Source organism: Massiliimicrobium timonense, assembly GCF_002160865.1.
GTDB lineage: Bacteria > Bacillota_I > Bacilli_A > Erysipelotrichales > Coprobacillaceae > Allocoprobacillus.
In genome coordinates, this window is record NZ_NFLJ01000007.1 from 1 (window position 1) to 88,338 (window position 88,338).

At 32.3% G+C, this 88,338-nt stretch carries 97 protein-coding genes, 1 tRNA gene and 1 other annotated feature; of the genes, 15 read left to right on the plus strand and 83 right to left on the minus strand.

Going from position 1 to position 88,338, the window contains the following annotated elements; all coding sequences use genetic code 11:
- Window positions 1–35 precede the first annotated feature (35 nt).
- Window positions 36–866, plus strand: coding sequence for a histidinol-phosphatase HisJ family protein (locus B5E75_RS03170; protein ID WP_087357424.1), 831 nt, complete (start codon window positions 36–38; stop codon window positions 864–866).
- Window positions 867–897: 31 nt separating this feature from the next.
- On the opposite strand, the gene B5E75_RS03175 is transcribed toward B5E75_RS03170, so the two are convergent.
- Entirely contained in the window at window positions 898–1,512 is a 615-nt protein-coding gene (locus tag B5E75_RS03175) for a family 16 glycoside hydrolase (protein ID WP_204209640.1), read from the minus strand.
- Between the two features lie 203 nt (window positions 1,513–1,715).
- Here B5E75_RS03175 and B5E75_RS03180 point away from each other — a divergent pair, with 203 nt between their 5' ends.
- Window positions 1,716–2,045 (plus strand): winged helix-turn-helix transcriptional regulator, encoded by a 330-nt coding sequence (locus B5E75_RS03180; protein ID WP_087357343.1) that lies wholly within the window; start codon window positions 1,716–1,718, stop codon window positions 2,043–2,045.
- Window positions 2,046–2,087: 42 nt separating this feature from the next.
- Here B5E75_RS03180 and B5E75_RS03185 read toward each other — a convergent pair whose 3' ends face one another.
- A complete protein-coding gene (locus B5E75_RS03185) occupies window positions 2,088–2,594 on the minus strand; it encodes a TetR/AcrR family transcriptional regulator (RefSeq protein ID WP_158093978.1) in 507 nt (168 codons plus the stop codon).
- A 157-nt stretch (window positions 2,595–2,751) separates the two neighbouring features.
- Here B5E75_RS03185 and B5E75_RS14920 point away from each other — a divergent pair, with 157 nt between their 5' ends.
- Genes B5E75_RS14920 through B5E75_RS03195 form a run of 3 tightly spaced genes read left to right on the plus strand, consistent with a single transcriptional unit; the run spans window position 2,752 to window position 4,792 of the window.
- On the plus strand, window positions 2,752–2,886 hold the full coding sequence (locus tag B5E75_RS14920) for a hypothetical protein (RefSeq protein WP_255374748.1): 135 nt from the start codon (window positions 2,752–2,754) through the stop codon (window positions 2,884–2,886).
- Window positions 2,887–2,909: 23 nt separating this feature from the next.
- The gene (locus B5E75_RS03190) at window positions 2,910–3,878 is read left to right on the plus strand and encodes an alpha/beta hydrolase fold domain-containing protein (protein WP_087357426.1); all 969 of its coding nucleotides are present in this window, start codon (window positions 2,910–2,912) and stop codon (window positions 3,876–3,878) included.
- Window positions 3,878–4,792 carry a poly(ethylene terephthalate) hydrolase family protein gene (locus B5E75_RS03195; protein ID WP_162607628.1) on the plus strand — a complete coding sequence of 305 codons (915 nt, stop codon included), beginning with the start codon at window positions 3,878–3,880 and terminating at the stop codon, window positions 4,790–4,792. Before B5E75_RS03190 ends, B5E75_RS03195 begins: the two co-directional genes overlap by 1 nt.
- A 41-nt stretch (window positions 4,793–4,833) precedes the next feature.
- Here B5E75_RS03195 and B5E75_RS03200 read toward each other — a convergent pair whose 3' ends face one another.
- The 11 genes from B5E75_RS03200 to B5E75_RS03245 form a co-directional block, all read right to left on the minus strand.
- Window positions 4,834–5,298 carry a GNAT family N-acetyltransferase gene (locus B5E75_RS03200; protein ID WP_087357345.1) on the minus strand — a complete coding sequence of 155 codons (465 nt, stop codon included), beginning with the start codon at window positions 5,296–5,298 and terminating at the stop codon, window positions 4,834–4,836.
- Between the two features lie 267 nt (window positions 5,299–5,565).
- Entirely contained in the window at window positions 5,566–5,889 is a 324-nt protein-coding gene (locus tag B5E75_RS03205) for an HAD family hydrolase (RefSeq protein ID WP_087357346.1), read from the minus strand.
- Between the two features lie 3 nt (window positions 5,890–5,892).
- Window positions 5,893–6,021, minus strand: a complete 129-nt coding sequence (locus tag B5E75_RS15040) for an HAD family hydrolase (protein WP_420866384.1) — start codon at window positions 6,019–6,021, stop codon at window positions 5,893–5,895.
- 388 nt (window positions 6,022–6,409) lie between these two features.
- Complete coding sequence (locus B5E75_RS14810) at window positions 6,410–6,580, minus strand: helix-turn-helix domain-containing protein (RefSeq protein ID WP_275086201.1); 171 nt, start codon at window positions 6,578–6,580, stop codon at window positions 6,410–6,412.
- A gap of 42 nt (window positions 6,581–6,622) precedes the next feature.
- Window positions 6,623–7,369 (minus strand): arginase family protein, encoded by a 747-nt coding sequence (locus B5E75_RS03220; protein ID WP_211964809.1) that lies wholly within the window; start codon window positions 7,367–7,369, stop codon window positions 6,623–6,625.
- Between the two features lie 354 nt (window positions 7,370–7,723).
- A complete protein-coding gene (locus B5E75_RS03225) occupies window positions 7,724–8,326 on the minus strand; it encodes an ABC-2 transporter permease (protein ID WP_087357349.1) in 603 nt (200 codons plus the stop codon).
- Window positions 8,327–9,025, minus strand: coding sequence for an ATP-binding cassette domain-containing protein (locus tag B5E75_RS03230; RefSeq protein WP_338037063.1), 699 nt, complete (start codon window positions 9,023–9,025; stop codon window positions 8,327–8,329).
- Complete coding sequence (locus tag B5E75_RS15000; protein ID WP_338037064.1) at window positions 9,022–9,180, minus strand: P-loop NTPase family protein; 159 nt, start codon at window positions 9,178–9,180, stop codon at window positions 9,022–9,024. Before B5E75_RS15000 ends, B5E75_RS03230 begins: the two co-directional genes overlap by 4 nt.
- A gap of 4 nt (window positions 9,181–9,184) precedes the next feature.
- Window positions 9,185–9,559, minus strand: coding sequence for a GntR family transcriptional regulator (locus tag B5E75_RS03235; protein WP_087357350.1), 375 nt, complete (start codon window positions 9,557–9,559; stop codon window positions 9,185–9,187).
- Window positions 9,560–9,882: 323 nt separating this feature from the next.
- Window positions 9,883–11,544: a DAK2 domain-containing protein gene (locus tag B5E75_RS03240; protein WP_087357351.1), complete on the minus strand. Its 1,662-nt coding sequence runs from the start codon at window positions 11,542–11,544 to the stop codon at window positions 9,883–9,885.
- A gap of 12 nt (window positions 11,545–11,556) precedes the next feature.
- Entirely contained in the window at window positions 11,557–11,913 is a 357-nt protein-coding gene (locus B5E75_RS03245) for an Asp23/Gls24 family envelope stress response protein (RefSeq protein ID WP_087357352.1), read from the minus strand.
- A gap of 291 nt (window positions 11,914–12,204) precedes the next feature.
- On the opposite strand from B5E75_RS03245, the gene rpmB reads away from it, so the two are divergent.
- The gene (rpmB, locus tag B5E75_RS03250) at window positions 12,205–12,390 is read left to right on the plus strand and encodes a 50S ribosomal protein L28 (protein ID WP_087357353.1); all 186 of its coding nucleotides are present in this window, start codon (window positions 12,205–12,207) and stop codon (window positions 12,388–12,390) included.
- Window positions 12,391–12,482: 92 nt separating this feature from the next.
- On the opposite strand, the gene dnaJ is transcribed toward rpmB, so the two are convergent.
- The 47 genes from dnaJ to B5E75_RS03485 form a co-directional block, all read right to left on the minus strand.
- Window positions 12,483–13,607, minus strand: coding sequence for a molecular chaperone DnaJ (gene dnaJ, locus B5E75_RS03255; protein ID WP_087357354.1), 1,125 nt, complete (start codon window positions 13,605–13,607; stop codon window positions 12,483–12,485).
- Window positions 13,608–13,656: 49 nt separating this feature from the next.
- Window positions 13,657–15,477 carry a molecular chaperone DnaK gene (gene dnaK, locus B5E75_RS03260; protein WP_087357355.1) on the minus strand — a complete coding sequence of 607 codons (1,821 nt, stop codon included), beginning with the start codon at window positions 15,475–15,477 and terminating at the stop codon, window positions 13,657–13,659.
- Between the two features lie 20 nt (window positions 15,478–15,497).
- Window positions 15,498–16,046 (minus strand): nucleotide exchange factor GrpE, encoded by a 549-nt coding sequence (gene grpE / locus B5E75_RS03265; RefSeq protein ID WP_211964811.1) that lies wholly within the window; start codon window positions 16,044–16,046, stop codon window positions 15,498–15,500.
- A gap of 10 nt (window positions 16,047–16,056) precedes the next feature.
- On the minus strand, window positions 16,057–17,088 hold the full coding sequence (gene hrcA, locus B5E75_RS03270; RefSeq protein WP_087357356.1) for a heat-inducible transcriptional repressor HrcA: 1,032 nt from the start codon (window positions 17,086–17,088) through the stop codon (window positions 16,057–16,059).
- A gap of 104 nt (window positions 17,089–17,192) precedes the next feature.
- Entirely contained in the window at window positions 17,193–18,290 is a 1,098-nt protein-coding gene (gene hemW / locus B5E75_RS03275) for a radical SAM family heme chaperone HemW (protein WP_087357357.1), read from the minus strand.
- Entirely contained in the window at window positions 18,287–19,492 is a 1,206-nt protein-coding gene (locus B5E75_RS03280) for an L-serine ammonia-lyase, iron-sulfur-dependent, subunit alpha (RefSeq protein ID WP_087357358.1), read from the minus strand. Before B5E75_RS03280 ends, hemW begins: the two co-directional genes overlap by 4 nt.
- Complete coding sequence (gene holA / locus B5E75_RS03285; protein WP_087357359.1) at window positions 19,480–20,457, minus strand: DNA polymerase III subunit delta; 978 nt, start codon at window positions 20,455–20,457, stop codon at window positions 19,480–19,482. Before holA ends, B5E75_RS03280 begins: the two co-directional genes overlap by 13 nt.
- Window positions 20,458–20,490: 33 nt before the next feature.
- Complete coding sequence (locus tag B5E75_RS03290) at window positions 20,491–22,482, minus strand: DNA internalization-related competence protein ComEC/Rec2 (protein ID WP_087357360.1); 1,992 nt, start codon at window positions 22,480–22,482, stop codon at window positions 20,491–20,493.
- Window positions 22,473–22,946, minus strand: a complete 474-nt coding sequence (locus B5E75_RS03295; protein WP_087357361.1) for a ComEA family DNA-binding protein — start codon at window positions 22,944–22,946, stop codon at window positions 22,473–22,475. The genes B5E75_RS03290 and B5E75_RS03295 overlap by 10 nt, the downstream gene beginning before the upstream one ends.
- A gap of 27 nt (window positions 22,947–22,973) precedes the next feature.
- Window positions 22,974–23,972 (minus strand): Holliday junction branch migration DNA helicase RuvB, encoded by a 999-nt coding sequence (ruvB, locus tag B5E75_RS03300; protein ID WP_087357362.1) that lies wholly within the window; start codon window positions 23,970–23,972, stop codon window positions 22,974–22,976.
- Between the two features lie 10 nt (window positions 23,973–23,982).
- A complete protein-coding gene (gene ruvA, locus B5E75_RS03305) occupies window positions 23,983–24,549 on the minus strand; it encodes a Holliday junction branch migration protein RuvA (RefSeq protein WP_087357363.1) in 567 nt (188 codons plus the stop codon).
- An 84-nt stretch (window positions 24,550–24,633) separates the two neighbouring features.
- The gene (obgE, locus tag B5E75_RS03310) at window positions 24,634–25,920 is read right to left on the minus strand and encodes a GTPase ObgE (RefSeq protein ID WP_087357428.1); all 1,287 of its coding nucleotides are present in this window, start codon (window positions 25,918–25,920) and stop codon (window positions 24,634–24,636) included.
- Window positions 25,921–25,977: 57 nt separating this feature from the next.
- Window positions 25,978–26,262 carry a 50S ribosomal protein L27 gene (rpmA, locus tag B5E75_RS03315; RefSeq protein WP_087357364.1) on the minus strand — a complete coding sequence of 95 codons (285 nt, stop codon included), beginning with the start codon at window positions 26,260–26,262 and terminating at the stop codon, window positions 25,978–25,980.
- A 4-nt stretch (window positions 26,263–26,266) separates the two neighbouring features.
- Window positions 26,267–26,590: a ribosomal-processing cysteine protease Prp gene (locus B5E75_RS03320; protein ID WP_087357365.1), complete on the minus strand. Its 324-nt coding sequence runs from the start codon at window positions 26,588–26,590 to the stop codon at window positions 26,267–26,269.
- Window positions 26,590–26,940, minus strand: a complete 351-nt coding sequence (gene rplU / locus B5E75_RS03325; RefSeq protein ID WP_087357366.1) for a 50S ribosomal protein L21 — start codon at window positions 26,938–26,940, stop codon at window positions 26,590–26,592. The genes B5E75_RS03320 and rplU overlap by 1 nt, the downstream gene beginning before the upstream one ends.
- 21 nt (window positions 26,941–26,961) lie before the next feature.
- Window positions 26,962–27,030, minus strand: a sequence feature (ribosomal protein L21 leader region).
- A gap of 70 nt (window positions 27,031–27,100) precedes the next feature.
- Entirely contained in the window at window positions 27,101–28,006 is a 906-nt protein-coding gene (locus tag B5E75_RS03330; protein WP_087357367.1) for a tyrosine recombinase XerC, read from the minus strand.
- Window positions 27,999–29,288: a methylenetetrahydrofolate--tRNA-(uracil(54)-C(5))-methyltransferase (FADH(2)-oxidizing) TrmFO gene (gene trmFO, locus B5E75_RS03335; protein ID WP_087357368.1), complete on the minus strand. Its 1,290-nt coding sequence runs from the start codon at window positions 29,286–29,288 to the stop codon at window positions 27,999–28,001. Before trmFO ends, B5E75_RS03330 begins: the two co-directional genes overlap by 8 nt.
- A 35-nt stretch (window positions 29,289–29,323) precedes the next feature.
- On the minus strand, window positions 29,324–31,399 hold the full coding sequence (topA, locus tag B5E75_RS03340; RefSeq protein WP_087357369.1) for a type I DNA topoisomerase: 2,076 nt from the start codon (window positions 31,397–31,399) through the stop codon (window positions 29,324–29,326).
- A 49-nt stretch (window positions 31,400–31,448) separates the two neighbouring features.
- Window positions 31,449–32,213, minus strand: coding sequence for a DNA-processing protein DprA (dprA, locus tag B5E75_RS03345; RefSeq protein ID WP_087357370.1), 765 nt, complete (start codon window positions 32,211–32,213; stop codon window positions 31,449–31,451).
- A gap of 122 nt (window positions 32,214–32,335) precedes the next feature.
- Window positions 32,336–32,968, minus strand: a complete 633-nt coding sequence (locus B5E75_RS03350; RefSeq protein WP_087357371.1) for a ribonuclease HII — start codon at window positions 32,966–32,968, stop codon at window positions 32,336–32,338.
- The gene (gene ylqF / locus B5E75_RS03355) at window positions 32,953–33,840 is read right to left on the minus strand and encodes a ribosome biogenesis GTPase YlqF (protein WP_239480040.1); all 888 of its coding nucleotides are present in this window, start codon (window positions 33,838–33,840) and stop codon (window positions 32,953–32,955) included. The genes B5E75_RS03350 and ylqF overlap by 16 nt, the downstream gene beginning before the upstream one ends.
- A 12-nt stretch (window positions 33,841–33,852) precedes the next feature.
- Complete coding sequence (gene lepB, locus B5E75_RS03360; protein WP_241146616.1) at window positions 33,853–34,395, minus strand: signal peptidase I; 543 nt, start codon at window positions 34,393–34,395, stop codon at window positions 33,853–33,855.
- Window positions 34,396–34,491: 96 nt separating this feature from the next.
- Entirely contained in the window at window positions 34,492–34,842 is a 351-nt protein-coding gene (rplS, locus tag B5E75_RS03365; RefSeq protein WP_087242903.1) for a 50S ribosomal protein L19, read from the minus strand.
- A 110-nt stretch (window positions 34,843–34,952) separates the two neighbouring features.
- Window positions 34,953–35,672: a tRNA (guanosine(37)-N1)-methyltransferase TrmD gene (gene trmD, locus B5E75_RS03370; RefSeq protein WP_087357431.1), complete on the minus strand. Its 720-nt coding sequence runs from the start codon at window positions 35,670–35,672 to the stop codon at window positions 34,953–34,955.
- Window positions 35,662–36,165 (minus strand): ribosome maturation factor RimM, encoded by a 504-nt coding sequence (rimM, locus tag B5E75_RS03375; RefSeq protein WP_087357372.1) that lies wholly within the window; start codon window positions 36,163–36,165, stop codon window positions 35,662–35,664. Before rimM ends, trmD begins: the two co-directional genes overlap by 11 nt.
- A 42-nt stretch (window positions 36,166–36,207) precedes the next feature.
- Window positions 36,208–36,459 carry a KH domain-containing protein gene (locus B5E75_RS03380; RefSeq protein WP_087357373.1) on the minus strand — a complete coding sequence of 84 codons (252 nt, stop codon included), beginning with the start codon at window positions 36,457–36,459 and terminating at the stop codon, window positions 36,208–36,210.
- 14 nt (window positions 36,460–36,473) lie between these two features.
- Window positions 36,474–36,746: a 30S ribosomal protein S16 gene (rpsP, locus tag B5E75_RS03385; RefSeq protein ID WP_087357374.1), complete on the minus strand. Its 273-nt coding sequence runs from the start codon at window positions 36,744–36,746 to the stop codon at window positions 36,474–36,476.
- A gap of 68 nt (window positions 36,747–36,814) precedes the next feature.
- The gene (locus B5E75_RS03390; RefSeq protein ID WP_087357375.1) at window positions 36,815–39,133 is read right to left on the minus strand and encodes a cation-translocating P-type ATPase; all 2,319 of its coding nucleotides are present in this window, start codon (window positions 39,131–39,133) and stop codon (window positions 36,815–36,817) included.
- Between the two features lie 76 nt (window positions 39,134–39,209).
- A complete protein-coding gene (gene ffh, locus B5E75_RS03395; protein ID WP_087357376.1) occupies window positions 39,210–40,601 on the minus strand; it encodes a signal recognition particle protein in 1,392 nt (463 codons plus the stop codon).
- An 11-nt stretch (window positions 40,602–40,612) separates the two neighbouring features.
- A complete protein-coding gene (gene ylxM / locus B5E75_RS03400; RefSeq protein WP_087357377.1) occupies window positions 40,613–40,936 on the minus strand; it encodes a YlxM family DNA-binding protein in 324 nt (107 codons plus the stop codon).
- Between the two features lies 1 nt (window position 40,937).
- On the minus strand, window positions 40,938–41,918 hold the full coding sequence (gene ftsY / locus B5E75_RS03405; RefSeq protein ID WP_087357378.1) for a signal recognition particle-docking protein FtsY: 981 nt from the start codon (window positions 41,916–41,918) through the stop codon (window positions 40,938–40,940).
- A 66-nt stretch (window positions 41,919–41,984) separates the two neighbouring features.
- Window positions 41,985–44,933: a chromosome segregation protein SMC gene (locus B5E75_RS03410; protein ID WP_087357379.1), complete on the minus strand. Its 2,949-nt coding sequence runs from the start codon at window positions 44,931–44,933 to the stop codon at window positions 41,985–41,987.
- 14 nt (window positions 44,934–44,947) lie between these two features.
- The gene (locus B5E75_RS03415) at window positions 44,948–46,336 is read right to left on the minus strand and encodes a HAMP domain-containing sensor histidine kinase (protein WP_087357380.1); all 1,389 of its coding nucleotides are present in this window, start codon (window positions 46,334–46,336) and stop codon (window positions 44,948–44,950) included.
- Window positions 46,333–47,007, minus strand: a complete 675-nt coding sequence (locus B5E75_RS03420; RefSeq protein ID WP_087357381.1) for a response regulator transcription factor — start codon at window positions 47,005–47,007, stop codon at window positions 46,333–46,335. The genes B5E75_RS03415 and B5E75_RS03420 overlap by 4 nt, the downstream gene beginning before the upstream one ends.
- Before the next feature lie 115 nt (window positions 47,008–47,122).
- Window positions 47,123–50,446 carry an SEL1-like repeat protein gene (locus B5E75_RS03425; RefSeq protein WP_087357382.1) on the minus strand — a complete coding sequence of 1,108 codons (3,324 nt, stop codon included), beginning with the start codon at window positions 50,444–50,446 and terminating at the stop codon, window positions 47,123–47,125.
- An 11-nt stretch (window positions 50,447–50,457) separates the two neighbouring features.
- Complete coding sequence (locus B5E75_RS03430; protein WP_087357383.1) at window positions 50,458–52,113, minus strand: hypothetical protein; 1,656 nt, start codon at window positions 52,111–52,113, stop codon at window positions 50,458–50,460.
- Window positions 52,106–53,029, minus strand: a complete 924-nt coding sequence (locus B5E75_RS03435) for a DHH family phosphoesterase (protein WP_087357384.1) — start codon at window positions 53,027–53,029, stop codon at window positions 52,106–52,108. Before B5E75_RS03435 ends, B5E75_RS03430 begins: the two co-directional genes overlap by 8 nt.
- Before the next feature lie 103 nt (window positions 53,030–53,132).
- Window positions 53,133–54,329, minus strand: a complete 1,197-nt coding sequence (locus B5E75_RS03440; protein ID WP_087357385.1) for an acetate/propionate family kinase — start codon at window positions 54,327–54,329, stop codon at window positions 53,133–53,135.
- A gap of 151 nt (window positions 54,330–54,480) precedes the next feature.
- Window positions 54,481–54,696, minus strand: coding sequence for an alpha/beta-type small acid-soluble spore protein (locus tag B5E75_RS03445; RefSeq protein WP_087357386.1), 216 nt, complete (start codon window positions 54,694–54,696; stop codon window positions 54,481–54,483).
- A gap of 74 nt (window positions 54,697–54,770) precedes the next feature.
- The gene (thiI, locus tag B5E75_RS03450; protein WP_087357387.1) at window positions 54,771–55,967 is read right to left on the minus strand and encodes a tRNA uracil 4-sulfurtransferase ThiI; all 1,197 of its coding nucleotides are present in this window, start codon (window positions 55,965–55,967) and stop codon (window positions 54,771–54,773) included.
- A 5-nt stretch (window positions 55,968–55,972) separates the two neighbouring features.
- Window positions 55,973–57,112 (minus strand): cysteine desulfurase family protein, encoded by a 1,140-nt coding sequence (locus B5E75_RS03455; protein WP_087357388.1) that lies wholly within the window; start codon window positions 57,110–57,112, stop codon window positions 55,973–55,975.
- Window positions 57,113–57,184: 72 nt separating this feature from the next.
- Window positions 57,185–58,924, minus strand: coding sequence for a septation ring formation regulator EzrA (locus B5E75_RS03460; RefSeq protein WP_087357389.1), 1,740 nt, complete (start codon window positions 58,922–58,924; stop codon window positions 57,185–57,187).
- A gap of 127 nt (window positions 58,925–59,051) precedes the next feature.
- Complete coding sequence (gene rpsD / locus B5E75_RS03465; protein ID WP_087357390.1) at window positions 59,052–59,657, minus strand: 30S ribosomal protein S4; 606 nt, start codon at window positions 59,655–59,657, stop codon at window positions 59,052–59,054.
- Window positions 59,658–59,859: 202 nt separating this feature from the next.
- Window positions 59,860–60,618, minus strand: a complete 759-nt coding sequence (locus B5E75_RS03470; RefSeq protein WP_087357391.1) for an alpha/beta hydrolase — start codon at window positions 60,616–60,618, stop codon at window positions 59,860–59,862.
- Window positions 60,612–61,445, minus strand: coding sequence for an IS1096 element passenger TnpR family protein (locus B5E75_RS03475; RefSeq protein ID WP_087357392.1), 834 nt, complete (start codon window positions 61,443–61,445; stop codon window positions 60,612–60,614). The genes B5E75_RS03470 and B5E75_RS03475 overlap by 7 nt, the downstream gene beginning before the upstream one ends.
- Before the next feature lie 250 nt (window positions 61,446–61,695).
- Window positions 61,696–61,780 (minus strand) — tRNA-Leu (locus B5E75_RS03480).
- Window positions 61,781–61,823: 43 nt separating this feature from the next.
- Window positions 61,824–62,369, minus strand: coding sequence for a DNA-3-methyladenine glycosylase I (locus B5E75_RS03485; RefSeq protein ID WP_087357393.1), 546 nt, complete (start codon window positions 62,367–62,369; stop codon window positions 61,824–61,826).
- A gap of 82 nt (window positions 62,370–62,451) precedes the next feature.
- Between B5E75_RS03485 and B5E75_RS03490 the strand changes: the two genes are divergently transcribed.
- Window positions 62,452–63,774, plus strand: a complete 1,323-nt coding sequence (locus B5E75_RS03490) for an RsmB/NOP family class I SAM-dependent RNA methyltransferase (protein WP_087357394.1) — start codon at window positions 62,452–62,454, stop codon at window positions 63,772–63,774.
- A complete protein-coding gene (locus tag B5E75_RS03495; RefSeq protein ID WP_087357395.1) occupies window positions 63,771–64,217 on the plus strand; it encodes an HD domain-containing protein in 447 nt (148 codons plus the stop codon). Before B5E75_RS03490 ends, B5E75_RS03495 begins: the two co-directional genes overlap by 4 nt.
- 10 nt (window positions 64,218–64,227) lie before the next feature.
- Here the strand turns inward: B5E75_RS03495 and trxA are convergent, their stop codons facing one another.
- The 16 genes from trxA to fucO form a co-directional block, all read right to left on the minus strand.
- Window positions 64,228–64,536 carry a thioredoxin gene (trxA, locus tag B5E75_RS03500; RefSeq protein WP_087357396.1) on the minus strand — a complete coding sequence of 103 codons (309 nt, stop codon included), beginning with the start codon at window positions 64,534–64,536 and terminating at the stop codon, window positions 64,228–64,230.
- Window positions 64,537–64,649: 113 nt separating this feature from the next.
- Window positions 64,650–66,506, minus strand: a complete 1,857-nt coding sequence (locus B5E75_RS03505; protein ID WP_087357397.1) for an ABC transporter ATP-binding protein — start codon at window positions 66,504–66,506, stop codon at window positions 64,650–64,652.
- Window position 66,507: 1 nt separating this feature from the next.
- Window positions 66,508–68,241, minus strand: a complete 1,734-nt coding sequence (locus B5E75_RS03510; protein ID WP_087357398.1) for an ABC transporter ATP-binding protein — start codon at window positions 68,239–68,241, stop codon at window positions 66,508–66,510.
- 42 nt (window positions 68,242–68,283) lie between these two features.
- A complete protein-coding gene (locus tag B5E75_RS03515) occupies window positions 68,284–68,727 on the minus strand; it encodes a MarR family winged helix-turn-helix transcriptional regulator (protein WP_087357399.1) in 444 nt (147 codons plus the stop codon).
- 127 nt (window positions 68,728–68,854) lie between these two features.
- Complete coding sequence (locus B5E75_RS03520) at window positions 68,855–69,166, minus strand: RnfABCDGE type electron transport complex subunit B (RefSeq protein ID WP_087357400.1); 312 nt, start codon at window positions 69,164–69,166, stop codon at window positions 68,855–68,857.
- Entirely contained in the window at window positions 69,156–69,341 is a 186-nt protein-coding gene (locus tag B5E75_RS03525) for a hypothetical protein (RefSeq protein WP_087357401.1), read from the minus strand. Before B5E75_RS03525 ends, B5E75_RS03520 begins: the two co-directional genes overlap by 11 nt.
- Entirely contained in the window at window positions 69,341–69,913 is a 573-nt protein-coding gene (locus B5E75_RS03530; RefSeq protein WP_087357402.1) for an electron transport complex protein RnfA, read from the minus strand. Before B5E75_RS03530 ends, B5E75_RS03525 begins: the two co-directional genes overlap by 1 nt.
- Before the next feature lie 3 nt (window positions 69,914–69,916).
- Window positions 69,917–70,567, minus strand: coding sequence for an electron transport complex subunit RsxE (gene rsxE / locus B5E75_RS03535; protein WP_087357403.1), 651 nt, complete (start codon window positions 70,565–70,567; stop codon window positions 69,917–69,919).
- A gap of 13 nt (window positions 70,568–70,580) precedes the next feature.
- Window positions 70,581–71,105, minus strand: a complete 525-nt coding sequence (locus B5E75_RS03540; RefSeq protein ID WP_087357404.1) for an RnfABCDGE type electron transport complex subunit G — start codon at window positions 71,103–71,105, stop codon at window positions 70,581–70,583.
- A gap of 12 nt (window positions 71,106–71,117) precedes the next feature.
- Window positions 71,118–72,977 (minus strand): RnfABCDGE type electron transport complex subunit D, encoded by a 1,860-nt coding sequence (locus B5E75_RS03545; protein WP_087357405.1) that lies wholly within the window; start codon window positions 72,975–72,977, stop codon window positions 71,118–71,120.
- Window positions 72,978–72,994: 17 nt separating this feature from the next.
- On the minus strand, window positions 72,995–74,302 hold the full coding sequence (locus B5E75_RS03550) for an RnfABCDGE type electron transport complex subunit C (protein ID WP_087357406.1): 1,308 nt from the start codon (window positions 74,300–74,302) through the stop codon (window positions 72,995–72,997).
- A gap of 118 nt (window positions 74,303–74,420) precedes the next feature.
- Complete coding sequence (rlmD, locus tag B5E75_RS03555; protein ID WP_087357407.1) at window positions 74,421–75,725, minus strand: 23S rRNA (uracil(1939)-C(5))-methyltransferase RlmD; 1,305 nt, start codon at window positions 75,723–75,725, stop codon at window positions 74,421–74,423.
- A complete protein-coding gene (locus B5E75_RS03560; RefSeq protein WP_087357408.1) occupies window positions 75,685–76,503 on the minus strand; it encodes a YihY/virulence factor BrkB family protein in 819 nt (272 codons plus the stop codon). Before B5E75_RS03560 ends, rlmD begins: the two co-directional genes overlap by 41 nt.
- Before the next feature lie 31 nt (window positions 76,504–76,534).
- On the minus strand, window positions 76,535–77,824 hold the full coding sequence (locus B5E75_RS03565) for a hemolysin family protein (protein ID WP_087357409.1): 1,290 nt from the start codon (window positions 77,822–77,824) through the stop codon (window positions 76,535–76,537).
- Between the two features lie 86 nt (window positions 77,825–77,910).
- Window positions 77,911–78,060, minus strand: coding sequence for a hypothetical protein (locus tag B5E75_RS14700; protein ID WP_164483532.1), 150 nt, complete (start codon window positions 78,058–78,060; stop codon window positions 77,911–77,913).
- 73 nt (window positions 78,061–78,133) lie between these two features.
- Window positions 78,134–79,279 carry a lactaldehyde reductase gene (gene fucO / locus B5E75_RS03570; protein ID WP_087357410.1) on the minus strand — a complete coding sequence of 382 codons (1,146 nt, stop codon included), beginning with the start codon at window positions 79,277–79,279 and terminating at the stop codon, window positions 78,134–78,136.
- 206 nt (window positions 79,280–79,485) lie between these two features.
- Between fucO and B5E75_RS03575 the strand changes: the two genes are divergently transcribed.
- Together B5E75_RS03575 and B5E75_RS03585 are read left to right on the plus strand one after the other, a co-directional pair.
- Window positions 79,486–79,689: a helix-turn-helix transcriptional regulator gene (locus B5E75_RS03575; protein ID WP_087357411.1), complete on the plus strand. Its 204-nt coding sequence runs from the start codon at window positions 79,486–79,488 to the stop codon at window positions 79,687–79,689.
- Window positions 79,690–80,003: 314 nt separating this feature from the next.
- Window positions 80,004–80,399 carry a hypothetical protein gene (locus B5E75_RS03585; protein ID WP_087357412.1) on the plus strand — a complete coding sequence of 132 codons (396 nt, stop codon included), beginning with the start codon at window positions 80,004–80,006 and terminating at the stop codon, window positions 80,397–80,399.
- A 65-nt stretch (window positions 80,400–80,464) separates the two neighbouring features.
- Here B5E75_RS03585 and B5E75_RS03590 read toward each other — a convergent pair whose 3' ends face one another.
- Window positions 80,465–81,010 carry a TetR/AcrR family transcriptional regulator C-terminal domain-containing protein gene (locus tag B5E75_RS03590; protein ID WP_087357413.1) on the minus strand — a complete coding sequence of 182 codons (546 nt, stop codon included), beginning with the start codon at window positions 81,008–81,010 and terminating at the stop codon, window positions 80,465–80,467.
- A 127-nt stretch (window positions 81,011–81,137) separates the two neighbouring features.
- Here B5E75_RS03590 and B5E75_RS03595 point away from each other — a divergent pair, with 127 nt between their 5' ends.
- The gene (locus B5E75_RS03595; protein WP_087357414.1) at window positions 81,138–81,566 is read left to right on the plus strand and encodes a monothiol bacilliredoxin BrxC family protein; all 429 of its coding nucleotides are present in this window, start codon (window positions 81,138–81,140) and stop codon (window positions 81,564–81,566) included.
- 22 nt (window positions 81,567–81,588) lie between these two features.
- On the opposite strand, the gene alr is transcribed toward B5E75_RS03595, so the two are convergent.
- Entirely contained in the window at window positions 81,589–82,701 is a 1,113-nt protein-coding gene (gene alr / locus B5E75_RS03600; RefSeq protein ID WP_239480043.1) for an alanine racemase, read from the minus strand.
- Between the two features lie 36 nt (window positions 82,702–82,737).
- Window positions 82,738–83,730, minus strand: coding sequence for a LolA family protein (locus B5E75_RS03605; RefSeq protein ID WP_087357415.1), 993 nt, complete (start codon window positions 83,728–83,730; stop codon window positions 82,738–82,740).
- A gap of 93 nt (window positions 83,731–83,823) precedes the next feature.
- On the opposite strand from B5E75_RS03605, the gene B5E75_RS03610 reads away from it, so the two are divergent.
- A complete protein-coding gene (locus tag B5E75_RS03610; protein ID WP_087357416.1) occupies window positions 83,824–84,018 on the plus strand; it encodes a DUF378 domain-containing protein in 195 nt (64 codons plus the stop codon).
- A gap of 54 nt (window positions 84,019–84,072) precedes the next feature.
- On the opposite strand, the gene B5E75_RS03615 is transcribed toward B5E75_RS03610, so the two are convergent.
- Genes B5E75_RS03615 through B5E75_RS03630 form a run of 4 tightly spaced genes read right to left on the minus strand, consistent with a single transcriptional unit; the run spans window position 84,073 to window position 86,259 of the window.
- Window positions 84,073–84,675, minus strand: coding sequence for an HAD family hydrolase (locus B5E75_RS03615; RefSeq protein ID WP_087357417.1), 603 nt, complete (start codon window positions 84,673–84,675; stop codon window positions 84,073–84,075).
- On the minus strand, window positions 84,675–85,376 hold the full coding sequence (gene deoD / locus B5E75_RS03620) for a purine-nucleoside phosphorylase (protein ID WP_087357418.1): 702 nt from the start codon (window positions 85,374–85,376) through the stop codon (window positions 84,675–84,677). The genes B5E75_RS03615 and deoD overlap by 1 nt, the downstream gene beginning before the upstream one ends.
- A gap of 5 nt (window positions 85,377–85,381) precedes the next feature.
- The gene (locus B5E75_RS03625; protein ID WP_087357419.1) at window positions 85,382–85,813 is read right to left on the minus strand and encodes a YbbN family protein; all 432 of its coding nucleotides are present in this window, start codon (window positions 85,811–85,813) and stop codon (window positions 85,382–85,384) included.
- On the minus strand, window positions 85,813–86,259 hold the full coding sequence (locus tag B5E75_RS03630; RefSeq protein WP_087357420.1) for a hypothetical protein: 447 nt from the start codon (window positions 86,257–86,259) through the stop codon (window positions 85,813–85,815). Before B5E75_RS03630 ends, B5E75_RS03625 begins: the two co-directional genes overlap by 1 nt.
- 130 nt (window positions 86,260–86,389) lie before the next feature.
- On the opposite strand from B5E75_RS03630, the gene B5E75_RS03635 reads away from it, so the two are divergent.
- Genes B5E75_RS03635 through B5E75_RS03645 form a run of 3 tightly spaced genes read left to right on the plus strand, consistent with a single transcriptional unit; the run spans window position 86,390 to window position 88,148 of the window.
- Window positions 86,390–86,755 carry a hypothetical protein gene (locus B5E75_RS03635; protein ID WP_087357421.1) on the plus strand — a complete coding sequence of 122 codons (366 nt, stop codon included), beginning with the start codon at window positions 86,390–86,392 and terminating at the stop codon, window positions 86,753–86,755.
- A 20-nt stretch (window positions 86,756–86,775) separates the two neighbouring features.
- Complete coding sequence (locus tag B5E75_RS03640; RefSeq protein WP_087357422.1) at window positions 86,776–87,225, plus strand: NfeD family protein; 450 nt, start codon at window positions 86,776–86,778, stop codon at window positions 87,223–87,225.
- On the plus strand, window positions 87,219–88,148 hold the full coding sequence (locus tag B5E75_RS03645) for an SPFH domain-containing protein (protein WP_087357423.1): 930 nt from the start codon (window positions 87,219–87,221) through the stop codon (window positions 88,146–88,148). The genes B5E75_RS03640 and B5E75_RS03645 overlap by 7 nt, the downstream gene beginning before the upstream one ends.
- The last annotated feature ends 190 nt before the right edge of the window (window positions 88,149–88,338 follow it).

Below are 88,338 nucleotides of genomic sequence, written 5' to 3' on the forward strand. Positions count from 1 at the left end.
TTTTTGTTAAACTATATGTAAAGGGGGGGAATATTATGCTTTGTGATTACCATGTACATACTGATTATAGTGATGATAGTACATATCTTATGGAAGATGTTGTTAAAGATGGGATAAAGAAAGGGTTATCTGAAATATGTTTTACTGATCATGTTGATTATGGAATTAAATATGATTGGGATGATCCCAGAGCTTTTCAAACCAGAGATGGTATGTGTTTTGCGAATGTCAATTATCATGAATACGCTAAAGAAATTGCTGAATTAAAAGAAAAATATAAAAATCAAATCACATTGAAAATGGGACTGGAATTTGGTATTCAGACACATACAATTGAAAAATATCAAAAATTATTTCATGAATATCCTTTTGATTTTATTATTCTTTCTATTCATCAGGTAGAAGATCAAGAATTTTGGACACAGGATTTTCAAAAAGGCAAAACACAGCTTGAATATAATATGCGCTATTATCAGGAAATGCTTGAGGTTGTAAAAACATATAAAGATTATAGTGTTTTAGGACACATGGATTTGATTACACGTTATGATTTAAATGGTGTTATTGATTTTGCTTATATTCAAGATATTGTCAAAGACATTTTAGAGATTGTTATCAAAGATGGTAAAGGCATTGAAATCAATACTTCATATCATCGTTATGGCTTAAAAGATATGACACCTTCTCGAGATATTTTAAAACTTTATAAGGAATTGGGTGGTCAAATCATTACAATCGGTAGTGATTCACATCAACCCGATCATCTCGGTGCTTATATTGAAGAAGCCAAAGAAGAACTTAAAAAATTAGGATTTCAACATTATTGTACTTTTGATAAGATGCAACCTATATTTCATGAACTTTAAAAGCTAACCCCAGGGTTAGCTTTTCAAATAACTATTTGATATCAATTTTTAAATCTTTAAAGAAGGCTTCTGTTCCAATATCTACAAAAAATCCAACTGAACCTTTCAAATCTTTCCCATGTTTCATATCTTCTACAACAAGAATCAGCTTATCATTGATATAAAATGAAGCATGTTCATCTTCAATAACTGCTTTTAATTGAATCCATTCATTCAAATCAATATCAGCAGGTGCTTCATATTGTGTAATCTGATGATTTCTAAAATATTCAAAAGTATATTTTGGATATGAAAAATACTGACATCCATGCGTTTTTCTCATAGGATCTTGACATTGTTTACCATTTGTTGGTCGTACATAAAATGACTCAAATTGCTTGTCATCATCTGTAATACGATAAGCAATACCTATAAATCCTCTTGCGAAATCTGGTGCATCAGGTAATAGACGACTTAACATTTTCACTTCGATTGTTCCATTGTGAAATGAAAAATCTTTTAATTTTGCATAAGTATTTTCATCAAATTCCATGATTTTTTCAACTTTGATAACTCTTAATACTTTTTCACCATCAAGTTCTACATTTTCAATATTTGTATGAACAGGTATAAAAGACTTTTTATTTAAATCCATTTGTTTTTCCATTGTTCTTCTCTCCTCTATCATAATATACTCCAAATTTGATAAATTTGTAAGTAGGCACTTTTTTGTGCTATAGTTACCAAAAAGTAGGAATTATAAAAAAAATTGATTTTATGATTTGCATCATGATATGCTTATATCATATAATTCTTATATACATAACTTTTGGCATATATCATAAAAATTGACTATAAGGAGTGTTTGAAATGATCAAAAAAGAAAATTTACCTGAATGTCCTGTTGCGACAACTGTTCAACTTATAGGAAGTAAGTGGAAACTACTCATTTTAAGAGATTTGATGACTGAAAAAAAACGTTATAATGAACTAAGGAGATCATTAGATGGAATTTCTCAAAAAGTTTTAACTGCTACGCTTAAATCCATGGTAGAAGATGGTATCGTCATTAGAACGGCTTATCCTGAAGTACCACCAAGAGTTGAATATAGTTTAAGTGAAATAGGTGAATCGCTTCGTCCTATTATTGATATTATGGGACAATGGGGAACATATTATAAAGAAACTTTGCAAGAATAAAAGGAAAGTTCAAATGTTGAAAATAACATAAGAACTTTCCTTTTATATATGAGATTTATCTGTTTTTTGTGCTTCCATAAAAGCATAAATATCATCCGGACTTTCTTGCATGCCTCGTGCAATCCACTCTTTAATCCAGCCATAAATGCCATAAGTCATATAAGCGACTGCATAGGCTTCTGGATTAGATAATTGATTATCTTGAATCATTAATTTTTTTAAAGTATTTCTAAATAAATAAAATAAATCTTTTTGATAAAGTAAAATATAAAAATCTTTATAAGCTACCAAATGTTCAAATAAAGTTTTCATAATCAATTCAAAGGGCATCTGATCTTGAAGTTTCCATTCTTTGATAATTTTGTCAAGATATTGTTTTAAAATATCTTCTTTATCTTTATAGTTACGATAAAAAGAAACTCTCCCAACTTGAGCTTTTTCAGTAATTTCACTAATCTTTATATCCTTTAAATTTTTTGTATTTAAAAGTTCTAATAATGCTTTTGTCATTGCCACTTTGACATATTGATTTCTTTCATCATTATCCATGATGTAACACAATCCTCCTTTTCGTATCATTTTTTTAAATAACTTGAATAAGCCAACCAACCATGATACACTTGTTTCATCCGATGATACATATGTTTCATCAGAATTTTAACAAAATACAAACGATCTTGTCAAGATAGAAACGAAAGGAGAACATATGACTTTAACAAAAACACGTATAATGATTCTTTTGATTATTGCTATTATGGCTTTTGTATTAGGAAGATTAGCATTGAGAACTATTTTAAACTTACTTTTAGGTGGTACATTATTTGGAGGAAACTTTTTATGAGTTTAAAAAAGGGAGGCCGCAAAATGTTTATATTTATATGCATAATGACATTTGTCGTTTGTTTTTTACTAGGAATAGGTTCAAAAGTTGTGTTAAAACCTTCATGGGCCAAAAATTATGAAGTGAAAATGACACCAGAAGTTGGAACATTGTATACTGATTTATCTTATGGCGAAAAAGAATCAAACCGATTTGATATGTATTTACCTCATGATCAGACAAAAAAACATTATGGATTGGTTGTTTATCTCCATGCTGGAGGGTTTACCTCTGGAGACAAATCAGGAGATAAAGATATATTATCATGGCTTTGTTCCAAAGGATATGTTGCTGTTGGGATTAATTATACACTTTTTAATGAAGACAATCCTGATGCCAATGTCTATACACAATCTCTAGAAATCAAAGACGCTATTCCTCACATTATTGAACAAGCCAAACAATATGGTTATTCTATTGACAAAATGGCCATTGCCGGAGGATCAGCAGGACATACTCTTGCGATGATTTATGCCTATCGTGATGCCAAAACATCCCCTATACCCGTTCAGTTACTCTTTGGTGCTGTAGGTCCATCTAGCTTTTATGTTGAAGATTGGGATAATTATGGCTTTAATCAAAATACAGATAAAGCCAGACAAGGAGCAGCAGAGTTATTCAGTGTTATGTCTGGAACACAGATTACATCTGAAATGATTCAAGATCAGACCTACCTTGAAAAAGTCAAACATATATCAGCTCTCATGTGGATTAACGATGAGACTGTGCCAAGTATTGTTGCTTATGGAAAATATGATAAAGTTCAACCCTTTAAAGGTTCCCAACGTTTATTAAAAGCCTATCAAAAGCATCATGTTGATTATCAATATTTTGTAGCTGAACACTCTGGACATGGCTTGCAAAATGACAATAAAATCTATCATCAATATATGCAAACAGTAGAAGCCTATTTAGAAAAATATATGCCTGTAAAGGAGTCAACAAATAAATGATGAAAAATATAATAAAAATAATAGCTATAATTCTTTTGATTTTGATATTGCTTGTTGGTGGCTTACTTTTATTCATATCCACAATTCCATCTGTTCCAACTCATTATACAAGGATTATTAAAACAGGTGGCTTAATAGAAGCTAAATATCTTCAATTCGGTCCCAATCATGTCACATATCAAAAAGAAAAAGGAACTGAACTTACAAAATATTTTCATATCTATTATCCTCAAGAGTTAGAAAAGACACAAAAACAATATCCTGTTGTGGTTATATTAAATGGGACAGGTATTTTACCTAAAAAATATCCTGCTTTATTTCAGCATTTGGCCTCATGGGGATTTATTGTCATTGGCAATGATGATCCAAGCACCGGATTTGGTTTATCAGCTGATGAAACAATTGACTACTTAATAAAAATCAATGATGATCAAAATCATATTCTCTACCATCATATTGATTTCAAACACATTGGCATAACAGGTCATTCTCAAGGTGGTGCAGGTGTATTAACTGCTGTATCTCATACAAAACATCAAAATATTTATAAAACAGCCGTTACTTTATCACCTACCCATGAAAAAATGGCTCATGATTTTGGATGGTCCTATGATCTCACCCAAATTTCTATTCCCCTATTCATGATTGCAGGAACAAAAGGTGATTTTGAAACCAAAGCTGTCATTCCTTTAGAAGCCATGATAGAAATGTATAATAAAGTTCCTTCATCAAAAGTGATGATGCGAAGAAAAGATACTGATCATGGAGGAATGTTATATTCAACAGATGGATATGTGACAGCATGGTTGATGTGGCAATTACAAGATGATATTTATGCTAGTCATGCCTTTTTAGATGACAATGCTGAAATATATCATAATAATTTATATCAAGATGTTCAAATGAATGAATAACTTATTGATTAGAAAAAGAGATTTCTTTTATAACATACAAACTATGTTTTAGAAATCTCTTTTTCAATTCTTTGCATATATAATAAAGGATAAGGTTCTCCCTGTTCATCTAACTCTGTACGTTTATAAACTTCAAATCCCATATGTTCATAAAAACCTTTGGCTAGTGGATTTTGCTCATTTACTGCAAGTTTATTAACTGCATAATGATCAATCCCATATTGTAGTAACTCTTTACCCATTCCTTGTCCTCTATACTCATCACCAATAAATAACATTTCCAGCATATGATCAGCAATCCCCATAAAACCTGTTGGTGTTTTATCTTCTTTTTGAGATACAAGTAATATAGAAATATTTTTTAATGCTTCTGGGACATATTGTTTAATTTGATTAATCTCATCATTGGATAAAAATAAATGTGTTGCTCTTACAGAACTTTCCCATACCTTCAATAAATCTTGTGTTAATCTTTCATCTCGTTGTTTAACTTCTATAATACCCATTTTTATGTCCTTTCTTTATTAATCAAATTGTGTCTGCCAATTGGAATCATGAAATGCTTGAAAACACATTTCAATCTGTTCTTTTGTTGTTTTTTCATGAGCTTAAAGATGATGGTAAATCATCTCTATCAAAATATTGTATTTCCGTTGTTTCAATATTATCTATAAACTGACCACTTAACAAATGACACAAAACAAAGATTTTACAAATGCTATAGGCATAGACAGGTTGATTATGTTGATTACGATCTTGGACAGCAATTCATTTTATAACCATAATCTTCTCAATAATCCCCCATCATCATCTGAAAAAATGTCATCATTTTTTACAACATCATCATTTATAACAACATCTATATCACTAAAGCCATAATATTCACTTAAATCCTGATCTGTTCCATTGGCAGCCAATCTATTTTGTGTAGCAAATGAAACAGGTCTATTCATCTTCTTCGCATTTTTTAAAATGATATCAACATCATATTTCTTTAGTGGATTTGAAAATATTGTTTTCTCTTTTGAAAAATAATAAGATCTATTATATGTCAAATAAGCATCAAATTCTATGTCTTGAAATTGAGGCACTTGCATTGGTTAGCGTCCTGTCGCAACACAAAGCTTGATTCCATTATTTTTTAACCTTTTCATTGTTTCTAATATCTTTTTAGATATTTTCTTTTTTGTCATATCTATTAATGTTCCATCAATATCAAAGAATATGATTTTTTATTGTTTCACCACCATTTCATTATGTTTTGTAAAATTATAACATATCAATTTCAAAAAACATAAAAAACAATGAATATTTTAATCAAAATTACATTTTAGTAAACTCATAGATTTCATATGTAGATATTTTTCATGTAAAAATCATCTATCCATTGAATCACCAAATCCAAATATCTTATTCCTCTTAAAATTATCACTTTTCAATTTCATCTATAAATCTTTTTATTTCTTTGTTTTCAAAAGCCATCATAGTCTTGTAGAACAAAATGATTGAATTATAAAGTTCCTTAGTATTTTGAATGAATATCATAATATGTTTTTAAGCTTTTTACAATGCTCCTATGATAGAAACTTTTGAATACTAAATAATATATTTTGCATCTTAATATAAAGATTGACCTGTTGGTGTTAATGTTAATCCTTTATATGTACGATGAAATAACAAGATTCCAATACGTTCCTCTAATGAATTGATTTGCTTTATAACGGCATTCGTGGAAATATACAATTGTTCAAATACTTTAGAGAAACTTCCTGCATCAGCAACTTTAATAAAAGTATCTCATTGATGATTATACATGCTTAATCATTCCTTTTATAACATATATTGAGATAGAAAATGATATAAGATATCATTCGTCATATGATTAATCTTTTCATCTTCTTTTAATTGCCAATAAGATTCATGTAAATCACATTCTCCACAAATATCTACCCCAATCACATTTTGGTGTTTAAAAATATCTTGAAGTATTTTTTCCAATGTCTTAATAGACATATTTCCTTGATCCCAATTCGTTCTTGCCCAGTAACGATCAAGAACATCTTTATCAATAGAAATATAAGCAGGTAATGTCAAATCTACTTTTTTGATTTGTAAGTGAGCGACATCTTCTTCCTGTTCATTGACACTAATGTAAATCACTTTGGATGCTACATCATTATTTTCTATATTTTGTTGACTAGGGCCAATAAGAATAAGCTGTTTTAAATAGGCATTTTCATGCAATAATTCTCCTGCCCAACTTCCACAGCTTGTTAAATCATGAATCATAGGTTGAAGCATATCGGTATGATGATCAAACAAAACAAGGGAAAATGGCTTTTTGATTTTATCAACAAATACCTTTGTCATATAATGGTAATTTCCATTATCCAAAAAATGAATACCTTCAGGTCCATAATTATTTAAACGTCTTTGAATTTCTAACATAGCTTCATGACTACAATACATATCAGTCCCTTCAATATCACTTAAATCTATTCGTATAAGATGATTAACATCATTTCCAATATTAGCAGGATATATATGTGAAAAATCTAATAATAAATTCTGTTCCAAAATACGTCACCCCTATTTATATCTTAACATGAAAGACAAAAAAAGTGAAAATAGAGTACTAAACTTTTGATAATGAAAATAAGATAGATAAAGTAATAATTTTATCTACCTTCCTGTAATATCCATCCAATAATAATATGAGCATTATTTTTATGCCAATCTTGTTAAAACTGGTTCATTAAGCATATCTTGATTCTGAACAAGATCTTCCTCAATTTCAATCTTAATTGAATAAAAATTTTATGTCAATGAATTAAAATTCATATGAAAATATAGATATTGAAACTCATTATTTATATATGAAAAAACTGTACCTTTATAAAGTACAGTTTTTTCATCAAATTAATAACAACATCACAAATCTCTTATCAACAATACCTTTTTTGTCAAAATCCAAGATATGATATAAACAACAAGGGATACAGTTAAAACAATAAGATATGTTGATAAATGATTTCCTAAAAGAAGGAACAATCCAATGAATATACCTGCAGACACAGGATAAGAAATAATTGAGCCTAGAATACTTTTTGTTTCATCAGTAAGAAAATAGAACGGTAAAATGATTCCACCAGCAAGTAAAGCCATGGCAACACTAATACAAACAAATATCATCACTCCATCATTGTTTGAACCAATGACAGTTGAAGCAATATATCCAAAAACAATTCCAAAAACCAATCCAATTAAACTTATTCCTAAATAAGAAATATATTTACTATCAACATAAGTTCTTCTAGAAATCCTTGTTGTAAGAACTGTTTTAATCCATCTAGATGTTTTATCTAAAGTAATTGTCGTTGTTACAATCATTCCTAATAAGACTGTTGCCAGTACCGTTAATACCCATGGTGTTGAAAGATAAGATAGACTTGCTCCAATAATGATAAATACAACCGTTAAAATCAATAAACTATTTTTGACAATGTAATAATCTTTTAATAATAAGCCTTTCATTTAACAAGCCCCCTTTACATACATCAACATAATTTCATCAATATTGGCTGGTATAACCATTGCTTTTGGATATTTCTTTTCAGCTTTCTGTCTATCAGCAACCAATACCTGCCATTCATAATCTTGTTTTCTATATGCAATCATATCTTCCTTATCCAATGCATCAAATTGAGCCGCACCACATTTCATAATACCATATTTTTCTAACAGTTCATCTTTAGGTTTTGAAAAAATAATCTTACCTTCATGAATAAATACAATATAATCAGCTACTTTTTCTAAATCACTTGTAATATGAGATGAAATCAAAACAGAATGTTCTTCATCTTGAATAAAGTCTAATAACATATCCAATATCTCATCTCTCACAATTGGATCCAAACCACTTGTGGCTTCATCAAGAACCAGTAATTTTGAATGATGTGAAAAAGCTACAGATATAGAATATTTCATCTTCATTCCTTTAGAAAAATTCTTGATTTTTTTATTCATTGGCAATTGAAATTTGACTAACATTTTTTCATATGTGTTCATATCCCATGTTTTATAAATATTCGCAAAAACTTTTCCTAACTGCTTTGGATTGAGTTCATCAGGATAATTATTACCATCAAAAACAACACCAATTTCATCTTTAGAAACTTCATCAATGTTAGAACTTCCTAACATTGTGATTGTTCCACTTTCTATATTTGTCAAACCCAATATCGAATGAATCGTTGTACTTTTTCCTGCCCCATTTCACCAATTAAACCTACGATACTTCCTTCAGGCACATGAAAAGAAATATTATCTAAAGTAAAGTCCTTATAATGTTTTGTAACACCATCAAGTTTTAATGCTAATTTCTCCATAATCTTAATCCTCCTCATATAACAAAGATAATAAAGACTGTAGTTGTTCAAGTTTGATTCCACTAACTTTTGCTATTTCTATCGCTTCAGTCAAATGTTCTTCAATTCTTTTTTGTTGTTCTTCTAAATAGAAATCTTGATTTTGAGCTGACACAAAGCAACCTTTTCCAGCTGTGGTTTCAATAAAACCATCTGACTGAAGTGTATCGTATGCTTTTTGCACTGTTAAAACACTAATATGCAATGATTTAGCTAATCCTCGAATAGAAGGAAGTGCTTCACCTGCTTTTAACTCTCCACTCATGATTAAAGCTTTTATTTGTGATGAAATCTGCTCATAGATGGGAACACTTGCATGATTATTAATAAATATTTCCATTCAATCACATCCTTTTGTATTATACTGTATTACTATTACAAGTACATAATACTATCATATACAGATGTCAATATCTTTTTAAATAATCTCAAATTATTCTTTATTATTAATAGCTAATAAACAATTTTTCCAAAGGCAATACAACATGATTTATTCGAATAAAACAAAAAAAGATTTTATAAATGCATTTATATTTTAATAAAATTTCATTTATCTATAAAATCGTTATAAATAATCGTATATCATTTTCATTATCTAGAATACACATAAAAATCACTGTAAAAAAAAGAACAAAACGTTAATTCGTTTGCTCTTAATTTTATTTATTCAACACCTACGATAAATGAATATACTGGTTGTTGACCATCTACACATTCTATTTCAGCTTCAAAATGATCTTCTACATAATCTTCAATTTCTTGAACTTCATCTTCTGTAACATCTTCGCCATAGATTAATGTAATAATTTCAGAATCATCATCAACCAAATTGTTTAAAGTTTCCTTTAATGCATCCACTTTATTAGGAACACAAGCAACAATATCTTTTTCACATAATGCCATATATTGATTAGCTTTAATATCAACACCATCAATATTTGTATCTTTAATTGCAAATGTGACCTGTCCTGTTTTGACATGAGCAATCGCATCATTCATTTCAGCAAGATTATCTTCTAAAGATACTTCCGGATTAAACATAATACATGCTGATAATCCTTGTGGTATAGTTTTAGAAGGTACAACTTTGACATCTACTTCATCTTCTAATATAATCGCTGCCTGTTGTGCTGTCATCACAATATTTGAATTATTAGGTAAAATAATCACATGTTTAGCGTTGACATCTCTAATCGCTTGAACGATATCTTCGGCAGATGGATTCATTGTCTGTCCACCACTGACAACATAGTCACAATGTAATTCTAAGAACATATCTTTGATACCTTTACCAGCAGCCACACTAATAATAGAAACTTCTTTTGGTTCTTCTTTAGGTGCAGTCAAAGTTGCTTTAGCATTGGCAGCAGGTGTATTATTAGCTTCTAAGATAGAATTATGCTGTTCCTGCATATTTTCAATCTTTAACTTAACAAATTCACCATATCTTTGAGCTGTATTTAAAGCATTACCCGGTTTTAATGTATGCACATGTACTTTGACAATATCTTCATCCTGAACCACAACAATACTATTTCCAGGTAATCTTTCTAATTCATTTCTTAAGTTTTCTTCTTTAAAGACTTTAATTTTTGCAGGATCTAATCGTAAGATAAACTCTGTACAATAACCATAAGCTTCTTCACTATCTGATTCTACATCAACAAGTGCTTCTTTTGCAGCTTCTCCTTTAATATCTACTCGTTCAATTTCTTCTCCTGCAAGAGCTGCCATAAATCCTGTCATAATTAACAATAATCCAGCTCCCCCACTATCAACCACACCAACTTCTTTGAGTACAGGTAAAAGTTCTGGCGTTCTTTCCAGTGATTCTTCAGCTTCTTTAACAAAGTAAGAAAAAACATCTTCAATCTCCATTCCCGGTTTCGCATATTGAACAACAGCTTCACTTGATTCTCTAATAACTGTTAAAATTGTCCCTTCAACTGGACGCATAACAGCTTTATAAGCCACTTTAGCTCCATTTTGTAGAGCTTGTGCTAATTCTACAGCATCTACTTGTTTTTTCCCTTCAAAAGCCATAGAAATTCCTCTAAAGATTTGTGAAAGAATAACACCAGAATTTCCTCTTGCTCCCATCAATAAACCTTTAGATAACTTCTTTGAAATTTCATATATATCGTTAGAATCTAATTTTTCAATTTCACTTGCACCAGAACTAAATGTCAAAGACATATTTGTTCCTGTATCTCCATCTGGTACAGGAAAGACGTTCAATGCATCAATCTCTGGATGGTTATTATGCAAAACAGTTGCTCCAGTTATAACCATCTCTTTAAACAGTTTACCATCAATGATTCTCATGTTAACCCTCCACTAATCTGTCACACGAATGCTTTGTACAAACACATTCACTGCTTCAATATCAATATCTAAAGTTGTTTCTAATACATATTTCACTTTCTTTTGTACTTCATAAACAACTTCAGAAATTTTCACTCCATATCCAACGATAATATAAACATTTAAAATGATTCCTGTTTCCCCATCTTCTACGACAATCCCTTTAGCATAATTATCTTTACCCAAAAGACCATAAAAACCATCTTTCATAATCTTTTGACTTGCCATTCCAACAACACCATAACACTCTGTTGCAGCACCCCCAGTAATACTTGCAACAACATCTAATGAAAGATGTATATCTCCTAAATCAGTTGTTTTCGTTATCATAACTATTCCTCCGTTCTTATCATAAATTTATAAATAGTTACCTATATTATATCTCATTTTTAAATTATTGACAATTATTTCATGGCAATGCATACGCATTATAACCCACTTATATTCTCTTGTAAATAAAATTTAAAAAAATATTGAAATATTCATCTTTTTCAGATATTATAAAAACGTTCAAATACAATATTTTTTTATTTTTATATGAAAAAGTATTTGCATTTTCTTTTTATTAATGATATTATACTTAGGTATGTGAAAGACACTTTGTAAAGGATGGTGAATATAATGGCTAGAAAATGTGAAGTGAGCGGAAAAGGACCTATGTCTGGTAATTCTCGTTCTCATGCATTAAATGCAACTAAGAGAAAATGGAATGTTAACTTACAAAAAGCTACTATTTTAGTCAATGGTAAACCAAAAAAAGTAAAAATTTCAGCAAGAGAATTAAGAAGTCTTAGAAAGAGTGCTTAATGATAAAGATTGCATCCCACTGGGATGCTTTTTTTATATATTTTATCATATGTTTTTTTCTTATTTTATACAAAAAAAGAAGATAGTCCAAACTATCTTCTAAAGCCTTTTTTAAATTGATCAAAGATTGATTCTTTTTTTGTAGCTTTTTTCAATTTATGATAAAGTTCTTTTTCCTCACGAGATAATTTTGTAGGAATTTTCACATCAATCTTAACATACTGATCTCCATAATTATCACTACGTAAGTCTTTAACACCTTTACCTTTTAAACGTAATGTTGTTCCGGGTTGTGTTCCTTCTGGAACTTTTAATGTCACATCTCCATAAACTGTTGGTACATCTACGTCACAACCAAGCGTTGCATCAACTGCTGAAATTGGAATGGAAATATAAATGTTTTTTCCATCACGCTGGAAGTGTTGATGTGGTCTAACATAAATTTCAACATATAAGTCACCATTTGGTCCTCCATTTGTACCACGATGACCTTTTCCTTGAACACGTAACTGTTGATGTGTATTGATACCAGCAGGTATATTTAATTCAACTGTTATATTTTTATTAACATATCCATTCCCATGACAATGTGGACATTTTTCTTTAACAACTTTTCCTGTTCCATGACAGTCTGGACATGTTGTCTGATTAACAAATGTTCCAAATGGAGAACGTTGCTGTGTACGGATTGTTCCTGTTCCTCCACAGCGTGAACATGTCTGATAATCATTTGGTGTTTTTGCACCTGTTCCATGACAATGTGAACATTGTTCATCATAATTGATCTTAATTTCTGTTTTCTTTCCTTTAATCGCATCCATGAAGTCGATTTCCAATTGTACAAAACGATCTTCACCACGCATTGGACCACTCTTTCTTTGACGTGATCCTCCACCACCAAAGAATGAACCAAAAATATCTCCTAAGTCAACATCTTCAAAGCCACCAAAGCCACCAAAACCTCCGGCTCCACCACCGAATCCACCAGTTTGATCAAATGCAGCATGACCATAACGATCATAGGCAGCTTTTTTATTGTCATCTGACAAAACATCATAGGCTTCCTGAACTTCTTTAAATTTTTCTTCAGCTCCAGGTTCCTTATTGACATCAGGGTGATATTTTTTAGCCATTTTTCGATAAGCTCTTTTGATTTCATCAGCACTGGCATTTTTTGATACACCAAGCACTTCATAATAATCTCTCTTTTCAGCCATAATCTCACCTCTTGACTAGATAAAACCAAGGCAAAGCCTTGGCTTTATGTTAATTTTTTTCTGTAAAGTCTGCATCAACAACGTCATCATCGTTTGTTGCTGTATTTGAAGCATTACCAGTAGGGTTAGCTCCTTGTGATTGTTGTTGATATTGATATGCTGCCATTTGTTGAGCCATTTGTTCTAATTCACTCATTTTTGATTCAAGTGTAGCCATATCATTATCATCTAATGCTTTCTTCAATTCATCTCTTAAAGCAGTTGCCTGAGATTTTTGATTAGCATCGATCTTATCTCCTTGTTCAGCTAAAGCTTTATCAATTTCATTAATCATTTGTTCAGCTTTATTTCTTGTTTCAATATCTTTACGTTTCTTTTCGTCATCAGCTTTATTTGCTTCAGCTTCTTTAACCATTCTATCAATTTCTTCATCACTTAAACCAGTTGAGTTTTGAATAGTGATAGATTGTTCTTTTTGTGTTTTCATATCTTTTGCTTTAACATTAACAATACCATTAACATCAATGCTGAAAGTGACTTCAATTTGAGGAACTCCTCTAGGTGCAGGTTCAATACCATCTAATTTAAATAAACCTAATTGTTTATTATCCTTAGCCATTGTTCTTTCACCTTGTAATACGTTGATATCAACAGCTGGCTGATTATCAGCAGCAGTAGAGAAAATTTGTGATTTTGTTGTTGGGATTGTTGTATTTCTTTCGATTAAGACAGTCATGACTCCACCCATTGTTTCAATACCTAATGATAATGGTGTAACATCCAATAAGACAATGTCTTTAACATCTCCAGCAATAACTCCACCTTGGATTGCAGCACCCATAGAAACAACTTCATCAGGGTTTACTGATTTGTTAGGTTCTTTTCCAAGTAATCTCTTTACTGATTCTTGTACAGCAACAATACGAGTAGAACCACCAACTAATAAAACTTGATCAATATCATTTGGTGACATACCTGCATCACTTAATGCCTGTCTTACAGGTCCTTCTGTACGCATAACCAAATCATGTGTTAATTCATCAAATTTAGCTCTTGTTAATGTTAATTCAAGATGTAATGGACCAGCTGGACCAGCAGAAATAAATGGTAATGAGATTTGAGTCTGCATCATACCAGATACATCTTTTTTCGCTTTTTCAGCAGCTTCTTTAACACGTTGCATAGCCATTTTATCAGCGCTTAAGTCAACACCTTGTTCTTTTTTAAATTCAGCAACAATCCAGTTCATGATAGCTTGGTCAAAGTCATCCCCACCTAAATGGTTATCTCCAGCAGTAGCTAAAACTTCAAACATACCATCTGCTAAATCAAGGATAGAAACGTCAAATGTTCCTCCACCTAAGTCATATACTAATACTTTTTGTTCTTTATCTAATTTGTCAACACCAAATGCTAAAGCTGCAGCAGTTGGTTCATTAATAATACGTTCTACTTCTAGACCAGCAATTTTTCCTGCATCTTTTGTTGCTTGACGTTGTGCATCATTGAAATATGCTGGAACTGTGATAACAGCACGATTGACTGGTTCACCTAAATAAGCTTCAGCAGTTGCTTTTAAGTTTTGTAAAATCATAGCTGAAATTTCTTGAGGTGTATAGTCTTTTCCATTGACATGTTCTTTGTAACTTGTACCCATATGTCTTTTAATTGACATAACAGTTTCTTTGTTCGTTACAGCTTGACGTTTTGCAGCTTCACCAACAATGATTTCTCCATTTTTAAAGGCAACAACAGATGGAGTTGTTCTTGAACCTTCTGGGTTCGCAATAACTTTTGCTTCTCCATTTTCCATTACACTGACACATGAATTTGTTGTACCTAAATCAATACCAATAATTTTATTACCCATAACGATCATCCTCCTATTTTTTATTCATTTACTTTAACTAAAGATGCACGAATAACGCGATCTTTCAATTTGTAACCTTTTTGAAGCTCCTCAACAACAATATTATGACCATATTGATCATCCTGTGTTGTCATCACTGCCTGATGTAGATTAGGGTCAAATTCTTTACCCTGAGCTTCAATCACTTCTACACCATTTTTCTTTAAAATAGCCATCAATTGATCAAAGATCATTTGATATCCTTTTAAAAATGTCTGAACTTCTTCACTAGGATTTTGAACATTTAAAGAACGCTCAAAATTATCAACAACTGGAAGCAATTCTTCGATAAATGACTGCATCATAAATTTTAAAGAATTTTGATGTTCCTTTTCTAAACGTCTTTTCAAATTTTCCATATCCGCAAAAACTTTATAATAATCCGTTTTCCAAGTATTCACTTCTTCTTCCAGCTTTTTCATCTGATTTTCTAAGCTTTCTTCTTTTTGTTCTTCCTTTTCTTGAGTTTCCTCTACAACTTCCTGTTCTTCTTTAACTTCTTCCTGTGTAGTTTCCTTTTCTTTTGCCATTATTTCACCTCTATTCATCATCTTCTTGATTACTTAGAACTTCTTCCAAGCTCTTTGAAATATACTCAACTAAAGAAACGACTTTTTCATAAGGCATACGTGTAGGCCCAATGACTGAAATAGATCCTTTAGACTCATTCCCTGTTTTAAATGAAGCTGATATAACTGATACATCATTTAAATCCTGAATTGGTGAATCACTTCCAATTCTCACTGTGACACCATCTTCCAATGCGATTGGTTCCAGACTTTTCCATGATTGAGAATTTTCAAAAGCACTGACTAAACGACGTAATTTATTCACATCATTATATTCAGGCTGATACAATAAATTTTCTTTACCAGAGAAATAAACATTATTGTTTGCAAATTTCATAAACGCCTCTAAAAAAGCATTAAACAAAACTTCATGTTCTTTAATTCTTGCACTCAATATAGGTTTGACATCTCTTTCCAATCGAAAAGCCACTTGATTAATAGGTGTTCCATCTAATAACTCATTCATGACATTCACACAACTTGTCAAGTCTTCCATATAGGCATTATTTTTAATATTGAAATTACGATTTTCAACATGCCCTTTATCTGTCACAATAATTGCGGTAACCGTATGTTCTGATAATGGAACAAGTGTAATGTTCTGTAAATGTTCATAAATGGCATTAGGACCCAAAGCCACTGTTGTTAAATGGGTAAGCTGACTTAAAATTTGACAGCTTTCTTTAATAATCTCATTTAACGAACGATGACGATTTCCTAAAAGTGTGGACACTTGATTCTTGACTTCATCATCTACACTAGGCTGCATCAATGTATCGACATAAAAACGATATCCTTTGGTTGAAGGAACACGCCCCGAAGATGTATGTGTCTTTTCAAGATAACCATGTTCTTCAAGAAATGACATTTCATTTCTAATTGTCGCACTTGAATAAGGAAGCTGATACTTCGTCATCAAGGTTTTTGATCCTACTGGTTCAGCCGTTTCTACGAACTCCTCAACTATACATTTTAGAATCAGTAACTGTCTAGCTGTCAGCATATCTCAACCTCCTTTAGCACTCCTTTTACCTCTGTGCTAATTACATTATACTCATCTTTTTAGCACTGTCAACACTTTTGTGCTAATAAATAAAGAAAAACAGACTAAGTCTGTTCGTCATCCAAAAAATCTATTAATATACTATTTAAATAATTGATTCCTAATGATGTTGTTTTTAAATATCCATTCTCTATTTCCAGCAAATTCATCTTTTGATATTTTTCAATTACATGATGATATCGCTTTTGAAAATCAATTCCATATAATTGATTGATGTGTGAAATAGATATACCTTCATTCAAACGCAGTCCCATCATTATTTTTTCAAATAACCGATCACTCTCTGTCAAAATGATATCATTTTCCAAATAATGATGTTCTAAATAACGAGTCAATGATTTGGTATTTTCATATCTGTGTCCATTTTTCAAAGAATGTGCCGAAACCCCAATCCCATCATAATCTTCATAGTGCCAATACACTAGATTATGTAATGAAGGTTTATATGCATAAAAATTACTCACTTCATATTGATGATAGCCGTGCTGTTGTAATCTTTCTCTAATCAATGCATATATCTTGGCATCTTCTTCATCATTTAATGGCTGATAATGTTCATTTTTTAAAATCGTATGATCTTCCAAAATCAATGAATAATAAGACACATGTCCAACCTTTAACTTTACCAGTTCATCAATATCTTCACAAACATCTTGAATCGTCTGTTCTGGCAAACCATACATTAAATCAATATTGATATCCTGAACACCTTTATTTTGTGCCTCTAAAATAAAAGATTTCACCTGTTCACAAGTATGAACACGTCCAATCTTTTTTAATAAATGATTATGAAATGTCTGAACACCTATACTCAAACGATTCACTCCATTTTGCACACATAACTCTAATTTTTCATGATTCATTGTTTCTGGGTTAATCTCCATACTCCATTCCTGACAATGATGGGCATAAGGTTTTAAGAGTTCAAATAAATATTGTAATTGTTCATAAGTCAGTGCTGTGGGTGTTCCTCCACCAATATAAATTGTTTTATAATCATGAGATAATTGTTTTTGCTGAATTTCAAATGCTAAAGCATCTAAATACTGCCATGCCCACTTTTCATTATAAAAAACTTTACAAAAATCACAATATGTACAGATATGTTGACAAAAAGGAATATGAACATACAAAGCACTCATGATAAACCAAATTCCTTTGCTAATCCACCTAATGATGTTTCCTTATAATCACTGGATAAATCTTTTCCAGTTTCTTTCATAACTTTCACAATCGTATCAAAAGATACTTTATTTTTTCTTAAATAACCTAGCTGCTTTGCTAACATGGCCGCATCTAAGGCACGTAATGAACCATATCCATTACGTTCAATACAAGGAATTTGAACATAACCTCCTACGGGATCACATGTCAAACCTAAATTATGTTCCAGTCCCATTTCAGCTGCATATTCAATCAAAGAATTATTCAATTCATAAATCCATGCCATTGTTGCTGCTGCCATAGCACACGCTGTTCCAACCTCTGCCTGACATCCTCCATCGGCTCCCGAAATCGTTCCATTGGTTTTCACAACATTTCCAAAAAGTCCCCCAATGGCTAATGCTTTAATCAAATCTTTCTTTTCAATATGCAACTGCTTATAACAATAATACAATACAGCTGGCATAATACCACTTGCACCACAAGTTGGTGCTGTAACAATCTTTCCGCCATCCGCATTTTCTTCTGAAACAGCATAAGCATAGCTGGAAATAAATAATCTTTCTCGATCAGCTTCACGACGTGTATTTTGAGCCTGTTGAAACATTGATTTCGCTACTCTTTTTAATTTTAATTTCCCTTGAATCAGTCCTTCTTTTTTCAAGCCATTTTCAACACTTTCAAACATGGCTCCTAAAATATCTGAAAGAAAATGATCAAAATCATCTCCTTCATTTTCTAAAACATAATCATATAAAGATATTCCATGTTCATCTACATAATGTAAGATTTCTTTCATCGTATTTTGTTTATAAACTTGAACAGGTTCCTGTGCCAGATCTCCTTTAAATAAAATTGAACCCCCACCAATTGAATAAACTTCAATCTGTTTCATTTCCTGATCACCTTGAAAAACATGGACTATCATCCCATTAGGATGTTCTGGTAATTCTTCACTTTTAAAAGAAAAGTCTACAGGTTTTGGTGCAAATGTCTTTTCAATAATATAATCAGTTAAATGTCCTTTTCCAGTTAAAGCTAACGAACCATGTAAATCAACATGAAAACGTGTCGCTTCAGGGTACATTTCCTTAATTTTCAAAGCCGCTCTTTGTGGTCCCATTGTATGTGATGATGAAGGTCCAAATCCGACCTTAAATAATTCTCTCATTGATTCCATGATTCATTTCCTCCCATTCTCATTAAAAATAGTTCTAAACCTTTATATTTATCTATTTTCCCTGTCTTCACAGCAATATCCAGCTGTGATAGTTCATCAATATGTGCCAATAATTCTTTCAAATCAAAATCCTTACCATCACGTCTAATATATTTTAAACGATAGGGATTCATAGATAAAATTTGAGCAATTTCTCTATCATTATAACCTTTTCTATCTAATAATTTCACTTGATATAATAAACGCATGGCATTACCAATCAAAACAATTAATTTGACAGGTTCTTCATTATTCATAATCAAATCTTTATAAATTCGAAAACTTCTCGCTGTTTCTTTATTTAAAATCGCCTGACTTAATTCAAAAACATTTTCTTCAACCTGCTTTGTCACCAATAAATCAATCGTTTCTACAGTAATATGTTTTGTATACAGGCATAATTTGTTCACTTCCTGTGAAATTTCCAGAAGATGAGAAGGCATACGTGATAAAAACAGTCTTAATGCTTCTTCATCTATTTCACACCCTCGACTCTTAATCGCTTGATGCGTCGCTTTATATAACTGATGCTCATCCATTTTTTCAATATCATAAAAATGAGCATACTTGCGTAATGTTTTCACTACTTTTTTTCTTTCATCAAAATTTCTTTGATCATGATAAATCACAAATATTGTTGTGGGATTATCTAAAGGGAGATAATCCATAAACTTTTGAATATCTGCATCATTCATTGTTTTTTGTTTTTGAGCCGTTAAAAAAAGTGGATTTTTTAAAACAATCATCTTATATTCCGTTAAAAATGGTGGTGTTAAAGCATCCTCAATAATCGTTGACATACTGCTGTCCTGACACCAATATGTCACCATATTCATATCTTCCTCACAAATATGATACTTCTTTTTGAGTGTCTTTAATCTTTGTTCCATCAACAATTTATCTTCACCATAGATGACAAAATTCATGGTATCACCTCTATCTTTATCATTATACATGAATCAACGCAAAATGTAACGTTCTTTTCCATAAAATCTTAGATGAAACATTCCATCCTGATCGGTTCTTAAAATCGTGATACCTTTTCTTTGTAAACGTTCAATAACCTGAGGTGAAGGGTGCTTATACATATTATTCTTTTTAACTCCAATCATCGCAATATCAGGATGAATCGCTGATAAAAGTAACGCAGAAGTGGCACTGGCACTGCCATGATGTGAAACCTTTAAAACATCGACATCCAATGTCTGTAATTGTGGTAAAAGGTCAGCTTCAACTTGACTGGACATATCCCCTGTCATCAAGATATTCATTGCCGGTAAGGAAATATACATAACGAGTGACTGATCATTAGAATCAGTATAAACCTGATGACTCTTAAACATTTGAATTTGAGCACAGCCAATCTGTCTGGTCGCTTCAAATTCATCAATGACCTGCCCTATAGAAAAATGTTCCAATAAAGAAGGAAGTGCCCCACAATGATCAAAATCATCATGTGAAATATACACATAATCCAAATGTGAAATACCTACCGATTTCAAATAAGGTATAATCGTCTGGGTTGCTAAGTCATAATCCTGTGTTCCTCCCGTATCAATCAAAATATTTCCTTGATTCATAGGTAGACGTATGAGGGTACAATCACCTTGTCCTACATCAATCATTGTCACCTCACCATAGATTTTATGTTGACTCCAGAAATGGAAAACAAGCATTAACGAAAGCAAGGCACAAGCGTCTTTTCGATAAGATTGTTGGAGTTCTTTAGCAATAATGATACGAAAATAGAAAAAATAAAAAAGAATCAGACATGCTAAGGTTGGTTTAGAAAAAATAAGGAAAGCATTCATAACCGTCATAAAAGATAACATATTTTGAAAAAGAATGACGGTATATTTTAAAACAATTTCAAGAACAGGGAAAAATATAGAAAGCACACATAAGCTATAAAAGATTTCAATAAAGACATTTAAAATATCGCTGACAAAAAATGAAATAAAAGGAATTTGGGCATTTAATGTTAAAATGATGGGTAATGAGGAAAGATAAATCCAAAATGATGAAAAGCGTAAACGCTGTGTTAATAAAACGATAAAATAAATAAAATAGGAAAATACAAAGGAAATATTGTAAATGATATAGGGATTATAAAATAAGGATAATATAATCAGGAAAGCAAAGATATCTAATTTATGAAACCATTTTTTTAATAGTTCATATAATAATAAAATAAAGAAAGCACGATACAAAGACACAAGCATAGGAATAGAAAAAATATAAAAGCCAATCATCATAAACGTTAAAACCTTTGCTAGTTGACGTGGTAAAAACAAAGCCAGTACATTTTTAATTAATGCATATAAGATATGGATATGCATTCCTGATAAAGCAAACATATGAACAAGTGAAAGTTCTGTTAATAACTGATAGTCTTCGCCAATAGTCAAGCTTCTTTCACCTAAAATAAATAATCGCTGATAATCTTGAACATCCTGTTGTGAAGAAAAACGTTGTTCTAACCAGCGATAAAATGTTGGTTGTTTTTGTTGTGAAATCAGTTTTTTAACATAAGCTTTATGAAAAATCTTTTGTCCATAGAGATAATCCTTTTCACAAAAAGCATTGTCATTTGTATTTTCATAGAGTTCTAATGGCTCAATCTCTACTTCTAATAAATCCCCATATTCAATATTGGATAAATCATGATAAAGCTTTACAGTCCCTGCATTTGTTTTCAAATAACAGTTATTTTCAGCAGTTTTAACAACAACACCCTGCAAAGAAGAAGATAATGGTTGAATTTCATGAGGTTGTATCCATAGGGCCAAACAAAGTAGTATTGCAATCATGAAATGTATGATAGACAATCTTCGATATAGAAAATAACAGTATAAGATAAAGAATAAATAAAAAAGCGGATGGACAATATCCGCTATAACAAAGCATAATAAAGCCGTTGCATAATAAATAACATGATATCTTATAAGCATAGATGTTCTCGCAATCTTAAATAAGTTTTTTCACCAATCCCATTAATATCCATAATATCTTCAATCGTTTCAAAAGGTTGTTGCTGACGATAATCGATGATTTTTAAAGCTGTCTTTTCTCCTACACCTTCTAAAGTCATGAGTTCTTCCTGTGAAGCATGATTTAAAGATACAGCTCCCTCATGAAGGGATGGTAAGTACAAACGACTTTCATCTTCAACTTTTTTATCCATAACCAAAGACTGCATATTAGCCTTTGGGGATACTCCAACTTCATCCACCAGTTCTTGAATAGTTTTTTCTCCCTCAAATTCGTATTTTCCATTTTTTAAAAATTCTCCTTCTAAAATCACATAAGATAAAGACACAACATTTTTCTTTACAACCTCAGGTTTTTGAAAATCATAAACAATAGAACAAATCATTAAAACAACAAGTCCAATTATCTGATATATTTTTTTCATGTTTTTCCTCCAAACAAAAAAAGAATCCTAAGATTCTTTTGAAATATGAAAATGCTGATACGCCAATTCTGTAACAACACGCCCTCTTGGTGTTCTTTTAATTAAACCTTTTTGTAAGAGATAAGGTTCATAGACATCTTCCAATGTTAGTGGTTCTTCGCCAATACTGGCAGCAATAGCTTCTAAACCAACCGGTCCACCACGAAAACGCTGAATAATTCCTAATAGATATTTATGATCCACATCATCCAGTCCCAGCTCATCAACTTTTAAAGATTGTAACGCTTCAATTGTTCTTGATTTCGTAATCGTATCATCCCCATTGTATTGAGCAAAATCTCTGACACGACGGAACAAACGATTAGCAATACGTGGTGTCCCACGTGAACGTCTGGCTAGTTCTCTTTTGGCTTGTTCATCCATATCCATATGATAAACTTGACTCGTACGATCAATGATCGCTGTCAATTCACTTTCATTATAATATTCAAGTTTAGATACAATACCAAAACGATCCCTTAAGGGAGCAGATAAATCTCCAGCTCGTGTTGTCGCTCCAACCAATGTAAAAGGAGGTAAATCAATTCTAATGGAACGTGTAGAAGCTTCTTTACCAATCACAACATCGACATAAAAATCTTCCATCGCTGGATATAGAATTTCTTCAACAACTTTATTTAAACGATGAATTTCATCAATAAACAAAACATCACCCGGTTCCAATGATGTCAAAATAGCAACCAGATCACCAGTCTTTTCAATACTTGGTCCCGTTGTGGCTTTCAAATGTGTCCCCATTTCATTAGCTATGATCATTGACATCGTTGTTTTTCCTAAACCAGGTGGTCCATATAATAATACATGATCTAAAGTTTCATTTCTTAATTTGGCTGCTCCAACAAAAACCTTGAGATTCTTTTTTAAATCAGTCTGACCAATATATTCATCAAAGGATTGTGGTCTTAGCTGATTTTCTTCATCCTCAATATGTTCATTTGTATCTAAAATACGTTCATTCAAATCCATAGCGACCCTCCTATAATTTTACTAATAAACCTAATGCTTTTTTCACATAACCATTTGTATCCAATGTTTCATGAACAAGCGTATTCATCACACGATCCACATCCTGTTTCTTATATCCCAGTGCAATTAAAACTTCAATGGCTTCATCAAACTCTACTGATGTCATAAGCATTGGAGATATCTGTACATCAAATTTACCTTGTAAATCTAAAACAATCTGTTGTGCTGCCTTTGGTCCGATACCCGGAATCTTTCTTAAATAACTAATATTCTTAGATTCAATAGCTGATATAATGGCCTGAACATCTCCAGTTGCTAAAATACCAATGGCTGTTTTACAACCAATGCCTTTTACAAGAATCAGCTTTAAAAATAAATCTTTTTCTTCCAGTGTCAAAAAGCCAAAAAGAGCAATGCCATCTTCTTTGACCTGCTGATAAACATAGACCAATGTTTCTTTACCACGCTGAAACTGATAAGGATTGGAAACATAAATCAAATATCCGATTCCTTGATTATCAACAACAATATGATCTTGACGCATATCCACAATAATACCTTTTATATAACTATACATATTAAAACTCCCATTTCATAATATCCTCATCATTATAGCACACTTTTAAGGCAAATAAAAAATGAGAAACATTTTTTCTCATTTTTATTCATAAAATTCAAATTCAAAATCTAAAATAGATACAGTATCTCCTGCCTGAACACCAGCTACACGCAAAGCATCATCCAAACCAATATGACGCATCTTTTGAGCAAAGCGTTTGATACCGTCATCACTTCCCAGTGAAGCCATCTGAACAATTTTTTCAACACGTTCACCTGTTACGTGCCATTGACCATTACCCATATTATGAATTTCAAATCCAATTTCATCTGGTTTTTGATATGTATATAAAACAGTATTTTCTACTTCCTCGTCTTGAGAAGCAAATGATGGTGTACGGTCCAATAAATCAGCAATCGCATATAAAACCATGTCTACACCTTCTTGAATCAACGCAATCACAGGAAAAACAGGAATATCTTCACCAAGTTGCTCTTTAAAACGTTTTAAATTTTCTTCGGCTTCAGGTTCATCCATCTTATTAGCCACAATAATCTGAGGTCTTTCCAATAAACGATATTTATATTCACCTAATTCTTTATTAATAGCCAGATAATCCTCATAAGGATCACGACCTTCACTACCACCCATATCAATCACATGAACAATCACACGACATCTTTCAATATGACGTAAAAATTGATGACCTAACCCTTTTCCTTGACTGGCTCCTTCAATTAATCCCGGTAAGTCAGCCATGACAAATGAACGACCATCTTTCGACTGTGCTACACCTAAATTAGGTACAATCGTCGTAAAATGATAATCAGCAATTTCTGGTCTAGCACGTGTTACAACTGATAGAAGCGTTGATTTCCCAACTGATGGAAAACCTACTAATCCCACATCTGCAAGTAATTTTAACTCACAGATTAAATTGTATTTTTCACCTGGTTCTCCATGTTCACAAATAGTTGGAGCTGGATTACGGCTTGTCGCAAAACGGGCATTTCCACGTCCACCACGTCCACCTTTAGCGATAACAGCTCTTTGTTTATCTTGTGTTAAATCCGCCAGAACACGACCACTATCTTCATCATAAATAACTGTTCCTACAGGAACTTTTAAAATCATGTCTGCCCCATCAGCTCCATGCATCTTTTTTGCCATTCCCTGACCACCATTTTTTGCTTTATACTCACGGTGATATCTAAAATCCAATAAAGTCGATAAAGAAGTTGTGGCTTCAAAAATGATACTGCCACCTTTTCCACCATCACCACCGGCTGGACCACCTTTAGGAACATAGGCTTCTCGACGAAAAGCAACAACACCATCGCCACCTTTTCCAGCTTCAACATATATATGTACCTTATCAATAAATTTCATCTTTTCACCTTCTTTCTCTTTTTTCAAAAAAAAGAACCCCTCTATAAGGGATTCCTATTAAGCAGCTGGGTAAACAGAAACTTTCTTTCTTGATCTTCCATCTCTTTCAAATTTCACAACACCATCTACTTTTGCAAATAAAGTGTCATCTCCACCTTTTCCAACATTTACACCTGGATGAATTTTTGTTCCTCTTTGTCTGTAAATGATAGAACCAGCAGTACAGAATTGCCCATCAGATAATTTAGCTCCTAATCTTTTAGATTTAGAATCACGACCATTCTTTGTTGATCCTACCCCTTTTTTAGAAGCGAATAATTGTAAATCTAACTTAAACATCATGGTTTCATACCTCCATCTTCTCAATTTTCATGTATTTTGAATAAGATTCCTCAACCGTTTTCAGCATCACTTCAAATGTCCCTAGCACCACTTGAATCTGTTCGTTGTCTTGATGAACCTTTATATCAATCAATCCTTCTTTTAAATCTATTGTTCCTAAATGCTGTAATAAAAATTGATATTGAACCAAAGTGTTCGCTATCCCAACACAAATTGTACTCACACCAGCACATACCAAATCCTTACCATATTCAGCACTTTGTGCATGACCTGAAACAGTCACCTGCACAATCGATTGATTATGTTTTTTGATTACTGCTTTAATCATTATTCAGCAGCTTCACTAGCTTCTTGTTTTGCTTTTCTAGCTGTTTTTTTAATATCTTTGATCACTAATTTTGTATAAGGTTGTCTATGTCCTTGTTTTTTGTGATAATGTTTCTTAGGATTGTATTTATAAATTAATACTTTCTTTTCTTTTCCATGTTTTTCAACTTGAGCCGTTACAGTTGCTCCTTTAATATAAGGATTCCCAATTTTATTTGTTTTATCTCCAATAAATAAAACTTTATCTAAAACAACTTCTTCTCCTTCAGCAACATCTAATTTTTCAACAAAAATAGTATCTCCAACTTCAACTTTTAATTGTTTTCCACCAGTTTCAATAATTGCGTACATGATGTACCTCCTTCTTTTCTATAATAATCTCAGACTCGCCAATCAAGGCAGCTATGCTTTAATACCTTGCATGTGCGGTTGTAGCTAGAGGTCTACAACATGAGTATATTATCATTTTATCATCTTATCGTCAATATTTTTTTAAAACATTCTCATTTCTTTATTGATTTCTTGGATGAGAATGATCATAAACCTCTTTTAAATGCTGATTGGTAATATGAGTATAGACTTGGGTTGTTGATAAATTGGCATGTCCTAACAACTCTTGAACAACACGAATATCAAGACCCTGTTCCAATAAATGAGTTGCAAAAGAATGACGAATCGTATGTGGATGAATCTTCTTAGTTGGATCATAATTTTTCACAACCCGATCCACAATATCTTCAACACCACGATTTGTAAGTGGTTTTCCTAATTTATTAACAAATACATAATTATGATCTTGATGTGCTTTCATCATGATTTCATAACGATCATTTTCAATATAATCTTTCAGCCACTTGGCAGCCAAATCATGAAAAGGCACATAACGATCCTTCCCACCTTTTCCATGAATAAACAATAACTGTCTGGAAAAATCAATTTGTGACAACTGCATTTCAACGACTTCCAGACAACGTAGCCCTGAGGCATACATCAATTCCAACATAGCTTTATTACGACGCCCTAAAACTGTATGTGTATCAATACTATCTAATAAATCCAACATTTCATCCATATAAAGAAAGTCTGGTTGACGCTGTGGTTCTTTTAAAGACTCAACCAAAAGGAATGGATTATCATCAAGCAATTCTTCTTTTTGTAAATAACGATATAATCCTCTTAAACTGCTCATTTTATGATTAATCGTTTTAGGTGATAAACTTTTAGTATGTAAATATGCCAGATAACCTCTTAAAAAAGAATATTGAACAGCCCCAAAGCTTTCTATACCTTCACGATGACAATAGTCAATAAATTCATAAATATCTCTTTGATACCCCGTAACTGTTAAAGCAGAATACTTTTTGACATATTGTAAATAAGACAAGTAGTCATTTGCCATTTTTGCAAAATCAGACATGACTTAAAAAATCCTCCATCACTGTTATTGCACGATTTGCATAAGCTTCTTTACGTTCTTTTTTCTTCACACGTGTCAAAAGATCTGGCAAAATACCAAAATTAGCTTTCATAGGTTGAAAATTATTTTCATCCCCATGTGTAATATAATAAGCCAATGATCCCATCACTGTTTCACGAGGGAAAATAAGCAGTGGCTGTTTTTGTAAATATCTTGCCATATTCATTCCCGCAACCATACCACTTTGCGCAGACTCTACATATCCTTCTACTCCTGTCATTTGTCCAGCAAAAAACAAATCATCACGATTTATAAATTGATAAGTTTCTCGAAGATAACGTGGCGAACATATAAAGCAATTACGATGCATCACACCATAACGCACAATTTTCGCATTTTCTAAACCGGGAATCATATGAATAATACGTTCCTGTTCTCCCCATTTTAAATGTGTCTGAAAACCAACGATGTTGTATAATGAACCCACTGCATTATCCTGTCTTAACTGAACAACCGCATAGGGTCTTTGTCCGTCTTTTTCTAATCCTACTGGTTTCATTGGTCCAAAAAGCAATGTCTGTTGACCACGTCTGGCAATTTCTTCAAAAGGCATACAACCTTCAAAAAACTTTTCTTCAAAATCTTTGGGTTTGACAACTTCAGCATTGATTAAAGCATCATAAAAAGCTTCAAATTCTTCTTTGGTCATTGGACAATTAATATATTCGGCATCACCTTTATCATAACGAGATTTCATATAAGCTTTTGAAAAATCAATACTTTCTTTTTCAATGATAGGAGCTGCCGCATCATAAAAATAGAAATAATCTTGTTGTAATAAATCTTGAATCTTTTGTGACAAATGAGTACTTGTCAACGGACCTGAAGCAATGATTGTCGGTCCTGCTGGAATCTCAGTAACTTCTTCTCTTACAATCTCAATAAGAGGTTGAGATTCAATATATTCAGTAATCGCTTTTGAAAAACCCTCACGGTCAACAGCCAGCGAACCACCCGCTGGTACTTGATGTTCCCTTGCAAATTTGATAATGAGGCTGTTATTCATTTCCATCTCTTTTTTTAAGACACCCACTGCATTATTTAATCCATCCGCTCTTAATGAATTAGAACAGACCAGTTCCGCAAAATATTCTGTTTTATGAGCTCCCGTTGTCTGATGTGGACGCATTTCATAGAGGCGAACAGGAATCTGACGTAAAATCAGCTGATGTGCCGCTTCCACTCCTGCTAATCCACCACCAATAATATTGACTCTTTCCATATTTTTTCCTTTCTAAAAAGTCCCATATGGGACTTTTATTTAATAATTGTTTTGCATTTTGGATAAGCTGAACAAGCTTTAAATTCTCCAAAACGTCCTTTTTTAATGACAATAGGACTACCACAATTAGGACAAACTTCATCCGTCATAACTGGTTCAGCTTTCTTCTTTTCACTTTTAATATATTTACATTCAGGATAATTAGAACAAGCTTCAAACTTGCCATAGCGTCCTGTCTTATACACCATTGGACTACCACATTTTGGACAGTTTTCTCCTGTATATTCAATCGTTTCTGGCTCTTTTTTAATATACTTACAAGTTGGATAATTTGAACAAGCAACAAATGAACCATATTTTCCTTTACGAATAACTAAATCCCCACCACATTCTGGACACGTTTCTCCTGTTTTTTGTGGTTGAATCTGCTCCATTTTCTCATAAGCATTAGCAAGTAATGGTTCAAACTTATCTTCAAAAGTTGTTAAAGCATGTACATAATCATCATGCCCTTCCGCAATTTCATCTAACTCCTGTTCCATTTGTGCTGTATATTCAACATTAATAATACTATCAAAAAATTCAACCAGTTTATCATTCGTTAAAATACCAGATTCAGTAGGTTTAAATGCCTTATCAATGACTTCAACATATTGTCTTGTCACAATTGTATCAATAATACTTGCATAAGTACTTGGACGTCCAATTCCTAAATCTTCAAGTTCTTTAATCAATTTTGCTTCACTATAACGTGCTGGTGGTTTTGTAAAGTGTTGTGACTTTTGAATATCTTGGCTTAAAAGTTTTTCATCCACCACAACTTCTGGAAGCAATTCATCATTTTGCTTTTCATAAGCTCCATAAACTCTTAAATATCCATCAAATTGAATAACCGAACCACTCGCTCTAAATTCATAGCCATTGTTATCTAATGAAAGTGTTGTTGCATTTAACTTAGCCGGTGCCATCAAAGAAGCCATCGCTCTAGCATAAATTAAAGCATATAATTTATATTCATCATGACTTAAATATTCTTTCACACTTTCTGGTGTACGCATAATACTTGTTGGTCTAATTCCTTCATGGGCATCTTGGACATTTTCTTTTTTCTTAGAAACCTTGACATTACCTACATAATCTTTTCCGTATTTTTCACTAATATACTGCTTTGTTTCATGAATAAAACTTTCTGATAAACGAATCGAATCCGTTCTCATATACGTAATCAAACCAACTGTTTCATTTCCAATATCTACCCCTTCATAAAGCTTTTGAGCAATCATCATTGTACGTTTTGCCTTAAAGTTTAATTTAGAAGAAGCTTCCTGTTGTAAAGTTGATGTAATAAACGGTGGTTTAGATGCACGTTTCTTTTGTGATTTTTTAACATCACTAACAATAAATTCTTTATTTAAAGATTCATATACCGCATTTGTTTCTTCTTCATTATGAAGCTCAATCTTATGATGATTATGTTTAGCCAATTCAGCTTCAAACATGATATCATCTTTTTCAAAGATAGCTTTGACTTTCCAGTATTCTTCTGGAACAAACGCTTCTATTTCTTTTTCTCTTTCACAAATCAATCTCAATGCCACTGATTGAACACGTCCAGCTGATTTTGATTTAATCTTCTTTTGTAATAATTTAGAAAGTTTAAATCCAATAATACGATCTAAAACCCTTCTTGTCTCCTGAGATTTCACAAGATTCTGATCAATTGTACGAGGATTTTTTAAAGCATTAATAACAGCATCATGTGTAATCTCATTAAAAACGATACGATTCGTTAAAGTTTCATCCAAGCCTAAAACTTCAGCCAGATGCCATGAAATAGCTTCCCCTTCACGGTCAGGGTCAGTTGCCAAATAAACATAATCTGCTTCTTTGACACATTTCTTCAATTCCTTAACAACATCTTTTTTATCCTTATTAATGACATAATGTGGTTTAAAATCATTTTCCACATCAACTCCTAAACCACCTTTTCCAGTGGTTGCCAAGTCCCTAATATGTCCTTTTGATGAAGTCACTTCAAAATCAGCACCCAAATACTTTTGAATTGTTTTTGATTTTGAAGGTGATTCGACAATCACTAAATTCTTACCCATCATATTACCTCCTACGTGTTTTCTATTATTAAGTCTTTTTTCTAATTTGTCAACCATAATCTTCATCTTCCATAATATCCTGAGCACTTGAAACAAGTCTGGCTCCCTGTTTAATCAATTCATTACAACCTTCATAATCATCAAAACGTCCGGGAATACAATAAATCTCCTTTCCCTGTTCTAAAGCATAACCTGCAGTAATCATTGTTCCACTTTTCTGTTTGGCTTCGCTAATCAATAAACTATAGGACAGGCCAGCAATAATACGATTACGAAAAGGAAATAGACGCTTTTGTGGTGCCGTATAAAAAGGATATTCACTTAAAACCAATTGATGTTTTTTCAGTTCCTCATATAACAATCCATTTTCCTTAGGATAGCAATATTCAATCCCAGTTCCTAGAACAGCAATTGTTTTCCCACCATAAGCAATCGCATTCTGATGAGCTACTGTATCAATACCTCGTGCCATTCCACTGACAATGGTATACCCATTTTGAACCAAATCTTTCACAAAAAGATGCGTTGCACGTTTCCCATAATCACTCATCTGACGCATTCCTACCACACCAATCGTCTTTGTTTTCAACAAAGATAAATCACCATAGTAGTATAAAACAAATGGTGGACAGTTAATCTGTTTTAATAACTCTGGATACTCATCACTAAAGATTGTTATGTACTGACATTTCATTTGTTTTATTAACTCCACTTTTAATCTTTCATTCACTCTTTCTTTATTCATTAAAGCATTATAGATTTTTTGAAAATCTCCATCATACTTTAAAGAAAAATACAATACTAATTCTTCCATATAATTACCCTCCTATTATTTATATACGCAAAAATTTTGTATTTTTCTTTTTTTCTATGAAAATTTTTTTAAAATTAAAAACAATTCATACTTTTTGAATTGTTTTTAATCAATTATACATCTTAAAAATCATCAAACAAACTCATTTGCTGATTCAAAACATCAATAACAGGTTGAAAAGAACGTCGATGAATAGGAGTCACTCCGTATGCTTTTAAAGCTTCTTTATGTTGTTTTGTTGGATAGCCTTTATGTTTTTCAAAACCATATTCGGGATAAATCTTGGCATAATCATTCATGATATGGTCACGTGTCACTTTTGCTAAAATACTGGCAGCACCAATACTCAAAGACTTAGCATCTCCTTTGACAATCGCTTGATGTTCAATCACATCACCTAGTGGCATAGCATCTGTCAAAGCATAATCTGGTCGAATAGAAAGATGATCAATCGCATCAATCATCCCTTTTTTACTGGCTTGATAAACATTAAGGCGATCTACATCTGCAACATCAATAATTTCAATCTGATAGGCCAATGCTTCTTGAATAATAATCTGATAGAGTTCTTCACGCTTTTTTTCAGTAAGTTTTTTAGAATCGTTAATCTTATCATTATAATATCCTTGAGGGAAAATGACTGCTCCTACAACTAAAGGTCCTGCCATTGGTCCACGTCCTGCTTCATCCAGTCCTACAATATATTTCTTTCCTAAATCATAAGCCTGTTGTTCAAACTTTAAACGTTCACACATGAAAGATCCTCCCAAGTGATTTTTCCAATACTACCATCATTAATTTCACTGAAGAAAACTTCCATAACTCGATCATAATCCGTTTCACCTTTCAAAGGTTTGATTTTTCTCACTTTAGCAATATGATCAAATGCATCAACAATCCAGTTTTCATTTTCTAAATCAATTTCCAATTGATATCGGTCTTTTAATAATTGAGGATAATGCAAAGATAAATAACGCATGGCCGCAATAAATAAATCATCTAAAGGTAAAATACTTTGTTTAATTGAACCAAGTAAAGCTATGTTTTGTGCAACATGTGCATCATCTAATTTAGGCCATAGAACACCCGGTGTATCAAACAATTCAAAATCTTTCGCAACTCTAATGATTTGTTGTGCTTTTGTCACACCCGGTTTATTCCCCGTGACTGTTGCCTTTCGATTAGCCAGTCTATTAATAAAAGTAGATTTACCTACATTAGGTATTCCTAACACCATTGCTCTCATAGCACGTGGTTTTAAACCTCTGGCTTTTTCTTTTTCCATTTTATCCTTTAATACATAACGACATTTTTCAATGATTTTTTGATATTCATTAAAATTTTTCAAGTTCACACTCATAGCCTGATAACCACATTGTTCATAATATTGTACCCATTGTTTGGTATATTGATCATCAGCCATATCTTTTTTTGTTAAAATGATAAAACGAGGTTTATTTTTGATGATTTCATTAATCATTGGATTTTTAGAAGAATACGGAGCACGTGCATCTACCAGTTCAATCACAATATCAACAACTTTGATTTTTTCACTGATTTCCCTTCTGGCTTTTGCCATATGACCCGGAAACCAATGAATATTCATTTTTGTATTTTCATTAGCCATAACGACACCTCCTTAATCAATCCACTGAATATCAGAAAAAGGATAAATCACTAACCCTTTCATACCCACAATATCATCCAATCGAAAAGGTCCTAATTCTCTTGAATCGGTTGAACGCAAACGATTATCACCCATTACAAAATATTCACCATCTGCTAAAGTCACTTCAAAATCATCAGTAAATTGATCAACATTATAAGTAATTTTTGCTTTTTCAACAAAATCATCATCTAAAAAATCTTGTTCAATATGATTTCCATTAATATACAATTCATCATTCATAAACTTCACTGTTTCATTAGGTAAACCAATCACTCTTTTAATGATTTTTTCATTCAACTGTTGACTATTTAAAACAACGATATCAAAACGTTGAATATTATCTTCTTGAATACCTGTTGCATTAATCATAGCAATACTGTGATCATGGAGAGTATTCTCCATTGAAACACCTTCTATTCTCACAGGAATAACGACAAACTTAAAAATACCAATTGTCAGTGCAATCACAACAATAATTTCAATAAGAGAAATATATATTTTCTTTTTATTCACACTTATCGCTCCTTGTATCATATTCAAACACTTTTTATTATAACTTTAAATAATCAAAAAGGCTAGAAAAAAAAGTATGGGAAAATCCCATACTTCCTATTTACGAATTTCTTTAATTCTTGCAGCTTTTCCAGATAATCCACGTAAGTAATGTAATTTAGCTCTACGTACTTTACCAATTTTAGCAACTTCAATTCTATCAATAATTGGTGAATGAAGTGGGAAAACTCTTTCTACACCAACTTGGTAAGAAATTTTTCTGACTGTAAAAGTTTCAGAAATTCCTCCACCTTTTCTAGCGATACAAACACCTTCAAATAACTGAGTACGTGTTTTGTCACCTTCTTGAATTTTAACATAAACTTTTAAAGTATCTCCAGGTTTAAAATCTGGAATGTCATTTCTTAATTGTTTTTTTGTAATTTCTTGTACTAATTGCATATTCATGATATGACTTCCTCCTTCACAATATTTATCTACGAAGTTCATACGTTATGTAACCAGCGGAGCTTCTGCGTCCAAAGACTTAAAGATATTATCATTTTTCATCATGAAAATCAATCTTTTTTTGTGATTTTCTCTAATATTTTCAATTCTTCATCACTCAACACTCTATTTTTTAATAAATCTGGACGTTTGAGATAAGTTTTTCTTAAAGACTGTTCTAAACGCCATTGACGAATATTTTCATGATGACCACTCATCAAAACATCTGGAACACAATTGCCATCGTATTCATAGGGACGGGTATATTGAGGATATTCTAACAACCCTTGACTAAATGAATCATCTTCGTGTGAAGCTTCACGAATAGCACCATCTAATAAACGAATAATCGCATCACAGCATACCATACTGGCTAATTCTCCACCCGTTAAGACATAATCACCAATTGATAACTCCATATCCACATAATCACGGATACGTTCATCGAAACCTTCATAATGACCACAAATAAAGATAAGATGTTTTTCCAAAGACAACTGATAACTTAACTGCTGATGGAGAGTCTGACCTTGTGGTGACATCAAAATCACAAGACTGTCAGGAGTTGTCAATGTCTTTAAACAATCAATAATAGGTTGACACATCAAAACCATCCCCTGTCCTCCACCATAAGGATAATCATCTACTTTTTTATGTTTATTATCAGCAAATTCACGAAAATTATGAATATGAACATCCACAACCTGTGAATCAATAGCACGTTTGATAATAGAAGTCTTTAAAAAGCCATCAAACATCTCTGGAAACAATGAAAGAATATCAATCTTCATCATAGAAACCTTCAATCAAATGAACATCGATACGTTGATGTTCAATATCTTCATTTGTTATAAAAGCATCCACATAAGGAATCATGATTTTTTGTTGACCTTGTACAACTAAAATATCATGATGATCATATAATTGAACATCTTGAACTTTCCCAATATATTTTCCATCATTATAGACTTCGCATCCAATAATATCACTAATATAATATTCATTTTCATCCAACAAACTCTCATCCTTCATCGCATAAAGTAAACATCCTTTATACTTTTCAACTAAATTAATGTCACGATAACCTTCAAAAGTCACAAGAATATGTCCTTTATGAATACGATATGAAGCCACAGTCATTTCCATCTTTTGTCCCTGATAATCAATAAAAAGCTGAGCTCCTCTCGCAAATCTTTCAGCCACAAAATCCGTTGAAGATTTCACTTTTAATTCTCCTTTAATACCATGTGTATTGACAATTTTACCCACAATCACTTGATCCATAATGAGCCTCCCTGATATAAAAAATAGATGTGCCAACCACATCTATTCTCCATAAGATTCAAATTTGATGTCTAATTTTTGATGATTTAAACGTCCACTTACTGACATAAATTGACGTATAGAATTAGCCATCATACCTTTTCTACCAATAAGTCTTGCAATATCACTCTTTGAAGCATAGACATATAATACAATTGTATCTTCATCTAATGAAGGCATCTGTCTGACTTCTAATTTATCTTTTTCAACAACAAGTTCTCTTGCAAGATCCTGTAAAGTTTTGACGTAATCCACTTTTTATCACCAGCTTATTTTTTTGCTTTTAAATCAGCAAATTTTTTCATAATACCTTTTTGGCTTAATAAGTTTCTTACAGTATCAGATGGTTGAGCACCTTTGCTTAACCAAGCTAAAGTTTCTTCTTCTTTAATTGTGACAACTGCTGGATTTTGTCTAGGATCATAAGTTCCTAATTGTTCTAAGAAACGTCCATCTCTAGGCATTCTTGAATCAGCTGCTACAATTCTATAAAATGGTGATTTTTTTGCACCCATTCTTTTTAATCTAATTTTTACTGCCATTAAATTTTCCTCCATTTATTGATTTTGCTTTCCTAGTATAACACATATAAATCATCTGTCAAGTATTTTTACTTAACATCTTTTGTTTTTAGCGAAATGATATATCTTACAACTTCTTTAAATAATAGACCAATACATGTAATGATGATTGTTAAAATCATTTGAGCATATGTCAACATTGTTAAATGTAATAACTGATGGAACAAGATAATTGCCAAGATAAACCCTAAAACCATTGTCACACAGACAAACAGACGTAATTTATTCATTGGAAAACTGCTGACAATGACTGCCTGCATACTTATACATGCCAGTGCCAGATACATCATTGTTACACTTTGTTCCATTGGAATATGGAAAAGTGGACGTCCTGTATAAATTAATAGGAAACACAATAAAACACCTGAAGCATGAGGAATTGTATTTTTAAAAACTGTTGGTAAAAATTTTCCTTTGATTTTGTGTGTTTGAGGCTCTAATAATGTTAAAAATGATGGATAAGCTTCAATAGCAAAGTCAATCAAAGTGATCTGGATAGGAATAAACGGAAATGGAATATTACAGATAGCACAGGCAATCGTTAAAATAATAGAATATATGGTTTTAATAAAGAAAACACTTGCAACTCTTGTTAAGTTATTAACAACACGACGGCCTTCTAAAACAACATGAGGTAAACATGAAAATTCTGAATTCAATAAAACAATCTGTGATAACTGTTTGACTGCTTCACTTCCTTCAGCAATCGCAATACTACAGTCCGCTTCTTTTAAAGCCAACATATCATTGACACCATCACCTGTCATTGCGACAGTATGTCCCTGTCTTTTTAAAGCTTCTACCAGCCATTTCTTTTGTTGAGGTGTCACACGTCCAAAGACAGAATATTGGTTGACCAATTCATCCATATGACTTTGTCCGTTTTGATATTCACTCATATCAATATAACGATCATAATTTTTTAATCCAGCCATTTGAGCAATTTTAGAAACCGCCAAAACATGATCTCCTGAAATGATTTTAACATCAACCCCTTGACTATCAAAGTACGCTAATGTTTTTTCTACATCTTTACGAATCATATCTGTTAAAATAATCGCCAATATTGGTGTTACTTCTGGTAATGTTTTTTTAGCATCAACGACATTTTGAGTATAAGCAATAATAATAACACGTTTTCCTGATTCAATTTGTTGCATTAAAGAAGCAGGTAATTCTTTCATCAAACGTTCTGGTGCTCCCATGACAATGCTTCCAAAACCCTCAAAAGTCATAGCACTCCATTTTCTCTGTGAAGAAAAGGCAACTTTCTGACTTGGCAGATGATGGTCATTCAATGTGAAATCTTCACATATCGCCTGATATGTTGCATTATTATCATCACTATAATGCAAATAAGAACCAAAATAATCTAAAAATTGTTGAGAAGGTTGAGTAGATAAATTCTCTACTTTTTCAACTTTCATTTTTCCATTAGTAATTGTCCCTGTCTTATCCAAACATAAAGTATCGACATGAGCCAATGTTTCTAAAGAATAAATATCTTGAATCAATATTTTTTGTTTTGCCAGTTTAGTAACCCCAGCTGCTAAACTAACACTCATTAATAAGACAAGACCTTTCGGTAACATTCCTAGCAATCCTGCTGAAGAACTAATAACGGCTTCTGATAAAAGATCATGTCTTAAAAAATAAGCTTCTAAAAACAAAATAATACCTAAAGGGACAATCATAAAGCTTGTCACTTTTGTGACTTTTCGCATTGAGTTTAATAACTCTGATTGTAATTCTTTGGCTTTTTTGACTTCATTTGTTAAACGTGATGTATAATTATCATCCCCAACATGAACAACTTGAGCATAGCATTTTCCACTAATAACACTACTTCCTGAAAGCAGACTGCTTTCTATTGTTTTATGAATAGCATCAGATTCTCCTGTCAATAAAGATTCATTGGCTTCAATCTCACCATCAATCACAACACTGTCACAACAAATCTGATCTCCTGCCTCTAAAACCATCACATCATCCATAACAATTTCATTGACATCAATAGTCTGTTGTTTTTGATCTCTTAAGACTTTGACATGAGGAATCATTAATAATGATAATTCATCAACCAGTTTTTTAGCATGAATTTCCTGAATAATACCAATACAGACATTCGTAATAATAATAACAATAAAAACCAGATTTGACCATGCTCCAACAAGAGCTAAAGCAATCGCAATCAAAACATTTAATAAGTTGAATAATGTACATATATTTTCACGAAAAATCTGTGAATAACTCTTACTGATTGTTTTTTGTTGCTGATTAACAGCACCCGCTTGCTGACGTTCAAAAACCTCCTGCTGGGTTAAACCATATTCTCGCTTTTGTTCCATGATAAACATTCTCCATTTCCAAAATTCATATTTATATAAAAGACTTATTGATTATAACACCAATAAGTCTTTTTGACTATCTTTTCTTTTTCTTCTTATGTCTTTCTTTTTTACGATTAGGATTGATAGGTGCACGTTTTTGTGGCTTTTGCGTAGGTAACCCTGTTGTTGGATCAAGATTACCCATTTGTTTCATCATCTGTTTAGAAGCTTCAAACTGCTTTAAAAGACGATTGATATCTGCAACGCTTCTTCCACATCCTTTCGCAATTCTTTCTTTACGTTTGGCATTTAAAATAGAAGGATCACGTCTTTCTTCCAACGTCATCGAATAAATGATAGATTCTGTCATTTTTAACTTTTTATCAGTATCTTCATCATTGATCTGTGGCATTTTAGGCATTCCCGGAATCATCTTTAAAATACCTGATAAAGGTCCTAATTTACGAACTTGATGCATTTGTTCAAGCATATCATCCAAGCCGAATGTTCCACGTTTCATACGTTCAAAAGTTTTCATTGTTTCTTTTTCATCATAAACATCTTGAACTTTTTCAACTAATGAAACAACATCCCCCATACCTAAAATACGATCAGCCATACGATCTGGATAGAATAAATCAATCGCATCCAGTTTTTCACCTGTTCCAATAAATTTAATAGGTACATGTGTAATATGACGAATAGATAAGGCACCCCCACCACGAGAATCCCCATCTAATTTTGTTAAAACTGCCCCTGTAATTTGTAAATGATCATGGAATGATTGGGCAACATTGACAATATCCTGTCCTGTTAAAGCATCGACAACCAATAAAATTTCATTAGGATGAACAATATCTTTAATATTTTGTAATTCATTCATCAAAGGTTCATCAATATGTAAACGTCCTGCTGTATCGATCAAAATCACATCATGATGATTTTGTGAAGCATATGTCATAGCTTCACTCACGATTTGTTCAGCTTTGACATCAGTTCCTTTTTCAAACACTGAAATATCTAGCTGTTCTCCTAGTGTTTTTAACTGATCTACTGCTGCAGGACGATAAATATCCGCAGCTACCAGCAATGGATTTTTACTATATTTTTGAGCCAGTAATTTAGCGATTTTTCCAGATGTTGTTGTTTTCCCTGAGCCTTGTAAACCAACCATCATAATGACAGTAGGCTTAGAAGATAAATCCAATTCACTAACAGTAGTCCCTAATAATTCTACCAGTTCATCATGAACAATTTTAACAACAACCTGCCCCGGTTTTAATGACCCCAGTACATCTTGTCCTAAAGCCTTTTCTTTTGTATTAGCAATAAACTCTTTAACAACCTGAAAGTTAACATCTGCTTCAAGTAATGCCAAACGAATTTCTCGAAGCATTTCATCCATGTTTTCTTCTGTTAAAGTCGCCTGTCCTCTAATCTTTTTTAAGCTCTCCTGCAATCTTTCTGAAAGAGATTCAAAAGCCATAATTCATCCTCCTATATTTTCTTCAACATTTCTAAATAATCCTGCAACTCACTACCTATTTGTTGATTTTCAATCTTTTCAATCAAAGCCATACGTTGTAAATGTTTCTCCATCAAATGAAGTTTGGCTTCATATTCTTCTAAACTTTTCACTGCACGTTTTAATTGATCATAAACGGCATTACGAGAAACATGAAAATCATCGGCGATTTCCGATAAAGACAAATCTTCTTCATAATACAAAGACAAATATTGCCTTTGCTTATCCGTCAACAAATCTTCATAACAATCCATTAACAAATTCACACGTTGTGTTTTTTCTAAATCCACAGTCATCTTATTTCTCCAATAATCCTTTGCATAAACCATAAATATATTGTTCAAGATCAAATTCCTGTAAATCATCCATTTGTTCTCCAAGTCCAACAAATTTAACAGGAATATTCAAAGCATCTTTAATAGATAAAACAATACCTCCTTTGGCTGTTCCATCCATCTTTGTCAAAACAAGACCAGTAATATTCGTAATTTTAGAGAATTCCTGTGCCTGTGAAACACCATTTTGACCTGTTGTGGCATCAATAACCAATAACGTTTCCTGCGGTCCTTGAGGAACAACACGTTTAATGATACGGTTCATCTTTTCTAATTCATTCATTAAGTTGACTTTATTTTGTAAACGTCCTGCTGTATCACAAATAAGAACATCGACATTTTTTTCTTTAGCTCGTTTTAAAGCATCAAAGACAACCGAAGATGGATCACCACCCTCTTTTCCTTTGACACATTCAATTCCTAAACGTTTGGCCCAGACATCCAGCTGATCAATCGCTCCAGCTCTGAATGTATCACCAGCTGCAACCATAACCGTTTTGCCTTCATTTAACATCATATGAGCCAGTTTTGCTATCGTTGTTGTCTTTCCAGCCCCATTGACACCAATCATTAAAATCACAGTTAAATCCTCAGAGTCATAATTAATCTTTGTTGTCATATAAGAATCATTAGCATAAATGACAAACATTTTATCAATAATAATTTCATTAATCTCCTTAGGATCCCTTATATTCTGTAAACGTACTTCCTTCTTGATTTCATCAACAATTGTCATCACCATGTTGACACCAACATCACTCATAATCAAAATATTTTCAAGTTCTTCAAAATAATCATCATCAATTTCACGATAACGTGCTGCTAATTCATTGATTTTTGAAGAAAAAGATGTATTTGATTTATCTAAACCAGCAACATATTTATCATTTTGCTTGGCAGACTTTCCCACTAATGTTTCTTTAATTTTACTAAAAAAACCCATAGACATCCTCCTCAAGTTGATTGACATATCATTAAGATAACACTTCTTGATGATATGTCAATATTTTTATGATGCATTTTGTGCTAAATCAATTGCATCTTTTAATTTAACACTCACTAATTTTGTCACACCTTTTTGTTGCATTGTTGCCCCATATAAAAGATCACATTCTTCCATTGTTCCTTCACGATGAGTAACAACAATAAATTGTGTCTGTCCCGAAAATTCTCTTAAATATTTTGCAAAACGTTCTACGTTTGCAACATCCAAAGCAGCTTCCACCTCATCTAAAATACACATTGGAACCGGTCTGACACGTAAAATCGCAAACAGACAGGAAATTGCAATCAATGCCTTTTCTCCTCCTGAAAACAAGGTAATATTTTGAACAGCTTTACCCGGTGGCTGAACATCAATATCAACCCCTGTTTCTAAGATATTGTCTGGATCACTATATTTTAACTTGGCTTTTCCACCACCAAATAAATTTCTAAAAACAATGTTAAATTCATGATTGATTTTTTCAAAAGTTTCACTGAAGCGTGAAATCATAATCTCATCCATTTCATCAATAGCTTTTAAAATACTATCTTGAGCGTGAATCAAATCTAAACGCTGATGATTTAATGTTTCATAACGTGTTGAAACTTCCTGATAATCTTCTATGGCCTGTAAATTCACATGTCCCAATGATTCAATCTGATGTCTTAATAGACGAACTTCCTCTTTAGCCTTTTGCATATTGACTTCCTGTGAATATTCTTCCTTAGCAAATTCAAAAGTCATCTTATATTCTTCATTTAAACGTTGTAAATGATTGTTCAATTCTGTTTCCTGTTTAGCTTTATCCACTTGCTTTTGTGTCATATCAGCCTGTATTTCTCTTAAATGAGCGCGTGTCATCTTTAAAGCATCTTCCAGCTGATCATTTTCATTAACAAAACTCATACGCAATTCACGCTTAGCTTGAATACTTTCCGTTAAACGATCTCGTATCTTTTTTGCTTCATTTAATTCCTGTAGTAAGTGGTTATTTTCTGTTCCTTTTTCCATCTCTGACAATTCAACACTTTGATGAGTTAAACTTTCATACTCACTTTTGGCAATCTGCAGTTCACTTTTCTTGTTTGTGACAACAAGTTCCAGTTTTGCAAATGACATTTGTTTTTGAAGCAGATTATGTGAAATTTCTCTTGCCAGATTATCTAATTCATTGAGTTTAGCTTTCTTTTGAGTCATATCTTTTTCACTTTGACGAATCTTTTCTACCAGCAATTCTAATTCACGTTTACTTGTCAATAAAGACGTTGACTGTTTCAAACTTCCTCCTGTCAGTGATCCACCAACATTAATCACTTCGCCATCTAAAGTCACGACTTTATATCTGGCAAATGTTGCTTTTGACAACAGAGAAGCATGATCCAATGTATCTGCCACAATGACATGTCCTAACTGATTATCAACAATACGTTGTATCTCTTGAGGATATTTGACAAAATCACTCATAACGCCTAAAAAACCTTTTGTATTTTGACAAACCAATAAATGTTCTTCACGCAAATGTCTTTCTTTCATTGTTGTGATAGGAAGAAAAGTGGCACGACCAGATTTATTATTCTTTAAAAAACGAATCGCATTTCTGGCATCCTCATCTTGCTTAGTGACAACAAATTGAACAGCACTCCCTAAGGCAACAGATAAGGCTGTTTCATATTCTGGAGCTGTTTCTAATAAATCACCTAAAACACCGACAATGCCTTGCATAGAATCCTTTGCTTTGATGATTGAACGAACACCATAGCTATAACCCGTTTTATTTTCAATCAGATCCACAAGCTGTTCCTTACGATGACGATCATTATGTAATTGAAGATTTAAATTTTCAATACTCTGTCTTAAATTATTCATTTGGGCTCGATTTTTTTCCTGTGCTGCTTCCAATGTCATCTTTTCTTCTTTGGTTTCATTATAGCGATGAACACGGTCATTGTATTCACTAATCGCATCCTGTAAAATCGCTTTTAATTGTTCTATACGTGCCTGTAAATCTTCTTTATTCGTTGTTTCTAAAATATGTTTACGATTAGCATCAATTTCTACTTTTTGTGTTTCCAGCTGATTGACATTATTCATAGCCGTTAAAAGTTTACCCTGCAAGGCATTCACTTCCTGATCTAAATCAAACATCTTTTTCTTTAAACTCTCATTTTGTTGTTCATTGATTAAAATTTGCCCTTCAATCGTTACTTTCTCTTTATCTAATAAATCTAATGACTGATTTAAATCTTTTAATGACGTTGATAAACTTTCAATTCCCTTCACCAGCACACTGACTTCAACAGATTGTAACTGATTTTTTAAATCGACATAAATTTCTGCTTTTTCCTTTTGACGTTTTAAAGGTGAAAGCTGCTTTTCTAACTCCAGGCAGATATCCTCAACACGATCTAAATTATCCTTTGTTCTTTCCAGTTTTCTAATCGATTCCAGTTTTCTTTTTTTATACTTTGCAACTCCTGCTGCTTCCTCAAACATCCCACGTCTTTCTTCAGGCTTACTATCAGCAAAAGTTGAAATATTTCCCTGTGAAATAATCGAAAGTGAATCTCGTCCTAAACCCGTATCCATAATCAAATCAACTATATCCTTTAAACGACATGGTTCTTTATTGATTAAATATTCTGCTTCATTATTTTGACGATATAAACGTCTTGTCAACTCCACTTCATTATAATCCACATTCATGAAACGATCTTCATTATCAAAAACCAGTGTCACTTCAGCAACATTTTGAGCCTTACGATCTTCACTGCCATTAAAAATAACATCGGACATATTAGACCCACGCAGTGATTTGACTGACTGTTCACCTAAAACCCATCTTACAGCATCACTAATATTCGATTTTCCACAACCATTCGGTCCCACAATACCTGTAATACCTGGTTGAAATTCAATCACTGATTTATCTGCAAATGATTTAAAACCATGTAATTCAATTCTTTTTAAATACATAGATCAATTCCTTTCTAAGAGTGATTTTCTTTTTTCATCAATTTATCACTAATATGAAATGTTTTATTTTGTGGTAAATAAACTGTAAAACGACTGCCTCCTTCTTCACGAGAAACAACATCAATACGTCCATGATGTAAATCAACAATCCTTTTGACAATTGATAAACCTAAACCATTTCCTTCCACACTTCTTGATTTATCTTGACGATAAAAACGTTCAAAAATATGTGAAATCGCTTCTTTACTCATTCCTACACCCGTATCTTCAATCACAACTTCTACTTCTTTAGATGTTTTTTTCACATGAATCATGACCACACCATTATCCTGTGTATACTTAATCGCATTATTAATTAAATTAATCCACACCTGTTCTAGACGTGATTCATCTCCAACAATACGGATATCATTTTTAGGCACTTCAAATTCAATTTCAATATTCTTACTCAATGCAAAATTATCCTGTGTTTCAATCACACGATTTAACTGTTCAATCAAAGAAAATTCACTTGTTTCCAGTTTTACATCTTCACCTTCTAATAAAGTCAGCTGTAACATGTTCTTTGATAAAGTCGATAAACGTTTACTATGAAACAAGATAATATCAGCATATTTTTGTCGTTGTTCATCACTTAACTGTTCATTCTTTAAAATTGTTGCAAAACCTTGAATGGCTGTAAGAGGTGTCTGAAATTCATGAGAAACATCTGAAATAAATTGCTGACGTGTTTCATCCTGTTTAGCCAATTGTTGTGCCATTTGATTGAAACTGCGATTTAAACGAGCAATTTCATCTTTTCCTGTATAATTGACACGCACGCGATAATTCCCCTTAGATAACTCATTGGTAGCCTTCGTTAAACGAGAAATAGGTTTGACAATAATATCAGCAATCACTAAAAAAGTAATACTTCCAGCAATCAACATACAAAATACAGCAATCAAAGCAGAATCAAGAAAAATCATTTCTCTTTTACTCATATCTTTTTGGACATAAACAATATAATCTTGATTCTTCACACGAATAGATTTTGCAAATATACGAATAGAAGAATCTTTTAAAACAATGCTTTGACCAATATTTTCTTTTAAAAACTCAACATCCTTTAATGATAAATGCTGTTCCTTCATGTTTCCATAAATATATTTTTGTTGATTGGATTCAATATAAAAACTCACTTCTGAAGTGGCTGCATACCCCTGTAAGATTTTATCTAAATCATCTGAATCAATCAGATTCATAAAGTCTTCTATTAATTCGGTAGAATTTTGCAATTCTTCAACAGCCAACAATCCTAATTCATTCGCATTTTTACGTAATGAAAAATATCCAGCAATCGAAAAACTAAATAAAATACTGACTAAAAAACCAATAATCAATTTTCCATAAATGGATTTCATGGTTCAACCTCAATCTTATACCCCAGTCCTCTCACTGTCACGACTTTAAAACCTGGTAAATGTCCCAGATTTTCACGAATACGTTTAATATGAACATCTACTGTACGATCAAACCCATCATAATCCATTCCCCATATTTTTTCAATAAGCTGTTCTCGGGTAAAAATCTGATTAGGATTTTTCGCCAGTTCAAATGCCAATTCAAATTGTTTTAATGGTAAATGGATTGTCTGATCATGATAACGGATTTCATATTTATCACCATCAAAAACAACATCATGTAAAGTCACAATATTTTGACTATTGATACTATATCTTTTTAAGATTGTTTTGACTCTTGCCAATAATTCATCTGGATCAAAAGGCTTTGTGACATAATCATCAATTCCTAATGAAAAACCTCTTAATTTATCAGCAGACTGTGATTTTGCTGTTAACATGATAACAGGGATATCTTTCATTTCTTTCATTTCTTCAACAAGTTGAAAACCATCCATCACAGGCATCATAATATCAACAATCGCCAAATCAATATATTCATTTTCTAAAAGTTGCAATGCTTCTTGACCACTTGCTGCCTGTACAACAGAAAATCCTTCTTTATCTAAATAAAAACGTATTAACTCTCTAATATGTTCCTCATCATCCACAATTAAAATCTTTGATTTCATAATCTTTCCACCTCAATTCATTTTGTTATTATATCATAATTATCATGGAATTCCTATATTTATTGTAGATGAATATAGGAATTTACAAAAATAAAACAACACGCAATGTGTTGTTTTACGAGTTCTTAAAAGGATGAACAAAAGATTTTCTTTTAATCACTTTCATTAATTCTTTGGCCCCTTCAACCTGAGCATCCAATGCCTTTTGACACCAGTATTTGGCATCTTTTATAGACACCTTTGTCCCCTGACCATAAGTATAAGCTCTTGCCAAATTCAAATAAGCATTTTCATTATCTAATTTAGCAGCCTGTAAAAATAATGCAAAAGATTTTTCAAGATCAACAGCAACCCCATCACCTTCTTTATAGCAGACACCTAAATTATTCATTGCACCGGGATGTCCTTGATCAACTGCTTTTTGATAATAAAGAATCGCCTTGTCTTTATCCTGCCATTTTTCTCCTGCTTCAAAATCATATAAAACAGCCAGATTATAAAGTGATGAAGGATGATTTCTATTGGCTCCTTGTTTAAAAAAGGCAATGGCTTTTTGAAAATCCTGTTCAACACCTTTTCCAGCTTTATACATATTTCCTAAAAAGTAACTGGCACGAGGAGAATCCATATCTAATGCTTTTTGATAATACATCAGTGCCTGTGCGTAAGATTGCTTTAAAAGTCCATCTTCATACATTCTTCCAATTTCGATATAACCATCAGCTATACCATTTTGACCAGCAAGTTCATAATAATGCAAAGCCTGTTGTAAGTCTTGACTGACAGCTAATCCTTCTTCATAAAAGCGTCCGACATGATACATTCCACGTCCCCAATTTTCATTAGCAGCCATTAAATAGTATTCCAGTGCCTTTTGAATATTTGTTTTTGTCCCTACACCATATTCATAACAATAAGCCACATTGCAAAGAGCTGGTCCATATTTCTGTTTAGCAGCTTCTTGATACAAATGAAAAGCCTTTATTTCATCTTTTGAACAACCCAGTCCTTCTTCATAAAGAATACCTAGCTGAGATAATGCTCTTGGATAATTCTTTTGGGCTGCCAGTTCGTAATAATACTTAGCCTGCGTATAATCTTGTGTTACTCCAATACCATTAGCATAGCAGAAAGCCAAATTACATTGACAGACATCATCATTTTGATTAGCTCCCTGTTGATAATAATCTACAGCCTTTGTAAAATCAACAGGAACACCACGTCCATCTTCATACATTAATCCAAGTGAACACAAAGCTCTGACATTCCCCTGCTTTACTGCCAATTCATAATAGTGCAATGCCTGTTGATAATCCTGTTCAACATAGATTCCATCTTCATAACAGTATCCTAGTCGCCACAACGCCACATCAAAACCAGCATCAGCACCTTTTTGATAACACTCTACAGCTTTCTTCAAATCAATATCTACACCAATTCCCATTTCATAACAACACCCAAGATTTGTTAATCCACGTAAATTGCCATATTCACTAGATTGACGATAACATTCTATAGCTTTTGTTAAATCTTTTTGACAGCCCATTCCTGTTTCATAATAATAGCCTAAATTACACAAGGCAGCTCCATCATGAAGCAAAGCGGCCTGTTGATAATAATCAAAAGCTTTTTTCAAATCAACCTGTCCATCTAAAAGTCCTTCTTCATAAATATAACCCAGACAGCAAAGAGCACGTGGATATTCATAGGAAGCTGCTTTTTCATACCATTTGACAGCTTCTTGGTAATCGGCTTTACCATTGATTCCCTGTTCATATAAATAAGCCAGATTACACATAGCTCTTAAGTTGCCTTGATTGGATGCCTGTATATAATAATCACGTGATTTTTCAAAATTCTTTTCTACACCAATACCCATTTCATAGCAGTAACCAAGATTACATAGTGCCACATCATAATCTTGTTTAGCTGCTTCTTGATAAATCTCAACAGCTTTTGAGGCATTCTGTTCTGTACCAATTCCTGCTTCAAAACAATAACCTAAGTTTGTCATTCCTCGTAGACTACCCGCCTTGGCAGCCTGTTCATAATAAGCAAAGGCTTGTTTTTCATTTTTATCTACCCCAATACCCATTTCATAGTAATATCCTAGTGTACATAGTGATTGGGCATCATGTAAAGATGCACCTTTTTGGACATAGTCAAAAGCCAATTTTTCATCTTTATCAACATAGATGCCATTTTCCAGATAGTAGGCATATTTATTTATTGCATAAACATATCCTAAATCAGCACTACGTTTTAAATAATCCATTGACAACTGTGGCTGTTCTTGTTCAATCATATGACCATAAGCCATCATGGCTCTTGGATAACCCATATTCGCACTTTGTAAATAGAGTTCTTTGGCACGAGTAAGATCAACAGGAACACCTATTCCCATTTCATAACAATATCCCAAATAACAGTGAGCAGGTGCATAATTTTGATTAGATGCCTGTTGATACCAGTAAACAGCCTGTTCACTATCCTGTTCAACACCTTCCCCCACTTCATACAGATAACCCATTTGAAGTTGAGCAACTGGCAATCCATCTTTGGCGCAATCTAAATACCATGAAGCCGCTTTTGTTAAATCTTGAGATACGCCTAGTCCACACTCATAACAATAACCAATCGCATATTTGGCTTGTGTATAACCTAAATCCGCTGCCTGTTTATAATATGTCATGGCTTTGACTTCATCTTTTAATGTTCCATATCCAAAACAATAACATTCTCCTAAATAATATAAAGCACGAGGAAACTGATCTTGTGCAGATTTTTCAAAATATTCAAATGCTTGTTGTAAATCAACTTGACAGCCAATTCCTTCCAGACAACAATAAGCATAGTTACAGGCTGATAAACTATCTCCTAAATCTGCCGCCTGTTTATAATAAACAAGAGCCTGTTGTGGATTTTTTTGTGTTCCTAAACCAATCTCATTCATATAACCTAATGAACAAATCGCTTTTGCATGAAAATGATAAGCTGCTTTTTCAAACAGATGATAAGCACGATATTCATCCTGTACTTTGTCCTGTCCATTCATATATTGCAATCCTAATCGACATAATTCATCATCAGATAACAACTGTTCATTTTCTTCTTCTAAAGGATATGCAGATAATAAACAGATATCTACCCCTATGACTTGTTGATGATCTTCAATATAATAATGTTCTTCCTGTAAATAAGGAGAATGACTCAAATCAGGAAAATGAGAAATATCATATAAATTCATTAAATCATAGACAGCATTTTCAACTTCTTCTTCCGAACAAAACACAGTTTTGACTTTCATCAAAGCATCTTGACCATAATCATCTTTTAAATAAACCCACGCCATATCCTCATAAGATATTGCTACAAAATCAACTTTCCACTTACCAAAAAGAGGTTCATATAATTTCAAACGTTCCCATGTTTCCTCCATAATCTCCCCTCCTATTTCACGGTGATTGCAGAAACAGTCTGTGAAGTCGATTCATCATCAATATATTCAATCGTTACAGTATCACCAGCTTTTAAAAATGGTAATTGGGCATTTAAAGAAACAGGTGCAATAAAGATTTTTTGAGAATCCTTTAATTGAAAATAATACTGTGAATTGCCATTGACAACCACTTCATGAATCTCAGTAATCACTGAACTCAATTCACTGTTATCATAATCAACCTGTGTTTTTCCATTATCTTTTAGCAATGCATAATATGCCTTTTCAGCTTCAGCAACACTGTCCCCTACTGAAACAATCTGATAATTTTCAACACTGACGAAAGCATATTTTTTAACAAGACCAGCACTATCTTTTAAAGACATAAAGTAAGTCGGTTCACCCCCAGCATTAATCAAAATTGGGAATGTTGCCGTATATTTTAAATCTGTCACCTTTCCTTCAGCTGAAGACATAGCAGAAAATTCCTCAGCCCCACTAATAGCATAATATTTGGCTTCTTTGGTACGCATATTAATTAAGGCAAAACCAACATTTGATGCATCATTAGAAACAGATGTTAAACCTGTATATAAATAAACATCATCATTTAAAGCAATATAGTTATATCCATCCGTAGGTTTTAAAACCCCTTTTTGAGAAAAAATAGTATTAAAGAAACCATGTGTATATTTTCCCCAGTTATTTAACTGTTCTAACAATAATTCAGAAGGATAAACACGATCAATCCATGTTGGCACATCTTCAATAGCATAATATTGACATTCCCCACTCACAGCATCTACCAGCACAGCTCCGGTAATATCTTTTCCACCAAACAATCCAATTTTATAAGTATATGTTGGTGCAACCCAATAAGGATGTCCATTATCATCAATTTCAAAAGAAGGTGATTCAAACATCTTTGTTGGATAATGAATACGTAAATGACGATCAATATTTCTAAAGAATAAATCTGAATGAGAATATTTCATTCCTTCTTCTAAACGCACCACTTCACTTTCCTGTGTCACCATATCAACACGAATATAAGCAGGAAGACCTTCACGATGATTTGTAAACCATTTAATCAAATCACTATAAGAAATTGTCGTCACTCTAAAAGGTTTATCTTGATAATTGATTTGTACATAATCATTATCAACTTCAAACTGTGAAACATAATCAACAATTTCGCCCATCTTACGATCTCCTAGACGCTCAGCACTTTCTTTATCAACAACAGGAATAGACTGAAAATCTACTTTTGGATTATCTTTATAAAAATCAGCATTTTTATCAACATTTAACTGTTTTTGATAACTTGATGCAAAAAAGACTGGTGAACTTATCAATTGTCCAGCAAAAACATAAACAAGCAACAAAGCCACAATGGCACTCATGATTTTATTGGCTTTATCAAATGAAGCCAGAAATAAAAATCTTAATGCTATAAATATAACTAATTCAATACTTAAAAAGAATATAAAATCCGGTGATCTTAAATTAATTGGAATTAAAACAAAATATTCCACAACCAAAAAGACAACCATTACAATCAACAAAGCCTTAAGCGTTCCACCCTTTTGAGGATGCGATTGATGAAAAAACTGACGTTGTCTGTTTTCCGTCATTTTTGTAAAAAATTTTTCAAATAAATTATCCATTGATTTTCTCCTTTATTTTTTCAATCAGTTGATTCAATTCGTCCAAAGACTGCAATGTCGCTCCAGAAGCATAAGCATGTCCACCACCATGAAACGACGCTGCAATATCATTAATAGGTATTTGACGACTACGCATACTGACACGATAGTTATTCTCTTTTTTATTTTGAGTCACTGCTAACCATACTTGAAATTCCTCAAAGTTCGCTAAAGTATTAACATAAGATGATCCTTGTTCTCTCGTCATCTGTAAAGCCTGTAAATCATCATCACTTAAATAATACCATGCAACCCCACCATCTTCGTGGTAATGATTATAAATAAACTTGATAATTTCTAAATCTTTTTGGGTACGCATATATAAACGTTGATACAAATCCTCAATATGAATACCCATATCTAATAGATAGGATGCTGCCTCAAATGTTTTCTTTGAAGTAGAGCTATACAAAAAGCGATTGCTGTCACCGACAATACCTAAATACAACGCATTGGCTGCTTCTAATGGAATCAGTGCCTTTGCCTGTTTAAATAATAGTGTCACAATCTCACTGCATGAAGAAGCTGCTTCATCTTCAATATTAATATCACCATAAGAATCAACAACAATATGATGATCAATCTTTAAAATCTGATCACAGCATGTAATATCTCCATCTATACGTTCTCGATTGGCTGTATCTAAAACAATACCTAAGGTATACCCTTTTTGAACTTCACCACATTCAAATGAAGGATAATATTTTAATAAATCACTTTCCATTTGTCCTGCTAAAACAATATTTTTTTGAGGATATAAAGCTTTTAATGTCCAATACATCCCAAATTGAGAACCAAATGCATCTAAATCAGGATTAACATGTCTATATATAATAATCTGATCAAATTCTTTTCTTATTTTTAATATCTTATCCATTTTTCATCACCTTTGTTTATCATAATACCATATTATCACAAAAATATGAACTTTTAAAAAATATATTCTTTAGACAATAAAAAGAGTTGAATTCTTTCAACTCTTATAACCCAAGTAATCTCACTGTATCTCTGGCAATCATAACTTCTTCGTTTGTTGGAATAACCATAACTTTAATCTGTGAGAACTGATGTGAAATGACTCTGTTTTCATCACTTCTAATCGCATTCAGTTTTTCATCAAGGAAAACACCAAATGCCTTTGAAACATCATCAATAATTAATCTTCTTAAATATGCAGCATTTTCTCCTACACCAGCTGTAAAAGCAATCGCATCACAACCACCTAATTCAGCATAATAAGCACCAATGTATTTAGAAACAATACGTGCATATAATAAACTTGTCAACAAGGCACGATCATCACCATCATTAAACAAAGCATTTTCAATATCACGTGAATCTGAAGAAATACCAGAAATACCTAACATTCCTGATTTTTTATTGTAGATTTCCAAAACTTCATCAGGTGTTTTATTTAATTTTTTACATAAATAAGGCATAATAGATGGATCAACATCTCCACAACGTGTTCCCATCATTACACCAGCAAGAGGTGTAAATCCCATTGAAGTATCAATACACTCTCCATTTAATACTGCTGAAATACTTGCTCCATTTCCTAAGTGACAAACAATAATACGTGAATCTTTAGGATTCCCTAACATATTCATCACTTGTTCTGAAACATATTTATGACTTGTTCCATGTGCACCATAACGTCTGACTTTTAAGTCTGTATAATATTCTAAAGGTAATGGATATAAATAACGTTCTTTATCTAAAGTCTGATGGAAAGCTGTATCAAAAGTAAAGACATGTTGAACTTCAGGTAATTCAGCTTTGAAAGCACGATAACCAATTAAATGAGCCGGATTATGTAATGGTGCCAATTCACAAAGTTCTTCAACCTTTGCAACAACATCTTCATCAACAACAGCACTATCACTAAAATATTCTCCACCATGAACAATACGATGTCCAACAGCATCAATTTCTTTTAATTCTTTGACAACACCTTCATCAATCAAAGCTTCTAACAACATTTCCACAGCAACTTGATGATCAGGGATTGGGCGTGTTGTTGTTTTCTTTTCCCCATTATATTTTATTGTAAAAATACCATCATCCATTCCAATTCTTTCAACAATTCCAGAAGTAATGACTGTTTCTTCTGGCATTTCAAATAATTGAAATTTTAAAGATGAACTTCCAGCATTGACTGCCATAATTTTTGTCATAATTTTTTCCTCCTATAATACATCACATATATTTATTGTACATAAATTATGGCATAAACTCAACAAAAACTTGAAAGCGAATACACTTTTTCTTAATCATAAAAAAACCCTACTCATAATTAGAATTATGATTAGGATTTTTTATTTGAGCTTAACGATTTTGAGATTGTTTACCTGCCATCTGATTTTGACCCATTTCAACTAATCTCTTAGTGATTTCACCACCAACAGATCCATTAGCACGAGCTGTGGCATCCGGTCCAAGATTAACACCAAATTCATTAGCGATTTCGTATTTCATTTGATCAATAGCATTTTGAGCACCAGGAACAACTAATCTATTTTTACTTGAATTATTTGAGTTCATTGCTTTCACCTCCTGACACAATTAGTTTGTGTCAGGATGACAAAATTATTCATTTCTTTTCAATTTTTTTCAAATTAAAATAAATCTTCAACTTCCTTATAATGATCATCAACAATAATTGTTTCACATTGGTCAATACATGCATTCACCATAGACTGATAATCCCACGTTTCTTCCAACGCTTCTGCTTTATAGCTTTTAGGTTTTGTTGCTGGTTGTTTTGGTGTGAAGATTGTACAACAATCTTCATGAGGACGAATAGAAATGTCATATGTACCAATCTTTTGAGCAACATCAATAATTTCTAGTTTATCCATACATGCAACTGGGCGAATAACTGGCATAGAAATCACTTCATTAATGACAGACATACTTTCTAAAGTTTGTGAAGCCACCTGTCCAATGCTTTCACCATTGACTAATGCCAGACATTGATTCTTTTTCGCTACACCTTCAGCGATACGATACATCATACGACGCATAATCGTCATGGCATAACTTTCATCACAGTGATCATAAACAGCTAACTGCAAATCTGTAAATGGCACGATATGAATTGTCATTTTACCATGTGTATAATGTCTTAATACATTCACCAAATCCAAAACTTTTTCCCTAGCTAATTCATTCGTATAAGGTGGAGAGGCATAATGAATGCATTCAATATCCACTCCTCTTTTTAATGTTAAATATCCCGCTACTGGTGAATCAATACCACCTGAAAGCATCAGTAAAGCTTTACCACCAATACCAACAGGATATCCACCCGCACCTTTTATGACATTATCCATAACATATGTGACATCTTTACGCAATTCTACTTTAATCAAAATATCAGGATGATGAACATCTACTTTTAAATCTTTAGATGTATGATGGAAAATATGGCCAGCAATCGCTGTATTGATATCATGTGAGTGCATAGGATAATCTTTATCATTACGTTTTGTCTGAATTTTAAAAGTTTTTCCTTCACTCTTTTCAATAACTTCTAAACACACTTCTTTAATCTTTTCCAAATCACTTTCTACTTGATAACATAAAGAAAAAGAGTGGATTCCAAAGACTGTCTGTAATTTTTCACACACAGCCTCTGGATTTTCACCATTAAGAATAATATACAAACGGTCAAATGACATGTCATATCTTAAATGTTGAAATTCTTTCAACATCTCTTTTGTATTTTGTGTTAATTTTCGAATAAAAAGTTTACGATTTTTTCCTTTTGTTGTGAGTTCTCCAAATCTCACCAAAATATGATTACATTCCATAATAATTACCTCTGTTTCTTAATTGTCTTTAAAACTTGTTTCAAATAAAATAAAAATTCATCTATTTCATCACGTGTCGTATAATGAGAAAAACTGATACGAATAGCACTTTTAGCTATTTTTTCATCAATTCCCATCGCTTCTAATGTTCTTGAAACATCATGCTTATGTGAAGCACATGTACTTTTCGTTGATACATAGCATTCATGCATTTCTAGTGCATGCAAAATAACTTCTGGCTTATATCCTACACATGAAAAGTTTAAAATATAAGGTGTTACGTGATCTTGTGGTGTATTCATAACAATATCTGGAATCTGTTGTAACTGTTCCCTGACATATTGATTCAACATCATCACATATTGATAATGTTCATCTAAATTTTCTAAAGCCAGTCGTAATGTTTTAGCAAACATCGTATGTGTTGCTGTATTCGATGTGCCACCTCTTAATTGTTGTTCTTGTTGACCTCCATTAATTAAAGGAACAATGGATGTGGAAGATTTTTTATATAAAACACCGCTTCCTTTTAAACCATATATCTTATGAGCAGAAAAACTTGCTAAATCAACATATGACAAATCGATTGGAAGTTTTCCTAAAGCCTGAACCATATCAACATGGAATTTAACTTTAGGATTTTTCTTTTGAATGATTTGATAAACTTCTCTAATAGGGAAAACCATTCCCACTTCATTATTGACATACATCATTGTGACAAGAATTGTATCTTCTCTGATTTTATTTTCTAATTCCGCTAAGTTCAATTCTCCCTTATCGTTTACTGAAATAAAATCAACATCATAACCAAAAACATCTCTTAACTGTAGACATGACTGATACACACTAGAATGCTCTACAGCTGTTGTGATAATATGTTTTCCTCTGTTTTGATATTGAAAAGCACATCCTTTAATCGCTGTACTGTTTGATTCACTGGCACCACTTGTAAAAATAATTTCTTCGGGTAAAACACCTAACATTCGGGCAGTTAATTCTCTTGATTTTTCCATTAAAGCACTTGTTTTTAAACCTAAAGAATATAATGAATCAGCATTTGCAAAATAATCATTTAAAAGTGATTGATACATATGATTCACTTCTTGATTTAATGGTGTTGTTGATACATAATCTAAATAAATCATATCTTTCCTCCATAGTCCATTATATGTATATATACCATTTTTATTAAGAAAAAGCCACTAAAAAAGTCCAAATTAGGACTTTTTACTTGTTTTTTGAATTAAATTTTCATAAGAACCCGGTTTAATCTTTTCAATAATATCAACCGCTGTAGATAAAGCTTTCGTATATTCGCCATTTCTAAATAAAACTTCAGCTTTTGTCAGTTCCGTATTGACCTCTAAGAAACTAGAACGATAACGATTTCCAAAAACAATCGCTTCTTCTACCATTTCTGCAGTTACAATCAAATTATGAACATTATCATATAATTTATAAATAATATCTCTGGCACTGTCTACTCGCTTAGAAAGTTCTGATAATTCAACAGGACGATGCATACGATAAGCCTGTATCTGTGCTGCTTTATCATAAGAATCTTGAATATAATCTTTATAAGATTCATTAATCATTGGTAAATGCTTATTTTTAATTTCAGATTTAATCTCCAGCAAAACAATATTAATATTTTCTAATTCATCTATCGCACGTTGTTCCTGTAAGTATAAATGATCTCTAAATGCAAAGAAAGCATCTAAATCATCTTGATGACTTAACGCATCATTCTTCACTTTTTCAACTTTATCAATCATTTGTAAATAAGAGAAATTTCCCGCATTCATTTCTTCTTCTAATTCATAGGAAGTTCTTAATATTTGGTCAAAATCCTTATATTTTTCTTGGATATCAACATAATCCTCATTAATCAAATATAAATTTTCAATACGATTTTGATCAATTAAAGCCTGTTTATATTGATCATATATTTGAGTAATCTTTGTATAAGCATCTTCCCACTTATTTTTAAACACTTCATAAGATTGTTTTTCCACTTCCAAATCTTTCATTAAAGCATCGATATCATCAACAAGCTTTTGCAGTACTTCTCCAACATTTTCCAGCTGTAACTGTTGAATATGTTGAGTTGTTGTTTCTAAAGTTGATTGAATGGCTTGATAACGATCAGAAACATGTAGCTGATCCAATGCAAATTCGCCATGTGACATGTCTTGAAGTAAAGCATCTAAATGATGAATCTTTTTAGGAATATATTGTCTGACAATCGCAATATAATCAGGTAATTCCTGTAAACGTTCTGTTAACCAATCTACTTTTTTATCAATATCCTGCGTTAAAGTCTTCGCATCTTCAAATCTTTGATTGTTCATCATATCTTCCAGTTTCACAAAAGAATCATCCAAATTATTAAAAATATTTTTAATACCCTTTACAAAATCTTCAACCTTAAAACGAATAGTTTCATAATGATCAATCAATTGACGATATTTTTCTTTTACACGAATAATTTCAATTCTTTGAATATTTTCAATTTCAGTAATCTTTTCAATCTTTTCTAACAAAGCCTGTGAATCATCTTCATAAACTTTTAACATGTTCTCCAGTTCTTTCATCTTTGTAGAAATCTTTCGTAGTTTACCATAAAAAAGCTGTTCATCAACTTCGTTGACAAGAACCCCAAGTTCATTTTTCTGATAATCTGAAATACGCTCAAATTCTTTTGCATATTCTTCATACAGTTCTACAACTTCAGGCATATTTTTAGAAATACTATGAACTCTCCCCAAACGATACTGTAAAGGTAATGATTTGATTCCATTCATACGATTTTCTACATCAACAATTAATTTTCTATATTTTCTTAATCTCATTCCCCTATAAAACAACAAAAGCATCACAATAACAACAAGACCAATACCTATAAAAATGAGATTACGTAATCCAATTTGTTCTATAAACCTCATGATATTATCCATAACTTAAAATTCCTCTCTTTTCCTAAGTTATATTCTACCATAAATAGAAAGCTATTTCATCATCTTTTTCCAAAATACTACATAGAAAAAAGTATTGAACATAAGTCCAATACTTTTTGTGTCCATCTTATCCTAAACGGTTGTAGTATTCTACAATTAATGATTCGTTGATTTCTTGATTTAATTCTGATCTTTCAGGTAATCTTAATAATTTTCCTTCCATTTTATCAGCATCAACTTCAACAAATCCTGGTACATGTGTTTGAGAAGCTAAGGCGTTTTTAATCACTTCTAATGAACGAGAACGTTCTTTAACAGAAATCACATCTCCAACTTTAACTTGACAAGAAGCGATATCAGTTTTAACTCCATTTAATAAGATATGACCATGATTAACTAATTGTCTTGCTTGTCTTCTTGTTGTAGCAAAACCTAATCTATAAACAACATTGTCTAATCTAGATTCTAGTAAACAGAAGAAATTGTAACCAGTAACTCCTTCCATTTTTCCAGCTCTTTTGAATGTGTTATGGAATTGTTTTTCATTAACTCCATACATATGTCTTACTTTTTGTTTTTCAGCTAACTGTAATCCATATTCTGTTAATTTTTTTCTTTTTTGACCATGTTGACCAGGTGCATATGGTCTTCTTGCTAATTCTCTACCAGTTTCTAATGTAGAAAAACCTAAACGTCTAGATTTTTTCCATTGTGGTCCAGTATAACGTGACATTTTCTTTCCTCCTATTGTTTTATTTGGCATAAAACAATAACATGCATAGATCAGTTAGGTTGTGTTTGTATTAAGTATTTCTCTTTGCAGCAAGATACTCTACATCCCATTGTCACAAACGCATGGGCTAACCCTCTATGTGCTGCTATTATTTATTGCACTAGTATATTATAGCAATTTCTTTGATATTGTCAAACATTTTTTATTTTGATTTCCATAAATAATCCATAAAGAGTGGTATTTGCACTTGCCATGAAATCATATGATGACGACCATTCACTAATAAATACGGATATGTCTGTACACCTTTTAAATTCAATAAATGTGAAATATCAAGCTGATTCATAGAAGCATAGGCTAAAGCGCGTTTATTTCTTGATTCTTCACTGCCCCAGCTCAAAAAAAGACGTGTATCTTTTAATGAATCATGCTGGTTAATTTCATCTTTCAATGCCTCTAAACAAATACCAATAGAACTGGATAAACAAGCTGCTTTAGAAAAATATGTATGATATGAAATCACTGCATACAATGCCATTAAACCACCCATTGAAAATCCACCAATCATTGTATATTCACGTAAAGACAAAGTTCTATAATGAGTATCTATATAAGGTTTAACTGTATGAACAATAAATTCCATCAATGCCTGACCATAACCATGAATCATTTGATAGTGACTCTTCTCAACATCATACGGACAATATTCTGCTAAGCGACAAGAACTTTCATCAGGGCTATCTATACCTATCACAATAAATGATTGATCGTATTTATCTAAAAAGTTATCTAAACACATAACATGTTCAGATGTTTTAACATCATCAAATAAATATTGACCATCAAACATATAGATGACTGGATAACGTTCTTGACTTATCTGATAAGACGGTGGTAAATAAATACGAATTGTTCGATAACAATGTTTAGCTTCAAACAATAATTCTCTTTTTTCTACCATAAATCTTCATCTTGATCTTCATAAACATGTCTTAAAAACTCAAAATCTTCCATAAACATCTCATTAGCGATATCTTGATCAAACTCATTAAAAATAAAATCATCTTCATCCAATCCATAATCTTCAATTCTCATTAAAAACTCATCATAATTTTTATAATACATTTCCAGTAATTCATGTTCATCTTCCCAAATACCATAACCTTTACCAGCTATAATTTGACTATCCTCAAGGACAAACAAATCTGACTGTATCTGAATATTTAAAACTTCTATATCAAATACATAATCTTCTCCAAAATCATACCATAAAGAGAATTGATGATCTTTTTCTAAATGAAGATCACTTAAAAAGACATTGGCTGCATAATCATCTAACATCTCTTGATCGCATTGTTCACATCCAAATCTTCCGCAATTGGATTCAATTTTAAACAAATGATGACCTTCAGCTTGAAAAATAGCTAAAACAGCATAAGCCAAATCAGCTAACGTTATAAAATAAGGTAAAATAATCTCTCGATTCATTTCTTTCTCCAATCCTCTTAAAGAAACACGTAATTGAATCGTTTTTTTCATTTCCGGAATATGTCGTATCATATACTCCAGATTTTCTTGTAATAATCCTTCAAATAACTCATCTTGAAACTGCACTTGATTAAAACAAATGGTCATAGATAGCATAATTCCTTTTTTAATAACTGAAGGCGTATTATGTCCAGCTATTTTTTCTAAATCACAAATCGTTCTTTTTAATTCATCAGAGCCATGATTCACCACCTCATCATAAATATCATCTACACATTGAAAAACATGTTCCATCAACATATTTCTACACCTCCTGTTTTTATTTTACAGTATTTTTCAAATAAGGCGAGTCTTTTAGATTTTTTTCACTTATTTTTTCTTTTTTTCGTCTTTTTTTCTTGATGAATTTTGTCAATATCTTTTATTATTTGTCGTATTCTATCAAATTTCAGCTACCTTACTTTCATCTAATAAAAAACCAGACAAAATACTTTGCCTGGATATATGCTTACGAAAAGAGCTTATCATCTCAAATCGCCTTCTATTCAATTGGTGCCTGAGGTCGGACTCGAACCGACATGACATAGGTCGCAGCATTTTGAGTGCTGTGCGTATACCAGTTTCGCCACTCAGGCAAATCAAACTACTCGCATAGTATACTATATATTTTTTTAAAAATCAATAAAAATCGCAATTAATTTCATGATCATTATAGATACCTATAGCTTGTAGATAACTGTATATGATTGTTGGTCCAACAAAAGAAAAGCCATGTTTTTTTAAATCTTTTGAAATTTGTGCTGATAAATCATCAAATGAAGGAACATCTTTTGATGATTGATAATGATGTTGAATAGGTTGATTATCTACATATGACCATATAAATGTATCAAAACTCCCATACTGTTTTTGAATTTCAAGAAAAGCCTTAGCATTTTTAATAATAGCTTTCATTTTTAATTTATTCTTAATTAACCCTTCTGTTTGCATTAATGTCTGATATTTATCATCATCATATGAAGCAATCAAATGATAATCAAAATGATCTAAAGCCTGATCATATAAACCTTCCTTTTTTAAAATAATATCCCAGCTTAACCCTGCCTGTAATCCTTCTAAAATTAACATTTTATACAATTGTCTTTCATCATGTTCCGGTTTTCCCCAGACTTCGTCATGATATTTCATTAATCTTTCATTATAAGCCCATTGACATCTTTTCATATTCTCACCATTGACTATTTTAACATATGAATTTTAGTTTACACAAACATTTTTCACTTGTATAATAAAAATGGTGAAAATAATGAACGAAATATTTGAAAAAGAAATAAAAACAATTTTAAAAGATGAATACCTTGATTTTATGGGATCATTGCAGCTACCGCCAGTGAAAGCTTTTTATTTGAATCCACTTAAACAAGACCCTAACAAATATTTAAATCAGCAGTACATTCAACCTCATCCCGTGGTACAGGGAGGATATTATTTTGATTATGAAAAATATCCGTTAGGAAAATCTCCATTTTTTTCATGTGGTCTTTACTACATTCAAGAACCAAGTGCAATGTTAGTCGCTCATTTTTTAGATGTACAAGAAGACGATTATGTTTTGGATATGTGTGGTGCTCCGGGTGGCAAGAGCTGTGCAATCGCCAGTCGTTTAGGAAATCAAGGTTTAATGATTACTAATGATATCAATACTTTAAGAGCCAAAATCCTTTCTGAAAATATCGAAAGATTTGGTTTAAAAAATACTATTGTGACAAACTGTGATCCGATTCAATTGACAAAAGTCTTGCCAGAATTTTTTGATAAAATCATTTTAGATGCTCCTTGTTCTGGTGAAGGAATGTTTAGAAAAGATGATCAAGCCATTGAAACATGGTCACCACAAAAGGTACAGGAATGTGCTCATATTCAAAGACAATTAATGGATGCAGCAATGAAATTATTAAAACCAGGTGGTATATTGATGTATTCTACATGTACATACAATACCAAAGAAAATGAAGAACAGATTAATTATTTACTCAAACATTATGATTGTCAGCTCATTCCTTTAAGAAGAAGTCATGGAATGGCTCCGGGTATTCATATGGATGAAGCCATTCGTTTATACCCACATCGTTATCGTGGAGAAGGCCATTTTATCGCATGTATTCAAAAAAATGGTCAATCATCAACGAAAAAATATAAACCGATGAAAGCTTCGATTTCTAAGCAGAACCAAAAACTTGTGAATACCTTTTATCAAGAATATCTTCAGATTCCTACACCACATTATCTTTATGACAATCATAATCATATCTATGCTTTACTTCCACAATTTCCAGATTTGCAAGGTATTCGTATCTTAAGAAATGGCCTCTATTTAGGTGAATGTAAGAAAAACAGATTTGAACCTAGTCTTGCATTAGCATTAACACTCACTCAAAAAGATGTGAAACAGTTTTATCGCTTTCATGAAAATGATCCGGAAGTTAAACAGTATCTGCATGGTGAAGCGATTGCTGGAACGAATCAAAAAGGTTATGGAGTTATCTTTGTTGAAGACTATCCACTTTCATTTTATAAAGAAAGTCAAGGTTTAGCTAAAAACTTATATCCAAAGGGGTTGAGAAGATGAATCGTTATGAAACATTAAAAGATTATTTCTTTGTCCATATTGACGAACATTGTCATGGAATGTATAAACAAAAAGCTTTGCTGCATAGTATTCAAGTGTCTGTTTTATGTCAAAAATTAGCCTTAAAGCAACACTTGGATATTGAATTAGCTGGTATCATGGGCCTTTTTCACGATTATATTCAATTCACTCAACACACCTCGTTTCAACATGGCCCTAGATGTAGTGAATGGATAAGTTCTATTTTAAATGAATTTCAAGATGATGAAAAAATGATAATTCAACAAGCAATTGCCAAACATAGTGAAAAAGATAAAATGGATGATGTCTATAGTGAAATCTTAAAAGATGCTGATGTATTGGCACAATATTTTGCTGAACCAGACATGATTATGTCTGATACCAATCAAAAAAGATTAAAAAAATATCTCCCAGAAATCTAGGAGATATTTTTTATTTCAACATATTTTCTAAAGCTTCATAAGGGACAAAACCTAATTGACGATTCACTGCTTGTCCATTTTTAAAGACAATCAATGTTGGAATAGATTGCACCCCAAATTGCATAGCAAGAGAACCTTCTTGATCAACATCGACTTTTAAAACTTTTGCCTCTGGATGTTCTTGAGCTAACTTATCAATACTAGGAGCTAACATTTTGCAAGGTCCACACCAATTCGCAAAGAAATCCACAAACACCAAATCATTATGAGCAACAATATCTTGAAATTCTTGACTATTAACATGTAAAACTTGTGACATACATAACGCCTCCTTTTATATTATCGTTTTTCTTTTTGATTACATACAGAGTTTAACATATGTTTTTCACTTTTACAAATTATATGCTTGAAAAAGAAAAAGGTCTAACGACCTTAATCCATTTCAATAGCACCAGTATATAACTGATAATATTTTCCTTTTTGTTGCATTAATGTTTCATGATTACCACGTTCAATAATATGACCATGTTCAAGAACCATAATACAATCACTATTTTTAATTGTTGATAATCTATGAGCAATAACAAGGGTTGTTCTGCCTTCCATTAATCCATCCATACCTTTTTGAACAAGTGTTTCTGTTCTAGTATCAATAGAAGATGTTGCTTCATCCAAGATAAGTGCAGGTGGATTAGCAACCGCAGCACGTGCAATCGCAATTAACTGACGTTGTCCTTGTGATAAATTTGCTCCATCACCCGTTAACATTGTATTATATCCATCTGGTAAATGTTTAATAAATGCATCAGCATTAGCTAATTTTGCTGCATCAATACATTCTTCATCTGTTGCATCCAAACGTCCATAACGGATATTATCCATAACTGTTCCTGTAAATAGATGTGTATCCTGTAAAACCACACCTAAAGAACGACGTAAATCATCTTTTTTAATCAATTTAATATCAATACCATCATAAGTAATCGTTCCACTTTGAATATCATAGAAACGATTGATCAGATTAGTAATTGTTGTTTTTCCAGCACCTGTTGCACCAACAAAGGCAATCTTTTCACCAGGATTAGCAAAGACACTAATATCATGTAAAACCATATGATCATCAAAATATCCAAAGTTGACATTTTCCAGTTTTAAATCACCTTTCATTTCAACCAATTCAATTTCACCATTTGGTCGAGGATGACGCCATGCCCAATGCCCTGTACGTTTATCTGTTTCTACCATTTTTCCATCAACAAATTCTACACGACATAATGTGACAATACCTTCGTCCACTTCTTTTTCCTGATCTAATAATTCAAAAATACGTTTTGCACCCGCTTGTGCCATAGCAATTGAATTAATTTGCATTGATACTTGTCCAATTGGATTATTAAAACTTTTGTTTAAAGTCATAAAAGCAACAAGTGTCCCAATTGTTAATGATGAATCAAATCCAGATAAAGCCAAAACCGCACCAATCACAGCACATAAGATATATGACATATTTCCTGTTTGAATAGTAACAGGCATTAATACGTTAGCAAATTTATTGGCTTGATATGAACTTTCACGCAATTCTTCATTAATATTTCTAAAACCTTCAATTGCTTTTTCTTCATGGTTAAAAACTTTGACAACTTTTTGTCCAGAAATCATTTCTTCAATATATCCATTCACTTTTCCTAATGTTTCCTGTTGTTTAATGAAATATTTTGCTGAACGACTTCCAATAGAACGAGAAATAAATAAGATGACACATACCATGACCACACTGACTGCAGTCAATGTAACATTTAATGTTAACATTGATACAAGTACTGTCACAATTGTGATTGCACTTGAAGTAAACTGTGGAATAGATTGACTGATTAACTGTCTTAAAGTATCAATATCGTTTGTATAAACAGACATGATATCCCCATGTGTTGTTCTGTCAAAATAACGAATAGGTAATGATTCCATATGTTCAAACATTTCATCACGTAAATCCCTTAAAAAACCTTGTGTCACTGAAACCATAATACGGTTAAAAGTATAGGCAAAGATAATTCCGGCTAAAAAGAAACATGCCATAACAGTCAAGGCAGAAAGCAAACCAGAAAAATCAGGTGACGGTTGTCCAATCAAAGGCATAATATAATCATCAATTAATCTTTGCTGGAATAATTGCCCTTGTACAGTACATACAGCTTGTCCAACAATACATAATAATACAATCACAATGGCCAACCCATAACGTTTGAAAACCTTCTTTAAAAGGCGAATTAAAACATGTTGTTTTTTCATACTATGCTTCCTCCTTTCCTTTTGTTTGTGTTTCATAAATTGTACGATAAATTTCACTTGTCTTTAATAGATTTTCATGTGTATCAAAATCATCAATCACACCATCATTTAAAACGATGATACGGTCTGCATTTTGTACACTTGATACACGTTGAGAAATAATAATTTTTGTTGTATCTGGAATACGTTCTTCAAATGACTTTTGAATACTTGCATCAGTTGCTGTATCAACAGCACTTGTTGAATCATCCAAAATCAAAATCTTAGGTTTTTTCAACAACGCCCTAGCAATACATAAACGTTGTTTTTGTCCACCAGAAACGTTTGTTCCACCTTGTTCAATATAAGTGTTATATTTATCTGGAAAATCTTGAATAAAATCATCAGCACAAGCCAGACGACATGCTTCCTGACATTCTTCTAAAGTCGCATTTTCATTACCCCATCTTAAGTTTTGAAGAATCGTTCCACTAAATAAGACATTGTTTTGTAATACAACTGCAACTTCATTTCTTAAAACTTCCAGATCATATTTTCTGACATCTTCACCACCAACAATAACACTTCCTCTATCAACATCATATAGACGGCTGATTAGACTGACAAGTGTACTTTTGGCACTTCCAGTTCCTCCAATAATACCAATCGTTTCCCCAGAATGAATATGAATATCAATATCTCTAAGAACCGGTTCTCCTGTTCCATGTTTGTATGAGAAAGTCACATGATCAAATGTTACAGAACCACTTTTCACTGTTTTTAAAGCATGTTCTGGTGAAACAAGGTCAGATTTTTCATTTAAAACTTCAGCAATACGACGTCCAGAAGCAAATGACATTGTAATCATAACAAATGCCATAGACAACATCATTAATGACATTAAAATATTCATAATATAACTAAATAATGTTGTTAATTCTCCTGTTGTTAAAGTTCCTCCAACAACACTTTTTGCTCCTAACCATGATAAAAGTAAAATACATCCATAGACAGCAGTCATCATAGCTGGATTGTTTAAAGCCAATACAGATTCAGCTTTGACAAATAAACGATAAATATTTTTTGCAGCTCTTTTAAATTTTTCATTTTCATATTTTTCTCTTACAAAAGATTTAACAACACGAATAGCGACAACATTTTCTTGTACACTTTCATTTAAATCATCGTATTTAGGGAATACCTGATTAAAATAACGTGTTGCTGTGACCATGATAAAACCTAAAACAACAATCAAAAATCCCATTGCTCCAACAAAGATTAAACTTAATTCATGATTAATCATAAATGCCATTGTTAAAGCACAAACCAGATTCATTGGTGCACGAATACACATACGAATAATCATCTGGTAAGCTATCTGAACATTTGTCACATCTGTAGTTAAACGTGTAACAAGCCCAGCTGTACTATATTTATCAATATTAGAGAATGAGAAAGACTGAATGTTTGTATACATCCCATCTCTTAAATTGGCAGCAAACCCTGTTGATGCTTTAGCGGCATATTTTCCAGCTAAGAACCCAGTTGATAATGTTCCAATCGCAATAATAAACATAATAAATCCATATTTATAAACTGCGTTGATATCTCTCGCTTCAATTCCTAAATCAATAATTCTAGCCATTAATAAAGGAATCAAAATCTCTAAAATCACTTCGACTACAACAAAGAACATCGTTAAAAAAGAATCTTTTTTATATTGTTTAATTTGTCGCATCAATGTTTTAACAACCATCTTACCACTCCTTTTCTATTATTTATGTAACCAATTCCATATTTAATCATCAGTTGATAAATTACGAATCATCTTATCCGTAATATCCATAAAAATTTCTATTTCCTCAGATGATAAACCATTTGTTAGCTTTTCATGGAGCTGTATCATTGTCTGATTAATCCATTCATGTATTTCCAGACTCTTTTGTGTCAGAACAATCTTCTTTAAACGTCCATCATAATCCACTGGAACACGCTTAATGAGTTTTCTTTTACTCATTAATGTCAGCATTTCAGAAGTCGTTGAACGATTAATAGAAAATTCTTCTTCAATATCCTTTTGAAAAGTGTCTTTTCCCTCACTATCTCTTAATTGAACAAAGCCAATAATCCATGTCTGCATCATTGTTGCTCGATCATGTTGAGGACCAAAATGTTTATCCATATTCCTTTTCATTAAATTACTTAACGTTTTAATGCGATAACCCAAAGGATCCCTAAACACCTCATCACCTCCATAGTTCGGTTACGAACTGTATTATAATATACATTTTTTTTATTGTAAAGAGATAATGATAAAGAAAAGAAGAAAAAACAGAAGAATTTTTCTCCTGTTTTTAGATTATCATTTTTTAAACTGTCACCTTAGCAGTTTGTCCATCTGGTCCTGGTGTTTCATTCAAATATTGAGCGATTTTTTCTCTTGTTTCCTGATTGCTGACAACACAGGCAGAAACTTTTGATGCGTCTCCTTCAACCAAAGCAGTCGCAAAACCAGAACATCCAGGATAACCACAACCACCACAATTAGCACCCGGTAACATTTCTGTTACATCATTGATACGATTGTCTTCTTCTACACGTAAGTATTTATCAGCAACACCTAAGACACATCCAAGTACAGCACCAACGACAAGCAAGGCTAAAATAGCACTAATCTGCATTTTTAACTTCCTCCTTATGATGAGCACTATGATGAGAACATGCAATATTATTGCAGCCTACACATTCACTCATATCTTCACATCCCTCCGGTTTTGGAGTATGTTTATTTAATAAATATGTTCCAATAAAGATGGCGATTAAAATAACCAGCCATAAAATTGCCCAGATTGTCATTAAACAAGACCTGCAATTCCGGCAATAGCACATGCCATAATACCAGCAGTAATTAATGCAATTGGTGTTCCTTTAAAGCTTTCTGGAACGTTTGCGATTTCTAGTCTTTCACGAATTGTTGCAAAAACATAAATAACAATTGTAAAACCAATAGGAACAGCAAGTCCAGCTACCATTGCTTCAATCAATGTATATCCGGCACTGATATTATCTAATGCAACCCCTAATACAGCACAGTTTGTTGTAATTAATGGTAAATAAACACCCATTGATTTATAAATTTCTGGACTTGTTTTCTTTAAGAACATTTCAACAAATTGTACTAAAGATGCAATAACCAAGATAAATGTAATCAAATCCAAATAAGTAATTCCTAATGGAGTTAATACATGATAATACAATAAATATGTGATAATAGATGCTAAAAAGATAACAAATGTTACAGCATATCCCATATTTAACGCATTTTTAGGTTTCTTAGAAACACCTAATAATGGACAAATAGCATAAAATTTGCTTAATACAACGTTATTAACAAACGTTAATCCTATAAATAAACTCACTAATTCCATAAACTATTTGACCTCCGCTTTCTTTGCTTTATTTGCTTTTCTCACTTTTAAGAATTGAATAAATGCAAGAATTGTTCCTAAAGTCATGAATGCTCCAGCAGGTTGAGTAAACAAGCTAATTGCATAATCACTAAAGAAACTGAACTGGAAAATAATCTGACTTGCATCAAATGGATTATATAAAGATAAACCACCAGTTCCAATCAATTCTCTAAAGAATGAAATAATCAATACAGCAAATGTATATCCTAGACCCATTCCTAAAGCATCTAAAATAGAATCTACAACACCATTTTTAGAAGCAAAGCTTTCTGCTCTCCCTAAAATAATACAGTTAACAACAATCAAAGGAATGAAAACACCCAATGATTCATATAAAGCAGGTGTATAAGCATTCATTAACATTTGCACACATTTCACAAGTGTTGCAATAATGACAATAAACACAGGAATTCTAATTTCATTAGGAATGATTTTTCTCAGTAATGAAATAATAAAGTTACTCATCAACAAAACACAAATAACAGCCATTCCCATACCAATTGCATTTGTTAATGACGTTGTAATTGCTAGGGATGAACATAGACCTAACAATAAAACAAAGATTGGATTTTCAGCAAATAATCCTTTTTTAAATACATCAAATTTTTTCATCTATGTCCCCTCCTTATTTAAAATTTTCATTATAGTGCTGTGTTGCCTGTTCAATTCCTTCAATAACAGCTGTTGAAGAAAAAGTTGCACCAGAAATTGTATCAATAGAATCACCAATATTCTTTCCAACAACACTATTAATAAATGATTCACCAGTAATCTGATCACCAATACCTGGTGTTTCACTACTACAATCAAGAATCTGTAATCCTTTATAAGTTCCATCTTTATCTAATGCAATTAAAGTTTTGACTTCGCCACCATATCCTTGAGCAGCAGTTTCATAAATATATCCTACAGGACTTCCACCTTTATCTGCTTCATAAACAGCAGATAATGCATCATAATCAGATAATGAAACATCTAAAGCCTTAAATTCTTCACCACTTGTATAAATCTTTACTAAATTTTCCTTTACACTGGCAATTTTCTGTTCTTGAATAATGGGATCAGTCATGCCATTGACAAATGATAAAGCTCCTCCAGCTAAACCAGCAACAATTGCAAGGAAAACAGTTAATTTTAAAATCTTTTTCATCTTATTTCCCTCCTATTTTGTTTGATCAATGGCTTCTTGAATCGCATTGACAATTCCAGTTGTTGTGACTGTCGCACCAGTAGATGTATCTATTCCAGACACGTCATCCCAGCTTGTTTCACCATTTAAAACATCATCATGGAATGCTTTTGCTTTATCATTCAAGCTTCCACCACTTCCAGATTCAATTAAATCTTTACCAAATCCAGCTGTTTCTCCAGGATATTCAACAACTTCAACCTTTGTCACAGTTTGTTTGGCTTTATCTACAGAAACCTTAACAGTCATTGGGTTGGCATCTCCACCAAATCCTTTTGCAGTTAAAGTATATGTATAAGTATCACCATCTACAACTGGAGCTTTTTGAGCTTGTTCAATCGCACCTTTTATAGCATTGACAATTCCTTTTGCTGTCATTGTTGCTCCTGTAGATGTATCAATTCCATCTACATCACTTGTAGAAAGGCTTCCATTTAAAACTTGATCATAGAATGTTTTCGCTTTGTCATTTAAACTTCCACCACTTCCAGATTCAATTAAATCTTTACCAAATCCAGCTGTTTCTCCAGGATATTCAAGCACTTTTACAGATTCAACTGTTTCTCCATCAATCTTAACAGCGACTTTCATTGGATTAGCTTCTCCACCAAATCCACTGACCTGCATCACATATCCATCATCAGTTGTTTCGAGATATGTCCATTGTACTTTATTGGCTTCTTCTTCAGCCTTTTTCTTTTCTTCTTCCTCTTTTGCTTTTTGAGCTTCGATGGCTTCCTGTTCAGCCGCAGCCACATCATTTTTAATACCAGTACTGATACCAAATACACATGCAATCGCAACTACTAAGCTAATACCAATAGATGCCCATTGTTTTCCAATATTTTGATCCGTTCTACCTAAAACAAATGAATCAATTAATGGTGTTAACATATTCATCATTAAGATTGAGAATAATACACCTTCAGGATAATTCGCTTTTAAACGAATAATCATTGTTAAAAATCCTAAACAGATACCATAAATAATTTTTCCAAGTGGACTCGAAGGTGATGTCACCGGATCAGTTGCCATAAAGACAGCACCAAACATAGCTCCACCTAAACAGAAATGAATCAATGGATAAGTGATTGGATCTAATCCATTTACTAATGCAAAAACTTCACTTAAAACTAAGATTGTTCCCATATATGCTACAGGAATTCTGGCATCGAAAACCTTTCTGGCAGCAAGAACAATACCTAAAACTAAAATTAAAACAATACAAGTTTCACCTAATGCTCCAGCATGATTTCCTGTAAATAAATCCATCAAAGTATAAGAGAAAGTATCTCCTCCTAACCAAGATGTTCCAGATAACATCGTAATCGGTGTTGCTTTTGTAGCCATATCAATTCCATTGACAGTGTCAGGAATATTAGCAACAAGCTGTGCTCCAAAAGCCAAATGAACAACAACACGTCCTACTAAAGCAGGGTTAAAGATATTGTGTCCAAAACCACCATATACAAGTTTTCCAAAGAAAATTGCAATAAATGAACCAATAGCTGTCACATATAATGGTGTTCCAGCAGGTAATGTTAATGTAAAGATAATTGCTGTAACCCATGCAAAACTATTTTTCAAATATGTTAAGGCATTTTCTTTATGAATCAATGCCCAGACAACTTCTGTTGCTAAAGCAACAACAATAGAAACAACATACATCAAAGCAACATGAATTAATGGATCATTTGTTGTATAGTTATAGTAATAATAATATAAAGAATAACCAACAAGCACCAATAAAGCAATCGTTAATTCTCTCATAATACGATGTGTAGAGAGTTTTTGACGATAATTTGGTGATGTTCTTTGTAAAGTAATCTTCATCCGTTTTCAGCCTCCCCCTACGCATTCTTTTTTCTTTGTGCCAGTTGCATACGACGTTTTGCCTTAGCAACCATATCTGTCACTTCAATCTTACTTGGACAGATGTATGTACACATACCGCATTCTACACAACGACCAGTATCTAATTTTTCAATCAATTCTACATTTGCTGCCTTTTCTGCCTGCATAATACGTACTGGCTGTAAATGCATTGGGCAGTGTAATGTACATTCACCACATTTTAAACATGGTAATGGTTGAATATTTTCTTTTTTCATAACAGTGATAGCATTGTTATGAGAATAAATCACAAAAGTATCATTCATAACTGATTTTCCCATCATTGGTCCACCACCAACTAAGAAACCATCACAGTCATCATCAATATATCCACCAATTTTTTCAACAATATAATTGACAGGTGTTCCAATCGCAACATCTACATTCTGTGGATTCTTTAATCCATTACCAGAAAATGTCACAACACGGCGAGTAATCGCTTCACCATTACGAATTCCTTTAGAAAGAGCAATGGCTGTTGATGAGTTATTGACAATGACACCAATTTCAGCTGGTAAACGATCATATTCTTTTTTAAAGACAGTACGTACCAGAACTCTTTCCCATCCCATTGGATAACGATCAGGCACTTCACGTGGTTCGATGTTATCATAATTCTTAGCTTCTTCAACTAACAATTCCATCAAATCAGGTTTGTGTTCTTTAATCGCAATAATTGCTTTTTTAGCACCAGCTGCTTTGATCATATAATGTGCTCCATCAAACAAAGCTTTAATATCTCTTTTCATCGCCACATGGTCACTTGTTAAGAATGGTTCACATTCTACACCATTAATCAAAATTGTTTCAATATTCTGAACATTTTCATATTTCATATATGTTGGAAATCCTGAACCACCTAATCCAACGATTCCCAATTCCTTAATGGCTTTAATCACATCTTCCTGACTCATATGATCAGGATCAGCAACTTCATATGCTTTTACTCTTTCATCTTTATGATCATTTTCAATCACAATATGATTTTGTAAACGCTTTGAAGCATGCATACGTTTTTCTATTCCCTTCACTGTTCCAGAAACTGGAGAATAAATTGGAACATACATACTCTTACGAGTCGCTAATTTTGTTCCAATACAGACATGATCTCCTTCTTTGACATGAACATCAAAATCTGTTGCAACTCCTAAAACAAGGGGAACATAAATAACGTCAGGTGTATCGATAGTCAAAATAGGTTTATCTTTAGTTAAGCCTTTTTGTCCATCTAATTTGACTTTTCCTTTTCCAGATAAAATAGACATTATATCCCTCCATATCTTTAAAATACTCATATAGTATAGCATTTTTTTATACGTTTGAAAATAGAATTGTCGTTGATGTTCACAAAATGTTCACAAAAAAAGTTCCTCTTTTGAGAAACTATTTTCGAACTAAACTCACAATTGTATCAAATTTGGCAGAATATGGATATGTATCTAATGGAACCATCTTGTCAATTCGATAATATTTATCCAATTCCTCTAAATCTTTTGCTAAAGCAGAAGGATGATCGCTGACATAGATAATATGTTTAACTTTCGATAATATAAAACTTTGCTTCATCGCATCACTTAATTGAGAAGTTCTTACAATGACTTCATCAAAATGTTGTTTTTTACATTGATGAATAACAGCTTCATGAACATCTTGACAAATCCATTGAACATGTGTCCTTCCTAAAAACTTCGCATTATCTTTTGCATCTTTGATGTGATAATTCTTTTCATCCACAGCAACAATATTCTGTTTTAATGAAAGTTCTAATAAACCTATCCCACAATTTAAAGATAAAATCTTTGAATCATCATCCAATAAGGAACGTATCAACTCCAGTTTTCTTTTCTCCATTTCTGGGTAAACTGGAAATTCAGATTTAACAGAATAAAGATATTTTTGACCAAAACATTCAAAAGGTAAATAAGATTGACCATAAACCTTTTTATAACCCTGCATTTCAAATTGTTGATAACGTGTTGTATTGATTGTATACCAGACACTTTTGACTTGTGGTATTTGACTAACAGCTTCAATCACTTCTGGTTTCAAACCATCCTGCCCCGTCACAAATAAAACTTGTAATTGTCCATCAATATGACGGATACGCATAAAACGCAATCCCTTTTTCACTTTATCATTGTAATCTCTCACTTGATGAAGATGTAAAATATCTTCAATTTGTTGAATACTTGTATTGATTGTCTGATCTTGCATGGCACATTCATTCATTAAAGTTAAATACTTTGTTTCACGTTGAAAAATACCAGCATAAATTTTTCCTTTAAAGTAAGTCATAGGCAATGATACAACTTGACGATAATGTTGTGTCAAGGGTGCTTTTATAGTCTTTTGAATAGGTAAGTGCTCAACATCAAAATGAGTATATTTTTTTAAAGCATCTTTTAATAAACCTTTTTTAAAATTCAAATGTTGACTATAGTCTAATGTTGTTAAAGCACAACCTTGACAATTTTTATATTCCTTACAAAAGGATGGTTGACGATACTTTGATTTTTCAATGTATTTCTTAACTACACCTTTTAAAAATTGACGTGTTTCCTGTACAATCTCCACATCAACAATTTCACCTGGCAAAGCATCTTGAATAAAACATATTTTCTTATGTATATATCCAATTCCTTCCCCATTAATTCCCAATTTCTTTATTTCTACTCTTTCTTTTCTCATCAGAGATCCTCCTGAAATATAATATATTTGTGATATACATGCCAACATAGAAAAACTCGGCAGTCCAGTTAAAAACAAACAAAACAATGACAATGGAAGCTAAAGGTCCATATACAGATTGATAATCCGCAATCTGAAGATAAAAACTTAACGCATAGTACAAAATCAATAATAAGACACTAGCAATCAATGCTCCTTGAAAAGCATCACTATAATGAATTTTCATTCTGGGTACAATCATATAAATGCCAGTTAAACAAAAACAGATTAAAACATACAACAAAATATGACGGATTCCTGCATAGGAATATAAAAAGTTAAAAATATAAGCTAACGGTCCAATCGCAGTAATCGCAATAACTCCAATCAACAACAATAATAAATAAATAGTGATCTTAATCGTATAAACATAAAACCCTAAGATACTTTCTTCAGTTTCAGGTTGATACATACGTTTACTGATTTCATAAATATTGCCAATACCTCTTGAAACTGTATATATAGATACCAGAATTGTCACTAAGGCAACTGTATTAAAAGAACGTGATTCCAATATTTCAATCAACATCTGTGCATATTCCTTAACAACAAACTGCTCTATAATATTTTGGAGTACAGTCATATCAATATTAAAAAGTGATGTTCCTATCGCAATTAATGTAAAAGCCGGAATTAACAACAACAATAAATAAAATGATAATGCGGCAGCAGCATATGGTGGTATAGCAGTGCGATAGTCATCATATATAATTGTACAGCGCTCATAGAATTCTCTCATTTGATCCTCCACCAATAAGAAAGGAAAAACATTAATCCTGCTTTTCCTCTCCTTTCTTTTCCTCATCTTCTAAAATCTTTTTTAAATGCAACAATACAATCCTATTTTTATCAATTTCTTTAATTGTCATTTCAACATTATCAATTATAATCGTCTGATTCATTTCAGGACTTCCATTACATTCTCCCAAAACCAGTCCACCTATTGATTCAAAATCTTCTGAATCAAAATTTGTTTCACAGACATCATTAACTTCATCAATATTTAAACTTCCATCAATCAAAAATTCACCATGACCTAAATTTACAATAGACTGTTCAAACTCATCATATTCATCATCAATTTCTCCAACAATTTCTTCTACAATATCTTCTAAAGTCACAATACCACTCATCACTCCATATTCATCTAAAACAACAGCCAGAGAAATATGATCTTTACGCATAGCTTCAAAAACATCTGAAATTTGATTAAATTCATAAACAAAATATGTATCACGCATGATTTTTGTTACATCGAAATCAATGCGATTAATATCATATAAAAATAAATCTTTAATATAAAGAACCCCTATAATTTCATCATATGAATCATTATGAACCGGCATTCTGGAAAATTGTGATTCTCTGAATGCTGCAATCACTTCATCATAAGTTGTATCTGAAGAAATACTTTCCACATGAATTCTTGGAGTCATAACTTCCTTAATTTCAGTATCACCAAATTCAAAAACATTATGAATCATTTCTTTTTCTTCATCTTCCAATACCCCTTCTTCATGTGATACTGTCACAATCGTTTTTAAATCTTCTTCTGTCATGGTTGGACCTTTATTGGCATCGCCCCCAAACAAACGAACAAAAAAGCCAGAAACAACATTTAAAACAGCGACTACAGGAGTAAAAATAATAATAATCAACTTAATAAAACGACATACTCCAAATGCAATAGATTCTGCATTTTGCGTTGCTAAAGATTTAGGTGTAATTTCACCAAAAATCAAAATAACCAATGTGACAACCCCAGTTGCTATAGCAACACCGGTTCCATCATTTCCCAGTAAACTAATCACAAAAGACGTTGTCAATGAAGAAGCCGCAATATTAACCAGATTATTTCCAACCAGTACTGAACTTAATAAACGTGTCTGATTTTCTAATAATGATTGAATAAGAATGGCTTTCTTATTATTTTCTTCTGCCAATGTTTTTACTCTTATTTTATTAATAGACATAAATGCTGTTTCACTCATTGAAAAAAGAGCAGATAAAGATATAAGCACAATAAAAGCAAAAATCATAGCTATCTGACTCGAGTCCATTTTCTAACATATCTCCTTTTTATCACATAAATTTCCTAAATATTACTATAAAATAATCAAATTGTCAAACTTCCCTTTTGTCCCTATCAATCTTTATTATTTTTCTTTTGCATGAAGTTCATCCATTCTTGATGTTGTTTTTTTCTTTGCACAAGAAACAAAATAGGAAAAACAATACTACTACTTGCAATAATCCCTAAAAATGACATAATCAATGTCTGATTAATGATTTCCATATGCACATTCACACTCCACGTTTTTTATTATAACAAAAAAAGTACACCTATGATAGATGTACTGAATAATTTATTATAATAATGATTGATATAAAGCTTTGATTTCTTCAACACTTGTATCACGAGGATTTCCTGGACAACATGCATCAGCCAATGCACTTTCGCTTAAGAAATCCAAATCTTCAGCTTTCACAATATCTTTTAAATCAGCTGGAATACCAACATCTTTAGATAATTGTTTGACTGCATCAATTGCAGCTTGACGATATTCATCTTGATTCATACCTGTTGTATCAACACCCATAGCCTGAGCAATATCTTTATATTTTTCTCCAGTATATGGTGCATTGTATTCCATAACTGTAGGTAAAATAATCGCATTAGCCACACCATGAGGTGTATCATATAATGCTCCTAGAGGATGAGCCATACTGTGAACCAAACCTAAACCAACATTAGAGAATCCCATACCAGCAATATATTGACCTAAAGCCATACCTTCTCTACCTTCTGGTGTATTTTCAACAGCCCCTCTTAAGTTTTTCGCAATGATTTCAATTGCTTTTAAATGGAACATATCACTCATTTCCCATGCCCCTTTAGTGATATATCCTTCAATCGCATGAGTTAAAGCATCCATACCTGTTGCAGCAGTTAAACCTTTAGGCATTGAAGCCATCATATCTGGATCAACAAATGCAACAACTGGGATATCATGAACATCGACACATACCATTTTTCTATCTTTTTGTGCATCAGTAATAACATAGTTGATAGTGACTTCAGCAGCTGTACCAGCAGTTGTAGGAACGGCAAAGATTGGTGTACAAGGATTTTTCGTATCAGCCACACCTTCCAAACTTCTGACATCTGAAAATTCTGGATTACGATCAATAATACCAATCGCTTTTGCTGTATCCATTGATGATCCACCACCAATAGCAATAATATAATCAGCTTTTGCATTATGCAATGCTTCTACACCATGTTGTACATTTTCAATTGTTGGATTGGCTTTAATATCTGAATAGATTTCATAAACTAATCCTGCTTCATCTAATAAATCCGTTACTTTTTTTGTCACTCCAAATTGAATTAAGTCTGGATCAGAACAAACCAATGCTTTTTGAAAACCTCTTGCTTTTGCTTCAGTAACAATTTCATTGATTGCTCCTTTTCCATGATAACTTGTTTCATTTAATACAAATCTGTTTGCCATTTTTATTACATCTCCTTTTTGAACTGTCTTTATTTTAGCATTCTTGTGAAAATAAAAACAAGTGACAAATTCCCCTATCTGTCACATTTTATATCTTTCTCATTTTATCATTCATAAAAGCAAATGGAAAGTTAGCTTGACATACAAGATTACTCTGCTATAATAAAAGTATGGAAAGTTTGCTTTCCATAGAAAAGAGGAATATTTTGAAAAACAGATTAGAAGAATTACGAAAACAAAAAGGTATCAAGCAAGAAGATTTAGCTGCAGCACTAGAAGTATCTCGTCAGACAATAGGCTCGTTAGAAAACGGACGATACAACCCCTCTATTCTCTTAGCTTTTAAAATTGCAAGATATTTCAACATGCATATTGAAGATATCTTTATCTATGAGGAGGAACAAAAATGAAATATGAAGAACTGTTATCTCAAGAAGAAAGAAATGAACTCAAAAATATAACAATAGAGAAAAAAAGGCGAAAGAAACATATGGTTAGATCATTTAGCTAAAGCCAGAGCTTACGAATTGATGATGTGGCTTTATACTATATCTATCACTTTACTTGCTTTCTTTCATATTATAAGTTTAATAGCCTTTTTATCTTGCTTGGTTTTTTTATTGTTTGTCAAATATATTTTATCCTAAGACTATGGCTATACCATAAACACTTTTGAATAGTATAAATATTCTATAAATATTTTTAAAAAGGAAAGAAGATACAAATGAAAAATAAATATCAAATTTGGTACATTGGTTATATCATTTCAATATTATTAATTCTTATTATTCTATTAACGGATTTTCCTCAAATGGTTGACATTGGACTCGCTGTATTGTTTAGTGTTATTTTTAGCGTTTCTCATGTTCAAATATTACACAACAAGATGATGAAAAATGATAATGATTATAAAATCAATGTCATGGACGAACGTCATATCATGATCAAAGAAAAAACAGGAAATATCACAAATATGGTTAATACCACATTATTAGCTTTCGCAACCATTATATTTATTTGTCTTGATTACATCATTCCAGCCATTATAACTGGTCTAATCATCACAATTCAGCCCTTTATACTCATTACTATCAGCACAATGCTTGAAAAAAAGTTATAGGAATCATATAAAAAAGAAAGCTCATCCAAACAATCTGTTTGATGTGAGCTTTTTTCAATATCTCATTAAAGATCAGATAAAAGTTGTTCTAATTGAGGTGGCAAAGCCGCAATTAATAAATCTGCCATGTCTTCCGGTGTCTTCTTCATTCCAGATACTGCCCATTGCACTGTCATTGTAATAGAACCATGACAATACATTTCTAATAAGAACATGATGTCATCAGGAATTGGTCCTATTTTTTTACGAATAATATTTTGATAAAACTCTAAAATACATTGATAATCATAATTTTCAATATTATTATAATCTTTTGATTGAAAAGCTTGTATAAAAAAGATTTTATCATTCAATAAAAAAGTAAATTTCTTGATTAATCCTTCCCGTAAAGTTGAAGAATTACCAATCTGACGAAATGACTTATCTGCCAGTTTTTCAAAATACCAGTTAACCAGATCATATTTATCTTTAAAATAACGATAGAAAGTCTGCCTTGTCATGCCACTATGTTTCACAATATCAGTGACTGTCATTTTATCTAATGATTGTTTCGCCATTAAATCTTTAATACTTTGTGCAAACAAATAACGTGTTGAATCGTGTTCATTCATGTATTCCACCTCTATTTTTATTATAAAAGAAACAGTTCGTCTAAACAAGCCCAAACATTCACACAATATTCTTATTGTCATATGACTTGAAATTTGTTAGAATATGTGCATTAGGAGGCATCAAAATATGAATTTTATTAAAAAGTTTGCTAAAGAAATCAGTGTCTTTGGACTCGTACTGTTGATATTCTTAGGACTCTTTATATACCGTCAGGCAACATTTAAAGATTATAAAACCATATCTGAAAGTCGATTAACTCAAATGATGAAAGATCAAGAAGATTTTGTTGTTGTTTTAGGTGATTCTACTGACTCAACAATGATGAGCTATCAGGAAATCATGACAACTTATACAACAAAAAATCGTTCAACACCTTTCTATTATTTAGATACATCTGAAATTAAAGATATTGATAGTTATGTAGAAAAAACATTTGATACAAATGTCAGTTATCCTGCAACTTTTGTCATTAAAGATGGAAAAGTAGTTGCTAAAAAAGAAGGTTATAATCAATATTATTCTTTATATGATTTCATCAAAGAAAATTTCAAATAAAAAATCCCAACTTGGGATTTTTTTACTTTTGATAAATTCTTTCTACACGTTCACTAACTAAACAAACAATTTCATAAGGAATCGTTGATAATTCCTTAGCCATACGTGCTAATGATATATGTTCACCAAAGATTTCCACACGATCATGCAGATGAACATTTTCATCAACTTTAACCATCATCTGATCCATACAGATTCTTCCAACAATTGGATAATAATGCCCTGCAATATAGACTTGTCTACCTTGATTCGCACGAATCAATCCATCAGCATATCCAATTGGCAATGTCGCAATATATTCATCTTCTAAAGCAGTATAAGTATGTCCATAACCAATACGTTCACCTTTTTTGACTTTTTTAATCATGGCTACACGAGTATATAAAGACATCACCTGTTTTAATTCGTCACATTCTTCACCTGATGGATCAATCCCATACATCGCAATACCAATGCGTCCTAAATTAGAGCGTTCGTCATGATGATACATCATGGCAGCTGAATTTTGACAATGAATATATCGAAATGTATGATTGCCAATCACATCATAGAACATCTCGATTTGACGATGATAAGCTTCTTTTTGTAAAGGATCATCAGCTGTCGCAAAATGTGTAAAAACACCATCTACCTGAAAAATAGAATTTTGACAATGAGATAAAATATCTTCAAATTCCTTTTTTGATTTAATACCTATACGATTCATTCCCGTATCAATCTTAATATGCACTTTCACTGGTTGATGGTGATGATATAATCTTTGAATTTCATCCATATAATCTTTTGAAAACAAAGATAATGTAATATCATAACGAATAACCAAATCCAAATCTTCAATAGGAATCGCTCCTAAAACAAGGATATCTTGTTGAATCCCAATATTTCTTAAATCAATAGCTTCTTTCAATGTAGCTACACCAAACATTGAAATATGTGGATTATCTTTTAAAACATTCGCAACCTGTTGATAACCATGTCCATAAGCATTGGCTTTAATAATAGCCATGAATGGTTTATGAACTTTTTGATATAATGTTTCAACATTATCTTGTATATAATCTAAACGAATACAGGCATAAGTATCACGATAATGTGTCACATTTCCACCCCTTTTCAATGCTTTAGTATAATCCATCATCTCTTTTTTTTCAAGAAAAAATAGGGTTTTCCCCTATTTCACCTGTGATGACTGCATACTTGATAAAACAGCCAATTTTTCTTGTGTTGTTAAATCATTGGAATAAAGTGAACAAACAACCCCCGAAGAAATGTATGTCATCTGTTGATCATTTTCAAAAGCCACACCATCAATCATATCAATCATATGTCCATCAATCGTTTCAGTTTGAAAATCGTCATTATCTTTTGAGGTTTTTTCAATAATCGTAAAAGATTTATCACCTGTAAATTTTAAGATATGATTGATTTCATCATCAATTGTTGAAACTTTTTCATTTTCTAGTGTAGACCCCATCAAAGAAACCGGATAAAGTGGTAAAGAAGCTGCTACACTATCAGGATATTGTGTTTTAGCCGTTTTCATAATATTCTGTTGTAAAAAATCATCCTTTTTCATCTCTTGATTCATTTCAAATGAAGTTACTTCTACCTTAATCACTTCAACCCCATCCTGATCAAAGACACTAATATAAACAGGTTTCAAATCTTTATCAAATTTAACTTCCTGACTTTTTACACGCCCATCATTTTCATAAGTCATTGCCCCTTGTACCAAATAACCGTCTTTCACTTTTTCTGATGAATTATCTTTTAAAAATGTAATTAAAGACTGATAGATGTAAGGCTTTGGTGAATTATCAGGCCATTCACTTTGAAATTGAAAAGCTTGATTTAATGAGGGTGTTAAAACAAAAACACCTTCATCATTTCTGACAATGACTTGTGACTGATTTAAGGATTTATCATAAAGTTCAACCTTATAATAATGTTTTTCATCAATGTGTGCATAAGTAGATGTGACTTGATATGATTTTAATTCATCATTTTCTAACATTTCCATATTTCCAATCAATTGATAGCTTTGACACTTACTGGCTTCTTTAATTAAATCATCAAGTGATGATGACTTAAAGAAAAATATCCCAGTACCTACAACAATCACCGCAACAACAATGATGATTGTTAAAATGACTTTTTTATTCATAATTCTTCCTCCTCATCACATTTTATGATGTGACTATTTTTTTATGAATAAAGTTGAAAGTCTTGGTTATAATATCATTAGGAGGATAGATAAATGAATATGATACAGAAAATTGCTTTAGTTTTTACCATTATTGGTGCAATCAACTGGGGACTCATAGGCCTCTTTAATTTTAATTTAGTGGAAGCTATTTTTGGCGATGCCCTTTTAAGTGCCATTATTTATATGATTGTTGGTATTGCTGGTATTATTAATATTATGTTATTATTTACTGATTTAGATCAGTAAAAAAAGACTGTAACGAACAAATAGCCTTATGACTTTTTATTCGTTCAGTCTTTTTTATTGAAAATCACTCACTTGTCCAGTTTTTAAAGCAATTCTTTTACGATTTTTGACTAACGATAACATCGGTAAATCTGATGTGGAATCAGAATAAGCAATAGAATGTTCAAAATCTATTTCCATGTTCTTTGATTTTAAATAATTGAGGATACGTGGAACTTTTTCTTGACCTTTACAGTTTAAACCAACTATCTGACTTGTGCCATGTTTTGTTTTTGTGCCTAACAAAACATCACAAGGTAATTGCTGATATTGCATATAAGCTTCACATGAAGCTGTACATATAATCACAACATATCCTTGATGTTTTTCCTGCTCCATTTGTTTAACTATATGTGAATAATAACTAGGAATAACTTCCTGTTGATAGAATGTTTTTAGCTGTGCATCCGTCATATAATCTAAAGGAAATAATAGAGCTGATTTGGCTTTTTCAAAACTGACCACATGAAGTAAATATAATCCATAGTAGAAAGCAACCTTAAAGAAATAAAAACAATGGATGGGATGCTTTTTTAAATCATATTTTAACAAACGGACAATCGAATCACCAGAAGCAATCGTATTATCAAAATCATACAGAGCAACACGCTGCAGCATTAAGCAATCTCCAATGCGATTTCCATCATTGTTGTAAAAGTTTGTTCTCTTTCTTTAGCTGTTGTTTCTTCTTGTGTCACTAAAGAATCAGAAACAGTCAGCAATGTAAGAGCTTTTTTTCCTAAATAAGCTGCTGTCGCAAATAAAGCATAAGATTCCATTTCGACACCTAGACATCCCATAGATGCCCATTTCTTACCAGAATCTTGATCTGCATGATAGAAAATATCTGAAGCAATCACATTTCCAACATGATATGTCGCATTTTTCAACTTAGCCTGTTCAACAGCTTTTTCTAATAAATCATAGGAACTAATCGCTGAATAAGTTCCAGGCAGTTCAAACTGATGAGCAAAATTACTATCCGTACAAGAACCCTGTACAATAATAATATCTCTTAAATGAACATCTTTTTGTAAAGAACCACATGAACCAATACGAATAATGGCTTCTACATCATATTGTGTAAAAAGTTCATGTGAATAAATACCGATAGATGGCTGTCCCATTCCTGAACCCATAATAGATACTTGTTTACCATGATAATATCCTGTATATCCAAACATATTTCTCACAGCATTAAATTGATGAACATCTTCCAAATAATGTTCTGCTAAAAATTTTGCACGTAAAGGATCTCCAGGCATTAAGACTGTTTTTGCAATTTCTCCTTTTTGTGCTTGATTATGTGGTGTTGACATCAAAATCATCCTCCTTCGTGAAATGTCTGACCTTCTTTAAAAAAATATACTTCATGATTACCAACTGATAATTCTTCACCTGCTAAAGCTTGTTGAACCATTGTTAAAAACATCTGATCTTCTCCCATTTGATAGCCAACCAAAGCAAAATAACCATCTAAAACAATAAATGGAACACTTCCCGATTGATCATTAACAACATAATCTTCTAATAAATGACATGTTTTCGCATAAGCCTCTAATGAAGATTCTTCATCAATATCCATTTGAATAATATCCATTCGATTTCCATATGCTGCTTCTAATTCAGGAATCACAACTTGTATAAATGAACGACAATGTGGACATGTTTTCGCATAATAAACATACAGATAATATTGTGGATGTCTTTGACAGCCACTGAGAAAAATAAAAAATACAAGTAATAACTTTTTCATTAATGATTGAAATAAGAAAAACGTAATCCACTTAACTCATCACTTAAAGCCTTTCCTTCAACAGCCTTTTGAATATCGTCAACAATATATGTTTCATCGCCTGAAGTATATCCTACTTTTGCAAAATATCCTTCTATCGCATACATCGGTCCCATTCCATAAAGGGACTGATCAAATTGATATAACTGATCAATCACATCTTCATAAACAGCTTGTGTTGTGTCATCATCTAAATCATATTGTTGAATTGTCAAAGAATCACCAAATGTTTCTTCAAGATAAGGAATGGCTGTTTCCTTAAATGATTGACATTCTGAGCATGTTTCAATATAAAAATAAAGCATTGTGACAGGTTGAGATAATGTTATTTTTTGAATGGAAGGTCTGTCATTTTGACACCCCCATAATAACATCATTGATAATATAAATAATATTTTCTTCTTCATTCTTTTCTCCTTCATCTTGTATTATAAACTATTCCTTAAAGATTGTATACTATCGAATAAAAACTTTTCTTTAATTTTGTTGCAAAAAAATAATTTTAATAATATAATAATGTTAAGGAGGAGGATATGAATGAACTTTGAATGGTCAACAAATGATATAGCAACTATGACTGTTACCATTTATGAAACAAACTTAACTTTAAATAAAGCAGCATGTGTTCATTTTGAAGACGTCAATTATGTGCTTTTAGGGATTGATAGAGAAGCAAGGCAAATTGGTATTAAGCCTGTAACAAAGCAGGAAATTGATGAAAATATTTACCCAAAGAGTCAATTGCATCGTATTTCACTTGGAAAAAGTTATGGAAGAATTTCTAACAAATCATTTGTATTAGACCTCAGTGAAGAATTTGGTTTAGATTTTTCAAAACAACAGTGTTATAAGTTAAAGGCAACTTATGATATTGTTCATACTATGATGATTATTCAATTATAATTGAAAGGAGAATGCGAACCATGTCAACAACACTTATTTGGACAATTGTTCTTGTCATTGCAGTGATTGTAGAAGCCATAACAATTGATCTGGTCAGTATCTGGTTTGGAATTGGGGCTATCGGTGCTTTGATTTGTGATTTTTTAGGCATTCATGAAGTAGTTCAGGTCATTGTATTTGCAGCTATTTCCATCATCTGTATTCTCGTTACCAGACCTCTGGCTAAAAAATATTTAAGAGGAAACACAGTCAAAACAAATTTGGATAGAATAATTGGAAAACACTGTCTTGTGACAGAAGTCATTACGGCCGATCAAAAAGGTGAAGTCAAAGTGATGGGAAATCTTTGGGCAGCTACAAGCCTCAATAATGTGACAATTCCAGCAGGTGAATATGCTGAAGTTGTGTCTATTGAAGGTTCTCATGTCGTTGTGAAAAAATTAGATAAAGGAGAGGATATTTCATGTTAGATAGTATTTTTAATTATTTATGGATTATTTTACTATTAATATTGATTGTTGTAATTATTGCCAAAACAATTCGTATCATACCTCAATCTTATGCTTACGTTGTAGAAAGAATTGGGGCTTATAATCGTACTTGTACAGTAGGATTGCATATTATGATTCCATTATTAGATCGTATTGCTAATAAAGTGTCTTTAAAAGAACAGGTTCTGGATTTTGCACCACAACCTGTTATTACAAAAGACAATGTCACAATGCAAATTGATACTGTTGTCTATTTTCAAATTACTGATCCTAAACTATTTACTTATGGTGTTGTCAGACCATTAAATGCTATTGAAACACTGACTGCTACAACTTTACGTAATATTATTGGTGATCTAGAACTTGATGAAACATTAACTTCAAGAGATATCATTAATTCAAGAATGCGTTCTATCTTAGATGAAGCGACTGATCCTTGGGGTATTAAAATTCATCGTGTTGAAGTGAAAAACATCATTCCACCACGTGATATTCAAGAAGCTATGGAAAAACAAATGCGTGCTGAACGTGAAAGACGTGAAGCTATCTTACAGGCCGAAGGTAAAAAGACAGCGGCTATCTTGACTGCTGAAGGTAAAAAGGAATCTATGATTCTTGAAGCAACAGCTGAAAAAGAAGCACAAATTGCACGTGCTGAAGGGGAAGCTGAAGCCTTAAGACTTGTTTATGAAGCACAGGCAAAAGGTATTGAATATATTAATAGTTCTCAACCTCAACAGGCATATATTACATTAGAAGGATTTAAAGCATTAGAAAACTTAGCAAAAGGTGAATCAACAAAGATTATTATTCCAACTGATTTACAAGGAATGGCAGGAGCTGTCACATCAATTGCTGAAATTGTAAAAGATCCTAAAAATAGAGTAGAGGGAAGAAATTAATCTTCGCCCCTCTCATTGCACCGTACGTACGGGTCTCGTATACGGCGCTACATTTATATGTTAATACAACCTATCTTAGATAGTATGCGAGGGGATTGACCAAACCAGGTCTTTCCTCTTTTCTTATGGCTAGAATATCCGCATTAAGTAAGAAGTTAACTACATTCCCATTTGCTTGTCTATATAGTCC

Coding starts and splice junctions, on each gene's coding strand:
- B5E75_RS03170 (WP_087357424.1), top strand. CDS start 36: ATGCTTTGTGATTACCATGTACATACTGATTATAGTGATGATAGTACA.
- B5E75_RS03175 (WP_204209640.1), bottom strand. CDS start 1,512: ATGGAAAAACAAATGGATTTAAATAAAAAGTCTTTTATACCTGTTCAT.
- B5E75_RS03180 (WP_087357343.1), top strand. CDS start 1,716: ATGATCAAAAAAGAAAATTTACCTGAATGTCCTGTTGCGACAACTGTT.
- B5E75_RS03185 (WP_158093978.1), bottom strand. CDS start 2,594: ATGGATAATGATGAAAGAAATCAATATGTCAAAGTGGCAATGACAAAA.
- B5E75_RS14920 (WP_255374748.1), top strand. CDS start 2,752: ATGACTTTAACAAAAACACGTATAATGATTCTTTTGATTATTGCTATT.
- B5E75_RS03190 (WP_087357426.1), top strand. CDS start 2,910: ATGTTTATATTTATATGCATAATGACATTTGTCGTTTGTTTTTTACTA.
- B5E75_RS03195 (WP_162607628.1), top strand. CDS start 3,878: ATGAAAAATATAATAAAAATAATAGCTATAATTCTTTTGATTTTGATA.
- B5E75_RS03200 (WP_087357345.1), bottom strand. CDS start 5,298: ATGGGTATTATAGAAGTTAAACAACGAGATGAAAGATTAACACAAGAT.
- B5E75_RS03205 (WP_087357346.1), bottom strand. CDS start 5,889: ATGCAAGTGCCTCAATTTCAAGACATAGAATTTGATGCTTATTTGACA.
- B5E75_RS03225 (WP_087357349.1), bottom strand. CDS start 8,326: ATGAAAGGCTTATTATTAAAAGATTATTACATTGTCAAAAATAGTTTA.
- B5E75_RS15000 (WP_338037064.1), bottom strand. CDS start 9,180: ATGGAGAAATTAGCATTAAAACTTGATGGTGTTACAAAACATTATAAG.
- B5E75_RS03235 (WP_087357350.1), bottom strand. CDS start 9,559: ATGGAAATATTTATTAATAATCATGCAAGTGTTCCCATCTATGAGCAG.
- B5E75_RS03240 (WP_087357351.1), bottom strand. CDS start 11,544: ATGAGAATCATTGATGGTAAACTGTTTAAAGAGATGGTTATAACTGGA.
- B5E75_RS03245 (WP_087357352.1), bottom strand. CDS start 11,913: ATGATAACGAAAACAACTGATTTAGGAGATATACATCTTTCATTAGAT.
- rpmB (WP_087357353.1), top strand. CDS start 12,205: ATGGCTAGAAAATGTGAAGTGAGCGGAAAAGGACCTATGTCTGGTAAT.
- dnaJ (WP_087357354.1), bottom strand. CDS start 13,607: ATGGCTGAAAAGAGAGATTATTATGAAGTGCTTGGTGTATCAAAAAAT.
- dnaK (WP_087357355.1), bottom strand. CDS start 15,477: ATGGGTAATAAAATTATTGGTATTGATTTAGGTACAACAAATTCATGT.
- grpE (WP_211964811.1), bottom strand. CDS start 16,046: ATGGCAAAAGAAAAGGAAACTACACAGGAAGAAGTTAAAGAAGAACAG.
- hrcA (WP_087357356.1), bottom strand. CDS start 17,088: ATGCTGACAGCTAGACAGTTACTGATTCTAAAATGTATAGTTGAGGAG.
- hemW (WP_087357357.1), bottom strand. CDS start 18,290: ATGAGTGCTTTGTATGTTCATATTCCTTTTTGTCAACATATCTGTACA.
- B5E75_RS03280 (WP_087357358.1), bottom strand. CDS start 19,492: ATGGAATCAATGAGAGAATTATTTAAGGTCGGATTTGGACCTTCATCA.
- holA (WP_087357359.1), bottom strand. CDS start 20,457: ATGAATTTTGTCATCTATGGTGAAGATAAATTGTTGATGGAACAAAGA.
- B5E75_RS03290 (WP_087357360.1), bottom strand. CDS start 22,482: ATGCTTATAAGATATCATGTTATTTATTATGCAACGGCTTTATTATGC.
- B5E75_RS03295 (WP_087357361.1), bottom strand. CDS start 22,946: ATGAAAAAAATATATCAGATAATTGGACTTGTTGTTTTAATGATTTGT.
- ruvB (WP_087357362.1), bottom strand. CDS start 23,972: ATGGATTTGAATGAACGTATTTTAGATACAAATGAACATATTGAGGAT.
- ruvA (WP_087357363.1), bottom strand. CDS start 24,549: ATGTATAGTTATATAAAAGGTATTATTGTGGATATGCGTCAAGATCAT.
- obgE (WP_087357428.1), bottom strand. CDS start 25,920: ATGAAATTTATTGATAAGGTACATATATATGTTGAAGCTGGAAAAGGT.
- rpmA (WP_087357364.1), bottom strand. CDS start 26,262: ATGATGTTTAAGTTAGATTTACAATTATTCGCTTCTAAAAAAGGGGTA.
- B5E75_RS03320 (WP_087357365.1), bottom strand. CDS start 26,590: ATGATTAAAGCAGTAATCAAAAAACATAATCAATCGATTGTGCAGGTG.
- rplU (WP_087357366.1), bottom strand. CDS start 26,940: ATGTACGCAATTATTGAAACTGGTGGAAAACAATTAAAAGTTGAAGTT.
- B5E75_RS03330 (WP_087357367.1), bottom strand. CDS start 28,006: ATGTCTGATTTTGCAAAAATGGCAAATGACTACTTGTCTTATTTACAA.
- trmFO (WP_087357368.1), bottom strand. CDS start 29,288: ATGGAAAGAGTCAATATTATTGGTGGTGGATTAGCAGGAGTGGAAGCG.
- topA (WP_087357369.1), bottom strand. CDS start 31,399: ATGGGTAAGAATTTAGTGATTGTCGAATCACCTTCAAAATCAAAAACA.
- dprA (WP_087357370.1), bottom strand. CDS start 32,213: ATGGAAGAATTAGTATTGTATTTTTCTTTAAAGTATGATGGAGATTTT.
- B5E75_RS03350 (WP_087357371.1), bottom strand. CDS start 32,968: ATGTGTGAACGTTTAAAGTTTGAACAACAGGCTTATGATTTAGGAAAG.
- ylqF (WP_239480040.1), bottom strand. CDS start 33,840: ATGGCTAATGAAAATACAAAAATGAATATTCATTGGTTTCCGGGTCAT.
- rplS (WP_087242903.1), bottom strand. CDS start 34,842: ATGAATATGCAATTAGTACAAGAAATTACAAAAAAACAATTAAGAAAT.
- trmD (WP_087357431.1), bottom strand. CDS start 35,672: ATGAAGATTGATATTCTTTCATTGTTTCCAGAGATGTTTGATGGCTTT.
- rimM (WP_087357372.1), bottom strand. CDS start 36,165: ATGGATCAAGTGATTGTGGGTAAAATTGTCAATACACATGGTATTAAA.
- rpsP (WP_087357374.1), bottom strand. CDS start 36,746: ATGGCAGTAAAAATTAGATTAAAAAGAATGGGTGCAAAAAAATCACCA.
- B5E75_RS03390 (WP_087357375.1), bottom strand. CDS start 39,133: ATGGAACAAAAGCGAGAATATGGTTTAACCCAGCAGGAGGTTTTTGAA.
- ffh (WP_087357376.1), bottom strand. CDS start 40,601: ATGGCTTTTGAATCTCTTTCAGAAAGATTGCAGGAGAGCTTAAAAAAG.
- ylxM (WP_087357377.1), bottom strand. CDS start 40,936: ATGACTGTGGATTTAGAAAAAACACAACGTGTGAATTTGTTAATGGAT.
- ftsY (WP_087357378.1), bottom strand. CDS start 41,918: ATGGGTTTTTTTAGTAAAATTAAAGAAACATTAGTGGGAAAGTCTGCC.
- B5E75_RS03410 (WP_087357379.1), bottom strand. CDS start 44,933: ATGTATTTAAAAAGAATTGAATTACATGGTTTTAAATCATTTGCAGAT.
- B5E75_RS03415 (WP_087357380.1), bottom strand. CDS start 46,336: ATGAAATCCATTTATGGAAAATTGATTATTGGTTTTTTAGTCAGTATT.
- B5E75_RS03420 (WP_087357381.1), bottom strand. CDS start 47,007: ATGAAATCAAAGATTTTAATTGTGGATGATGAGGAACATATTAGAGAG.
- B5E75_RS03425 (WP_087357382.1), bottom strand. CDS start 50,446: ATGGAGGAAACATGGGAACGTTTGAAATTATATGAACCTCTTTTTGGT.
- B5E75_RS03430 (WP_087357383.1), bottom strand. CDS start 52,113: ATGGATAATTTATTTGAAAAATTTTTTACAAAAATGACGGAAAACAGA.
- B5E75_RS03435 (WP_087357384.1), bottom strand. CDS start 53,029: ATGGATAAGATATTAAAAATAAGAAAAGAATTTGATCAGATTATTATA.
- B5E75_RS03440 (WP_087357385.1), bottom strand. CDS start 54,329: ATGACAAAAATTATGGCAGTCAATGCTGGAAGTTCATCTTTAAAATTT.
- B5E75_RS03445 (WP_087357386.1), bottom strand. CDS start 54,696: ATGAACTCAAATAATTCAAGTAAAAATAGATTAGTTGTTCCTGGTGCT.
- thiI (WP_087357387.1), bottom strand. CDS start 55,967: ATGGAATGTAATCATATTTTGGTGAGATTTGGAGAACTCACAACAAAA.
- B5E75_RS03455 (WP_087357388.1), bottom strand. CDS start 57,112: ATGATTTATTTAGATTATGTATCAACAACACCATTAAATCAAGAAGTG.
- B5E75_RS03460 (WP_087357389.1), bottom strand. CDS start 58,924: ATGGATAATATCATGAGGTTTATAGAACAAATTGGATTACGTAATCTC.
- rpsD (WP_087357390.1), bottom strand. CDS start 59,657: ATGTCACGTTATACTGGACCACAATGGAAAAAATCTAGACGTTTAGGT.
- B5E75_RS03470 (WP_087357391.1), bottom strand. CDS start 60,618: ATGGTAGAAAAAAGAGAATTATTGTTTGAAGCTAAACATTGTTATCGA.
- B5E75_RS03475 (WP_087357392.1), bottom strand. CDS start 61,445: ATGTTGATGGAACATGTTTTTCAATGTGTAGATGATATTTATGATGAG.
- B5E75_RS03485 (WP_087357393.1), bottom strand. CDS start 62,369: ATGAAAAGATGTCAATGGGCTTATAATGAAAGATTAATGAAATATCAT.
- B5E75_RS03490 (WP_087357394.1), top strand. CDS start 62,452: ATGAACGAAATATTTGAAAAAGAAATAAAAACAATTTTAAAAGATGAA.
- B5E75_RS03495 (WP_087357395.1), top strand. CDS start 63,771: ATGAATCGTTATGAAACATTAAAAGATTATTTCTTTGTCCATATTGAC.
- trxA (WP_087357396.1), bottom strand. CDS start 64,536: ATGTCACAAGTTTTACATGTTAATAGTCAAGAATTTCAAGATATTGTT.
- B5E75_RS03505 (WP_087357397.1), bottom strand. CDS start 66,506: ATGAAAAAACAACATGTTTTAATTCGCCTTTTAAAGAAGGTTTTCAAA.
- B5E75_RS03510 (WP_087357398.1), bottom strand. CDS start 68,241: ATGGTTGTTAAAACATTGATGCGACAAATTAAACAATATAAAAAAGAT.
- B5E75_RS03520 (WP_087357400.1), bottom strand. CDS start 69,166: ATGCAGATTAGTGCTATTTTAGCCTTGCTTGTCGTTGGTGCTGTACTT.
- B5E75_RS03525 (WP_087357401.1), bottom strand. CDS start 69,341: ATGACAATCTGGGCAATTTTATGGCTGGTTATTTTAATCGCCATCTTT.
- B5E75_RS03530 (WP_087357402.1), bottom strand. CDS start 69,913: ATGGAATTAGTGAGTTTATTTATAGGATTAACGTTTGTTAATAACGTT.
- rsxE (WP_087357403.1), bottom strand. CDS start 70,567: ATGAAAAAATTTGATGTATTTAAAAAAGGATTATTTGCTGAAAATCCA.
- B5E75_RS03540 (WP_087357404.1), bottom strand. CDS start 71,105: ATGAAAAAGATTTTAAAATTAACTGTTTTCCTTGCAATTGTTGCTGGT.
- B5E75_RS03545 (WP_087357405.1), bottom strand. CDS start 72,977: ATGAAGATTACTTTACAAAGAACATCACCAAATTATCGTCAAAAACTC.
- B5E75_RS03550 (WP_087357406.1), bottom strand. CDS start 74,302: ATGTCTATTTTATCTGGAAAAGGAAAAGTCAAATTAGATGGACAAAAA.
- rlmD (WP_087357407.1), bottom strand. CDS start 75,725: ATGAGAAAAGAAAGAGTAGAAATAAAGAAATTGGGAATTAATGGGGAA.
- B5E75_RS03560 (WP_087357408.1), bottom strand. CDS start 76,503: ATGAGAGAATTCTATGAGCGCTGTACAATTATATATGATGACTATCGC.
- B5E75_RS03565 (WP_087357409.1), bottom strand. CDS start 77,824: ATGGACTCGAGTCAGATAGCTATGATTTTTGCTTTTATTGTGCTTATA.
- B5E75_RS14700 (WP_164483532.1), bottom strand. CDS start 78,060: ATGGAAATCATTAATCAGACATTGATTATGTCATTTTTAGGGATTATT.
- fucO (WP_087357410.1), bottom strand. CDS start 79,279: ATGGCAAACAGATTTGTATTAAATGAAACAAGTTATCATGGAAAAGGA.
- B5E75_RS03585 (WP_087357412.1), top strand. CDS start 80,004: ATGAAAAATAAATATCAAATTTGGTACATTGGTTATATCATTTCAATA.
- B5E75_RS03590 (WP_087357413.1), bottom strand. CDS start 81,010: ATGAATGAACACGATTCAACACGTTATTTGTTTGCACAAAGTATTAAA.
- B5E75_RS03595 (WP_087357414.1), top strand. CDS start 81,138: ATGAATTTTATTAAAAAGTTTGCTAAAGAAATCAGTGTCTTTGGACTC.
- alr (WP_239480043.1), bottom strand. CDS start 82,701: ATGGATTATACTAAAGCATTGAAAAGGGGTGGAAATGTGACACATTAT.
- B5E75_RS03605 (WP_087357415.1), bottom strand. CDS start 83,730: ATGAATAAAAAAGTCATTTTAACAATCATCATTGTTGTTGCGGTGATT.
- B5E75_RS03610 (WP_087357416.1), top strand. CDS start 83,824: ATGAATATGATACAGAAAATTGCTTTAGTTTTTACCATTATTGGTGCA.
- B5E75_RS03615 (WP_087357417.1), bottom strand. CDS start 84,675: ATGCTGCAGCGTGTTGCTCTGTATGATTTTGATAATACGATTGCTTCT.
- deoD (WP_087357418.1), bottom strand. CDS start 85,376: ATGTCAACACCACATAATCAAGCACAAAAAGGAGAAATTGCAAAAACA.
- B5E75_RS03625 (WP_087357419.1), bottom strand. CDS start 85,813: ATGAAAAAGTTATTACTTGTATTTTTTATTTTTCTCAGTGGCTGTCAA.
- B5E75_RS03630 (WP_087357420.1), bottom strand. CDS start 86,259: ATGAAGAAGAAAATATTATTTATATTATCAATGATGTTATTATGGGGG.
- B5E75_RS03635 (WP_087357421.1), top strand. CDS start 86,390: ATGAACTTTGAATGGTCAACAAATGATATAGCAACTATGACTGTTACC.
- B5E75_RS03640 (WP_087357422.1), top strand. CDS start 86,776: ATGTCAACAACACTTATTTGGACAATTGTTCTTGTCATTGCAGTGATT.
- B5E75_RS03645 (WP_087357423.1), top strand. CDS start 87,219: ATGTTAGATAGTATTTTTAATTATTTATGGATTATTTTACTATTAATA.